The organism is Herpetosiphon gulosus (assembly GCF_039545135.1).
GTDB lineage: Bacteria > Chloroflexota > Chloroflexia > Chloroflexales > Herpetosiphonaceae > Herpetosiphon > Herpetosiphon gulosus.
Genome location: NZ_BAABRU010000014.1, coordinates 1 through 115,343, shown reverse-complemented (window position 1 = coordinate 115,343; position 115,343 = coordinate 1). Strand labels below are relative to the sequence as shown.

Sequence of the window (115,343 nt, the reverse complement as noted above, 5' to 3'; positions counted from 1 at the left end):
GGTGATTTGGGCGACGCGCAAGGCGGCTTCTTCGGCCAATTTGCGTCGTTGCTCCATCCCCGTACCAGCTGGAATCAGCTTGCCGATAACCACATTTTCTTTCAAGCCACGCAGGTAGTCGATTTTGCCGTTGACGGCTGCTTCGGTCAACACACGCGTGGTTTCTTGGAACGAGGCCGCCGACAAGAACGAGTCGGTTGACAACGAGGCCTTGGTGATCCCCAAGAGCACTGGCACTGCCAACGCTGGGTCACCACCTTGGCTCACAATCGAAGCATTGATCCGATTGAGTTCGTTGAGTTCGACCAATTCGCCTGGCAAGAGTTCGGTATCACCTGGCTCTTCGATGCGTACCCGACGCAACATTTGACGCACAATCACTTCAATATGCTTATCGTTGATCCCCACACCTTGCGAACGATAGACCTTTTGGGCTTCGTTGGTCAGGTATTCTTGGACTGCTTCGCGACCACGCAATTGCAGCATTTCTTGGGGATCAGACGAGCCTTCGGTCATTTGCTGGCCAACTTGCACCAAATCGCCATCTTTGACCCGCAAACGGGCAGCGTGGGCAATCACTTCTTCATGTTCTTCGATGTCTTTGGCTTGAATCACCAAGCGATCATCGTCAACATAAACGTTGCCAGCTAAGCCTGCGACCAATGGGGCACGACCATCACCATCAACATTGCTTTCGGCCAAGAGGTTGCCAATTTCGACAGCATCACCATTTTTGACCACCACGCGGTAATCTTTGGGAAGCATTTGCTCGTCGGTATAGACTTCCTCAGAGACGATGCGCAAGCGCCGAATGCCTTCTTCTTCGCGCACAATCTGGACGCGGCCAGCAATCTGGGCCAGTACCGCTTTCCCTTTCGGAATCCGCGCTTCGAAGATTTCTTGCACCCGTGGCAAACCTTGGGTGATGTCGGTATCGGTTGCCACACCACCAGTGTGGAATGTCCGCAGGGTCAGCTGCGTTCCTGGCTCACCAATCGATTGAGCTGCGATAATCCCGACAGCTTCGCCAATTTCGACCATCTTGCCTGTGGCAAGGTTGCGGCCATAGCACTTGCGACAAATGCCATATCCAGCGTTACAGGTCAATACTGAACGGACATAGATGCCAAATTCAGCCTGCGCTTCTTTATCCAACGATTTCAGCACATTGGCAATGTGTTTGCCATCGTCTTCTAAGATTTCGCTATCGGTATCGAAAATTACTTCGCCAGTGACTGGATTAGTGACCGGAGCCACCGTCACGCGACCAATAATCCGATCCTCAACCGAGGCCAAAATATCGCGGCTGGTGCGAATCCACATACCTTCGGTTGTGCCACAATCTTCGATCGTCACGATCACATCTTGGGCCACGTCCACCAAACGGCGGGTCAAATAACCAGCGTCGGCTGTCCGCAAGGCGGTGTCAGCCAAACCTTTCCGACCACCGTGGGTCGAGATGAAGTACTCGATAACGCTCAAGCCTTCGCGGAAGTTGGCGGTAATCGGCAATTCGATAATCCGTCCGGTTGGGTCGGTGGTCAAGCCCCGCATCCCCGCCATCTGGCGAATTTGCTCGACGTTACCACGCGCACCCGAGGTTGACATCATCGAAACTGGCCCGAATGGATTCAATGAGCGTTGGACTTCAACCTTGATTTGGTTGGTAGCATCGAGCCACGCCGAAACCACTTCACGATAGCGCTCGTCGTCAGTGATCAAACCACGACGTTGCATCTTTTCGATGTCTTGCACCTTCTTGTAGGTTTCTTGCACAATTGCATCTTTGGTATCAGGCACTTCTACGTCCGAAGCCGAGAAGGTCATCCCGCCCAAGGTGGCGTGCTTGAAGCCCAAAGCCTTGATCCGGTCGGCCAAACGCGCCGTTCGTTCTGAGGCATAGAAGCGCAACAGCGATTCTTCCGAGGTTTCAGGGCCAAAGCGTTCAATTAATTCTTGATACACATCGGCAATGATGTTCTCACGCTGTGAGTGGAAGCGATAACAGTCGGCGATCAAGGCTTTCAAGCCCGATTTACCAACCAAGAAGTTGCGATAGTGCAATGGTGAGCGATAGCCGTTTTCGCCAGCTTTTGGCTCACCTTGATAGCGCAAGGCGTTGTTGAAGATGATCCGCCCAACGCTGGTTTCGATCAAAACCCGTGGCGTAACGCCATCTAACGATGGCAATTCCTTTTCACGCAAATCGCTGCCTGGCAGAATGTAATCTTCGATCACAATCCAAACAGGCGCTTGAATATGCACCACACCATTGGTGTAGGCCAACAAGGCTTCGTCAATTGACCCAAAGCGCTTGCCGCCACCCTTAGCCCCAGGTCGAACTTGGGTCAGATAGAAACAACCCAACACGATGTCTTGCGATGGCGTAATAATTGGGTCGCCAGTTGCCGGTGACAATAGGTTGTAGGTTGAAATCATGCGGCGACGCGCTTCTTCTTGGGCTTTGCGCGACAACGGTACGTGCACGGCCATTTGGTCGCCGTCAAAGTCGGCGTTGAATGCGGCACACACCAAGGGGTGCAATTGAATTGCCGAGCCTTCAATCAACTTGGCTTCAAAGGCTTGAATTGACAAACGGTGCAGCGAAGGCGCACGGTTCAGCAATACCAAGTAGTCTTTGATGACTTCTTCGAGCACATCCCACACTTCGGGACGAACCCGCTCAACGAAGCGCTTGGCTGATTTGATGTTATGGGCAAAGCCTTTATCGACCAAGCGGCGCATGACGAATGGCTTGAACAATTCCAAGGCCATTTTCTTGGGCAAACCACATTGGTGCAATTGCAGAGTTGGCCCGACCACAATCACCGAACGGCCTGAGTAGTCAACCCGCTTACCCAAGAGGTTTTGGCGGAAGCGGCCTTGCTTGCCTTTGAGCATATCGCTCAGGCTCTTGAGGCGATGCTTGCCTTTACCACTAACTGGGCGGCCACGGCGACCGTTGTCGATCAAGGCATCAACCGCTTCTTGCAACATGCGTTTTTCGTTGCGCACGATGATTTCAGGAGCGTTCAACTCCATCAAGCGCTTGAGACGATTGTTGCGGTTGATCACCCGTCGATACAGGTCGTTCAAGTCGGAGGTCGCAAACCGACCGCCATCAAGCTGGACCATCGGGCGCAAATCGGGTGGAATCACTGGCAAGACGGTCATAATCATCCATTCAGGACGATTGCCGCTCTTGCGGAATGCTTCAACCACGCGCAGCCGTTTGGTGGCTTTTTTGCGGCGTTGGCCTGATGAGCTTTGGACTTCGGCTTGCATTTGATTCGACAATTCGTCGAGATCAACCATCGATACGATGTCGCGCACCGCACCAGCACCCATATCGGCCTTGAAGGTGTAGGGCGCTAGATCACGCAGAATTCGATATTCGTTTTCCGAAATGATCCGGTGCAATTGAATATCATCCAAGCGATCAAGCTTGTCTTTTTCTTCTTTATTGAGATCTTCAAGCTGTTTGATCAATGCTGTGGTTAGCCGTTCTTGTTCAGCGTCGGCCACCGATTGGCGTTGATCACGCTCGCCATCAGCCAACAAGCGCACGTTTTCGATTTCGTATTCGCGGCGTTGTTCGAGCTTTTCACGCTCTTGATCGATCAGTTGTTCGAGTTGTTCCAAGCTGCGTTCGCGCACTGGCTCGTTTTCTTCGAGCAGCACTGTGCCTCGATACACAATATCTTCATCGGCTAGTGCGTCGATGCCGATCAGTTCTTCCAAGTGTTCACGCAAGGTGTTGGCTTCATCTTCGATTTCTTGGCGTTGTCGCGCAAATTGTTCGTGGGTGCGCTCCAACGTGCCTTCCATGGCATTATCCATCGCCGCAAGGTCTTTGCTTAAACGGGTTGCCTTTTCGCCACGTTGTTCAATAATTTTTTCTTCGAGATCTTTGCGCCGCACGCCAAAGTCGGTCTTCATTTGCTCACGTACATTGCCCAATGCCAGATCATCGACATCGGTGATAATATACGAGGCAAAATAAAGCACCCGCTCAAGATTACGTGGCGAAATATCTAAAAGTAAACCCAAACGCGATGGTGTGCCTTTAACAAACCAAATATGCGATACAGGTGAGGCAAGTTTGATATGACCCATGCGATCGCGTCGCACTTTGGATCGCGTGACTTCTACGCCACATTTATCGCATACAATGCCTTTATAACGCACACGTTTGTACTTCCCGCAGTAACATTCCCAATCGCGCGTAGGTCCGAAGATTTTTTCGCAGAACAAGCCATCGCGTTCAGGACGCAGAGTTCTATAATTAATCGTCTCGGGTTTGGTTACTTCACCGTGCGACCAGCTCAGGATATCTTCTGGTGAAGCGAGACTGATACGAATTGCATTGAATTCATTGATTTCGAGCATGGTTGAACGCTCCTCGGTTAAGGAAGATAGTTTGCAAAATGCAAGCGCATCTTCTCGGTAATTGTTCCCCGCTCAGGCGACTTCTTTGGTTGCCATTGCTCAAATTGCTGCGCGATTGCAGCCTTTCGTGCTAGCATCAGGCTATTATTATTACGATACAACCAAATTGCTAAACACTTAGCACGAATTGTGCTCCACTTGATGTAATAATTATTGCGATTATGGCTAATATTTGGTGCTGGAATACCAGTCATTAATTCAATATATTTACCTGTTTCAAGCAGTAACTGCTGAGAACCAGAATAAATTTGAATAACAGGCCGATCTCCATTCCAAACTAAGGTACCGTCACCATCAATAAACCCACGAATAAAATCCACGAGATATTCGGTTGGTACATTAGGAAAGCCTATAACATGCGATTTATTTGGAATTCCCCCAAGATCGAGTAGATCGTGATACAAGCCTTGATTGCAAATTACCATTTCGTGACAAGTTGATTCTTTACGTACTTGACGTAAAGCCGCTGTTGCACCCATAGCATCGGCAATTACTTGTAAGTGTTCCACATCAACGCTGGCAATTTCAATAAGATGAGCACCAGTATTGGGATGAATCCGCATATATCCATCGGCCCACCAATAGCCTAGAACATAGGCCATGGTTGGTGACCATGTGCGAAAGAAAGGATTGTTAGCAGCAGGTCGAGCCATGGTTAGCACCGTGCGATAGAGAGGCGGTAGTTCACGTCATTGGGAACTACCGCGAGAGCAATGGATCGCAACCGAAGTTTAGAGTTCGCCTTTTTCCATCCCCGACAGGTTGATGCCGTCGAGTGAGATTAAGTCATCGGCTTCGCTATCGGTTAGCTCAACCGGGCGTTCATCAGCGGTCAACACATCGACCGACAGACCAAGCGATTGCAACTCTTTGATCAAGACCTTGAACGATTCGGGCACGCCGGCTTCGTTGATTGGATCGCCCTTGACGATCGCCTCATACGTTTTGACCCGACCAACCACGTCGTCGGACTTGACCGTGAGCATTTCTTGGAGAATGTAAGCAGCGCCATACGCTTCGAGCGCCCAAACTTCCATTTCACCAAAGCGCTGACCACCGAACTGAGCCTTACCGCCGAGTGGCTGTTGGGTCACCAAGCTGTAAGGGCCAGTTGAGCGAGCGTGGATCTTATCTTCCACCAAGTGCGCCAACTTGAGCATATATTTGTAACCGACGGTCACTGGATTATCGAATTTCTCGCCAGTACGCCCATCGTAGAGATCGATCTTGGCATCAGATGGCAGGCCTGATTCAGCAAGAGCTTTGATAATATCCTCATCGCGTGCGCCGTCGAAGACTGGCGTAGCAATGCGGAAGCCCAAGCGTGAGGCTGCCCAACCCAAGTGGGTTTCCAAAATCTGGCCGATGTTCATGCGGCTTGGCACAGCCAACGGATTCAAGACGATATCGACAGGCGTGCCATCGGGTAAGAATGGCATATCTTCGATTGGCAGCACGCGGCTGACCACGCCTTTGTTGCCGTGACGACCGGCCATCTTATCGCCTGGGCTGATTTTGCGCTTTTGACAGAGCATCACCCGCACCGTTTGATTGACACCGACAGGCATTTCAGTCGTTTCGTCGCGAGTAAAGACCTTGACATCAATGACTTTACCTTTGACCCCGTTTGGTACGCGCAAGCTACTATCTTTCACTTCGCGGGCCTTTTCACCGAAGATAGCCCGCAAGAGCCGTTCTTCAGCGGTCAGGTCAGTTTCGCCCTTAGGTGTGATTTTGCCAACCAAAATATCGTTTGGCTGAACATCAGCACCAACATAGATAATCCCGCGCTCGTCCAAGTTTTTAAGGCTATCTTGGCCGACGTTAGGAATATCGCGGGTAATTTCTTCGGGGCCAAGTTTGGTATCGCGAGCCTCGACTTCATATTTTTCAATGTGAATCGAGGTGAAAATATCTTCGCGCACCAAGCGTTCGCTGACCAAAATCGCATCTTCGAAGTTCCCACCTTCCCAAGGCATGTAGGCCACGAGAATATTTTGGCCAAGCGCAAGCTCGCCATTTTGGGTCGAAGAACTATCGGCGATTACCTCGCCAGCCCGAATTTTATCGCCAATAAAGACGCTTGGGCGTTGGTTGATACAGGTATCTTGGTTCGAGCGCAAGAACTTGAGCAATGGGTAGGTACGTTCAGTGCCATCATTTTCGCGAACTAGAATGCGTTCGCTATTCGATGAAAGCACCACGCCATCGGCACGAGCCACTACCACCTGACCTGAGTCGCGGGCGGCTTTGTGCTCCATGCCAGTGCCAATAATTGGCGCATCAGGGCGCAACAATGGCACAGCTTGGCGCTGCATGTTCGAACCCATCAAGGCGCGGTTTGCATCGTCGTGTTCCAAGAACGGAATCAACGCAGTTGAAACACTGACCACCTGCTTGGGCGAAACGTCCATATAATCGACCGAGGCGATTGGAGCTTGGACAAAATCTTCAGCATGGCGGCATGAAACCGTTGGGTCGATAAAGCGGAAGCGTTCGTCGAGCAAAGCGTTAGCTTGGGCAATGATGAACTTATCTTCTTCATCGGCGGGCAAATAGTCGGTTTCATTGGTCACAACTGGGTGAATCTTGATTGCCCGTAAGGGCAAATCGGCAATTTTGGTTGCCAAGGCGCGGTCAATTTCTGAGCCAGCTTCGGCAATCAAATCGCCAGTAGCTGGGTTGACAATATCTTCGCGCAGCAATTGACCGTTGAGCACGCCAATGGCAATGATCTTAGCTAACTCAGCATCGACCCGTGCGCCAGCGCGGGCGATCAACTCGCCAGTGCTGAGGTGCCGTACATCGCGGGTAGTCATGCCACGTTCAAGCCAGAGCGGAGCATTATCAACTTCGCGATAAACGCGGCGATAGGGCGTTTCAAGGAAGCCCATTTCGTTAACCCGCGCAAAGGTTGACATCGTACCAATCAGACCGATGTTTGGACCTTCAGGCGTTTCAACCGGGCAGATCCGGCCATAGTGCGAGTGGTGAACGTCGCGAACTTCAAAGCCTGCGCGATCACGGCTCAGACCACCAGGGCCAAGCGCTGAAAGGCGGCGTTTGTGGGTCAACTCAGCCAATGGATTGGTTTGATCCATGAACTGCGAAAGTTGCGAACCGCCGAAGAACTCACGCATAGCAGCAACCACAGGCCGGATATTGATCAAGCCATTGGGAGTTGCAGCTTCAGGTTCTTGCAACGACATGCGTTCTTTGATCACCCGTTCCATGCGCAGCAAACCGACGCGGAATTGGGTTTGAATCAATTCGCCAACGGTACGCACGCGGCGGTTACCGAGATGGTCAATATCATCGGGGTTGCCAATCCCATTATTGAGATCGATCAAGCGCTCGACAATTTTGAACAAATCGGCTTTGCTGAGCACGCGCATGGTCAGGCTGGGAATTTCTTGGCCTTCGAAGAGGCGGCTTTTTTCCCAGAGATTGCGATTTAATTTATAGCGACCGACTTTGCCCAAGTCGTAGCGGCGGGCGTTGAACAGCAAGGTTTCCAATAACGAACGAGCGTTATCAACGGTTGCTGGATCGCCTGGGCGCAAGCGCTTGTACAATTCCATAATCGCTTCTTTGGCATTGGTTGATGGATCTTTATCCAAGGTTGAAGCGATATATTGGTGGTCGCGGTTAACATCGACATTTGCGAATAAGGCGATAACGTCTTCATTGAGGCCACATTGATCAAGCGGTTTATCGCCGAACAAGCCCAGCACAGCGCGAATCAAGATTGTGACTGGCAACTTACGTTTGCGGTCAACCTTGACTGAGAGCACATCGCGCTTATTCGTTTCAAACTCCAGCCAAGCACCACGGTTGGGGATCAACTTAGCACTGTGGAGCGAACGACCGCTGGTTGGCTCTTTTTCTTCCTTGAAATACACGCCAGGTGAGCGAATCAACTGCGACACAACAACCCGTTCTGCGCCGTTGATCACAAACGTACCATTATTGGTCATCAATGGGAAGTCACCAAGGAAGATATCGCTTTCCTTGATTTCACCGGTAGTTTTGACCTTCAAACGCACGCGAACCCGCAGGGGTGCGGCGTAGGTCATATCACGTTCACGGCACTCAAATTCGTTATAGCGGGGTTCGCCGAACTCATAATCGCTAAACGAAAGCTCTAGGTTTTTGCCCGTGAAATCGTCGATGGGATTAATTTCATCGAACAACTCACGTAGCCCCTCACGTTGAAACCAGCGAAACGAATCGATCTGGGTTTCGATCAACTTCGGTAATTCAATCGCATCGGTAATGCGAGCAAAACTCCGACGTGATGCGATCATCGCACGACCTTGGTCATCGCGGAAGATACTGGACGTGATCAGCGGTGGCAGGATAACAGTTGACTGAACTTGCGGCATCAGCTTCGCTCCCTAGCCCCGCAAAAGCACAAAATGCTCACCTCCAAACACCCGTAGTCAAAAATGCGACTTGTGGTTGTCCGGCTGCGAGTTTGACTGCTTTTGGCGGCAGCGCAACGAAAAATACGCCCAATGGCGTGGTATTGGTTTAAGTTCTTGGCGTGGATCGAAAGCCTCGTCCAAACACTACGAAAAGCTATTTTTGCAAAAGGAGATTATAGCACCAATGATTAGAGGTGTCAAGAGACAGTACGAGGTTTAAACTTGCGGCCATTATACTCTCGCGCTCGGTAGAAGTCAACCCCTTTTTTTAGAAATTCGCACACATGTTTTGAATTCTAAAAAAGGGGTTAGTTTTTTAGGGCTTGGCCAACCATTCACGCGCAAATTGGGCATCACGGCCAATCTGGGCCACCAATTGTTCGATACCAGCAAATTTTTGTTCGCCGCGAATATGCTGTAAAAAGCTAATTCGCAACGGTCGACCATAAATATCTTCGTTGAAATCGAAAAGATGGGCTTCAACTGCGCGGCCAAGCACGCCAAAGGTTGGCCGCACACCGATGTTGGTCACAGCGCCAAAACTACGGCGGTCGTCAAGCAACTGAACCTTGCAAACATAGACCCCATCGGCAGGCAGCATATGGTTGCTGGCAATTTGCACATTGGCGGTTGGAAAGCCAATCTTGCGCCCACGTTGATCGCCAGGCACAACCGTGCCTTGTAAGCTAAATGCCCGCCCAAGATAGTGATTGGCAGTTTGGACATCGCCAGCAGCTAAGCAGCTGCGAATCGCAGTTGAACTAACAATCTCGCCATCAAGCGTCCAATAAGGAATTGGCTCGACCGTAAAGCCCAACTCTTGGCCTAAATCGTGTAACACCGGAATTGTGCCCATGCCGCGATGGCCCAGCTTAAAATCTGGTCCAACCCACAATTCACGGACTGGCACATGATTCAACAGCAATTGTAAAAAGGCCTTGGGGCTAAGTTGCGAGGTGTCATGGGTGAACGGCAATACTGCCAACAAATCGATGCCTAGCTCTTGCATTAATGCTGCTCGCTCGTTGATTGTGGTCAGGTAGCGAATCTCACGCTCAGGCCGCAAAATCTCATCAGGATGCGGATCAAAGGTCAAGACCGCGCTATGGCAATTGTGCTGGCGAGCGCGTTCGACCAAGCGGCGCAGGAGTTGTTGATGGGCTTGATGCACGCCATCAAATTTGCCAATAGTTAAGAGCGTTGGAGTTTGATAGTGCACGCTGGCAAGTTCAGCAAAATGCATGGCCTGGTTCCAATTCATAAAGTTGCCAATATCGCCTCAAAAGATACCATTGTCATTGGTAAATAGCAAAGGTTGGGTGAGGGACGCGGGATCAGGGGCCAGGAGTTAGGGATCAGGGGTTAGGAAGTTTTAACGCAGAGGCGCAGAGTTGGCGAAGGATGAAGGATGAAATAAGTGCAGTCCCTCATCCTTCATTCTTGCCCACGGCAAGTAGGGGCGTTCCAAGTTTCATGCTAGGAGGGTTCCCCCTCGCTCGCTCGGCGGGAGAGGGGGCTAGGGGGTGAGGACTATACCATCAATTTCCTTAATAACAGTTGTAAGAATAAGTTTAGGCTTGAGGTTTATGGCGTAACAATATCCCACCAAGCGTAATCAGCCAAAGTTGCCAGAGGCTGCCACTGACCGTCAACATTGGTCCAGCACTAATATTGTAGACTTCGATCAGCGAAACCAATACACTGGCCGCGGCAATCAGCCCGCTATAGCCAAGCCAGCGCGGCAATGTTGCTTGGCGCAGAATCGTCAAGGCTACGCCAGCCGTCCATAAACCGCCAAACAAAGCCACCCCAATTTGTTCGCCAACACCGCCAGCATAATTATTGAAACTTGTATAAATCACTTCGATGGTGGCGCGTAGGTTGGGATCGCTGGTGGCGCTATATTGTTCGGCCAGGGTTGGCATCATCAACAGCCAGCGCCCAATCCCTAGCAATTTAGCAAAGCCCGCCAGCATACCCAAGCCAGCAGTCACTCGCATCAAGGCACTTTGGCTGGCCAGAATTTGCCAAAGCAACAAAGCGATCGGAATCAGCATGGTTGCCGAAAGAAAATAGGCCGTATAGCCGAGTGCAACTGACGAGCGTTCTTGTAAAATCAAGGGCAACGATTGTGAGGCTGGGTTATCGAGGCTAGCAGGCCAATCGATTGCGCTGCTCAGCACCAAAAAGGCAACCAGAAAGACACTAAATTGGGCGAATAGCAGGCCAGCCGCCCAGCGATAGGTGCTGGTCGTGCTACGTGCAGCTTGGTTGGTCGTAGGATAGGTTTTGGTGGCGATCATCTTAATTCCTTTCGTTAACACGTGGTTTGATTGGTAATTGCAGTTCGATTATTGCTGGCTCTTGAATGCCGCCTTGTGGATTGTGGGCTGGCCCTGAACGATGAAATTCGCGCAGCGGCCCAACCATTTGATAATTGTGCAAGCCAACCCAGCCCAGCAACGCCAAAGCAGCAGCGTGAATTTCACTAAAACTACCTTCGAAAGCGAGGGTCGCCGCCAGTTCGAGGCTGGACAGGGTTTGAAACTTGATGTTGCTATCGGGCAATTGAGCCAAATTATGCTCGGCCAAACTGACGGATACCTCGACTTCAACCTCGGTTTCGCTAAACTCCTCGTTGTGATAGATCGTAATTTCTTGGGCAAGGATTGGGATGCGATGCTGGTGCACTTGTTGATACAGCGATGCATAAAGTCGGTGACAGTAGTAGCCCATTTGATCAAGGCTTGGTACAATCGCTCGCATACTGGCGACTGGTTGCGCATCGGTCGATTTGAGCATCATGGCGTAGGGCCATGGCTCCTGTTCATGTTCAATTTGAGCCAAGCGAGCGCTGACTTCGGCTAGTTGAGCTTGTTTCTTGGCGAGTTCTGCGGTTAAGCGTGATTCTTGCAAGCGCAACATACCGCGTAGTTGATCAGCCGAAAGATCATCGTGGTTCAATAATTCGCCAATTTGTTGGAGACTTAGCCCCAAGCCATTGAGTGCCACAATTCGATGCAGCCGTGGCAATTGCTCAACTGAATAGTAGCGATAGCCAGTCCATTGATCGATTTGATTGGGAATGAGCAAGCCTAATTTGTCGTAATGGCGTAGCATCCGCACCGAAACTTGAGCCAAACGCGAAAATTCACCAATCTTGAACATAGCAACCATCCTTGTAAATCCGATGTCGTTGATGCTACACCCTATCACAGTGGCAGAGTCAAGTAGCAATTAATTGCATTATTTAACAAGCAGAGAGGAAGTAGATCATGCCTTATTGGCTTAAAGTTATTTTGTGGACGTTGTTGGGAGTTATAGTCAGTTGCAGTTTGGCAATCGGCGTTGTGGCTTTTGCAATTAATCGTATATTTGACCGAGATACTCCTGAAAATGCGCGGGTTGCGCCAATTATTGTTGATGAACCAATCGGTGATTGTAGTATTTCGCCAGCTCGTAACTTTGTTTTAGCAACGGCATTTAACGACGGGGTGGGAACACAGAAAATCTATAATTTAAAGACTGGCGACGAAGTTGAGTATCCTGCTAATAGCTATGGAATCGATGCCTATAGTAACGAATTGGGTTGGATCAATGATTCGACGCAAGATATTGTTTTAGTAGATCCATACTGGCTCGTTAACTTAACCACAGGAGAGGTGACAAAAGCCGAACTGCCTGATGATCAGCAAACTACGGCTAGGTGGGAGTCGCTCCTAATGTCAGATTATCGCGAACCATATGTAAAGTCACCAGATCAACAATATGTCGCTCACTCAGGCCAAATTTTCCGTTCAGCAATTGGCAAATCGCCAGTGGGGGATTTAGTTGTTTCATACTCCAATAATTACCCTGAGATTTGTAGCAATGCTTGGGAGCCAAATAGTAACGGCTATTACTTTGCTGATGTCTATGGGCGGGGCAGAATGAGTGGGCCATTACGTTTTCTCAAAAATCCTGAACGCTAAGCCTAGACTTGCCTCACAATCACGAAAGGAGTTTGAATTATGGCAATCACAATTGACCGGCTTGGGGTTGGCGACGAAGCGCTTATTCAACAATTGGCCCTCGATGATGCAGCTTTTGGGCTTGAGCCTGAAACTGATGAGCCACTGACCGCGCTTGATGATCAAGCGGCACGCCAATTTTTGGCTAATCCAGCGGTGCTATATTGGGTCGCGCGTGAGGCTGAATTGATTACGGGCTTTTTGTATTGTGTGGTTGTGCCGTTGCGCTCAGGCGAGGGTAGCGAGGTCTTGCTGTATGAAATTGGCGTACATCATCAGTGGCGACGTAAAGGCATCGGCCAAGCTCTGTTGCAAACCATGCAAGCATGGATGAGCGAACGGGACATAAGCGCAGTTTGGGTGCTAGCCGATAATCCCGAAGCCACAAGTTTTTATCAGGCCTGCGGCTTTGAGATTGAGGAGGAGCAACCTGTTTATTTAGTTAAGAACATAGAACATAGAGGCTAGGGGTCAGGGGCTTGGGATAGGCGGTCAGTTCATACGATGCCTTCAAGTCCGTTTAACGCAGAGGCGCAGAGGAACTATGGCTAGCGGCTATCAGAACGTTTTGTAAAATCGTAATGATTCCGCTAGCCAAATGCCAAAAGCCTATAGCCACGTCCTTCGTGCGCTTCGCAATTCCAAACTGACCCCTAATCCCTGACCCCTCGTCTCTTCGTGCCCTTCGTGGATCAAAAGCCTATTGCCTGCGGGCACGGTTTTTGGCAGCGCGTAGTCGTTCGAGTGGATCTTCGGCCTCATCAACAGCTTTGGTTGGATTACTTGGTGTACTTGGTAATGGCGTAGTTGCTGGGTTTTCTTTAGGCTTGACTTCGCGCTCGCTCTTATCACTGAACATTTGCTGGCGAGCACGACCCTTGGCTCCCTGCAAGCTGCTCATTGTGGCAGTTGGTGCGGCAGCAATCGTTTGGCGCTCTTTACGCGCTGCTTGCAAAGCGGCAAAATCTTTGCGGCGCAAGTTGAGGCGGCGAATTGCTACATCAAGCAACAGCAACACCAGCGCTGCAAACAACAAGCCTAAATCAATTGGCGTAGCCCGACGCACCGCATCCAGCGTATGATCAAACGCCTGCATTGGTTGGCTCAAGCTGCGACCAGCAGTGGCTTTGGCCAAAGTGCTCAGCAATTCAGGGTTGGATTGACCTTGGCGATATTCTGGTGAGTAGGGCACAATCAAGCCCAAGGTTCGGGCAAAGGCTGGCTTGCCATTGGCATCATTGCCGATTACCTGAATCAAATAGGTACCAGCAATTGGGCTAGCCACCCGTGCGCGATATTGACCAGGCCCAACTTCGGCCAGAGTTGCATCAATCGCCTCGCCAGTTGGCCCGACCAAACGAGCATTGACGTTCATCGCAGTTTGCGGATTGCCCTGGTCATCGTTGGCAACAATATCAATTTGCACGTCGCTGCCAATCAATGAGGCCTCACCGCTGACGTTATCGTTGCTGATCCGTGGCAAGAGCCAGCCAACCAACTGTGCCGTAAAGCGCGGAAATTCTTCCCATGTGACCCAATTGCTGGCCCATTTACCCTTGAGATCGCTCGTCCAAGCGATGCTCCGACCAAGCCCATATTGCCATTGGGCCAAAATAGGTGAGCCATCGCTGGCAGTCAAAATAACTTGAGCGTTATCTTTTTCGACTGTGCCGTTATAGCCCAACAGGCTTGGCAAGCCCTCTTGTAAATCGGCCAGCACAGGGCTATCGCCAGCATAGGCCGGAGTAAATTGTTCTTCAACAATATAAGTGCCAACTGCCTGAATCGTTTCTTGCAAGAAGATTTGCGGCACTTCTTCCATGACGCGGGCTGGATAATAGCGTCCACCGCCAAGCTCAGCATAACGTTGCAAAGCGTTATCCGAGCCATTGCCTGCGGCCACCACCGAAAGCGTAATTCCGTCTTTGTTCATATTTTCGGCGATTGAGCCGATATCGGTGGCATGACCCCAACCATCGGTCAGCAGAATTGCATGCTTGATTTTGGCATCGCTTTGGCGCAATTGCTCATAAGCGGCGTTCATGCCACTAACTACATTGGTTTGGCCGCTTGGTGGCACAGGAGCCAAAGCCGCGACAACATCATCTTGGCTGGGCACTTTGTTGAGTTCAATCGTCCAATGTGCCGAATCATCGAAAGTCACCACGCCCAATTTATCGTCTTTGCCGAGCACCGCAGCGGCTTGAGCCACCGCCTCTTTGGCAATATCGATTTTGCGAGTGCCGCCACCCTCACGCGCCGCCATATCGCCACCATTACAGTGACAAGCATCCATACTGCCTGACTTGTCGATGATAAAGACCAAGGCAATATCGGGGCGTTGTTGGCGATTGCGCACGTCCATGTTGACAGGCAAGGCTTCTTCGATTGGGGTTGCCGTGTAGCCACCCACCCCAAAGCTTTGGCGACCACCGATCATTGCCAAGCCACGCCCAAGGTCGCCAACATACGAGCGTAATAATTTTTGGGTATCTTGATCGATATCGCGCGAAGGCACATTCAGCAACAAGACTGCTTCATAATCGCTCAATGCCGCCAAATCGGTAGGCAATCCAGTTGCTGGAACGACCACTGGCACAAGGTTGGCGGCTTCGAGCGCTGGCTTGAGCGCACTTGCATCGCCGACTTCGCCTTCGACCAGCAGCACTTTGGGAGGGCCGCCAATTTGCACCAACGAAGCCGCCACGTTATTTTGGGCACGAGTATCGCTGCTTGGCACAACTTGAGCGCTATAGCGATGAAAGCCTTGGTCATTGACAACAAGCGTGGTGGTAAAGCTGCTTGTGCCAACTGGCAGATTGATCGCTTCTTCCAGCACAATTTGCTCATCGGCTCGCCAGCGCAATTGAGCTGATTGGGCAGTATTGCTTTCAATTGTGGCGATCAACTGAATTTCTTGGCCAGAACGGGCAGCTGAAGGTGCGCGAAAGGCACTAATTGCCACTTCGGGGTTGCCTTGGCCGATGCCTGTGGGCACAATATCAATTGGCACATTACGGCGCTGCGCTAACGGGATCATCTCCAAGGCGCGACCACTGTTCTCGCCACCATCGGAGAGTAACACCAAACGTTTTTGGGTATCGGCAGGAAACAGCGCCAAACCCAGTTGAATTGCTTCGCTGATATCAGTACGTGCAGCGATTGGCACCGATTGAATTGTGCCTAAACGCTGAATTTCAGAGGGAACCCGCTCAACCAAGGCATTTTCACCAAACACCACGACCGCAGCTTTATCGCCTTCTTGCATGGTTTCGAGCGCTTGGGCAATAAATTGCTCGTTGCTGGAGCGTTGGCCTGGGGCGATTGAGTCGGAGCTATCGAGCAAAAACACCGTGGTAAGGTTTTGGACTGGCTGACGAACTTGGGTTCCGGCGAGGCTGCCGATCAAACACAGCAGCAAAAACGTGCGCAACCCCAAGGCCCACCAACGGCGTTGGCCTGTGCGACCACGGTTATTAAGCCAGCCCAACAGCCAGACCAGCGGCAATGCCAGCAAAAACCAGAGATATTCTGGTCGGACAAACGATAGCATAACTTCACCCTAGCAAGGCCAAATGCCAATGGCATCGGGAGCCTCTCCATGAACAGCTTGCGCCAGCAAACGCCGAACTGTTGAATGTTTCGTTTCAGACTTCAACTGAATAGCATGAACGCTAAATCATCAGATTGGGTTCCCTCACCCCCATTTTTCGTGTGAAACCCTTGCGCTAAACTCCCCTCTCCCGCAGCAGTGGGAGAGGGGTTGGGGGTGAGGGCTTTCTTTAGGCCGCGCTGCGCCGCGCATTCCACCACAGTTTGAGCCGTGTGAAGGCGCTACGTTGGGCAAATACCCATTCGATCAACACAAAAATGAGTGCGGCCAAGGCCAACCAACGCCACCACTCGGCACGGCCTGCTTTGGCTTGGGTGGTTTCGCTTGAGCCAACTTGACCACCGCCAATTTGGGCGACATCGAGCACTTGAACCGGGGTGATTTTGGCTTCGCTTTCACGATAGGCATTGACGACGTAGCGCTGCGTTTTACTGACCACACCATCGCGTAGCAATTCGACGCTATAAATGCCAGCTTGGTTCATTAAACTGCCATCGAAACTGATTAAGCCATTGTTTGGCGTGGCTTCGTGGGTTTCACCATTGGGCTGAATCAAGCGCACGCCGCTAATATCGTTGGTTACTGCAAAAGCTAATTCTTGATCAGGCGGCAAAATTGCTGAATCGCCACCAGTGCCAGGTGCTAAATAGCCCACCAAATTGGCAATCAACAACGGAAACGAGATATTCAAAGGCAAATCAGAATCGTGGGTGTCGAAGCCAAGCACCGCAATTCGTCGCCCATCAACCTCGCCTGCAATCAGCAACGGGCCTGCCGCGCTATCGATCACCGTATGCGCCCAAGGGGCATTTTCAATCCGCGCCGATTTCAAAATATTGACTTCGCCCAGCTCAACGTTGCGCAACAACGGGTCGTCGGTTGGCGCAGGGCGAGGCACTGGTCGATCCAAACTGCCAGTCACCGAGAAATATTCGGTTGAACGATAGGGCGCGATAAACAGCAAATTACCAGCAGGTAATGGCTCTGGCAAGCTAGCATCAAGTACCGTCAACAAGGCCGTATCGGTGAAGGTGGCGGTTTCAGTCAGATAGGCGGAAACTTGCACTCGTGGCATCAAGCCCAAGGCCGTAGCTAAAAAGCGATTACCTGGCGTAATAAAACGCACCGGAATTGCATCGCTTGATGGTCGAATCGCCCAAGCCACATCATCGCTGGGCAAGCTATCACTACCATCAAGCCGCGCCTCAACCGTGGTGGCGGTTGCTGGCACATCGATATTGACGGTTTGATCTTGGCCGGGCAAAATTTCGAGATCATAAGCATTGAACAACGTGCCATTGAGGGTTACCAACAAACGTCGTGTAACCCGCTCTTGGCCTTCATTGGTGACGCGAGCAAAGAAGGTCAAAGTACCTGGTGCTAGTTCGTTCAAGGCAATTGCTGCAATCGCTTGATTGTTATTGCTCGTGCCAACTGGGAAATAACGAATTTTAGCAGGCAAGGTGGCGCTCATTGGCACGGTGACTTGACCATCGGTCAAAATTGCCACTTCCGATTCTTCTTCGCGAGCCGCCAATGCCCCCGCCAAACTCAAGGCTTGCGACATATCTGAGCCGCCACCCAAACGCAATTCGATGCCTTCGATTGCATCGCGAATCTCGCGGCGGTCGGTGGTGGCAGCAGCAGGCACATCAAGCTCGCCGCCGATGGCCATAATGGTAGCGCGAGCGCCATCGGGCAACTGATCAACCAAGCGAATTGCCTCAGCTTTAGCGGCCTCAAGCCGATTGGCAGCAACATCGGTAGCACCCATCGAAGCCGAACGATCGATAATTACAATGAGATTTTGCCCACTAACCCCAACTGTTTCGCTAAACGGTCGGGCCAGTGCAAACGCCAAGAGCAAGGCAATTAGCAATTGCAACCAGAGCAACCAATTATGGCGGAGGCGTTGCCACGGCGCGTTGGCCTCAACATCGCGAACCAATTGATTCCACAAAAAGGTTGACGAAACCGTGCGTTCCTCGCGGCGGAGGCGCAAGATGTACATGGTCACAATTCCCGCCAGAACCGTGCCGCCGGCGATAAACATTAATGGTGCAATAAATCCCATACAATCTACTCACTCTGCTAGCTGTGCGTCAGCATGATATTGGGCGAATTGTTGCAACGCTATCTGCTGATCGGCTGGCGATTTAAATGCTCGCTTGGGAATAACAACCACTCGATTGTTGTGAGTAACCAGAATAATATGTTCGGCCTCATCTAAAATAGCCTGAATAAAGAGCCATTTAAATTCGACACTCGAAAATTCGTTTATTTGCTGGACATAGGTCGGATAGACTGTTAATCTGACTGGCGATTCAAAATTGGGTTTTTCAAGTTGATAATTTTTTTTGAAATAATCCAAGGTGAATTCGCGCATGTCGCGATTGGTATAAATTACCCAAATTCCAATTAAGATTAAGCCGAATACAATCAGCCATACTGATAGTCGATCGAATTGAAACAATGCAGCAACGAAAAATGCCAACATACCTATACCTAAAACGTAGAATAATAGCACATAATAGCGATTTAAATTAAGTGCTTCTTGATATTTTGGTATATGCTTAAAGATTGATAAATTAGCTTCCTGATAATCGTTAAAATTAAGTTGATAATTTAATTCAGTTGGTTGCATATCAAACCTTATGTTTTACCGAAATAATCGTATCGCGTGGACCAGCCTGGGCTTCAGCCTGGCGAATTTTGGCTTTGGCCTCAGCATCGGGTAGCATATTGCCTGCATCATCAACAATTGATACATAAATGACTTTAGATGCTTCTTGACGATGGCGAGTTATTCGTGGATCGTCTATGACTTCATCACGTTCTAAATAGTCAATATAACGAATACCACGATAACAAGAAAGTAAACTAGCAATAATTAAGATAACGCCGATCCATGAACGGCTCTGTTGAATTACCAAATAGAGACCTGTAATACATAATATAGCTGTTAATGAATATACAAACGTCCTTAAATGTTTAAATTTATGTTTCTCCATATTCTCCTCTAACTCTAACGTACAATTTGGCGTTCGCGTAGCACTGAAACCAGCAATGATTCCAAAGGCAAGCTGGTATCAACAAAAATATAGTTGATACCGCGAGTTGTGCAAAAATGCTCAACTTCTTCGCGCCATGCCTGCAAGCGTTCAACGTAACGCTGCAATAAATCGAGATCAGCGCTGACATCAAGCGATTCGCCACCCTCAACATCGAGCAATTTCAAATCACCCTCGAATGGTGGGTTCAGCTCATCAGGCGAGAGCACATGCAGCACCGTAATTTCAAATGGGCGGCGGCCAAGCGTGCGCAAGGCTTCTTCCCAATCGGGCGTGAGCAAATCGCTGCATAACAACAATGGCCCCGCCACCCGCGCCGTTTGAATATAGCGGCGGCTGGCTTGCAACAGGCTCGTATTGCCGTTGCCCTTAAGTCGATTCAGCAAATTGAATAATGGCGGTACACCAGCCCGTCCGCGCCCTGCTGGAATCCGTTGCTCGTTGCCACCCCCAAAACTGGTGACTTGCGCTCGATCAAGGCTGGCTAAGGCGATGTAGCCTAACGCGCCCGCTGCCTGAGCTGCATAGCGCAACTTGTTTGGTTCGCCCCAATCCATCGAAGCGCTGGTATCAATCAGCAGGTGGAGGGTAATTTCTTCTTCAGCCACAAACAGCTTGAGAAAGAATTTCTCCAAACGCGCATATAAATTCCAGTCGATCTGGCGAAAATCATCGCCTGGCGTGTAGGGCTTGAAGTCGGCGTATTCAACTGACGAGCCACGGCGCGGCGAACGGCGTTCACCTTGCATCTGGCCAGCAATATTGCGGCGCGTCAGCAGCGCCAAACGATCCAATTGTTTTAAGAATTGTGGTTCAAATAGCGCTGCTTGTTCGCTCATTGCAACATCTCCACACTCAACCAACGATTATTGATTTTGGTTTGCCAAGGCAATTGCGGCATCGAAGCCTTCAATTGGGTATGCCCCAGGAATGATGTAGTTGCCGATGAAGAAGGCTGGTGTGCCGGTTGCTTGGGCTGCCACAGCCTCAGCAGTTTCAGCATTGACCTGGGCTAAAACGGCTGGGTCGGCTTGGCATTTGGCAAAGGCTGCCGTATCCAAGTCCAATTCTTCAGCATACTTGAGCATCACGGTTGGCGCTAAATTTGGATCAACGCCCCATTCACTGGCGCGAACAAATAAGATGTCATACATCTCCCAGAACTTGTTTTGATCCATGGCACAGAAGCTAGCAACTCCAGCGGCTGGCGCTGAAGTATGGCTTTCCACGGCGATATAGTTGCGGAACACATAACGCACCATGCCAGTATCAATATATTTAGCCTTCAGTTCGGGGAAAACCGACACATGATGGCGTTGGCAGAAAGGGCATTGGAAATCGCTATATTCAACAATCGTTACTGGCGCGTTAGGATCGCCCATTGAGCGTTGATCGTCAGCCGGAATTTGGGCTGGCTTAGCCAAGGGAATAAATTCGCTAGCAATGCCCAACGAATCTTGGGCTGCTGGTGGGGCTGGGGTTGATGGCACGATGGTTGGACGAATGCTGACTTGGCGGCTACTATCGGATTCGTAGCTACCACAACTGGCCAGAGCAAGGGCTAAAATGATTAGGGCAATACGGCGGGTCATGCTTCTTCCTTAATTGATTCCAAAATGCTATTGACAATACTTTCGCTGTTAACTCCCTCAGCTTGACCCTCAAACGATAAGATAATCCGGTGGCGCAGGGTTGGTGTGGCCATTTCGCGCAAATCACGGAAGGCAACGTTGGTGCGGCCATCGAGTAAGGCTGCAATTTTGCCTGCCAAAATCAACGCCTGCATCCCGCGCGGGCTGGAGCCATAGCTCACATAGCGCTTAACTTGCTCGGGGGCAAGTGGGCTATCGGGGTGAGTTGCGCTAATAATTCGCGCAGCATAGCTCAAGACATGGGTTGCAACCGGCACCGACCGCGCCATTTGTTGCAATTGAATCAAGGTAGCGCCATTGATCACTTTTTGCGGCTTAGCTTGATCAGTCCCCGTGGTGCGTTGGGCGATCTCCACTAATTCTTGGGGTGATGGAAACGGCACATTGATTTTGAAGAAAAAACGGTCGAGCTGCGCTTCGGGCAATGGATACGTGCCTTCCATTTCAAGCGGGTTTTGGGTTGCCAGCACAAAGAATGGCTCTTCGAGCTTGTAACTGGTGCGGGCAACACTGACCGTATGTTCTTGCATTGCTTCGAGTAGCGCCGATTGAGTTTTGGGTGTAGCGCGGTTAATTTCATCGGCCAGCACAAGGTTAGAGAAAATCGGCCCACGTTGGAAGCGGAATTCTTTCTGACCTTGCTCATCTTCGGCGATAATCGTTGTACCGATGATATCAGCAGGCATCAAGTCGGGGGTAAATTGAATTCGGCTAAATTGGCAATCGACCGCTTCGGAGAGCGTGCGAATCAAGGTTGTTTTGGCCAAACCTGGCACACCTTCAAGCAACGCATTACCGCCAGCCAACAAGGTGATTAATGTTTGGCGGATTAAGGCACGTTGCCCGACAATCACCTTGCCAATTTCAGCTTCAATGGCAGCAGCAGTGCGCCGGAACATTTCAGCATCGCGTTCAGTGTATTGCATCCAAACTCCTTATCAACAAAAGGCTATAGGTCTCTGAATCATACCTGATTCAAGCAAGAACCTATAGCCTTGAACCTAAAACTCTTGCTCTTCGCTACGTGAGTTGTGTTGTGGCATAAACGAGCAGAGCAATTGTGGTGAGCAAAAAGCCCATCCAGCCGAGCGCAGTAACAGCAAACGAAATCGTCATTGCACGTTGGCTGATGTTGAAGCGTCGCGTTGCGACCAACAGTGTCCACATACCGCCTGCGAGAAGGCTTAGAAACACTAACTCAAGGGCTAGAAACATAGAATCCTCTTACTGTTCCAATTGGTTAAAGTAGTCGCGGATAAAGTTTTTCAATTGTGGTGGGATGTATCCGCTATCCACCGCCCGCCCTGCCGATTCTTGGTAGTCAGAGCCAGCTTGATTATAGGGCACTTGTGAGCCATTGGCGATCCCCGGGCCAGTGCTGCCGCTTGGTTGGCTGGGCGCATTACCACTACCATTGGGCTGGCCGCTCACACTACTTGGGTCATTGGCAGCGCCTGGTTTCCATGGTTGGTAGACGAGGCCTTTATCGTTGCCAGTGCCAGGGAAGTCGCGATCGTTGCGGCCTGTACCATTGCCACTGCCATTGCTGTTGCCTGAGCCAAGATTGCTGGATTGGCTACCACCACCACCTTGACCCTGGCCCTGGCCTTGACCTTGACCCTGGCCTTGACCTTGACCCTGGCCTTGACCCTGACCTTGACCCTGGCCTTGGCCTTGCTGACCTTGTTGGCCTTGCTGACCCTGCTGACCTTGTTGACCCTGCTGACCTTGTTGACCAGCTTGTTGATTTTGTTGGCCTTGTTGACCTTGTTGGCCAGCTTGTTGATTTTGTTGGCCTTGCTGGCCAGCTTGGGCAGCTTGGTCACGGCTATTTTGCACTTCACTCAAGGCCTGTTCAACACCTTCTTGATCTTGTAATTGCTCAGCGCTTTGGCTGGCTTGGTTGCTGGCCCGTTGCAAAGCTGAGCGAGCATCGGCAAGGTTGCCGTTGCGTAAAGCGCTCGCAGCATCGCGCAACGATTGAGCCAATTCAGGATTAGTTGCCGCAGTTTGGTTGGCTTGTTGTTCAAGCGCATTGGCCAATTGCTCACGCTGCTCAGGAGTCATCTTCTCAGCATCTTGGGCGGCTTGTTCCAACTCTTTGGCGGCATCACTGGCTTCAGGGCGTTGCTCTTGGTTGGCTCCACGCTGGTTTTTCAAGGCTTGGGCTAACTCTTGCAACGAAGCTTGACGAGCACTGGCACGTGAATCCAAGCGCTTTTGCAATTGCTGCTCGGTGCGCGAGATTTTAGCCAAGGCATCTTCGCGTGAGCCAGTATTTTCGCGCAAATCCTTGGATAATTCAGCTAATTGGCGATCCAATTCAGCGCGTTCTTCAGGCGAAAGCGTTTCGTCTTTGGCAATTTCTTCACGGGTTTGGTCGATGCGGTCGGCAATCCGTTCGAGATCGGTTTTGACGGCCTCGCGTTCAGCCAAAACAGTGCTTTGGGCATTCGGCAATACAGCCGAAGTAATGCCTAGCACAAGGAACATTGTTGCCAAACCCCACCACAAGCGATGTTTGCGCGGTGGTGCAACCCGAATATCCTTGGCATTAGCGTTACGGGCTTTATCGAGTGCATCATTATATTGAACATCATCAAGTGGCCCGCGATCATCGCGTTTGTGCAATTCGAGCGCAGTCGAGAGCCGTTCGCGCAAATCGAGTTCGAGATCGCTACGTTGGGCGATGCGATTGCTCGATTGTGGGCGTAGCGCTACAACCAGTAAGGCAACGAGCCAAACCGCAAAAGGCACTAACGACCATAATGTCCAGTTGGGAATTGGGAAGAGCCGACCAGCACCTTGGATTAAGGCAAAGCCAAGCGCCGGTAGCCAAAATGTACGACTCAGCCATTGCAATGTATCGGCAAGGCGTAAGCGCCGCCCGAAGGGGCGTAGCAGGTGAACAATCTCAGTTGGTTGTGCCATACCTAATCTCCTTCGCCGCATTATACACGACTCATGTGCTGAGTGAGATTAATATTTGGCGACAGTGAAGTTAACTGCCGCTGACAATTGCATATAAAAAGGGTATCGACAGAAGCATAACGACGAATAATGCGGCTGAAATTTTGTCTGACAATCGTTCCATTGGGAACCCCCTTTGTGTTTGCGTATCAATATAACGTCAACCATGCATAGATTGTTCCACGCCCTATCCTAGAAGATTGCCAACGCTTTGAAAATGATGTAAAGCTGATGAATCCGTGAAGCAAGGTATAATAGCGGCGTTTGGTTTCAATTTGTGATGAAAGGGCTTTCCGTGAAGCGTATTCTTCTTTCGATGTTGGTTGCAGTGAGTTTGATTGGCTGTGGTGAGATTGCTCGCCCCGAAAACCCCACCGCTATGCCAACCTCAGCAACGACTGGCGTAGATATTTCAGATGTTTCGGCAGTTATTCCAGCGCTGCCCAATGGTTTAGAAGTTAAGCAAACTGCCAGTGGCTTGCGCTATGTGGATATTGTAGTCGGTAGTGGCCCCGAAGTAACCGCTGGTTCAACGGCTGAGGTTTTTTACACTGGCTACCTTAAATCCGATGGCTCACAATTCGATTCAAATGTTGGGGGCCAGCCATTTGCGGTTGAAGGTGTTGGCGGAGCAATGGTCATCACGGGCTGGAACGAAGGATTGGTTGGCATCAAGCAAGGAGGCAAACGCCGCTTGATTATTCCTTCAGCCTTGGCCTATGGCGAGCAAGGTCAGGGGACGATTCCAGCTAACGCCGATTTGGTGTTTGATGTCGAAGTTATGACAGTCCGCTAAAGAACATTAGGGTGAGGGACTAGGGTTCAGGGGCTAGATTTAACCCAGAGGCGCAGAGTGGAGTATGGCTATCGGCTATCGGAGATTGGTTGGAATATCAAAAGCCAATAGCCTATTTTTGTAATCCAAACTGATCCCTGGCCCCTAGCCCCTGAATCCTCGACTCTTAACTGATCCCTGCCCCCTAGCCCCTGAACGCTCGACTCTCAAAGCCAAAGGTCGCGCTGGCAAGGGCTAAACCCTCAACCCAGCGTTCGCGAATTGGGTCGCAGCCAGCCAAGGCTGCCCCAACCACTTGCACATTTTCAGCGATTGGCTGCTGTTCAGCATCAATTGGCTGAAGTTGTTGATTAACTGCAATGCCCGATGTGAAGAGTTGATGTTGGGCATGCACATTGGCCTCGAACCATTGATCACGCTGGTTGGGTTGCTGAACTGGCAAATTCAGCGCTGTTTCACGTAAGCCATTGGGATAATCGGCGCGTAATCCACCACCGCCAATGCCACCAGTTGCCAAAATATAGTGATCAGCAGTATGGCGCTGTTCGCGAGCCGCCGCCGCACTATAGACCGCAACCAAGCGCCGATCGACAAATTCGCCGCGAATAACCTCAGCATTCAGTTGAATTCGCCCATTCAACCGCTCTAATTCCGTCATCAACATGCGTTGCAAGCGTAATCCGGCCACATTGGTCGGCAGGGTTGGCACTTCAGCCACCAAACATCCTAAGGCTGTTTGCAACTCATTGATGATGCTGGTGGTGTGGCTGATGCCAAGTACGGCGGGAAACAGCAGTAGTTGAGCATCACCACGAATCTGATCGATCTGCTTGATCAGGGCTTGGCGAAAACTAGCATGTTCGCATAAACGCGCCAAATTAGCGCTATTGAAATCTCGGGATCGTTGGCTAGGAGGCATGGTTAAGTAGCAACCACGAGCGGCAAGGCCTTGCTGGGTAAGTCGTGCTGACAACAAGGGCGGGAAGAAATCGCGTAATTCGCGGAAGCCTAGCACCAACACCCGATAACTGCTGATGATTGAGCGTTCAGCATTGAGCATGGTTAATGGTACGGCGTTGGTTGGTCGCCATGTACCGATTGCTGTTGGCAGCCAATAATGCTGCTTTAAGTTGGCAACAAACCGATAATCTTGCTGTTGGCTGAATTTAAGCCAAGCGTGAGTTGCTGGTTCAAGTGCAGTTTGGAGTTTGGAGTAGGGATGATCTGGGTTGGTTGGTTGTTGCGGCACGAGATCAAGGCAACCGCTGCTCCATGGCAAGGTTCCTTGGCCTTTGGCCAGTAGGGTAACCTTGCGGCCTGCTTGCGCATGCAAGATTGCGCTCCACAAGCCAGCAAGGCCTGCGCCAATCACCAACACATCAGCTTGCACCTTAGGCTCCTAAAATAATATCGCGCCGTTCAAAGGCAAAAAAGCCAAACGCACTCACCGCAATTAATAGCGCAGCCTGACCAGCTAAAATTGCCAAGGCCTGATTCAAATTGCTTTCATAGGCTTGGCGCGTAACCGCTAGTTCAAAGCCTGCAAACAATGGGGTTAGCGGAATGCCAACGATCGTGCGAATTGCTGCCAAAATTTTGCCAAGGCTGCCATTTGGATCAAAGGTATTGGTGAAAATATCGCTGGTACTCAACGAAGCCAAGGCAATTACCGCCAAAATGCTCAAGCGCCAGCCTTGCGATAACACCAAACTTGAGAGTAACAGCACTAAGGCAGTTACCAAAGCAATATCTAAAATTAGCGGCAAGGCTCCCGCGCCCCAAATCACTGCATCCCACAAGACGGGCTTGTTGATGATGGTGACGATAATAGTACAGAGAATTAAATTAACCAAGCTCATTAAAAAGGCGACTAAAAAGAGGCCAACTAAATAGCCTTTGCGACCTAATGAGCGAGCCAAAACCACATAGCCTTGCGGTCGATTGCCCAGGCCTGCCATCATCGTTGTGGTGAAAATTGTCTGACAGAGCACAAAAATGGCGGTCATGCCAAAGAATTGAGTGGCGGTAAGATGCGCCTCAACATTGGGTTTGCGTAGAAATACATAGGCAAAAATAATTAATGCCCCTAGCTCAACCAAAAAACGCCCTGTTCGTTGGTATTCGCTCCAAATGAAGCGTGTCCAAGCCCAAATTTGTCGAAGTTTTGCCATTATTGCTGCTCCTCGCCAGCTAACAAACTATCCAGAATAGCCAGCGGCGCTTGGGGCTGCATTTCAGCTGGTGGTTCTTTACCAGATACAACGTGCAAATAGAGATCGCGCAGATTGCCAAGGCTTGGTTGCAATGAAGCCACGGTATAACCTTCGTCAAGCAATAATTGCAATAAACGCCCTTGCAAGGTTGGGCTATTTTCGGGCACAGTGATAAAGCGATCATCACGCACAATGCTTGGGTCGATCGAACGTAGGGCAAAATCGAGCGCATCGGTTGGGGTTTCTTTAAGCGTGATGACTACGCCGTTCGTGCCAGTTAGTTGGGCTAAATCGGTTTCAGCAGCAATTGCACCATGCACTAAAATGCCCACCCGATTACAGACTGCCTCAATCTCATCAAGCTGATGCGAGCAGATCAAAATCGTATGGCCATGACTGCGTAAATCCAGCAAAAGATCGCGCATTTCAAGTTGACCTTGCGGGTCGAGGCCCGATGATGGCTCGTCGATCAGCAGCAGTTGCGGGTCGCTAAGCAAGGCTTGGGCGATTCCGACGCGCTGAGTCATACCCTTGGAATAATTGCGCATCCGCCGATCAGCAGCCTCAGTTAAACCAACCAATTCGAGCAAATCGTTGATCCGGCTGGTGAGGCTGGCTCCGCGCATGCCAGCAAAATTGCCCATAGCAGTCAGATATTCGCGGGCACTACAGTGAGTGTGGTAGCGTAGGCGTTCAGGCAAGTAGCCAATTTGACCATGCATGGCAGTGGGTGTTTTGCCAAAAACCTCAATTCGGCCACTATCGGGGTATAAAAAACCCATGATTAGGTGAATTAAGGTCGATTTGCCTGCGCCATTGGCTCCTAGCAACCCATAAACCTGACCTTCTTGCACCAGCAAATTGAGTTGGCGCAAAATGGTTGTCGTATCAAAACGTTTGACGATTTTCTCAAGCAATAAGGCAGTCATCGCTTCTCTCCTACAGCCAACGCTGCATCGCCACCAAGACAATTCCGCTCAGCAAGGCTAAAGGCAAGGCGCGAGTATAACACCAACGTAAGCTCTCACTCAAGGGTTGGCGCACAGTTGAACCATTAATATAACGGCCAACTCCCGCCAAGGCCAAGGTAGTAGCGATGGTCAAGGCCACATGCAACGACCAATGCAAGCCTGCCGTGATTGGAAAACCCAAAAGTGGAATCAAGCTTAACAAGACGGTCGCACGAATCGCCCGGCCCCATTGGGCTAGCTCGGCACTAGCGCGGTTGAGTTCGGCTTCGGGGCCGCCTGGGGTGAGGCTCCAATCGTGGGCAAATGGCCCCCAACCAAGCGCCACAGGCAAAGCCATGGCCGCTGCGATTAATGCCAAAAATCGCGCTGGCACAATATTCCACTGCCAATTATCGCCTGTCCAAAGTGCCACCCCCAACGCCAACCAAAGCACAATTCGGCCTGCGCTGCTGAGTTGGGCCTCGCGCATGGCGGCCCGCACGCTCGAAGCAGCCAAACTTTGTAAGCCAGGCATCAGTGCTAGCATAAACGAGGTTTCGAGCAAAGCCCACGCCAACCATAATTGTCCCAAACGGGTTGTTGCCAGCGGCGAGCCGGCCCATGGCAAAAATGCTGGGGCAATTAGCGCCAAAAGTGCTGCTAGGGCTAGATTGAGCGAGGTTTTGCCCTGCAAGGCTGCTAAAAAACCACGGCTTAAGCCACCCCCAGGCGCATGCAACTTGGTAATTCCAATCACGGCAAGGGTTAACAACATTGTGGTGAGCAAACCAGGGTAGAGCAACGCAGCAATCAATTGTTGAAGCAATGTATTCATAAACGACCTTTAGTGTTTGGCGGTACGGGCATTGAGGGCTTGGACAATTCCGGCCTGAATTGCTGCAACCGTCGGCGGATCGCCGTCGATTTTGGCGGCTACTTGAATTTCTGGTAGCTCGGCCAGCCCACCACGCCCAAACGGATGCCCATCGATGCTGGCGCGACCTAAGGCAATTAGTGGGGCACGATCAGCAATAAAATCGCGCCAAACGTTCATTAAAGCTGGGCGCAACAGCAGTGGAATTGGCCCAGTCAGTACAAAAATATCAGCATGAGCCGGAGTTGCGGCCCATGTCAAGTTACGGGCGCTCCGAATAGCCTCAGATAAAATCCGAACTTCGATGCCAGTTGAGCCAGCATTTAGGTGATAAACCGCAATCACGCTGACCTCCATTGCGTATGAAACCGCGTGCTAGTATACCAGAGTCTTGGCGGCTGTGGCATAAGGTATGCGATTCGGCATAGAGCAACAGTTCTATGCCGAATCCAACGTTTAGCGGCCTTCCTCGGTCTTGACGGCGTTAACAAAGCCTTGAATTTTTTCAAAGACTGGCCGTGGACTCCAATCGGGGTTGAGAATGCCGAATGAGGCGGTTTGATCAAGCGGATCAGGCGAAGTTACCGCAAAATTGAGGTTCCACACAAACATGGTGGCGACCCATGGGTAATCGCGGCGGGTCATTTGTAGTGCATCAAGCACATATTGGCCTTGTTGTTCAAAGCTAATTTCGTTGCCATATTCATAGCCTGGGCTGGTGTTTTGGGTCGCCCAGCCAAACTCAGTCACCCAAACTTGATAATCTTGCATGCCATATTTATCCATCAAGATTTTGAGGTTTTCGATATGGCGGAAGTAGTGGGTTGGGCTTTCGAGCCAGCCTGGACCTGGGCCTGGTTGGTCGGGCCATAACGTATCTGGTGGATTGTATGAAGGTGAAGGATGGAAGCCTACACCATCGATATGATCTTTGAAAATGCCATCTTTGTAGCTAAACATTTGCTCAAAGTAGGTCAGATCGTCGATCGCCGCTGGTGAATCACCAGTTGAAGTCAATGCTCCTGAAATGACAAAGGCTTCAGGATCGATCGGTTTGATCCGATTGTAGGCTTCGACCAAGAGATCAACATATTTGGCAGCGTCGATCGACTCACGTGAACCACCATTTTCATGATCAAGATTTTGCTCGTTCCAAATTTCGTAGGCTTGGACTTTGCCTTTGTAGCGCACAACCAAGGCCTCGACGAAATCGCCAAAATCTTTGATGTTATCGGGCATGCCATTGGTGCCATCGGCGCGTGCCCACGATGGCGAACGCACAATGCTCAGCAGCACTTTGATATTTTTGGCGTTGGCATCAGCAACGATTGCATCAAGCTCGCCCCAGCCAAAGTTGCCTTTTGGGCCTTCAATATCTTTCCATTGAATCTGTTGGCGCACCCAATCGAACCCAGCATTGTTCATTAAGGTCAAGGCGCGATTACGATCAGTGTAGTACAGTTGCGCCGCTGCGCCATATTGCAAATAGGGCAATTGCAAAGGATTGCCCGTGGTCATTGGCGGATTGCTGTCAGTGGTTGGGGCAGCAGTTTCGGGCGTAACCGTAGCCGCCTCAGGATTGGTTGGTTGGGTAGTGGGCGCACTATCGCCACCACAGGCCGCCAAAAGATTAACGGCTAGCAAGCAGACCATGGCGGCACTTAACCAGCGTGATTTAGACATATCAAACTCCTCGTCAGACAACAACACGAAGATCACAACACTGGTTTCAGAGCGTGATCTTCGTGTTGTTGCAACCGACCTCGGTTAATTATTTATGGGTTGCTGCAAACTGTTGCAAGCGGGTATAGGCTGGGCGTGGGCTCCAATCAGGGTTCAATACCCCGAATGAAGCAGTTTCGTGCAACGGATCGGGTGAGGTCACCGCGAAGTTCAAATTCCACACGAACATTGCGCCAACCCATGGAGCATAATCGTAGCGAGCCATATACATTGCTCGTTCGAGGTAAGCTCCTTGTTCTTCGATGGTATTCGAGTTGCCATACTCAAAGCCTGGGCTAGTGTTGGCGGTAGCCCAGCCAATTTCGGTTACCCAAATTTGGCGGTCGCCGTTGCCACTGTTGACCAGCACTTGACGCACATCTTCAATCCGTCGCCAGTAGAATTCAGAGTTGTCGCGCCAACCTGGGCCTGGGCCTGGGTTATCGGGCCACTTCGTATCTGGTGGATTATAGGTGCCGCCGAAGTGTGCCCCAATTACGTCAACGTTATTCCAGAATTTTGGAATTGCAAACATTTGGGCAAAGTAAATCAACTCATCAACTGCAATATCGGTGCGATTGGTTGCAGTTGGGGTTGGCGAGCCAGAAACCACAATTGCCTCGGGGTCAGCAGCTTTCACGCCTTTGTAGGCATATTCCAACATATCCACATAATAGGCTGCTGGAGCTACTACACCACCATTTTCAATTGCATAATTTTGCTCGTTCCAAATTTCGTAGGCTTGGACTTTGCCTTTGTAACGTTGCGCCATACGCTGCATAAAATCGCCAAATTTGGGAAAGTTGCGGCGTGATGGCAAGCCGTGAGTACCATTTTCGCTGGCCCATTCAGGCGAACGAACCACACTCAACAAGACTTTAATGCCCTTGGCGTGAGCGTCGTTAACAACTTTATCTAACTCGCCCCAATAGATTGTGCCGTCAGCAGCTTGGAGATCTTCCCAAGGTGCTTGTTGGCGAATCCAGCCAAAGGCGGCGTTGTTGACCAATTGATACAAACGATCGCGTTCTTGGTAGAAGGCTTGAACATTGTAGCCATAGATAAAATCGGCTGGGATGGCTTCGGCACGGGTGTGATAGCGGAAGAACCATTCCTTAACGGCCAATTTTGGCTCGGTTTTGTGTTCGTTATAGTATTGTTTACCCAACAAACCAAGCAACACTTGGAATTCAGGTTTTTCTTCGGGATGATATTCGAAGCGATTACGCTCGAAATATTGGACCCAATAGACCTTGCCAGTATCAGGGTTCAGCTCTTGGAATGGCTCTGACAAAGGATAACCAAACACCGAGAGGCCACCATAATTGCGCCAGAAGGTCAAAAATGGGCCAGGTGTGTTGGTCAGGGTGTGTTGGGTTTCAGGGAACCAAACCGTGCCATTGTTGGGATTGGCGACTGGCTTGAAGGCTGGCTCATTTTCGCGACCCTTGGCCAATTCTTTGCCCAGCAAACGCCCAAGCACAAAGTATTTGTTGCCATTGGTTGGGTGATTGAAGTTTTCAGGGTGTTCTTCTAAGATGGCGCGTTCGAAATATTGCACCAAATAGAATTTACCAGGCTCGGTAAAGCTTTCTTGGATAAATGGCAAGGAAATGGGATAGCCCAACACGCGCATGGCATTCGGCGTATTCTTCCAAAATTGCCAGAAATAGTTGACCGCTGATTGCCCGGTTTCGGGGAAATACTGGGCTAAGGGCGGCGGCGGTGTAGCCTCGGCCTTGGTTCCAGGTAGCACTACGCCCATGGCAATAAGCATGAGCAGGCCAAGACGAACCCATCGTCGTCGCATGGCATTCTCCTTTTGTCGATGCACTAAATCGTTCGTAAGCAATTGTTCAGGACTGACTGCGTAATAGTAGCATGGCCAACCTGATAAATTGCTTATAGCCTACTGATGAGCACGTTACGAATTGATTGCAATGTCCAAGCTGATGTCAAGCGCCGTTGCCGAGTGAGTAATCGCACCACAGGAGATCAAATTGACCCCTGTTTCCGCGACCGCCCGAATCCGCTCAAGTGTAATGCCGCCCGAAGCCTCGACCAAAGCCCGCCCAGCGATTAAATGCACAGCCTCGCGCATGGCTTCAATCGACATATTATCGAGCATAATGATATCGGCTCCAGCCTCAAGTGCTGCTTGTACCCCTGCCAAATCTTCAACTTCAACCTCGATTTTGGTGGTATGCGGCGCGACAGCCCGTGCCCGCTGAATTGCGCCCACAATATCATGCCCACCAAGCGCCAGATGATTATCCTTGATCAGCACGCCATCGCCCAAATTAAACCGATGATTTGCGCCACCACCTGCCCGAACTGCGGCTTTTTCCAAAGCCCGCCAGCCTGGGGTGGTTTTGCGGGTATCAACTAGTTTGGCTTGGGTATCGGCGATTTTGGCAACGTAGAGCGCGGTTTTGCTGGCAATACCCGAAAGCCGCTGTAAAAAGTTAAGCAAGGTACGCTCGGCCATCAGTACTGAACGAGCTGGTCCGCTGAGATAGGCCACAATCGTGCCATACTTTACAGCTGCGCCATCGCCTAACACTGGTTGCCATTCTAAGGCCGGGTCAACTAAACGGCAAACTGCCGCCGCAACCTCCATGCCCGCGAGCACACCCTGATCTTTAACTAAAACATGGGCTTTGGCTGCTAAATCAGCCGGAATTGTGGCAAGTGACGTTAAGTCGCCACCATCGAGGTCTTCTGCTAACGCCAATTCGATTAGGCGTTGAGTTGCTTGAGGAAGGTACATTGCACAAACACCATTGTCCTTGTACATTGGGTTACGATTGTCAATCATAGCATAAAAATCCTTGTTGCGGTGATCAATTTGCCCCAACTGACCACGAATCCTGCAAGCAATCCATGGTTAATGGTGTCGCCTACAGGATTCTCTGGCAGCATCGCTTGGGTTGATCGAATAATAAATTTATTAAAATTTTTTATAAATAAGTATTGAACTTGCCAGTTGATTATTAACGTGGCCGATCTCAAGGCGTTTGATCGTGCCTAACCCTTGCGCATCTCTTTAATCAGATTCTGTTTCAATTCCCACAAACGTTGGCTGAGCGAAACGTGGTAGATGTGGGGATTGACCAAGCGCAAAACCCCAGGATCAAGCCGCGCCAAATCGCGCACCCGCCGTTCGCGCAACTCGGCCAAATCGGGCACATCGACTACCCGACGACCTGAATCAAGCACTGTTGCATACAAAGCCTCAATTGTGTGGTCGGCAGGGCTAAGCGTGCGTTGCTTGCTCGAATCAGTTGGGTGATACAAACTCAAGGCTTCGCTTTGCTGTGGATGTTCATCATCCAAGGTCAGAACATCGGCGCTGGCTCGCCCACGGCTATCATAAACCCGCCATGCTGCCTTGCGCCCAGGCGTTGGAGTTTTCTGGGGGTTCTCTGAAAGCTTGATCGCGGGCTTCCACGTATCGCGATCAAACAATGAAACCAATTTATACACCCCGCCCAAGGCTGGCTCGCCCCACGATGTGACCAAATGCGTGCCGACCCCAAACACCAAGCGCTTGATCACCGCATCGGCTTCGAGTCCATAGCGCGGCGCTTCGGCCCGAATTTGGGTCAAAATCTGCCAAATTACCAACTCATCGAGATTGTTGGAAAGCACAATTGAAACATCGGGGAATCCGGCGGTGTTGAGCATTTTGGCGGCCTGAATGCTCAAATAGGCCAAGTCACCAGAATCAAGCCGAATGCCAACGGGTTTGTGGCCTTGGCGACGCAGCTTTTCAAATACCTTGATTGCATTGGGTACGCCGCTTTCCAAGGTGTTGATTGTATCGACCAGCAGGAGGGTGTCGTCGGGATAAGCTTCAGCGTAGGCCTCGAATGCGCCTAATTCGCCCATGCCCAAAGCCATGGCGGTTTGGACCAAACTATGGGCATGCGTGCCACTTGGCTGCACACCCATATCAAGCGCTGCGCCGACGTTCGATGAGCTATCAGCGCCGCCGATGAGGGCTGCACGAGTGGCCAAATTGGCTCCCCAGCCTTGGGCGCGGCGCATGCCAAATTCCAAAAAGAGGCCATCGCCAGCACTCTCGCGTACCCGCGCCGCTTTGGTAGCGATGAGCGTGCTGAAGTTGAGCATATTTAGCAAGGGCGTTTCGAGAATTTGCGCTAGCACCAGCGGGCCTTCGACAATCGTCATTGGCACCGTGTGGTGCACCACACGCCCCTCGGGAATCCCCCGAATCGTCACATTACGGAGATCGCCATATTTGCGCAGCCAGCCCAAAAAATCGCTGCTAAACAAAGCTTGACCAGTGCGACCTTTCATGGCCGAGAGCGCGGCGATCTCGCCCTCGCCAAACCGCGCCGTATCCATCCATTCGAGCAAGGGTTGCATGCCTGCGGCCACCGCATAACCCGCCGCATGCGCTCCATAATTGGGATACGAACGAAAGTAGTGGTCGAACAAGGCTGGGCGTTCATGCAGCCCCAATCGATAATACACCTGCGACATGGTTAATTGATATTGATCGGTGAAGAGAATGCCATGTTGAAAGCGGGTTGTCATATATTGCTATCCTTTGTAACTCGAAAAGTTGACTTAGTGTCTATAATACACTAATTGTCAAGCGCCGAAATTAGAACATAGAACAAAAATCGATTTAAGGTTCAGGGCTTAGTTAATTTGAAACCGCGAAGAGCACGAAGGACACGAACGAAGAATTGGCTCTAGGCTATCGGAACGTTTTGTGGTATTGAACAATTATTCCGATAGCCAACAGGCTTTGGATCTCAAGTTTCTAACTAATCTCCGATAGCCTAGAGCCGAATTTTCATCCTTCATCCCTCATCCTTTCGCTCGCCCCGCGCCTCTACATTAAACGCTGATCGCTATGTTCTATGTGTAATGGTTCATTGGGTTGGCAACGCATGGCATGCCCTCACCCCCTCGCCCGCACGCGAGGCGAGGGGCTGGGGGTGAGGGCACGAGCACTGGTTGTTAACCTCATAATCCATTACAACTATGCTCTATGCTCTATGCTCTTTGTTCTATCTTGGCGGTTCTTTGCTACAATGGAAGCATATCGCGTGAACGTTGAGAATTTTCATAACCCAAGGGGGAAACGACGATGTTTAGTCCCGAGCAGTTAGCTCAGATGCGGGCGGCGCAGGAGCGCTGGAATGACGAAACGCTGGCTCCGACACTGCAGAAAACTCCCGAACGTCCGGCGTTATTTAGCACAATTTCCAGCGAGCCAATTCAACGCTTGTATACCCCGCTCGACATTGCCAACACTGATTATCATAAGGATATTAGCTTTCCTGGTGAGTTTCCTTATACTCGTGGGATTCACCCAACTGGTTATCGTGGCAAACTCTGGACGATGCGCATGTTTGCGGGGTTTGGCACTGCCGAAGAAACCAATGCTCGCTTTAAATATCTGCTGAGCCAAGGCCAAACTGGACTTTCGACGGCCTTCGATATGCCAACGCTCTATGGCCGCGACACCGATCATCCATTGGTTGAAGGTGAGTTTGGCAAATGTGGCGTGGCCGTCACCTCATTGGCCGATATGGATATTTTGTTCGATGGCATTCCACTCGATCAAGTAACCACCTCGATGACAATTAACTCGCCAGCGGCAATTATTTGGGCAATGTATATTGCGGCGGCGGAAAAGCGCGGCATTTCACGCGCCAAGTTAGGTGGCACACTTCAAAACGACATCCTTAAAGAATATGCTGCCCAGAACGAATATATCTTCCCGATTGCGCCATCGATGCGCTTGGTGGTTGATACAATTGAATTTGCTGCCCAACATATGCCCAAGTGGAATCCAGTCTCAGTCAGTGGCTATCATATTCGCGAGGCTGGGGCTACGGCTGCCCAAGAGCTGGCCTTTACGCTGGGCGATGGTATTGCTTATGTCAAAGCTTGTCTCAAACGTGGCCTGAATATTGATGATTTTGCGCCGCGCATTTCCTACTTCTTCAATGCCCACAACGATTTCTTTGAAGAAATTGCCAAGTATCGCGCTGCCCGCCGCGTTTGGGCACGCCAAATGCATGACGTTTATGGGGCGAAAAATCCGCGCTCGTGGTGGATGCGTTTTCATACCCAGACGGCTGGGGTTTCGCTGACGGCCCAACAACCTGAGAACAACATCGTGCGGGTAGCGATTCAAGCTTTGGCAGCGGTGATCGGTGGTACGCAATCGCTCCATACCGATGCGATGGACGAAGCACTGGCCTTGCCATCGGAAAAAGCTGTGACCATTGCCTTGCGTACCCAGCAAATTATTGCTGAAGAAAGCGGCGTGACCAATACGATCGATCCGTTGGCTGGCTCGTATTTTGTCGAGGCCTTGACCAACCGCATGGAAGCCGAGTGTCTCGATTACTTCCGCCGAATCGAGGAGCAAGGTGGCATGGAAGCGGCTTTGGAAAAAGGCTGGATTCAACAGCAAATCGCCGATTCATCGTATCGCTTCCAGCAAGAAGTTGATAGCGGCCAACGCGGCTTTGTTGGGGTCAACAAGTATACCGTTGATGATCCAATTGAAATTCCAATTTTGCAGATGGACCCTGACGGCGAGAACAAACACATGGCTCGGCTAAACAAAGTGCGTAACGAACGCGATCAAGCTCGTTGGGCCGAAGCCATGGACAACCTACGCCAAGCAGCGCAAGGCGAGCACAATCTGATGGAGCCAATTTTGGCGGCGGTGAATGCTTATGCCACATTGGGCGAAATGTGCGATGTCTTGCGCGAGGTCTTTGGGATTTACCAAGAAGTAATGATCGTTTAGCAATATTTTGGCTACAGGCTATGGGCTATCGGAACGTTTTGTGGAAAGCTAATAGCCCATAACCTGTAGTTGTAATGGTTCATTGGGTTGGCAACGCATGGCATGCCCTCACCTCCTCGCCCCCTCGCCCGCACGCGAGGCAAGGGGGAACCGCTCCAACAGTGCGCCCCTCGCCCGCCGCCGTGGGCGAGGGGTTGGGGGTGAGGGCATGAGCACTGGTTGTTAACCTCATAATCCATTACATGTAGTCAATAGCTACGTCCTTCGTGCCCTTCGTGGATCAACACCTCCAACTCCCTTGGTATAGGGTTTGCTATATGTTTGGCAGATACAAGCTCGAATATAGAGCAAAGGAGTTTGCTGATGAATGATCAACAACAACAATCATTACTAACCGCTGCCTTGATTGCTGGTGGCCTTGTCGGTGGCGTATTGGGTGCACGCAGCCGCCACAATCACCCAAAAAACTTGGGCGAAAAAATATCACTGCTGACCGACAATCTGCGTGATCAGGTTGAGCATCGGGCTGCTGATGCTAATAGTTATCTGCATAGCCTCAATAAACAAGCTCGCAAAGAATTCAAACGTGAGCAAAAGAAGCTACGCAAAGCTGGTAAACACGCCAATCAACGCTTAAACGCCAGCTTGGAAACGGGCCGCGAACAGCTAGACCAAACAATTAATCAGTTGGGCAAAAAAGTTGCTGATGGCCGTGATAAAGGTAATGCGCTGTTTGGAGCGGCTACTGCTGGCTTGGCTGCCATTGCTGCTGCTAGCCGCGAACGGGCCAGCGATTTAGGTGATCAAACCAAAAGCCGTTTAGCCGATGTGCGCGAACAAGCACTTGATCAAGGTGAGACGTTGGCCGATAAAGCCAAAAATATCGTGGCCGAGGTGCGAGAGCGCTTGAGCAGCACTAGCGAAACGGTACTTGAGCAAGCCGATGATTTGCGTCATCGTGCAGTCGATGTGGCGAGCAGCAAAAGCGCCGATGCCCGTGATCAAGCCAACGATTTGGTTCAGCGTTTGAGTGGCATCGTCCAAGAGTTGTTGGCAACCACGACTGAACGCGCCAAAGAAGCCCGTGAGCATGCTCCCGATGCCTTGCGCTCAGTCGCCCAAACTGTCAGCGCTAAAGCCCAAGATGTTAGTGCCAGCGTTATTCCAGCGGTTACTGGTGCAGCCAATGTGGTTGGTGAACGCGCCAAGGAAACGGCTTCGGTGGTTGGCGAACGGGCTAAAGATGCAGCCAATGTGGTTGGTGAACGTGCCAAGGAAACGGCTTCGGTGGTTGGCGAACGGGCTAAAGATGCAGCCAATGTGGTTGGTGAAACTACCCAGCATGCGGCCCAAGCTGTAGCCCATAAAACAGGTGAAGTTGCCACTGAGGTTGGGCGTAAAGGTCGGCGTGCCCGAACTGGCTTGCGTTCGTTTATTGTGGGGATTGTAGCTGGATTATTGACCACACCCGCAGCTGGCGAACAAGTACGCCGCGATTTGCGTCAAAAACTCGAAACGAATCTCAATCGCGTGCTGGGCTAATTTCCCAAGTCTATTCCTAAGCGCAATAAAGCCCCTGCAACCGTCATTGCAGGGGCTTTTAGTTATGCAAAACTTTTACTTTTTTAGAAGTGATGAACTTCTTGATGACGACGAACGACCATGCGGCGACGACGAACCAACAAGAAAATCCCACCACCAATCAAGAGTGGAAACAGCAAGAAGCCAAAGGGTGAACCATCACGATGATGATACTCATATTGGAAGTGTGGTTGTGGTTCGGCCCATGGTGCGGCTGGCATTGCATCGCGCATTTCAGCTTGAACATCACGCATTTCCTCCCGTAAGTTGGCCATTTCTTCACGGAATTCAGCGCCGCTTTCACGCCAGTTTGAGCCAACAGCTTCGTTGATTTCGCTTTGCACACCCTGCATTTCAGCTTGCAGATCGCTCATTTCGGCTTGAAAATCAGCCATTTCTTCGCTAAATTCGGCCCCAGTTTGGGCAAAATCATCATGCATTTGGAAGTGCCGAGCTTGGCTTTCTTCATAGGCATAGCCACGATCACGCCCAAAAAGGCCATTGCCTATATTGCTGAATAGTGCGATGATCCCTGCTCCGATCAACAGCAAGCCTAAAGTTCGTTTTGTCATACTTATTGCCCCTTTGTGATGACCAATATTGTCAATAGCTGTTCATCTGACGGCAGGGGGTAATAATTTGTTGCACATGATTTAGCGCATCTGCCAATTACTGCCAGCAGGTTGCTCGGCGGCGCTAGTGTAGGGCACGGCTCGCACAATAATTCGCTGATCAAAGGCGTTGGGGCCAGTTGGTGGCCAACAGGTAATCAAGGTAATTGTTTCGGTGGGGGTTGGGTTCATGTAGGCGGCATTGGTCAGGCGTTGTTCGGCTGAAACGCCAACTTCTTGTACTCGTTCGTTGGATTGCACCACATACAGATATTGTTGGCCGTTACTATAGAGCACAATTTGGTCGCCTGGCTGGGTCTCGATCAAACGATCAAAGACCGGAGCCGAGCCACCGACATGGCCTGCTAGCACAATATTGCTTGGTTGGCCGGGGTTGGCGCTGCCTTGATGATGACCAACTGCATATTTAGCAACTTGCCATGTTGCCACATCAGCTTGCAATTCCCAACCAACCTCGATCACCTTTTGATCAACCTCAATGCGCGGAATTTGAATCCGGCTGATCGTGGAATGGTCACTGGCAATCAAGGCTGGTGGTTGGTCGCTGACAGTTTGTTGATTGAGCGTGGGGGCCTGAAATGTAGTTATTGCTGGCTCAGGGGGCGTGATGATTGGCACAGCAATTGGCAGCGTACTATCGCCACGCGCCGCCAAGCGATTATAAAAATCATCGGCGTACATGCCACCAACATACAGCAGCAAATACATACCACAAAAAAGCAGCAGATTGCCGAGTGTCCAAGCGATCGGATGGGCTGGTTGAGTGGTTTTCATCATAAGCTATTGGATTGAGCATTAATCAATTAGGCACTACAGACAATGCGCCCATAATGCCTTAAAGCTTACAGGGTTACGCCCATATCGGCGATGCGTGGCGTAACGATCGTGGTTGCATTGCTGGTTTGCAACCGTTGGCGCAAATACTCAAGGTCAAGTTGATGGCGCTTGATAATGCCTTCGCAATCGACAATATCGAAGCGTTGTTGCTCTGGCCCACGATATAGAATCAATTTATGGACCAAAACATCTTCAGGAGCTAAAAAGAGCACGCGTGAGCCAAGCAATGGTTTGCGTTGCAAACGTTCGATCATCGGTGGATCAAGCACAAATGGATAAATGTTACCATTTAACCGAATTGTCAGATCTTCTTGCAAAATGATCCCGCGCCATAGAATTCGTCCGCCATCGTATTGCACGGCCTTTTGGCCTTGTTGCAACAAGCGGGCAATTTCCCCTAGGGTATTGGCCGGCACAATAATATCAATATCATTAATTGGCCGACGGCTGCCATAGAAGTGGGCAGCGGCTCCACCATAAATGCCCCACGACATAGCCGCGCCGTCGAGGAGCTTTTGAACGACCGCCAAGTTTCCTGCAATCAGCGACATACACTGCTTCCTTCTTATTGATTAACGTGGATAACTGACCGATGTTGAGCCGCTTGCCAATCACTCCGTTCGAGCGTCATGTCGTAAAATTGCACCCACACCCCATGGCGACCTTCCTTGATAAAGGGGGCGATGCGTTCGCGGGTGGCTTGATCGAGCGTTTGCATAAAACGCCAGCCAGCATCGCGCCAATGGTGGCCATTGTATTGAAAGCCAAGTCGGCGATAGCAGCGCACCGCACGTTCGTTGACTGAGGCCACATCAAGTACCATGGTTTGAAAGCCTAAGGTGGTGAAAAATGCTTGCAGAAACGCAGCCAAGCCTTCGGTGCCATAGCCTTGACTCACATATTGGGGGCCAATTGTAATGCCAAGTCGTGCCGAGCCACTGGCCGAATCAATATTGCGTAACGTAATTCGCCCAACTAAGGTATGATCACGTAGAGCTATCGCATAGGTTCGCCGAATATCGTTCATCCAATCGCCGCCAACCGTCACCCGATCGGGCAAATTCCAAATGCTGCTCAGTGGTTCGGTGAAGGGTGGCCAACGATCCATGGTTTGATAATCTGCCCGTTGCCAGCGACGAATTACCAGTCGTGGTGCGGTTGCAATGATTGTATCATTCGTCATAGGCTGCCTGTTGCTGATAACCGTTTCCAACATTTATTATAGCATGGTGATATGAAACGATTCTATATTGTTTTGGTACTAATTAGTTTGCTGTATGGGTGTGATATCGATCAGCCGCAACCAACCGTTGTGGTTATTCCAACCTTAGATTTACGCCCCACGCCCACCCTATTGGCGCTGGCTACTGCTCGCCCAACCCCTAGCATTACGCAACCAACGGTTACGCCGTTGGTAACACCAACTGTTGGTACTAACAGCGTGATAACTGCCAGCGATCAGCTATTAGTTAGCGCAAATAATGTTATTCGGACGCAATTTGGCCCATTGTCGCCGAGCCAGCAATGGCTCATCACCCAATCAATTACCCAAGATCAATTCGAATTGCATGCGCCAGGTTTGAGTTTTGTGCCGCCGAGCCGTAGTTATCAAGGCCAAGCCTTGGGTTGGTCGAGTGATGGAGCTTTGCTCTTGTGGCGTTCGCAGGCCCAACCTGATTTGCTGCAAGCAATCGAGCCATTTAGCGGCCAATCAGCTACAGTCCTAACCTCAACCAATGGCTTAATTCAAGCCGCCTTGATGACCAACAGTGCCTTGTATTATGCGGCAGGTGATGATGACCTACGGATTATGCAAGTGGGTGGTAATACCCAAGAGCAGGTAATTATTCGGCTGCCCAAGCGGCAATTGGTAGCTGGTGGCTTGCAACTTAGCCCAAATCGTGATCAATTGGCCTTATTGTTGCAAGTACGTGATCAAACAACTTTGGAGTTGCAACTTTTCGATTTGCCAAGTAACCAAATACGGTTGCTCGATCAAAGCCAGCGTGGCACAAACACACCGCGCATGGTTTGGAATGAGCGTGGAGCCTTGGCCTACTACCTGGGCGATGATTTTCGGATCTACGAACCAAGCCTCAATACAATTCAAGCAACTAATTTGGGAGTTGAGCCGTTGGCGTGGCTTGGCGATGGAATTTTAGTTCGCGCCTTAGATAGCAATGCACTGGTCTATTGGTCGCCAACCCAAGTCTATCCACTTAATGATCCTGCTGGCGAACCACGCTATGCCAATGATTTACAAGCGTTGAATCAAGCCCAATTTCTGTTGCTCAATCAAGGGGCAATTTGGCAGATTGAGCTTGAGTAAAAAAACAGGCTAAGGCTTTTAGGTATAATCGTAGTACATACAAATCTGACCCCTGAACCCTCGCCCCTGAATCCTAAAACCAGCATTTTCGTTTTCTTGACGAAAACGGTATAATGCGCGATATGGAAGAGCGCATCACGTTAAAAGGCAGCCGTGACGGGCTGCGCTTGATTTTACACCCCACCGCAGCGTGGGAAGAAGTCCTTGACGCCTTGCGCAAGCAACTAGCCCAAGGGCCATCGTTTTATCATGGCGCAAAATTATTGATCGATGTTGGTGAGCGTTCGATCACCGATGTGGAGCTACAGGCGATCTTGGCGATCATGACTGAACATGATATTGAGCCAGCCGCATTAATTACCATCGCACCAACCAATCGGACTACTAGTCGGCAAGCAGGCCTAGAAACCCGCCATCCCGACAGCCTACGGTCTACTTCTCCATCCGTCGTGCAAGGCGAAGGCTTATTTTTATGGCGCACCGTGCGTTCCGGCCAAGCAATTCGGCATCAAGGCCATATCGTTGTGGTCGGCGATGTCAATGCAGGAGCCGAAATTAGCGCTCACGGCAGCGTCATCATTTGGGGGCGCTTACGCGGCTCCGTCCATGCAGGCGTTGGCGGCAATCAACAGGCAATTGTCTGTGCGCTCGAATTGCGCCCAACCCTCTTGCGGATCGCCGATAACCTTGCCCGCACACCTGATAATCATCGCCCAACTGGCCCTGAACAAGCCAGCCTTGATGGCGACAACATTGTAGTAGTACCATGGGATGCCCCACGCCGCTAGTGGGTCTTTGAGGATCATGTATGGCACAAGTAATCACAATCACCTCTGGTAAAGGGGGGGTTGGCAAAACCACCACCACCGCCAATCTCGCCACATCGTTAGCAATGCAAGGCCAACGAGTTGTTGCAATTGATGCCGATATCGGCTTGCGCAATCTCGATGTGGTCATGGGCCTAGAAAACCGAATCGTCTATGATTTGGTCGATGTGGTCGAAGGCCGCTGTCGGACACGCCAAGCGCTGATTAAAGATAAGCGCTTCCCTGATAATTTGTTCTTGTTGCCAGCAGCCCAAACCCGCGACAAAGATGCGGTAACGCCTGATGACATGATCGCCCTTTGCAACGAGCTGCGCCGCGAATTCGATTTTATTCTAATCGACTCGCCCGCTGGAATCGAAGGCGGCTTTAAGAATGCGATTGCACCCGCCGACCACATTTTGATCGTCACAACACCTGAAATGTCTGCTGTGCGCGATGCCGACCGAATTGTCGGGTTGGTCGAAGCGTATGAAAAAAGCAATCCAAAGCTCATTATTAACCGAATTAAAGCGCGGATGGTTGCTCGCGGCGACATGATGGATACGCCCGATGTGGTAGAAATTTTGGCAATCGACCTGGTTGGAATTGTGCCAGACGATGAAAGCATTGTAGTTTCAACCAACCGCGGTGAAGTTGCAGTGCTTGATCGTGAATCGATGGCAGGTAAGGCCTATAATAATATTGCCAATCGTTTACTCGGCCACGATATTCCCTTCCTTGTGCTTGATGAAAAACAAGGCTTATGGGCACAATTGGTCAATATGTTTCGTACCCGCCGCTAAAATAGCGCGGTTGAGCCAACTTTATCTTCCACATGGAGCGGATCTATGGGTCTTTTAGATAATCTTTTTGGTCGCAAGCAACAGACCAGTTCGTCGGTTGCCAAAGAGCGTTTATTGACGGTTTTAGTCCATGATCGGGTTCATCTCACACCCCACGATATGGAAGAGATGAAGCGCGAAATTATTGCTGTGATCGAGCGTTACGTTGAAGTAACCAACCCAGAGGCCATTGAAGTAACCTTGACCCGTGGCGAAGCTGCCGACCACCTCAAGGCCGATATTCCCCTTGGTCGCTCGCGTCAACAATAACGCACTGGCCATGTGGAGGAGATGTTATGCACGTTCAGCCAACTAGTCCGATTCGTTTCTCACCACGCGCAAAGTTTGTAACAGTCCTTTCGATTGTTATTATTAGCCTGTACTTGGTCAACCAAGCTTGGCATATTATGATTCCCTTTATTTGGGCAATCATCACGGCCTATATTTTTAATCCAGTTGTTACCTGGATGCAACGGCGTACCAAAACACCCCGTTTTTGGTGGGTAATTGTGCTCTACATCATCGGGTCTGCGCTGTTAACTTTGCTGGTGAGTAATGTCGTCCCAATTATCACAACCCAGATTAACGATCTCGCTCAGGCTATTCCAACCTGGCTTGAAGAGGCCAAAATCTACGTTGAAAAACATGAATCATTGACGATTCGTGGAGTCGAGTTGATTAATCTGCGTGAAGCTGAGCGTGAAATATCGGGAGCAATTGCGGCGTTTGCCAAAGATTTGCCTGGTGCAGCCCCTAAATTTTTGTTTGGGATTGCCGAAGGCTTTATTTTAACCTTGGTCTATTTCGTCGTAACCTTCTACTTGCTACTCCAAGCCGAAACCATCCCCAACAATTTCTATCGCTTGATTCCCGAACGCCATCGCGATGAAATTCGCCAATTGATTGGTTCGATCGATCGGGTGCTCTCAGCTTACATTCGTGGTCAGTTTTTGCTGATTATCATTATGTCAGTGCTCAGCTTCATTGCCCTATCGATTCTGCAAGTCAAATATGCCTTGATCATCGCCATTGCTACCGGATTCTTGGAAATTATTCCAATCATCGGGCCGTACATGGCCACCGCCATCGCCGCCTTGGTAGGCTTTTTCCAAGGCACAACTCCGTTTGGCTGGGAGCCTTGGTTGCTAGCCTTGGTGATTATCATTGTCTATTTTGCCCTGCGCCAATTCGAAGATCACTTTATTATTCCAAATTTGGTCGGCCACATCGTCAATGTGCATCCAGTCTTTGTGATCTTTGCAATTTTGGCGGGGGGAGCGGTAGCCGGCGGCTTAGGCTTGCTCATATCGATTCCAATTGCCGCAGTGGCCCGTATCATCCTTTCATATCTGCATGGCAAGCTGGTCGATTCGCCCAACCCGCAAGCCGATTTGGTCGAGCAGGAGGGCAAATTGCTTGAAAACCACGCAATCGCCGAGCGCCGCGAAAGCCGCCGTAACCGCCGCGAAGCCAAAAAACAGATCGAAGGCAGCGATCTCAAACCCTAAACCATAAGATTTAGCTAATGATTTAAGCCACAGGCCCAAACCTGTGGCTTTTTACTGCTTGACACTTCGAAACATTTGTTCTATATTTTTTATGTAGATTGACGGATACGGGCCAGCAATGGCTATGGGTAACCGAGTTCATGAAAGGAATCGCACAATGTTTCAGTCGCTAGACCAACTTGAAACAGGCAGTTTATTTATTTTGACAGGGCAAGCAGGCGCAGGCAAATCGCACTTAGCCGCCAGCACCCGCCGCAGTGGCACGGTCTGGATTTTGGATACCGAAGGTGCTGCCAAGAATCTTTTGGGCAAGCCTGGAGTCCACAAATCGATTCAAGCAGTCCAAACCCTCTCGCTGCAACAACTTTTGGCGGCCATGCAAGAGATTCAGCGGCTCGGCAAAAGTGGCGATACGGTGGTGCTCGATTCAGTTTCTAAGCTGCTACAAGCGATGCGAGCCCATGCACAACAACGGGCTGGCGCTGAAACCGACCGCAAAACCCAAATTGAGTTTGATGAATATGCTTCTTTCAATCGCAACTTGCAAGCGATTTATACTGGCCTAACCGAGCTAAAACAACATGGCTTCCACGTGATTATCATCGGCCACTTGGCCAAACAATATAGCGAACAAAGTGAAGATCGCAATCATGCCGATGTGGGCTTGCGCGTGCTGGCCGACGAACATATTACCTACGAGGCCGATGCGATTATTCTGGTCGAGCGCGATGGCGATCAACGTCAGATGCGACCAATTATTAAGCCACCACGGCCTTTGCATCTCAAATTAGGCGCAAATTATCCCGCCAAACTTGCTACGCTCTACCCCGAACTGGCGCTTGACGAGGCTTTTGGCAATAGTTCCGAGCGCACTGGCCGCCCTGTCGATGCCAGCGAAGCCGAACGGCGGTTCTTTGCCCGCTATGCCTCAGTTGTTGGTGGCAACAATTGGAACGCCGTCCAACGATATCTTGGCCGTAAAGATAAAAAACCCACCACGATCGAAGGCTGGATCAGCGCTGCCGAACTGGTACGCCAAGCCCCAAATGACCAAGCCATGGCCGCCTAAGATGGCTAAAATCAACATCCCTCGTCCAGCAAGCAACTAGACGAGGGATTTGAACTAGGTTTTATATTCAGTAGTAGCTGTTTGGTAAACCAAAGCTTGATCAAATTCAATCGGCTTATTCTACTGGCAGTTTCTGGCCCCTAACCCCTAACCACTAACCCTGTGTTCTTTATTGCGCACTAGGCATTTGCACAGGCACTTTGAGCGTAATCGTGCCAGCTTTTTCAAAAGTTAAGGTCAAATCAATTGTATCGCCAACCTTGAGATCTTGCTTGACTTCCAACAACATCACATGGAAGCCGCCTGGTTTCAACAGTGCTTCGCCATTGGCTGGCACTTCGATTTTTTCGACTTGTTCCATGCGCATCACATCGCCATCGGCCACGACCGTATGCAGCTCAACTTTGCCAGCAACATCGGTTGAGGCTGAAATTAAGTTATCAGCAGCGCCAGTATTGCGAATCGTCATATAGGCAGCGCTATTGCTGCCCATCATAGCACTGCCACCGCTCATACCACCACCCATCGTTGGGCTAACCGGCGTAGTCGCCATGGTTGGGGTTTGCATAATCGTAGCAGCAGCAAAGGCTGGGCGGGCAAATGAGCCGTCGATTGTCAACGAACCAAGCGTATTTGCAGTACCATTGCTCGTGCTAGGAGCTGTCGTTGAGGTGGTTTCCGAGCCACAAGCAGCCAAAATCAAGACCAATAAACCAAGCATTAAACGTTTCATTAAAAGATGCTCCTAGAATTATTCAACATCGATGTATTGCAACATCGTCTCAAGATCAGTTGCTAAAAGAGTTGGATCAACATCGTGGTTTGCCATAGCAAACCAGCGCCCTTGTTGATCGATAATGTACAAGCCAGCGGTATGGTCGATGGTGTATTGCAAGGCCGAATCAGGCAATTCGCGCCGCTCGGCATGCACACCATAGGCCTTTTTGACCGCCTCAACCACTTCAGTTTCGCCGTTCAAGCCCAAAATCGTCGAATCAAATAGCGAAACATAGCGATCAATCGTCGCGGGATTATCACGCTCAGGATCGACCGTTACAAAGGCAATTTGAATCTTATCAGCATCATCTGCAAGTTTTTTGCGAGCCTGCGATGAAAGCCCCAAAGCCAAGGGGCAAACATCAGGGCAGGCCGTAAAGCCAAAAAAGAGAATCACGATTTTGCCACGTTGCTCAGCTAGGTGAAAATCGGCTCCATGCTGATCAATCAAGGTAAAATCTGGCGCAGCCGTTGGGTTGTCAATTGGCCGAATAACCTGATAGCTAGCTGTGCCACAACTGCTTAAACTCAAGACAAGCCCTAGCAGCACACAGCCAAACAGCCAATGAGCGTATTTCATAGCACCCATCCTTATGCAATTTCATCGTAATTGGGATACAAAGAGTTAACCGAATGCGCTCATTCGTGGCGGGGGAGTGATAATTTGGGGATGATAGGTTGACCAAAGCGCATACTGCTGCGCAAAACCGCGCCATACGTGCGGGGCCAGCACCCAACCAGCCAGCAGCAATAGAACCATTGGGTAAAAGGCCGCCAAGCCAGCAGGTAATGGGGGGATTGGTTGCGGCGCAGAATCGCTATGCTCGGCATGCAATTCACACACTAACATCGTGGCACTATGCTGCGCTGCTCCAGCCGAATGGCTTGGCATACTCCTCCACCAACAATGGGCAATACAGGCCATTGGGCAAAACAAAGCCAGTTGAATCAGAATGATCCAACTGACTGCTTGAATATGCCGAGGCCAATGCCGCGTTGGCTGATGCTTGAATGCGCTCATGATGGCGCTACTATACCATAGCCTGCATGGCTTCAAATCAGGCATTAAACCGATTATTGCTAGGCTGGGCGTGGACGCTTGAAGGTTACTAATAAACGCGAACTCTGGCCATGACCACTATTTATGTCAACAATCCCGACGATTTCCCAGCCATCACTGCCAGCTTTGTTGAACATGCGGCTGATAATGCTTGGGTCAACATTGGGACTCCAAAAACCACTAATATCGACAAGCTCAACGTGATATTCCCATTGTTGCATGATGCTTTCCTCAAAACACATTAATTGTGCTGATGATACGCAGCTTGCTAAATTGAGGTTCCAGCCTGAGCGAGCAAACGTTTGGCTTGATTGATTACTTGCTGGACTGAAATTGCGGTCATGCACTCGCTGGGTTTGGTTTGACGTGGGCAATGGGTCAACACGCCACAGGGAGAACAGGCTAATTCTGCATCGATCACAACATGGCGGGTTGGGTCGCCCCAAGGCCCAAAGCGTCGCCGATCACCTGGCCCAAACAAATGAATAGTTGGAGTTGATTGACTCACGGCCAAATGCAAGGGGCCGTTATCGACACCCAACACCAAAGCGCAACGCCCAAATAAGGCTGCCAATTGGCCTAAATTGGCTTGACCAACCGCATTCAGATGCGGAATTTGCAACTGTTGGCTAATTGCTGCCACATCAGCAGCATCGGCTGGGCCACCAGTTAGCACAATTTGAGCTTGATTCGCCAATTGTTCAGCGACCTGCGCCCAACGTTCAGCCGGCCATAATTTGGCTGCGCCGCCGCTACCAGCCTGAATCGCCACCAATGGTTTTTGAATCTGATGCTGCTCCAGCCAAGCCTCAGCCCACGAATGCTCTGCCGCACTTGGCACAAACCGCAGCGTTTGGGTTTGTGGTTGATCTGAAGCGAGCGCTGCCACCAAATCCAAAGCTTGCTTAGTAACATGCTCGTTTGGATTCCAAGTGAGGGCTTTGGTTAACGTTGGCGCAACCAATGGATGGTCAAAGCCAATCCGACGGCCACAGCCAGCACCAAGTGCCAACAAACCGCCCCACCAATGATCATCACGGGCAATCAATGCCGTATCAAAATTCATCCGGCGTAAACGGGCAGCTTCACGCCAAAGCAAGCGATAAGGAGCCAAAGCCGAGGACTGTGCACCGCGCACAAAACCAGGAAACTCACAAGTTTCAATCGCATCAAGATCAGGGTTATCGGCCAAGAGGCGAGTGGCCCATGAACCAACCAAAACGCTGATCTGGGCTTGTGGTTGGCTATGGCGCAAGGCCCGTAGCGCTGGGGTCAACAATAACACATCGCCCAAATGATCGGGCTTGATCACCAAAATTCGTTGGGGTTGGGCTGGCGCTGAGCGGGTAAAACCAGCCAAAGCCAGCGCCAACCCTCGAACCATTGTCGAACGGAGTAAAGCTTTCATAGAAGGATGAAGGATGAAGGATGAGGGATGAAAACCAGCATCACAACATCAAAAATTCCCAAGATATACCATGTTTATTCGGGAAATTGAAGGATGAGGGATCAACCTATTCATAATTCATCCCTCATCCTTCATCCCTTAAAACAGGAGACTCGCTGATTCGCGGGCGACTTGGCGCAGGCGCTCGACGACTTCTTTACGTCCGGCTTTTTCCATTTGCTCGGCCAATTCGTTGACTTCCTTGACGAAATCGCCATTGACCAAGGCCATGTTTTTGCGCAACAACTTGGTAGCATCGCCAGCAGTTTCAGCGCTTAACAATTGATTGATCAAGCGTTCTTGGGGAGTCATGGCCTCTTGCAACACTTCAGCAGCAGTTTGGCGCAACAGCATCAATTGCTCGGCAATAATTTGCTGATTGGTGCGCATCGCTGCATTCAAGTTGGCATCGATTACCACGAAGAAAGCTTCGCTCAACTCTTTATGGCGCTCAACCAATAAAGCTCGGGGATCTTCGGCTTGCAAAGCATCGCGCAACAAACCATTGGCTTTTTCAAAAATGGCTTGGGCTTCAGCATCCATGCGTTCAAGCGTTGAGTAGATGTGATCGCGTCGCGCTTGAGCCGCCGCTTGCTCTGCTTCGGGCAATTCAGCAATTTGCGCATCCCAAGCATCAAAGGTTTCATCATCGATCAGTGGTCGATAATTGCTAATCACATCTTCGAGGCTAGCATCGTCGGCATCGCGCAAAGCGGCAACCACATCTTCGACGGCTGGCTCTTGCAAACCAGCAGCAACTGGATCAAAACCACTCAACTGCATCACTCGTTGGCTCAACTCGCCGATCATTTCAGCGCTATCTTCACGGCCTTGTTGTAAGGCAGCTTCGATATAGGAGTTGAGCGTGAGGAAAAATTCGCCATCAAGTGCCGCCGTGTTGGCAGCCACCACTTGGGCCAATTTGCCTTGATCTGAATCGAGCAAATTCTCAGCCCGATCAGCTTCGAGTGCTTCGGCCAATTGGCTTAGCAACTCGACCCGTTGGCGTTGGGCTTGCATCACCTCTTTGGTAATCCCTTCGCTTTCCAACAAAGTTTCGAGCATGGTTTGCATGGTGATAAAACGGCGTGGAGTCAGTAAATAGCCGCGTGGGGCATCTGGTGGCAACAATTGCATGGCCACTTTCGAAGCCTCGCCAACGAAGCGTTCTTGCTCCTCGGTTGGCAAATTCAATTCTTGGGGAAAGAGCGTCCAGAAAAACTTCTTTTCAGGATCATGGTAGATCAATGGTGATGCCAGCATGCCGCCAGCGCCACAACTAGGGCAGACTGCGACATTTAATTGACCTGAAAGCATTGCACCTTTTAATTCAGGCTGCACCCCAACATCGACGTATGTCCAAAGTGCCACCACAAACGGCGTTTGGCAATTTTGACAGCGAATTTGAACCCGCTGTGGCGGCACAACAGGCCGTTGCGGGCCACCTTGGGTGGTTTCTTCCAGCCCTTGTGGTGGATTGGTCATTGAGTCATTCCTTTCAACGAACACGATTAAAAGCCACTGTGCATTATACGCGAGGTTCTAGCAGAATACTATTAGTGGGCTATTGGATTCACATGATTGATTGCCGAAAAAATCATCAAACTTCTAGTAGTAGAAGCCAATTTTGCCATTTAAGCCATCCTTAGGTACCATAGCTTGTATCACACCGATGGGAAATAACAATCCCCTCTTGACTATGAAACATTACCCTTGCTCAGCGCGTACCGAGTATAGTGGTGCGAGGTAGAACCGCGTGACAGAGATCAATAGTGAAGAATTGACGCTGGTGCGGGCGACAATTCGTGGCGACCAAATTGCATTTCAACGGATTGTCGAGCTGTATCAAGGGCCAATTTTCAACTTGGCCTACCGGATGTTGCACGATGGCCACGAGGCCGAAGATGCCGCTCAAGAAATTTTCATCCGGGCCTATACCAAGCTTGAAACGTTCGATCAAAGCCGCAAGTTTTCTACATGGCTCTTTTCAGTCGCATCGAACTACTGCATTGACCGCTTACGCCGACGGCGACCGATAGTGCCACTTGATGATTTGGCATTTGCCCTACCAAGTACCGATGATGGTCCCGAACGTTCAGCATTGCGTAGTGAGTTGCGCGATGCCGTCCAACGTGCCTTAGCTACTCTGCCCGATCATTATCGGCTGGTGGCGGTGCTACGCTACTGGAATGATCTCTCCTATCAAGAGATCGAAAATATTACGGGGCTATCAGAAAGTGCGGTTAAAACTCGGCTGCATCGTGCTCGCAACATGGTGGCTGCCGCGTTGGATAAACAAGGAGCAGAGCTATGACATGCCGTTCAATTCGCGAGCTACGCGCTCAGCAACCAGATGACCCTGACGATCAACAAACCATTTCTCGCCATGTACAGGAGTGCCCAATGTGCCTCGATGAACTTGGGCAATTGCCCGCCGCCTTAGCCGCCCCCAAATCGGCGATTCCACCACCAAATTTTGCCGCTAGCCTAATGGCAAAATTACCTGCGACTCCTGCGCTTGCCGCAACTCAAGCCCGTAGCCGTGCCTTACGTCAACGTGTGCTGTGGGGTGTGGTTCTGGGCTTCGTCACATTAATCGTCCTGTGGGGCGGTTATGGGGTCTTGTTTGATAGCTCTGTGCCTGCCACAACCTTTGGCGGAGTCGATTCGACCGCTGGACGCGGGGTTTTGGCCTTGACTCTGGCTGGTAAGCCTATGGCGGCCACGCTTGGCTTGATTGGCATTCCCTTGCTGCTTGGTGTTCTTGTGCTTGCAGGTGCAGCACTGATGATCTGGCGACGTTTGTTGACCCCTTCACCGGCGCTGCTTGTGGAGGTAGAACGATGAACCGCAATCCACGAGCCTTATTATTTGGCTGGGTTATTCTAGCCTTAATTATTATCGCCTCACCTTCTTTTGTCTTTGCTCAAGCTCTGCGAACCGATGGCGATGCCTTGGTGGTTCGGGCCGGCTCAACCGAAAGTAGTGACGTTGCGACCATCAGCCAGCCTATCGTGATCGATGGGGTAGTTGAAGGCGATGTCACTTCAGTCACTGGCTCGATTATTGTCCGTGGCTCAGTCGAAGGCGATGTGGTCAGTTTGTTTGGTAATGTGACCTTCGAAGCCGATTCAGTTGCTCAAGGCAATGTGATGGCAGCCACCGGCGAAGTTCAGTTGCAACAAGGCGCTGATGTGGCCCAAGCTGGGGCAATTTTCAATGGTAATGTCAGCGATAGCGGAGCAACTGCCCTCTTGCCAGTTGAAGGCAATCAAACCCTAACCACCACAACCCGCGTGATTCTAGCCGTAGTCTTGGCAATTTTGGCCACGATTATTGCAACCTTACTCAGCTTGATTTGGCCACGTTCGGTTGCTAGCGGTGCTCAAATTATTCGCTTAGCCAGCCAACGCGCCTTGGGTTTGGGTTTGATGTGGTCGGTGCTCTCAGTAGCGGTCGTTGGGATTGTCGCGCTGCTCTTGATCTTCTCGCTGATTGGCTTAGCGGTTTTGCCAGTGCTCTTGCTGATTGCCCAAGTGCCATACTTGATTGGCTTGGCCGCAATTGCCATGGTGATTGGTCAACGCTTCAACTTGCAAGGGCCAGCCGCCGTCTTAGTTGGTAGCTTGGTCGTAGTCTTGCCCTCAGTTGGGTTGGCCGCAATCAGTTTACCAGCCGCCTTCATCTGGTTTTATCTTAGTGCTGGGGTTGGCATTGGCGGGATGTTCCTGCTCCGTGCCACTGTGGTTCAACGCCATAGCCTCCAGTTCTAAAGCTCTCACAGATTCGCATTCGAGGGAGTTGGCAAACACCAACTTCCTCTTTTTGATTTAAACGGAGTTGTGATGGTTATTGTCGTTATGGGCGTGAGCGGGGTGGGCAAAACTACCGTTGGTCAATTGTTAGCAACAACCCAAGGCTGGCAATTTATCGATGCTGACGATTTACATCCCGATTCAAATCGCCAAAAAATGGCGAACGGCCAGCCATTAACCGATGCCGATCGCTGGCCTTGGCTAGCCTTAGTGCGCGAACAAATCAGCTTAGCCTTGGCGCAAAACCACAGTTTGGTGCTGGCATGCTCAGCTTTACGCGCTGAATATCGTGATTATTTAGCGGTTGATCAACAGGTACATTTTGTGCATTTGGTCGGTGATCCCGCATTAATTCAGGCGCGTTTGCAACAACGCAGCAATCATTTTATGCCAACTAGCCTGTTAGCTAGCCAATTGGCAACCTTGGAAAGGCCCAGCAATGCCCTAACCTTAACGGTCGATGCTGAACCTAAAACGCTGGTTGAGAGTATTCAAAGATGGATGCTCGATTTAACAACTTCTACCAGCTGAGGTGGTTATGGATTTTCCAGTGATTTCTGATGCGCAAATTCAGGCGATGGCTGGCGAACGCAGCTTTGAACGCGGCTTAGAATATTTCGAAAGTGGCATGGTTGAATCAGTGCTGCAACGCGGCAATCTGATTCATGCTGTGGTGTGTGGTAGCGAAGATTACTTGTATGATGTTACGGTACAAGCCAAAAATGCCGAGCAGATTTCAACTCAATGCACTTGCCCCTATGATTATAGCCCAATCTGCAAACATAGCGTTGCGGTGCTGCTGTTTCTGCTGTATTGTCCCGAGCAAGTTGTTCAGCGCCCGCCAATTCGGGCGACCCTCGATGAATTAGATGATACGCAAATTCGCAGTTTGTTGCTTGATGTAGCCGAGCAACACCCCGAAATTACGACCTTGGTCGAACAGCATATCGAGCGGTTGGGATTTTAACAAGGGGTTAGGATTCAGGGGTCAGGGATTAGGCTTGGGTTTCAATCGCCACGTTGTAGACGAGCTTATGAATAAAATAAGCCAACTTCCTGACCCCTAGCCCCTGAATCCTGGCCCCTAACTAGCCCTTACTCGAAATTGCGTGTGCCACCAAAAACCCGATTAATTGGCATGGTAAAGATCAAGCCAGTATTGGGATTGTTGAGCGAGCCAGTAATTTGCTCGGTCACTGCGACCAATTGCTCAACTTGGCTACTCTGCACCACAGTCAATAGGGTAAAGTGATGCATCTCATCATCTTCAAGTAATTCGCGCAGCGAGGGAAATAAGGGCGCATCATCACGATACAGCGCATTACCAATGCGCCCAAGGCCTGTGCTGCGCAACACCGTCACGCCGCGCACGCCATGTTCTTCCCATACACGCAGCACTTCATTTAATAGATCAACATCATTCAAAATAAACATTAACGATTCGACTTGTGGTTGATTCATCATTTACTCCTTTGTAATGCCAATTAATGGCCTGCTTCTTCGCCAGCATGGGCAGGTTTGAGCGTTGGTTTATCCGATTTGGGGGTTTCTTGATCTTTGGGCGTTTGTTCGTTGCCAAACGACCAGCGTAATAATAAAGGAGTGACCAAGGTGGTTACAAGCACCATCAGCACGGTCATGGCAAAGACATCTTCGCCGATAATGCCTTGGCGAATCCCAACACTAGCTACAATCAAGCCAACTTCGCCCCGCGAAATCATGCCCAAACCAACTTGCAACGATTCTTTATTATTCATGCCGCCAATTTTTGCGCCAATTCCACAACCAATAACTTTTGTCGCAACTGCAATCACACACAGCACTGCGGCGAAGGCCACCAAATCACCCGGTAATGAGAAAATATTGGCATGCAAGCCGATGCTCGCAAAGAAGATTGGCACGAAAAAGGCATAGGTCAAGGTTTGCACGCCATCTTCAATCCGGTTGTGATAGGGCGTGCGGCCCAGAAATACACCCATCAAAAACGCCCCAGTAATCGCAGCCACGCCACCCAAGGCTTCGGCGCTCCACGAGGCAAACAACACCAATACCAGCGCAGTGCTCACTAGGGGTTGGCTAATTGGTAATTTGGCGGCTTTGCGAATAATCCATGGCAAAGCGCGTAGCCCAAAAATGCTCATCACCACAAAGTACAGCAGCATCACGCCGACAATGCTCAGCACGGTCATAATGCCGCCGCCGCTGCTCGCCGTTAAGGCCACAAAGGTCGAAAGTAACACGATCACCAACACATCATCGACAATCGCCGCGCCCAATAACGATAGCCCAACCCGCGAACGCAATTTGCCCAATTCGAGCAAGGTTTGAGCCGAAATCGAAACGCTAGTAGCGGTCAGCAAAATGCCGATGAACAGGCTTTTGGTGAATGAATAGTTATTGGGCCAGAACCAAGCGAGGGCAAAACCACCAAGCAATGGGATGATAACCCCCAATACCCCAGCGATCGTCGAGACCTTGCCCGCCGCCAGCAGATCGGGCAGTTTAACCTCTAGCCCAGCCACAAACATCAAGAAAATCACCCCAATCTCGGCGATTTCAAAAACCGTATCCTGCAAGTGGGTGCTGGTGAAAAAGCTGAGGTTGAGAAAATCCAAAACACTGGGGCCAAGCAAAATCCCCACTAAAAGCTCACCTAAAACGGCAGGTTGTTTGAGTTTGGTGCTCACAAGCCCACCAATTTTGGCAGCGGCGATCAAAACGGCCAAAGCCAGTACCAACTGCAACAGCGGCGACATTCCATCGCCTCCAGCAGCGGCGGCAGGCGAAGGGGCGACGTTGGATTGAACCAAGACCAGCGACATACGCTCCTCCTAATTTGGTCGTGCTTGCGGCTATACCCTGCTATATCCGTCAAATCAACCAAAACTAAACTAAAAAAGCCGCATTCCTGCGACTGACTCCACCATGGTTGTCTCGACCACGAGACAGTATTCATTTGGGCATGGGCCTCTATGCAAGAACTGTACCCGAAAAAATCAGCTTGGTCAAACGCACGAGCCAACCCACAGTATGATATGATCTAGCCGATTTGATTAACTAGCTCAATTCTAGAAGGATGTTGCCCTATGAGCGATGCACCTGAAATGCTGCCCGATGAGCAGCCAGATGCTGCGCCGGTTTTCGATAAAGCGGCAGCTCGCGCCCGCTATCGTGCGATGATGCGTAGTTGGCCGATGCGGTTGATGTTTGCCATGACTGGCGTGGTGATTGTGGCAACTTGGGTTTTTGCCTTTGCCGCCGCCTATGGCCCTGATGTCAAAGAACTGCCAAACCATGATTTGTCGGTAGCAGTCGCCGATTGCAAAACCTGCCATAACGCGGGCTTACCAACCGCCCCCAGTTTTAACCATAGTTTTGCGCCAACCTGCGGCTTTTGCCATGTCCAAAGCATGCCCGCAACTATGTCGCTCACCAACACTTCGAGGTTGCGCTAATGCTCTATGCTGATACCATCGCCGCCCTAGCGACCCCACCTGGCGTTGGTGGGGTTGGGATTATTCGGATCAGCGGCCCTCAAAGCCTAGCCATCGCCCAAGCCTTGATCAAACCGCGCCGCAAAGGCATTTGGCGCTCTTACCAAATGCGCTATGGCCATGTGCTCGATGAGCATGGTCAGGTTGTGGATGAGGTTCTAGCGGTCTTTTTCAAGGGGCCGCGCTCATTCACTGGCGAAGATATTTTGGAGATTCACTGCCACGGCGGCCCGCTGCCCTTGCGCCGCACCCTAACCTTGGCTCTAGCCCATGGCGCTCGCTTAGCCAACCCAGGCGAATTTAGCCTACGCGCTTTTGCCAATGGCCGCATCGATTTAGTGCAAGCTGAAGCGACCCTCGATGTGATCGAAGCTCAAACCAACTTGGGGCTAAGTTTGGCGCTCGATCAGCTTGGCGGCGGGCTTTCGCGTGATTTGCGCACGCTGCGCGAGCAGTTGATGTATCCCTTGGCTTATGTCACAGCGCTGACCGATTTCCCCGAAGACGATGTGCCCAGCGAGGAATTACAACAGCCCTTGCAGCAAGCCCAAAGTCTGCTCAGCCAACTGCTAGCTGGAGCCGATCAAGGTGTGGTTGTGCGTGAAGGGGCACGCGCAGCCTTGGTTGGTCGGCCCAACGCAGGCAAATCGAGCTTGATGAATGCCCTGTTGCGCACCGAACGCGCGATTGTCACCGCGATTCCTGGCACAACCCGCGATACCTTGGAAGAAACCGCCAACCTTGGCGGAATTCCGGTGGTACTGATTGATACCGCTGGCATCACCGAAACCGATGATTTGGTTGAACGAATTGGAGTCGAACGCTCACGCGCTGCTCTGAGCAAAGCCGATTTGGTATTACTATTGATCGATGGTTCGCAGCCGTTAAGCCCAGAAGATTTGGTGATTGCTCAACTGACCCATGAACGACCAACGATCGTGATTGCCACCAAAGCCGATTTAGGTCAACATGCCGATTTAACCGTGCTAACCCAAACCCACCCCAAGCTCCGTGGCAGCATCGCCATCTCATCGCAGGCTAGCACAGGCTTAGATTATTTAGGTACAATGGTAGCTGAACAGTTGCTTGGTGGTTTGCCGCTCAGCGATGCTCGCTTAGTTACCAACCCACGCCATCGCGAGGCCTTGCGCCGCGCCAACGCCGCCTTAGAACAAGCAATCCAAGGCTTACGCGAAGGCCGTCCAGTTGATCTGATTGCGATCGATTTGCACGAGGCGATCGCCAGCCTAGGCGAGATTACTGGCGAAACTGTTGAACATGATTTATTGAATATGATATTTAGTCGCTTTTGTATTGGCAAATAACCACGCCCACAAGGAGCTACCCGTGCCCGATTCAAAGCAGCTACCCGTCGAACGTGCCAAATTGTATGCGCGAATTATGCTCGGCATTACCACATTGTTTTTGCCAATTTCAATTTTTGATTGGGCTAATATTCAATCGCAGATTAATTTCTATGTGGCAATCGTCCATGGATTGCTAATTGTTGGCTATATGTTCTTACTCAAGCCAGGCAATTTCTATCCATTAACGTTAGTTTTGCATATTGCTAGCTCAATCACTGTAGCTGTAGTCAATCATAATATTGGCGGATTTGTATCGTACAATTTTGCAATCATTTGCATTGAGTTAATGGGTATAGGCTTTATTCTGGGGCGGGCACGCTGGATTATTACAGCGACAGCAATCAGTATTATCATTCACCTAATTGCAATTATCAATGAAATCACGCTTTTCTGGAGCTTTAGTGATCCCAATTCGCTAATTATGATGAGTGTCAATGATAATTATAAATATCTTGCCATCGTTTCACAAACAATTTTATTACTTGGTACAGGCGCAATTATTACTATTTTGACCCATGTAATTAATCAACGTGAATATGAATTAGAACAATCGCGCCAAGCAATGCAGCAACGCTCCGATGAACTAGCCGCCTTGGCGATTCGGCTCGAAACCTCGAATCAACAACTAGTTTCAACCGAAACCACCTTGCGCCAAACCGTCGATGCCTTGACCGTGGCGGCCTTGCCTGTCGGCGACGATGTAGTGGTGCTGCCATTAATCGGTGGCTTCGATATCCAACGTGCCAAAGCGGTGGAAGATTCCTTGCTAAGCTATATTCATGAACAACGGGCGAATACCTTAATTCTTGATTTGACCAGTGTTCTGGTTGCATCCGATAGCTTACTGACCATGCTTGAACGAATTATCCAAGGGGCAAAATTGTTGGGCACACGGGTGATTTTGGCTGGATTGCAACCCGAAGTGGCTCCAATGATGGTACAGTTAAAGCTCAACCGCCAAACCGTGCTCTCAGCACCAACCTTGGCGGCAGCCTTAGAACTTCGCTAAATCTAGGCATAAGGGGGAATATGTGGAAACAACGCGGGCACATGTGATTGTCACCGGAACGGTTCAGGGAGTCAATTTTCGCGCGACCTGCCGCGATCAAGCGCGTTTGGCTAAAGTTGGCGGCTGGGTTAAAAATTTGCCCGATGGTAGCGTTGAAGCGATTTTTGAGGGCAGCCAAGCTGGCGTGCAACGTATGATCAGCTGGTGTTATAGCGGCCCAATCCATGCTAAAGTGCAACATGTTGAAGTCGCTTGGCAAGAGCCAACCCACCGTGAACCAACCTTTGATATTGCGTGGTAATCAATCATGAGCATTAAATCAATTGGCATCTTGATCTTCAACGATGCCGAGGAATTAGATTTTATCGGGCCACTCGAAGTGTTTGGCATGGCCAGTAATTGGGTTGATCTGACGATTAAAACCGTTGCTGAACAGGCTCAAACGGTCAAAGCCCGCTATGGCCTGAAAATTCAGCCCGATTATAGCTTTGCCGATGCCCCAGCATTTGATGTGATTTTAGTACCAGGTGGGATTGGCGCACGCACTCATGCCCGCCACAATAGCCTGATTCTCGATTATTTACGCCAACAGCGTGGCTGGGTCGTTTCGGTATGCACAGGCGCGTTGGTGCTCTCAGCGGCAGGCTTGCTCGATGGCAAACAGGCTACCACCCACTACACCGCGCTCGATCTATTAGCCGAAAATAGCCAAATTACGGTCGAACGCCAACAACGCTACACTATCACACCACCAATCGCCACCTCGGCAGGGGTTTCGGCAGGCATTGATTTGGCGCTAGCCTTGTTGGAAACTTGGTTTAGCCCCGAACTACGCGCCCAAGTCGCCGAACGAATCGAATGGTGCTAACATCGCTCCAGCTTGGCTAGTTGAGAATTTTTATGTCAAATATTCATCAGCGGCGCATTCAATGGCTGTATTGGCTTTTGGCCTTGCCTGCGCTAGCTTTTTTTGTGCTCTTTTTTGGCGTGCCACTCTGGGCAATTATGCAACGCGCTTTTGCCGAAAAAGGCCTAGGCGCAGCCATTCAAACGGTGTTCAGCAATCGCAGTTTGCTACACGTTGTAGCTTGGAGTGCTTGGCAAGCCACGCTTTCAACACTGTTGACCCTGCTGCTAGGCGTGCCAACCGCCTATATTTTGGCCCATTATCAGTTTCCAGGGCGAGCACTGATTCGCTCGCTGATTGCTGTGCCGTTTGTGCTGCCAACCGTTGTCGTGGCCCTGGCCTTTCGGGCATTACTGGGTGAGCGTGGTTTGATCAATCGCTGGTTGGTGGCTTGGTTAGAGTTGGCAAAACCACCATTAGAGCTTGAGCAAAGCCTTGGCATGATTTTAATTGCCCATGTTTTTTTCAATTTGACCGTGGTAGTGCGTTTGCTGACTGCCTATTGGAGCAACCACGACCCACGTTTAGAGGCTTCGGCTCAGGTTTTGGGTGCGCCGCGCTGGCGAGTTTGGCTCGAAGTAACCTTACCATTGGCGCTACCAGCTTTATTGGCAGCAGTATTATTGGTGTTTACCTTTACCTTTTCGGCCTTTGGCACGGTGTTGTTATTGGGCAGCAGCCAGCAACACACAATCGAAGTCGAAATTTATGATCAAGCAATTCGTCAATTTAATTTGCCGATTGCGGCAACGCTCTCACTCTTGCAAATTCTCACCAGTTTGGGCTTGACCTTAGCCTATACGCGGCTGGTTCAGCGTAGCAGTGTGCCCCAAGAAGCCCAAGCATTGTCCTTGCGGCGTGCTCGAACTTGGCCAAGTCGCGTGGCAATTGGCGGGGTTATGCTACTTGCTAGCAGTTTAATCGTGCTGCCGCTAGCAAGTTTGTTACTGGGGGCGTTGCGTATCGAAGGCCAGTGGAGCCTTGAGTATTTTCACATGCTGGGAGTCAATCAGCGTGGCAGTTATGCCTATGTGCCGCCAACCCAAGCTATGCTCAACTCATTGCGCTATGCAGCCATCACCACGATCTTGGCTTTAGTTTTTGGTCTGCCATGTGCCTATCTATTGGCTCAACCCCAAGGCCGCTTGACCCGCCTGCTCGATGGCGTGTTGATGCTACCCTTGGGAACATCGGCGGTAACAGTCGGCTTGGGCTATATTATCGCCTTTCGTTCGTATGAGCTTTGGGGCTGGGAAACGCCCGATCTGCGGCGTTGGTCGGGTTTGTTGCCGCTAGCCCATACGCTTTTAGCTTTACCATTTGTTATTCGCACTATGTTGCCAGCCTTACGCCGTTTGAACCCACAGTTACGCGAAGCAGCTCGCATGTTGGGTGCAAAACCATGGCGGGCTTGGCGTGAAGTTGATTTGAGCTTGCTGCTACCAAGTATCATGGCTGCGGGCTTATTTGCCTTCACCGTTTCGTTAGGCGATTTTGGTGCAGCCTTGGTAGTGAGCGTAACCAGCCCCACCACCGCCACCATGCCAGTCGTGATCTTTCGCTTTTTAGGCCAACCGGGGGCCAGCAACTATGGCCAAGCCTTAGCCATGAGCAGCCTTTTGATGGGCGTGACCTTCATAAGTTTTCTGCTTTTAGAGCGATTTCGCGACCAAACCAGTGAATGGTGATCGCTAGACAGCATAGAGTATAATAGCAATGGAATCAGTTGGCTTGGCTAAGGAAGTTTGCATGAAACGCGGGTCGGTACGCCGTACAATGATCACGATTGCAGCGATCATTTTGAGCTTAATGACCGGATTAAATATTATTGGGGTTGTTGAGCGTAGCATGCTCAATAATGATATTGAATATGTGATCGATTTGGAAGATGCCGAACGTTTAGCTCGCGAAATTAGCCTCTACACTCAATATCAAGCCCATGCACTCGATGCCTATGCCTTAGGTGAAGTCGAGGAGCGTGAACACTATACCCGTTATCGCCAAGCCTTCGATGACAAACGCCTAGAGCTTGAACAATTCTTCAAGAACATACAGCCAAACACTGAAACCAAAACTGCCTTTGAAAATGTCCAAAAACTTAGCGCCGACTATGAAGATGCTGGAATTGCCTACCTCGCCCAAATCGATTTACGCTTGCAAGAATCAGCACCAACTCGCTCGGCGGCTGAACTCTATGCATGGGAAGTACTCGACGAACGCGCCGATCAACTTGATCAGGCCACTCAAGTATTATCCGATATCATCGATGAGCAATCTGAGGCGCTTGAGGCTGGGATTACTAAGCAAAATGGACGCATGATTGTAGCCCTAATAGGGCGTAGTTTGGCCATACTGGTATTGCTAAGTCTATTCGTCTACTATCTGCTGGGGCGGGTTGGTAACCAATTCAAGTTGGTACGCGATGGAGCACAGCGCTTTGCCGATGGCGATTTTACCACCGATATTCCCATTCGCCGCTATGATGAAGTAGGTCGCCTCGCCGCGATGTTCAATACCATGGCCCAAACGATTCGTGGCCAAATCGAGCGACTTGAGCAAGCCAAAGATCATGCTCAACGCTTGCAATTTGTGGCTGAAGAAGCCAATCGCGCCAAAAGCAACTTTTTGGCCAATATGAGCCACGAATTACGCACCCCACTCAATGCGATCATCGGCTATAGCGAAATTCTCCAAGAAGAATGTGAAGACCTCGGCCAAACCGCGATGATCGAAGATCTTGATCGGATTCGGCTCTCAGGCCGACATCTGCTGACCTTAATCAACGATATTTTGGATTTAGCTAAGATTGAATCGGGCAAGGTTGAGATTTTGCCTGAGGAAATTTCGCTGCCCCAACTGCTGCACGATGTGCGCTCAACCGTCGATCCGATGATTATCAAAAATGAAAATCGCTTGGTAATCGAATCGGCAGCAGGCTTGCTAACGATGATCAGTGATGAAACCCGTTTACGCCAGATTTTGGTCAATTTGCTGAGTAACGCGGCGAAATTCACCGAACATGGCCGTATTACCTTGCGCGTCCAACCTAGTGAAGAAGAGGGCTGGATCGATTTCAGCGTGCATGATAATGGTATTGGCATGAGCAACGCCCAATTATCGCGCTTATTTCAGCCATTTACCCAAGCAGATGCCTCGACGACCCGTAAATATGGCGGCACTGGGCTAGGTTTGGCCTTAAGTCGGCGCTTGGCTCAACTGCTCGGCGGCGATATTCGGGTGCAAAGTGAATTGGGCGTTGGCTCAATCTTCAGCGTGCATTTACCACAATCAGTCATCGATATGGCTCCAGTTTCGTTGTTTGATGAAGCGCCGATTATTATTAGCGAAGCCAACAACAACCAACCCAAAGTGCTGATTATCGATGATGATCGTAATGTGCATCATCTGCTTTCGCGCACGCTCAAGCGCGAGGGCTGGAGTGTGCTAAGTGCGTTTGATGGCGAAAGTGGCTTAGCGATGGTGCGCAATCATCATCCAACAGCGATTTTGCTCGATGTGTTGTTGCCAGGCCATGTTAATGGTTGGGAGATCTTGGCCGAAATCAAGGCCGACCCCAAAATTGCCACCATTCCAGTCATTATGCATACGATTGTGGCCGAGCCAAATCAAGGCGTTTCGTTTGGGGTTTACGATTATTTGATTAAGCCAGTAGATCGCGGCCAATTGCTGCGCACACTGCGTAGTTGTATCGACCCACAAAATGCCAAAACCCAACTAGTTTTGGTGGTTGATGACGATCATGATAGTCGGGCGATGCTGCGACGTATGCTTGAAGGCGCAGGCTGGAAAGTCTATGAGGCCGCCAACGGGCGCGAAGCCTTGGGCGCATTGCATAGCCGCCCATTTGGCGCGATGATTCTTGATCTAATGATGCCAGAAATGGATGGTTTCGAAACGATCGCGGCCTTGCAAGAGCTTGAGCAATTCCGCGATTTGCCGATTATTGTGGTTTCGGCCAAAGAACTAACTGAAGCAGAACGGCAACAGCTTGAAGAGACCGTTGAACGCGTGGTCAGTAAGGGGAATGTGCGGCGTGAAGAGATTTTGGCGTTGGTACGCGAGCAAGTTCGGCGGCGAGTCGAGCAACCGCCTACAACCACGTAAATTCCTCAAATGGGGCTTACGTTTGGCATTGATGGCAATTTTAGGCCTGTTGCTGGTCAATGGCTGGGTACGTTGGGCAACTGCCGATTATCGTTTTGATGCTGTGGCGAGTATTCCAAGCCAGCAGGTTGCAATTGTGTTTGGAGCTGGCATTCGCTACAATCAACCAAGCGCAGCGCTGCGTGAGCGGCTTGATGGCGCAATTCAGCTCTATCAAGCAGGCCGTGTGCAGCATTTACTGATGAGCGGTGACAATAGTCAAACCAACTACGATGAAGTAACGGTCATGCGCGATTATGCTATCGCCCACGGCATCCCAACCAGCGCCATCACCCGTGATTACGCAGGCTTCAGCACCTACGAAACCTGTTACCGCGCCAAAGCAATTTTCGGCGTAACTCAAGCAATCCTCGTTACCCAAGATTACCATCTACCTCGGGCAATTTATACTTGTCGCGAGCTGGACGTGGCCGCGATTGGCCTGAGTATCCCCGATTGGAATTTTAAGCCCGAGCAAAGCACAACCTATTATCCGCCAGCAACCCAAATCCGCTACACCACCCGCGAATGGCTAGCCCGTTGCAAAGCTCTGTTTGAAGTTCACATCAGCCAGCCCCAACCAACCTTTTTGGGGCCAGCCGTGGGTCTAGGCGAAATCGCCAGCACCCAAAAGTGAAGCAACAACCACCAAAATCATTCCAATTTCAGCGGTTGTTGCAGACTACTCAACCGTGGTTGGCTCAGTTTGAGTAATAAATGGCAATTCAACCACGATTGCCTGCTGCTCGCCGACAGTCAATTCGCTACCGAGCTCGTGACCAGTGCGCACATAACCCAAACCAATGAACTGATTCAAGGCTGGTGACCAGACCACGCTGGTCAAGGTACCAGCATCTTGGTTATTTTTGGTTAATGATGCAGGTACTTCGACTGCGCCGCTTAGGCGTAAACCTTGCAGCTTTTTGGCCAAACGCCCACGACTATCCATCCGCGCAATAATTTCTTGGCCGATGTAACAACCTTTGTTAAAACTGACTGCATCCCACAAATTAGCCTCAAGCGGAATAAATTCCTCATTGAGTTCATTCAGCGCGGGATAGCCAGCCTCAACTCGCAGCGTATGATAGGTCGGTCGATCAAGCAACGCTCCATTCGCGTCATCGAAGGCTTCGCACAAGGCATCAGCCGCCGCAAGATCGGCAAAAATGGCCCAACCAGTGCCACGCATTGGGCGAATTCGGGCTAAACGCACTGGACAGCCATCAATTTCAGCGCTGATGTGTTGCCATAAACCAACTTGCTCCAAGTTTTGGTTGGTGAGTTGTTCGAGCATTGCCGTAGCTTGGCTGCCATACACTCGCATCTGGTGCACGCTCTCGGTTAAATCGCGTACCTTAAATTGATCGCCATAAAACTTATTGCGGCCAAAATAGGTCGTTAATTGTGCCCCACGATTGGCACTGGTAATCACCCAAATCGTATCATCATCGATGGCTAACACCGTAATCAGGTCGATAATTCGCCCAATATTGGTGGTGAGCACGGTGATTTGGCCCGTGCCAGGCGCTAAATTGAGCACTGCATTGGTCGAAAGCCGATTGATCAAAACCAAACGGTCGCGCCCAGTAATTTCGACACAGCCAGCCGACGAGCGATCAAGATAGACTGCATGCTCGCTGGCGGCACGATAGGCTTGTTCATTCATAATTGACAACCTCCTCTAGTTGCTGGCTGGTTGTTCGTTAGCTTGCTGCAACACATCAGCAAAAACTTCATAGGGTTGTGCGCCGACCACCAAGTAGCGCTTAGCAAACACACTCGCAGGCACGCCACTCAAACGCAGTTGCTGAGCCAAAGCAATATCTTCCTCAACCGCAGCATCATAGATTGGCTCGGCTAAAATTGTGTTGATATTGCTGGCATCAAGCCCCACTGCCTCGGCACAAGCTGCTAAAACCTCAGGCTGGCTAATATCTTGGGCTTGCAACCAATAGGCTGAAAGCACGGCTTGGGCATAGGCATCGCCTTGGCCTTGTTGCTCAGCCCATTTGGCCGCCCGATGCGCCCAACGGCTATCGATGCCAAACGGCCCTTGATTAATCTCCACGCCATATTGGGTTTTGGCCATTGCCACCATCGCAGGCGTTTTCTCAGCGATAAACTGGCGATATTGGGCATCGGGTGGCGGCGAACCAAATGGCCGCAACTCAAAGGCATGCCAAGTCAATTGAATATCGTGAGTTTCAGCCAAGCGTTTTAAGTTGGTTGAAACGAGAAAACAAAAGGGACAGACAAAATCCGACCAGACATCGACACTAACCGACATGATAAAAATCCTTTCCGCGCAAGAACAACCGCTAAGTCCAAACAAACTTGATTAACTGGCGGCCTTTTTAGTCTACCATGAGCCGCCGATTGTGGTAGACTAACCAAACACATGAGCTATTAAAGGTATCTTGGGCATGAAAATTCTTCACCTCGCAGATATTCACATTGGCATGGAAAATTACGGGCGGATTGATAGTACAACTGGCCTCAACACCCGCTTGATCGATTATCTTGATCGGTTTGCCGAAGCTTTGCAGATTGGCATCGAGCATGAGGTCGATTTGGTGCTGATTGCTGGCGATATTTACAAAAATCGCACGCCCAATCCAACCCATCAGCGTGAATTTGCTCGTCGCCTACGCAGTGTGCTCGATCGTGGCATTCCAGTATTTATGTTGGTTGGCAATCACGATGTTTCAGCCGCCGCAGGCAAAGCTCATTCGGTCGAAATTTTCGATACCCTCGCCATCGAAGGAGTGACGATTGCCGATCGGCTTGGGATTCATACGATCGAAACTCGCGCAGGTAGCATTCAAATTGTGGCCGTGCCGTGGATCAGCCGCCATGCAATTTTGACCAAAGATGATATTCGCGAGTTGCCCTTTGCTGAACTAGAAGCTGAATTGTTGCGGCGGGTGGGAGCTTGGCTCGAACAAGTGCCACAGCGGTTGCGCGGCGATTTACCAGCAATCTTGACCTTTCATGGCACAGTATCCAATGCTACCTATGGCGCTGAACGCTCGGTCATGTTGGGCAACGATCTGATTCTGCCACCATCGCTTTTGGCGCAGCCAGGCATTCAATATGTGGCCTTGGGCCATATTCACCGCTATCAAGTGCTCAGCGAAAATCCCCCAATGATCTATCCAGGTTCAATTGAACGCATTGATTTTAGCGAGGAATCCGAGCAAAAGCAGGTGGTGATTGTTGAAATTGAAAATAATTGGGAAGATGCCAGTTATCAGCCGATTGCGGTGCATCCCCGTCCATTCGTTACGATTAAAGTTGATGTAACTGGCAGCAGCGACCCAATGGAGCGGGTGGCCCAAGCGATCAGCAAACGCGATTTGAATGGCGCGGTGGTACGATTGTTAATTAGCGCTACCGCTGAGCAACGCCCGCAACTTGACGAAACTGAACTGCGGCGCTTGCTCGAAGCTGCCGAAACCCATGTGATCGCCAGCATCGCGATCGAGGCTCAACGCAGCGAACGCACCCGCTATGCTGCGGTTGCCAGCGAATTAAACGAAGGATTAACCCCACGTCGCGCCCTCGAAATTTATCTTGAAAGCAGCAACATCAGCGCCACCCGCCGCGAACAGATGCTCAAAGCCGCCGATGCCTTGATCAAAGCCGAACAAGCGCTTGAGCAAGCATAAAAGGCAGAAGGCAAAAATCAAAAAAGCTTGCAGGCTTTAACGCAGAGGCGCAGAAGGGATTTAGGGGTCAGGGGCCAGCGATGAGGAGTCAGGATTGCTGTTTGGGTTCGATAATACAAATCTGACCCCTTGTCCCTGAATCCTGATCCCTCACCTCTTTGTGCGCTTCGTGGATCAACAGCGGCAGGAACAAAATCTGCTATGCTAGCGTTGAATCTAGTAAGCACGTTGGCACAAGGCCAGCCTGATTAAAGGAGTTTCATCGAATGCGTAAGGGATTTTTGCTGCTCGTTTTGACTTCCGTTTTAGCAGCATGCGGCACCGCAGAAAGCACACCAACCACCGTTCCTACGGCCACCATTGCCGCAACTCCCACCACCGATAGCGCGGCTTATCCCACCCCCGATCTTGCGCAAAGCGAGATTAACCCAATGCTGATCGAAAGTGTCGCCGTTTCGGTCAAAGAATCAATGCCGCCCCAAGTATCGGTTGAAATTAACGGCATGCTCAACGATGGTTGTACTTCTTTCCACGAAGCCAAACAATCGATCGATGGCAACACCATCAAAATTGAAGTCACGACAATTCGGCCTAAAGATGCCATGTGCAACCAACAAATCTCACCATTTAGCACGATTATTCAAATTGAGGGCGAGTTGAAGCCTGGTGAATATACGATTCTGGTTAATGATGTCGCCGAAGCGCTTAAATTGTAAACTTGTAGATAGCTTATTAAAGGTAGCGGGGAGCTTCGGCTCTCCGCATTTGGTTTAATCAAGAGCTGATGCCGATTTTGACAGATCGCCAAGCTGTTCTAAAATATCGAACACAGATAACAACCACGAAAGTTAGCTATGAAAAAATTTCAGTTTATAGATTTATTTGCAGGCGTTGGCGGATTTCGGCTTGGGCTTGAGGCTGCCGGAGGCATTTGCGTTGGCTCAGCCGAGATCGATCAACAGGCGATCAAGGTTTATCGTCAGAATTGGCCGACCGATCGATCAGACCATAATCTAGGTGATATTACCACCCTTCAGCAATTACCTGCCCACGATTTGCTGGTTGGTGGTGTGCCATGTCAACCATGGTCAATCGCAGGCAAAAATCAAGCCTTCGATGATCCACGGGGGCAATTATGGGCTGATGTGATCCGTTTAGTTCGGATCAATCAGCCAAAAGCCTTTATATTTGAAAATGTGAAAGGTCTGATTGATCCGCGTAATCGGCTATGCTTAGAAAGTATTCTTGATAGTTTTAAGGCTTTAGGTTACCAAGTTTATTATAAATTATTAAACTCGTTTGATTATGGAGTCGCGCAGAATCGTGATCGGGTATTTATTATTGGGATTCAACAAAGATTAGGCTTGCCCGATTTTTCATTTCCCGAATATCGCGAATCAGAACAACGGCTTTATGATATTTTGGATAATCTTCAGACTCCTTCAATCATTCCTGAATCACTGCCAATTCAACGGAATTTATTTGGTGAGCGGATTGAAGTAGGTTTCAATAAATTAACCCCGCGTGGCGCATTCAACGATTTTTTCATCCTTAATGATATTCGGAATGGGCCAACCAGCATTCATAGCTGGGAAATCTATGCTACAACTGAACGTGAAAAGCAAATTTGCACTACGATAATGCGCAATCGGCGTAATCCACGCTATGGCGATTGCGATGGAAATCCGATGAGCTATCAAGCTATTGCCGAGTTGGTAGTTGATTTAGCTGAATCAGAATTACAAGCTTTGGTACAAAAACGAATTTTACGTCAATATGAAGATGCTAAATACGAGTTTTTCAATCGGCGTTTGTCTGGTGGGATCGACGGAACCTATCGCATTTTCTTACCGCATGCTCGCTTCTTCGGTACGTTAACTGCGCGTGGTATGCACGATGAGATCGCCGAAATCAGTGTCAGTGGATCAACAGCCGAAGAATATAAACAAAATTTCATTCAACAAATATTAATCCCCAAACGCCATCGGCCTATTACCGTCAATGAAGCTGCCCGTATCCAAGGATTTCCTACAACATTTAAGTTTCATTCCAATCAATCGGCTAATTTTCGACTGATTGGCAATAGTGTTGCCCCACCCGTTATTATGGCATTGGGCAAAGCACTCCAAATGATTAATCTGTTTGAAGCTGAATTGCACAATACCCCTATAACGGCTCGGAAAAGTGGTAGATGCGACGTAGTTGTTGGACGAAATTACGGCTCCATGGCCAGCTAAATAGCACTGGATACAACATACACAACTCTTTCACACGAGTTCAATGGTTGCGCAAGCCCAAATCAGGTTTTTTGCAACATCCACCGGCGCTTTGGGCTTGCTTAGGTTAACTGTAGCAATTGCGTATGAAAAAGTTATGGAGAATGAGTGAACATTTTTAACCGATTTGGGCAATTTGGGCTTGCCGAGCAGCAACCATGGTTGTAAGGTAGAGCAATATCAGCAACATGGCTGATCTAGAAAGGGCTGCTGTGATGATTGTTGATCTCTCGACCCGCTTGGATTGTGCCGCCAGCACCGCAATTGAGCATGTAACAACCTCGCGCCTCTTGGAATATGTCGCCAAACCACTGGTAACCTTTGAGCCCAAACAACCCAACCAACTGCCTGACGTTTGGCGCGATGGCACCTATTGGGTCGAATTACGCTTGTTTGGGCTGATTCCGCTTGGCAAGCAGGCGATTGTAATATCGCATCCACAGCAACATCCTTTTACCTTACGCGATAATGGCCATAGCCCGCTAATCAAGCGTTGGGATCATACGATCGAGGTCGCGGTTGAAGGCACAAGCACGCGCTATCGGGATCATGTGGTGGTTGAGGCGGGCTGGTTAACTCCATTGATCTGGCTGTTTGCCCAGTTGTTTTATCGTCATCGTCAGCGCCGTTGGCGACGTTTAGCAGCAAGGCATTTTCGCTATGAATAATGCACTGCTCGATCACACCAATCCGGTAGTGCAATTGTGCATCACTGGAACCCAAGCCGAAATGCACGATCAGATTGGCGCAGCTCAAGCGGCCTATCAACAAGCTTGGGCTTTGGCCCAAACACCATTAGATCGTTGTATCGCGGCACATTATTGTGCACGGCATCAACCACTTGCCACGATGCTCGAATGGAATCAGATCGCCCTTGAACAGGCTAGATTGGTGGAATCAAGCGCAATCAGCGAATTTCTGCCCTCGCTCTATTTAAATTTGGCTTGGTCGTATGAGCAAAATGCCCAGATCGACCAAGCCTTGGAGCAGTATCAAGCCTGTTTGACGAGTTTGGCTGCGTTGGCCGAAGATCCCTATCGCACAATGATCAACGATAGTGCGCTGGCAGCCTTGCAACGGCTAGATCGGTAGAGTCCAATCGTAGCGCACCGCGCCCAAACGCATCGCCGCCGTAATTCCAGTGCAAACCAAGACTGCCAGCGCATCAAAGCCGAGATAGGTACATAACAGGTAACCGCAGGCTCCGACAAAGGCACAAGTAACATACAATTGAGTGCTGCGCTGAAACACCAGCGGAATTTCATTGCACAAAATATCGCGCAACATGCCGCCAACCGAAGCCGTGATCACACCCATCAAGGCGGCAATAAACAACGGCATCGAAGCCTCTAAGCCATAGGCTACACCAACTGCCGTAAACAAACCCAAACCAAAAGCATCGGGAATCATAATCGCCTTTTCGGTCAGGGCGACCCAATCGGCTTTGGCCACAAAAAACGAGCCAATGGCCAAACCAAGCATTAACATTGGATAAATCGGCTGTTGCACCCAATAAAACGGGCGGCGATCGAGCAAAATATCGCGCACCGTTCCGCCACCAAAGGTCGTCACAAATGCCACAGTATAGACACCAATTAAATCGAACGAACGGCGGCGAGCAGTAATAATGCCCGAAATGGCAAAGGCAATCGTGGCACAAATTTCAATAATCGAGAGTAGCGTTTGCACAACAACCTCTACGTTGATTTAGGTTAATACAAAACCGCGCCGAAAGCATCGGGCGCGGTTTATGTCGCGATTGTCTATCACTATACCATGAAGTTACGATCGGTCTATAGCTATTTGGGCATGGTTGAGCTAGGCGGGTAGGCTCCGTGGGTGGCTAAATATTCATCCTGCAACAAATCCATCACCAGATCATCGTGCCAGCGGCCATTGCGAAAATTGATCTGGCGCAAACGCCCAGTGACCTGAAAGCCAACTTTGCTATAGACTCGCTGCGCCCGTTGGTTGTAATCGCGCACAGTCAATTGCAAACGGTGAAAATTCAGCTCAGCAAAGACATAACGCACAATTACATGCATCGCTTCGGTGCCATAGCCGCAGTTCCAAAAATCTTTATCGAGCATAATGCCCAATTCGGCTGAGCGATTTTTTAATTGCGCTCCCCAAACATTGGTAAAGCCAATTAGCTGACCAGTATCGGTGAGTTCAATCGAGAAACCAACATCGCTGCCACCATCACGAAACCAATGGTCAAACATCATCACATTGGTGGTTTCATGGCGCAAACGAATATCGCCATCGGTTTGCAAGGCCATAATTTCTGGGTCACCCCACCATTGATGAAAAATCGGCAGATCTTCTTGACCAACTGACCGCAAGGTCAAACGATTTGAGCTAAACATGGGGTATACTCCAGTGTAATTAAGCAGCGCTGATTGTAGCACGGTATCAGTAGTTTTGGTGTGAGAGGAACGATAATGCTCGATATTGCCCAGCTTGATCAAGCCGCCATGCTCAGCCTTGCCCGCAACCCCCAAACCGACCCACAACAACTGATCGCCCTCGTCGAGTGGCTTAAACTCCAACAAGGCGCTGATTCCGCTCAGCCGACCACGAGTTTTGCTTATCTCAAAAACCAAGCACCGCAAGGCCCACTCGCAGTTATCTTAGAACGCCGAACCTTGCCGCTGCTCGAAGTGTTGATTGCCAACCCAAGTATTCCGCCAATGCTGGCTTTAGAATTTGCCACTGATGTGCCCGCCGCATTTCTGGCGAATCCAGCATTACCCATGTGGCTCCAACACGATCCTGAGTTGTTTAAGCGAATGGAGCCGTTGCGTTGCTTGCAACTACTGAGGCACGCCGCTATTCCGCAGGCTATTTTGGCATCGATTCAAAGCATTAGCCCTGAAATTGAGCAAACCGTGCAACTGCATGTTGCTTCGAATCCTCGGCTTGATGCCAATTGGTACGCCGACTATCAGCATTCCAAACAGCAAATAGCCTTGCCCGATGCCACAGAAACAACATTACTGCAAGAATTAATTAGCTTGAATGCGATTAATCAGCCAATGTTAGGCTGGCTACGCCAATCACCAGCCGAGCAACATCAATTATTGTTTAATCAAGCGGCAGCTACGTCGCAACCTGTGATCGAGCCACAAGCGCTTGAATTTTCCCCAACATACCCAAGATTGCTCGAAGCTCCGCTGGCCTAGCGAATTCAAGTCGCCAATTCCAACGATATTAAGGGTTTAGCAATATTGGCCGAAGATGATGATCCTAAAATTCGGCTATTAGTGGCCCAAAATCCGGCAACTCCGCGTACTGTTCATCAACTATTGGAGCTTGATGATTCGCAGCATGTGCGGGCGGCGCTAGCGCGGAATCCCAACATTAGCCCAAAATTACTGCTGACGCTGGCCCGCGATTACACATGGTCGGCAGTGCCAATTCGCTTGGCAGCAGCACTCAACCCAGCTGCAACTCCCGAGATTCTAGCGCTACTAGCCCAAGATCAAGCCTCGTTGGTACGTCAAACAGTTGGGCAAAACCCGCAGGCCACAGCTGAAATTCTTGATCATGTCCGCCAACGAGCACTAATCGAAGCCCTGTATGCGCTCGATCCATGGCTGCATATGCTGGCATTGGGTCACCCCGCAACCCAAATTGAGCATCTGATAAAGGGTGTTAATTCGCCGTGGTAGCTGGGGCGAGCAGCTTTAGCCGAAAACCCGAGTTGCCCACCCAACGTGCTCGAACAATTGACCAATGACGGAAATTGCTATGTGCAACGCCTAGCCCAAGCTCAATTGGAACGTCGTTAAATAGCAACGAGCCGCGATTTGTTTGATCGCGGCTCGTTGAAACAGATTTGGTTATTGCCAATAGCCAGTCATCAAATCGCCGCCACGGGTTGGGATGCCGCCACCACCTGGTACCGCTTGACCAGAGCCATTGTAAACCGTGAAGGTCACTTCCTGACTGGCAGACAGCCCACAAACATTGGTATTGCCTGCGCCATCGACGTTCCCGCGATTGCCCAAGCCATCGACGGTCACAAACCAGCCACTGGTGTTAACCCCACGAATATGCACCGCAAAACAGGTTGGGTCAACCGCATTGTCGGCATACTTTTGGAAGTATAAGCGTTGAGCTACTGGCACAGGCGTTGGTGTCGGCGGCCTGGTTGGAGTTGCAGGCACGGCAGTAGGCGCGGTTGCCGCAATCCGCGTGTTGGCCGTAGCAACATCTAAACTGCTATCTTGCTCTTTCAGCGCAGCAGCTTCGCGATAGATTGCATTGGCTTCGGCGGTATCGCCAGCCTCTTCTAGCTCGCGTCCGCGCCCGAGATAGGCTTCATACAATTGTTTGACTGTTTGCAACTTACCCATAATTTCGCCAAATTCGCCACTACCAGCGGTTTGGGCTTCTTTGTAGCCATTAATTGCTGCTTGCCAATCTTGTTGTTCGGTGGCAGTTTGGCCATTGCGATAGACATTCAGCACTTTGGCTAAGTTGCCACCTGGTTGATGATCTGGCTTGAAACTAAAGGTTTTGTTGAGAATTTCCAAGCTTTCAGCAACTTTGTCAGGGCCAGTTAATTCGCTAACCGCCCAGTTGTAGTAGGTTGCCGAGCCAATATTGCTCAAATCGAGATAGGCAGGATCGATCGCAAGCACTTTGTCGAAGGCCGCCGCCGCATTGGGCCAATCTTGTTTGGCATAGGCCTCTTGCCCAACGATATATTCCAAGCGTTTAGCTTCTTGAGGGTCGGCGGTTTCGGCTACAGTTGGGGTGGCCGCATTGGTTGCCGCAACCGTTGGAGTACTCTCGCCAACCGCAACTACCGAGGTAGCCGTAGCACCGCTAGCAATATTTGGGTCGTCCTCGCCTTGGCCAAAGCTCAAAAATGCAATCACAATTAAAGCTAATAAGGCACTACCCAAGGCCACTAAAACCTTTGGCGAACGCAAGAAATCTTTTGCTTTAGCGACTGGCGATGCCTTCGATGGCATGGCATAGGGCGGTGGAGCTGGCGCATATTCAGTTTCCACCGCCTGAACTGCTTGAACAGGAGCGACTGGCCGTGCCAGCTCAATCCGTTGGGCATTAATTGGCCGCGCTGGCCCTTTTTTGGGCAGTTGCTGGTTTGGCTGCGAAGCCCCAGTCATTGGCGGATACGATTGATTACCCGTTGCTGGTGGGTAGGCCTGATTGCCAGTGGGCGGCATATAGGTTTGGTTACCCGTTGCTGGCGGATAGGCTTGGGGCTGATTCGGCGGATAGGCCGGATACATCACGGTGCTTTCGTTATCAACTGGCTGGTTGGTTCGACTTGGAATTGGCCGATTGGGTACGCTCGCATTTGGCGTGTACATCATTGTGCTTTGGTTATCCAGCGGCATGGTTGGCGCAGCTGGCAACGGCTGGTTGGCCTGCGATTGTACACTTGGCAAGGGTTGATTCGGCTTCGTAATCGGTGCTTGTCGCAACGATGGGTTGGCTGCTGGTGGCGTATAAATCTGGGTCGCATCAACTGGCGGCTTGGCCGCTGGCACAGCTTGTTGCAGCACTGGATTCGGGGTTGGTGGCGTGTAGATCTGGGTTGGCTCGTTTGGTGGCGGCGCAGCCGATTGTTGTACCACCGGATTCGGGGTTGGTGGCGTGTAGATCTGGGTTGGCTCGTTTGGTGGCGGCGCAGCCGATTGTTGCACCACCGGATTCGGGGTTGGTGGCGTGTAGATCTGGGTTGGCTCGTTTGGTGGCGGCGCAGCCGATTGTTGCACCACCGGATTTGGCGTTGGTGGCGTGTAGATCATTGTGCCTTCGTTAGCCTCAGGCATGGCCGAGGCGGCTGCTGCTGAAGCTGCAACTCCTGCAACAAAGGCTTGAGTTGGGTTATCGCCACTTGATTGATTGCGTGGTGGTGGTCGATTTGGTGCTCCAGGCCGACCAGCAATTGGAATCATCGGGCGACCACTGGCATTCAATTGTTGCGCAGGCCGATCGCTGACCCGATTGAATTTAGCTTGTTTCAAGGCCTCAACAAAATCCGACATCGTGGCAAAGCGTCGAATTGGATCTTTAGCAGTTGCTTGAGCCAGAATTTCAGCAGTCAGTGGAGGCACATGCGGCGCAACATCTTGCAATGGCGGCAGCGGTGTGGTTAAAATTTTGCTCATGGCAATTTGGGCATTGGTGCTGATATTGGCATAGGGGTTATGCCCAGCCAACGATTCATACAGAATCAAGCCCAAGGCATAAATATCCGAGCGCACATCAGCGGTTTCGCCCTCGAAAATTTCGGGAGCAGTATAGGCGACCGTGCCAGCAAAACCGCCAGCCTTGGTCATGCGGGCCTCATTGTTGGCGAGGGCAATCCCAAAGTCGGCAAGCACCGCATGGCCGTTGCTACGAAACAGAATATTGCTCGGCTTGATATCGCGGTGAATAAAGCCCTTACCATGGGCATAATCCAAGGCCGAGCCAATTTGCTCACCCATTTCAAGTGTCAAGTTCAATGGCTGTTGTGGCTGTTGACGCAAGCGATCAGTCAGCGTACCCCCAGCGATATATTCCATAGCAATATAGTGGATCGGCTGGTAGGGGTTTTGAGCTTGAGCCACATCGCTGGCTTCATACAATTGCACAATATGCGGGTGGTGCAAGGTGCGATTGGCCCGCGCCTCACGCATAAAGCGCTGAAGCGTATCGTTATCGTGGGCAAAATAGGGTGGTAATACTTTGAAGGCAACGAGACCATAGGCTTGATGCTGCGCTCGATAGACTTGCGCCATCCCACCACGGCCAATCTCTTCTTGCAATGTATACTCACCCAGTTGGGTATGTTCAAATGATTTCATTGCTGTAATCCTACAACGTCAACTGCGGAGTATCCGCTTCGAGTATCAAGTGCCAAAAATTGCAGGCTAGATTGATGCCCCATTATCACATTATTCGGCAACATTGACAAGCACGAAATTGATTATTTAAAAATTTTATTAATTCGGGCCTAAATCCCTTGTTAGCGCATTGAATCGGATCATATTCAGGTGAAAATGCTTGCTAGCTATATGGATATTCACAACAAGCTTAGTTTGTTTTAGCCAATTATGATTAAATACAAATCACTTTAGCTGTATATAATTGCTAGGTTTTATCAATTTCGTGCTGCACTGTGGCAAAATGCCACTTGCAACTAGCGCAGAGTGCGGTATGCTACATGCCAACCACAGAGCTTCCCTCATAACTTTTTTAAGGACGATCCATGAATCCGAATATTCGTTTGCTGTCGCTGGCTTGTGAACGGCTCGGTTTGACGTATGAACATTTACACTCGACGGAAAACATTCTGCGCATCGTTGGTCCTACCCGTAATTGGCTGTTTGTTAATTGGAAAGCACCGCTCAACGACAACACAATGAGCGAAATCTGCCGCGATAAAGATTATTTTTTCACCCTCACCCACAATTGGATTAAACAACCGCAAACTGAATCGTATTTCCATCCGCTTGGGCCGGATCGTTTTGCCAAATATCGCGCCTTCGATAGCCTTGAAGCAATCGCCGATGATGTGCTGGCTAAATTCGCCATGCCGGTGATGATCAAACGCAATCGTGGCTCGGGCGGCTTGAATGTATTTCGCTGCCACGACCGCGAGGGCATTATTCGCGCGTTAACCAAAATTTTCGATGGCGCAAGCAAAGATTTTGATTATATTGCACTGGCTCAGAGCACAATCGAGATTGCCCACGAATATCGCGCGGTCTTTTTGGATGGCCAGTTGATTTTGCTCTACGAAAAAAATATCGACCAGGCCATGTTTGAAGGCAATCTTAGCCCCTTGCACTGGAATGGTGGCCGGGCAGTGGTGATTGACGATCAAACCTTACATACCACGATTAGCAATTTTGCGGCCTCGCTGTTTGAAGCCTTGCCTTTGCGTTGGACAGGCTTAGATATTGCCCAAGATCGCAATGGTGAATGGTGGCTGATTGAGGCCAATGCCTCGCCTGGCTTTGAATATATTGCCCGCGATGCTGGCGATGATGTGATCGTCGGCGTATATACCCATGTGCTCCAAACTTTAGGTGTTGTCAGCCCCAAACTCGTAGGAGAACTGGCATGAGTGAGCAGCGCGACCAATGGATTAGCCAAATTGAACAATTACCAGCCCAATTAACTGAGCTTGTACGACCACTCAGCCCAAGCCAACTGACCACGCCATTTTTAGCCAACGAATGGAGCGTGGCCCAAAATATTCATCATCTGGCCGATTCGCATATGAATTCGTATATTCGTTGCAAATTGATCGCCAGCGAAGAAAACCCTACACTCAAGCCCTATGATCAAGATGTTTGGGCGGCGTTTGGCGATGCCCAGCAGGCCGATGTCGAAATTTCATTGCAACTGTTGCGTTCATTGCATGCCCGCTGGGTGCAATTTTGGCGCGAATTGCCTGAAGACGCTTGGCAACGCACCGGCTTTCACCCCGAAAATGGCCCAGTCAGCTTAATCAGTTTGGTCGAAACCTATGCCAACCATGGCCTCGGTCATCTCGACCAAATTCAGCGCACCTTGGCGGCTGAGCCACAAGCATGAGCAGGTTGCAAGCAGTCTTGTTTGATGTTGATGGGGTGCTGTGTATGCCGATGTTTCGCTTTGCGGCCTATTTGGAGCGCGAACATCACATCACATTCAAGCATACCCAAGCATTTTTTCAAGGGGTATTTTTGGATTGTATCGATGGCAAGGCCGATCTGCGTGAGGTCTTGCCGCCTTACCTTGAACAATGGGCTTGGTCCAGCGACCTTGATAGCTTCTTGGAGCGTTGGTTCCATGAAGAAAGCTTGGTTGATGCACGGGTGTTGAATGCGATGCAAATGCTGCGCGAACGCGGAATTAAGTGCTATCTTGCGACTAACCAAGAGCGCCATCGCAGCAACTACCTTTGGCATGATTTGGGCATGTGGCGTTGGTGCGATGGCATGTTGGCCTCATCGAGCATTGGTGCACGCAAACCAATGCCCGAATATTTCGAGCGGGTCAGCCAGCAACTTGGCTTAGCACCTGCCAGTATCGCCTTTTGGGATGATGCCCAAGCCAATGTTGTTGCGGCGCAAAGCCATGGCTGGCAAGCCCAGCACTATCGCGATTACCATGACCTAGCGGCTTGGCTCAAAACCAATAGTCCCCAAGCATAACCCCAAACGCGGCTGGAGCTACTCGGTACTTTCGCTCCAGCCGCGTTCTTGTAATTCTTCGCGTAAACGTTCAGTCAAACGCTCGGCATCGACCCGCCAACTATGGGTCGCTGGAGCCAACTTCAAAAATTGATCAAAATCGGCTATCGCGCGTGCTGCTGCATGCAAGCCATGAAAACTATGCAAAATGCCACGTTGCAAATATGGCTCGGCCCACTCAGGCTCCAGCTTGATCAGATCACCAAAGTCGCGCACAGCTCCAGCATAATCATCAAGCTCGCGTCCACGAATCACCGCCCGCCGCAAAACGGGCATACCCCACCACGGTGCATAGGTTTGGGCACGGGTATAGGCATTGAAGGCCCAACGATAGAGTTGCTTGGAAAGCGTGCGATTGCCCCAATAGGTGCAACTTTGGCCCCAGGCAAACCACATTTTGGCGCTGAAGGGAATTTTTGGTTCGCTCATGCAGGCTCCTTTCGAGCAATCGTTTTGACCCATGGCGGATTATTGGGAATATCAGCCTCAACCACCCATTGTTCAAGCACCTTCAAGCCAACCCCAGCCAAAGCCTTGGTCACCAATTCTGGTTGATGATAGGCAAAGAAGCGCCCATCAGCATGCATTTGTTCGCCTTCGCCAACTTTTAGGCTGAAATAAAAAATCCCTTGCGATTGCAAGACGCGGGCAATTTCATTCAAGGCCAGCGAAAATTCCAAATGTGGCAGGTGCAACAGCGAGGCTTGCGCCCAAACTCCTTGCACGCTAGCCGTGGCAATCGGCAAACTCCGCGCATCACCAGCAATCAAATTCACCTCAGCATGCTTGGCAAGTTGCAACATAGCCCAAGTCGGGTCTAGTCCAAGCACCTGATAACCAGCCTCGTGCAGCATCAAGGCATCGCGGCCAGGCCCACAACCAACCTCAAGAATTTTAGCGGGTGCCACCAAGTGGTGCATAAAACGATCACGTGATTCTAAAATCCAAGGGTTAATTGCACCCCGTCGTTGCTGATAATCCTCAGCGATTGTTTCGTAGGTCGCCACAGTTTGATTCGCTATACGCTTAGTTGGCTTATGCAGGATGGCGTAAAAATTACCAGGAGCGCTAGTCATTTCGCGACGCTCGTGATAGCGATAGCCCCAACGCTCGTACATCGCCTGATTTTCGGGCGAAACTTCGAGCGCTCCCAACGAAATGCTTTGATAGCCTTGAGCACTGGCCCATTGTTCGACGGTTTGCACCAAAAGCTTGCCATAACCGCGACCTTGAGCGGCAGGATCGACGCTCAAACGCCAGAGGTGCAAGTCGGTGTCGGTTGGGCTGAATGTGCCAACGCGCACTGCTGCTACAATCTGGCCTGCCTCTTCAACCACCAAAATCTGCCAATTGGGATGCTTGGCCTGCGAGGCGCTCAGGCTCTCGACGGTTTCGTTATAGACATAGGCATATAGCTCGCTTTTGGCCCGTTGCGGGGCATAGGCCGCATAAGTTACCGCAATCACCGCCGGATAATCGGCGCTGCTAGCCAAACGAACTTGCACTTGTTGACGTTCCATTGCGCTCCGACCTTAAACAGCAAAATACTCCGCTCTCTACTATACATCAGAAGTTTAAAGCCACATTAATCGTTGGTTTGACCACTCGCCAAAATAATTTTCAAGTGGCTTTCGCCATAGGCAGCGGGGTAATCTAAGGGTGAGGCCGGATAATTGGCTTCAATCGTGCCATGCCACCGTCCTTGCTGCATACCGCGTTCAACTTGGCCGCGAAATTGCCGCCGCGAAAGCCCAACATGGTTACAGCAAGCGATCAGATGCCCATCTACTGGCAACAACTGCACCGCCAAGGCCACCAAATCGGCATAATCTTCTTCGGCTCGCCAGCGCTTACCACGATTGCGAGCAAATGACGGTGGATCAAGAATCACCAGATCGAATTGGCGACCTTGGCGTACCCAACGGCTAAGCCAATCAAAAACATCGCCAAACACAAACTGGCGATCTTCAACAACCAATTGATTCAGGCCATAATTAATTTTGCCCCAATCCAACGAGCGCCGCGACAGATCAAGATTGGTCACGATTGCCTCGGGTGCATCGGCAAAGGCCGCCACCCCAAAGCCACAGGTATAGGCAAAGGTATTGAGCACCCGCAGTTGACGCTTGGCAACCAAATTGCGCACCCGTTGGCGAGTTTCGCGCATATCGGCATATAAACCAATGCTCAAACCATCGTTGGGGCGTAATTCATAGCTTAACCCAGCTTCTTGCACCACCACTTGCTCAACTGGCTCACCCCACACTGGCCTAGTAGGAGCTAGCTCAGCCATTGTGGCATCATCAACTTTGGCAGCGGTGCGTGGGCGATATTTGGCATAAATTGCTTGCGGCTGCCATTGCGCAACCAAAGCATTGATTAAGCTGGCTGGCACTTGACGCACTTTTTCGTCATAGCACGAGGCAACTAATACCTGATCAAGTTTATCGACCGTCCAATGCTGAAGCCATGGATGAGTCAGGCCATCGCTTGGGCCATGAAACACCCGAAAAATCGTTGTAGCAGGATCGGCTGCGAGCACCGCCCGCCGCTCAGCCGCCAACTCAATTAAGCCATTGAGCGCTGCTAGCTCATTGCTTTGTTGTAATTCGGGCAAGCCTTGAGCCACTCGTGCGAACAAAGCTGGGGCTGGCGCTTGAACATGCAACGGCTGTTGGGTAAGCGGGTGGGTAAAACGTAATTCGCTGGCATGCAGCATAAGTCGGGGGGCGGCTCGGGCCACATCATACAGCGAATCGCCAACAATTGGATGGCCCAAAAATTCGCAGTGCACTCGTAATTGATGGGTTCGGCCAGTTTTTGGCTGTAATTCCACCAAGCTAAATCGCTGATCAGGGCTGCTGGTCAAGACGCGATAATGAGTAATTGCTGATTGAGCACGCCGATCATGGGCTGGGGCAACTTGGATCATGCCATCGCCAGCAGGCGCTAAGGCAGCATCGATCATCCCTTGGCTTTGGCTGGGCACGCCATACACCAAGGCTTGGTAGGTTTTTTCAATCGTATGTTCAGCAAAGGCCGTGGCTAAATTGGCGTTGGCAGCGGGGTCAAGCGCAAACAGCATCACACCCGAGGTATCGCGATCAAGTCGCTGATGAATCGCCAAATACTCAAGCTGCAATTGGGCACGCAAGGCGCGTTCAACATCGGTTAATGCCAAATCGCCTTGAGGCGCGTGGGTTGCTACCCCAGTTGGTTTATTGATCACCACGATTTGCTCGTCGCGATAGAGAATTTCTATGTGCATTTTTTCATTCCTTCAGTTAATTGCTGCTTAGTGTACCGTAAAACCAAGGATGAAGGATGAAGGATGAGGGATGAATGATAATAAATAGGGCTATTAGCTGAGAGCTATGGGAGTATTATTCGGGTAATTCCTGGCTAAAAATGGAATTTTAGTTTAACGCAGAGGCGCAGAGAGTGCGAGGGAGCAGGATTCAGGTGTCAGGGACTAGTGGTAATAGGCATAGAATGAGAATCAAATCCATCTGTGCTAATCTGTGGCTAAAAAATAACCCTTTGCGTTTTTCGTGGTTCCAACCCTTCGTGGCCTTAGTAGATCAAATGCCCCCTCGACTCATAATCAAGGGGGCAGTTCAGCACATTACATCCGAAACACACCATATTTAACATCAGCTAATGGCGCATTGGCGGCTGCCGATAAACCCAGCGCCAAGGCCATGCGCGTATCAACCGGATCAAGAATCCCATCATCCCACAAACGAGCACTGGAATAATAGGGGTTGCCCTCAGCCTCGTATTTATCGAGAATTGGCTGCATAAAGGCTTGTTGCTCCGCCAAACTCATGTCTTGGCCTTTGGCTTGCAAGCCATCGCGGCGCACGGTCAGCAACACGTTGGCTGCTTGCGAACCACCCATCACCGAGATGCGGCTATTGGGCCACATCCAGAGTTGGCGCGGGCTATAGGCTCGGCCACACATGCCATAGTTGCCAGCACCAAACGAGCCGCCGATCACTACAGTAAATTTTGGCACACGAGCATTCGATACTGCCATCACCATTTTGGCACCATCTTTGGCAATCCCACGTTGCTCGTATTCGCGGCCCACCATAAAGCCCGTGATATTTTGCAAAAACAGCAGCGGAATCGCGCGTTTGTTACAAAGCTCAATAAAGTGCGCCGCCTTGAGGGCACTCTCGGAGAATAAAATGCCGTTGTTGGCCAAAATGCCCACTGGATGACCATAAATGTGTGAAAAGCCCGTCACCAAGGTTGTGCCATAACGCGCCTTGAATTCATCCAAGCGCGAGCCATCGACAATACGGGCGATAATTTCGCGTACATCGAATTGTTTACGAGTATCGGCGGGAATAATGCCATACAATTCTTGGGGATCGTAGCGTGGCGCTTCGGGCGTGCGCAGCGGCCATGGGTTAGCTTTGCGCCGCTGCAAATTGGCCACAATCGAGCGTGTAATTGCCAAGGCATGCTCATCGTTATCAGCAAAATGGTCGGCAACACCTGATAGGCGGGTATGCACATCAGCGCCGCCTAAATCCTCGGCGCTAACAATCTCGCCAGTTGCTGCTTTGACCAGGGGCGGGCCACCCAAAAAGATCGTGCCTTGTTCGCGTACAATCACAACTTCATCGCTCATGGCTGGCACATAGGCTCCGCCAGCGGTACAACTACCCATCACCACCGCAATTTGTGGAATACCCAAGGCCGACATTTGCGCTTGATTGTAGAAAATCCGCCCAAAATGTTCGCGATCGGGGAAAACCTCAGCTTGCAAAGGCAAGAATGCCCCACCGCTATCAACCAAATAAATACAAGGGAGATGATTTTGCAAGGCAATTTCTTGGGCACGCAAATGTTTTTTGACAGTTAATGGATAATATGTGCCGCCCTTGACCGTGGCATCGTTGGCAACGATCAGCACTTCAACTCCCGATACCCGCCCAATTCCGGTAATGACACCAGCTGCTGGCACATCATCGTCGTAGACTTGCCACGCGGCCAATGTGCCAATTTCGAGCCAAGCACTCCCAGGATCAAGCAAACGCTCGATCCGATCACGCACCAGTAATTTGCCTCGGCGTTCGTGACGGGCACGCGCTTCGGCGCTACCACCTTGGGCAATTTGCTGGGTCTGTTGGCGCAATTCGGCGCTTAATTGGCGATGAAAATCAACATTTTGGTGAAATTCAGGGCTATGGATATCGAGCGTACTCTGAATGATCGACATTGATCGTTCCTTATCACTAGACGTTCGCTGGGCACATGATACCGATGATCGCGCTTAAAACAAACCAACCCGAATCGTTTGCTCGCCATAGGGAAAATCGGGGTCATCGGGATACATGCCGTAGCGCGAGAAAACCCAGGCCCGCAAAGCATGTTCGTTGTCAATCACTGCTTCGAAATGCGGTGGCTGATGGCGCTCACAGGTTGCAACTTCATACTCAACACAAACATTCGGGCGCTGCATATAAATCCCACAGCGGCTATCTTCTTGCAAATGTTCGCATGGCAGGGCAATTTCCAATTCCCAGACCGATTGCTTGACTAAGCATTTGACTCCACGATGCAGCACCAACCAGCGCAACACATCAAAATCCTCACGGGTTTCGGGGGTATCAATTGGTAATACAAACGAGCGGCAACATAAACCACCACAACCAGCACAACTTGGCTGGCTCTGATTAAGTACATTCAAGGCAAGCGACATAATTTTGTTCCTTGTGGATGAAGGTAAAACACTGGACAGATCTATTTTAATCCAAAAGAACATATTTAACCGCGAAGGACACGAAGAACCACGAAGCAAACTAATCAGTCTTCGTGGTTCTTACTGGTTCTATGTTCTATGTGTAATGGTTCATTGGGTTGGCAACGCATGGCATGCCCTCACCCCCTCGCCCCCTCTCCCGCACGCGCGGCGAGGGGGAACCGCTCCAACAGTGCTCCCCTCGCCCGCCGCCGTGGGAGAGGGGCTGGGGGTGAGGGCACGAGCACTGGTTGTTAACCTCATAATCCATTACAGCTATGTTCTATGCTGATGTGGCTACAGATTTGGCAGCACTTCTACCACAATCCCAAATAGCCCAATTGCTAGTAGCAAGATTCCAGAGAAGCGATTGAGCCAACTATGCGAACGGGTTGTCCACTTGGTAAACGCCCGTTGAATAGGTTGGGCAAATAGTGGCAATACCACCAACGGCCAGCCAAAGCCCACACCAAACCATACAAAGTAGAGGATTCCGTCAATCAAGGCTATTGGGTCGCCAACACCCAAGAGAAAGGCACTGATCACTAATGGGCCAGTACAGGGCAAGGTCATTGGGCCTAAACCAAGCCCATAGATAAAAGCGCCCGCAGCTGGATGGCGCATAATCGGTATTTGGAGTTGGCTCATACGGGTAAATGGATTGCGATCAAGCAGCATCAAAATACCAAGGATTATCACCGTGCCATAGAGCAGTGGTAAAAGCACTGGCAAAATCGTGCTAAGCGATTGTTGCAATAAAAATGCGATCAAGCCAACCACCAACATGAGGGTTAAAATGCCACTCAGCACCAAGATTCCCAATCCGGCCATAAACCAAGCAGGTCGCGCCTGTTTTTGAGTTCCTGCCAAATAGGCCAGCATCCCAGGGTAGAGTGGCAACATACAAACATTGCCGAGAATCGCCCCATTGCCTAACAGAAAAGCCTCAAAATACTGGCTCATGGTGCAGTTGCTCCTGCTGCTTGCAGTGCCCTGATTAAGCCATCGCTTGGGTCGATTCCCGTGCTGAGTTCAGTCGTCGTTCCATCAGGGCGAATAATAAAATGTGGCGTTGCCGGAGGATTGGTGATGGTTCGACCAAATACTGCGGTTAATTCGCGCAACATCTCGGGAGTACTCACCGCAAAAAGCCAATCAAATCCCGCAGCATCAGCATAGGCCGCGAGATCGCTTGCGGCAAGATCGGTTTCAACGCTTAGCCCAATAAACACAACATCGGGATTATTCAGTTGGGCTTGAGTCTCAGCAACAATTGTAAGCTGTTTACGACAATTACTACACCATGTTGCCATCGGCTCAACGTAGATGGTCTTACCATGAAAATCTGCGAGGGTAAACGATTCACCAGTTCGCGCATTGATTAATGGCAACGTTTGCCAAACTGCAAGATTCGCGACTGTTGGCACAACCGTTGGTTCCGGTGCATTCGGCGTTGCTGGAATTATGGTTGATGCCTGATTGGCATTGCCTGAGTCGGCTACACTGGCGGTTGCTGTCGCGGCGGTAGTAGCCGTAGCCGCAACCACTGGTGATGATGGGGTAGTAGGATTGGCTGCACTCCCACAGGCCGACAGCAAACTCAAACCAAGCATACCGAGCATGACCCTACGTAGATGGCGCATACTATCCTCCAAAGATCGATTTTTGCTCATCTAGTATAGATAGATTTATGTGTATCAAATCTTACAGAATGCTTACGAATACAATCATCAGGTTTTGGCACAGAGGAATTATGGCTGTAGGCTATTGGCTATCGGAACATTCGTTCAAAAGCCAATAGCCAATTTTTCTTCGTGGTTCTTCGTGTCCTTCGTGGATCGACACTGGTTCTATGCTCTTTGTTCTATGTTCTCACTCTATGCCACTAATTCAAAGCTTGCCTGCAAACCACCAAGGCTGCTTGGCGCAACCCAAAGGTTGAATTCACCTGGCTCGACGATGCGTTGCATGGCGTTGTTGTGGAAGCTCAAATCAGTGCTGCTCAGTTCAAATGTTACTGCTTGGCTCTGGCCTGGCTCTAAATAAATTCGTTGGAAGCCTTTGAGTTCTTTGATTGGCCGAGTCATACAGCCAACCACATCGCGAATATACAATTGCACCACTTCTGAGCCAGCAAGTTTACCGGTGTTGGTGATCGTAGCGGTGATGCTGAGCGTTTGATCAAACCCTATTTTTGGGCTAGATACGCGCAAATTGCTATAGCCAAATGTGGTGTAGCTCAAGCCATAGCCAAAAGCAAACAAGGGCCGATGATCAACGTCGAGATAGCTTGAGGTAAAACCACTAGGATCAAGCGGCGTGCCCGTGGGAATGCTTGGGGCATCTTCGCTTGGTGGGCGACCAGTATTTTTGCGGCTGTAGTAAATTGGCACTTGGCCAACAGTACGCGGGAAGCTAATCGGCAAGCGGCCTGAAGGATTATCCAAGCCAAACAGTAAATCGGCGATCGCAGGGCCAGCCATGGTTCCAGGATGCCACGCATACAATATTGCCTGCACTTTATCCTGCAATTCGCCCAACACCAACGAGCGCCCAGCCATCACGACCGCAACCACGGGCTTGCCCGTTGACACCAAGGCATCGACCAACGCCAGTTGTGCCCCAGGTAAATCGATGAAGGCGCGGCTATGGGCTTCGCCACTCAAGCCAGCATCTTCACCTAAAAAGGCAATAACCACATCAGCAGACTGAGCCGCCGCCACCGCCTCGCCAAACAAACTTTGATCTAAACTGCGAGCTTCGGGCAGGCCTTGAGCAAAGTGCACCCGCTCAGCACCAAGCAATTCGCGAATCGCTTGCAACGGGGTTTGGCTATCTTCGGGCTTGCCATCGAACACCCAGCAGCCAAGCTGATCGGCGGCATGGTTGGCGAGCGGGCCAATGATTGCAACCTTCGTTTGCTCTGGGTTAAGCGGCAAAGTTGCTTGATTGCTCAACAACACACAACTTTCTTTGGCAATTTGGCGAGCCAAAGCCAAATGATCAGGTGCAACTACTGATTCAGCCGCCGCAGCGTTGGCGTAGGGTTGATCAAACAAGCCCAAACGGAACTTGATGCGCAACACCCGCCGCACTGCATCATCAATTAAATCGAGGCTGAGTGCGCCAGTTTCGATCAATTCAGCCAGATATTCGGCATAGCTGGTGCTGGCCATTTCCATATCTACCCCAGCTGTTACGCCTTTCAAGGCCGCATCACGCAAATCGGCGGCATAGCCATGAGCGATCATTTCGGCAACTGAAGCCCAATCGCTGACCACCATGCCATCGTAGTTCCACTCACCTTTTAAAATTTGGCGCAGCGTAAATTCGTTGCCCGAGGTTGGCACGCCATTCAAATCGTGGAAGGCGCTCATCATGGTAGCCACGCCAGCATCGGCGGCAGCTTGGAATGGCGCTAAATAAACATCACGCAAGAGCACTTCGGGAATCCAAGCGGTATTGTAATCACGGCCATTTTCGCTTGCGCCATAGCCCACATAATGCTTAGCACAAGCAGCAATTGCATCGGGGGCGGTCAAATCGTCGCCTTGAAAGCCCTCGACCATTGCCACACCCATCAAGCTCGAAAGATAGGCATCCTCGCCACAGCTTTCGGCGATCCGGCCCCAACGTGGGTCACGCGAAATATCGATCATCGGGGCGAACGTCCAGTTGATACCTGAGGCTGAGGCTTCGCGGGCGGCAATCCGGGCGGCTTCGCGTACAAGCTGAGGATTAAACGAAGCAGCCTGACCAAGTGGAATTGGGAAAATTGTGCGAAAACCGTGGATCACATCGCGGCCAATTAACAGGGGAATTCCCAAGCGTGATTCTTCGACAGCGATGCGCTGAATTTCGTGGGCCTCGGCATCAATCACATTCAGAACCGACCCTAAGTTGCCTTCGCGCACCAGTTGTTGCTGGGTTTCACCAGTGCCATGAAGTTGGCGCATTTGGCCAATCTTCTCGGTGAGGGTCATTTGGGCCAACAATGCTTCGATTTGTTGCTCATACTGCATATTCGTTTGTCCTCATTGAGCCAGATGACTGTCATAGTCAAGTCAGCAATTGCCATTCGACAGCCCAGAAATGGCAGTTGCCACGCATGCAGGATCGTGATTTTTTGAGCTTGGGCTAGCATAATTTGGGTGAAACCGCTGATTTTTGCTTTCGGTAACGTTTCCGGTATCGTTAACGGATATTCTGTAAGCGCTTGCAATTGTGCCGTTAAGCCGAAACTCTGTCAAGTTGATAAAAAGGCTATGCAAATGGTTTCAATTCACTTGGTGATTGCATCATTTTCACCACCCTTCCGTCCCGCCTCAAGGCGGGAAACGCAGTGGGTTTTCATCCCCCTGCACCCCCTAAAGTACATTTTATGGGTGTCAGAAGTGCCACGATATAACTGAAATTTGGTCGAAAAACTGATAAAAATCAAGACCGAGGAAATTCCTCGGCCTTTGGTGCTTAAATTTGAGCTAGATCAATTTAGCGCAAGTAGATACTCGGTTGCGGTGGGTTGCTCATGCCGTCGCCCAAGAAAAAGCTGGGATGCGGCGGCTGATTGTAGGCGGTGTTTTGCCAAGCAATCGCCACTCGATATTGGGCATCGTGCATCAGGGTGAAGATGCGGCGGTTGGTGCTGGTGCTGGTTGAATAAATTCGTAGTGCCGTGTTATCGCTGGTCCGCCAAATCACCTCTTCGCGCCAATCGCCCAAAATATCGCCGCTGAGCGCTGGAGTGGATTTGGTGCTGTTGTTGGAACTAACATTGCTGCCAGTCAACAAGCGCGTATCGCCCGCTGTGCCATATTTGTCGATGCGGGTGGCATCGAGTAATTCACGGACTGGGTCGCCATCCCACCAAATCAAGAAGTTGGTGGCCGATGGCTTGCGGCCAAGGGTTGCGCCGCTGACGCTACGCAAATTGCTATCCATCGATGACCACGATTCAGCGCCTGGGCTGCCCGCCCAAATATCGCCCGAAACGCCGCGCCCGTTGTCGCCGCCTGCTGCTGTTTGCCACAAAATTTGGCCTGTGCGGGCATCGGCAAACCACGAGCTAGGCTTGGATGCATCTTCGCTGACTTTATATACTTCTAAGCCAGCCCGACTTGGATCGAGATCGCCGACGTGCATGGCATCGCCGTGACCGTTGCGGGTATTCCACAGCGGCTGGCCATTATCATTAATCGTCATGGCTCCGAAGATAACCTCATCTTTACCATCTTGATCGACATCGGCAATCGAAAGGCTATGATTACCTTGACCAGCATATTGGCTGCCCGATACATTGCTATCGAAAGTCCAACGCTTGGTCAGGCTGCCATTGCGAAAATCCCAGGCAGCGATTACGCTGCGAGTGTAGTAGCCACGGCTCATAATCAAACTAGGGCGTTGACCATCGAGGTAGGCAATTCCACCCAAAAAGCGATCAACGCGGTTGCCATAGCTATCGCCCCACGCCGAAACCGTGCCCCGCGCAGGATCATAATTGACGGTCGAGCGAATCACGCCAGTTTGGCCATTGAACACGGTCAAATATTCAGGGCCAGAAAGAATATAGCCGCTGGAGTTACGATAATCAGCGCTGGCATTGCCAATCACTGTACCTGCATTATCGCGCGTGCCATCGGCAGTTTTGGCGGCAACTTCGGCCTTGCCATCACCATCCAAATCGTAGACCATAAATTGGGTGTAATGCGCCCCAGCCCGAATATTACGACCTAAATCGATGCGCCATAAACGGGTTCCGTTCAATTTATAGCCATCAAGATAGACATTGCCAGTATAGCCAGATTGCGAATTATCCTTGGAATTGGTTGGGTCCCATTTCAAGACAATTTCGTATTGACCATCGCCATCGAGGTCGCCGACGCTGGCATCATTGGCGGTGTAGGTGTAGGCTACGCCATCGGGAGTTGTGCCACCAGCCGGAATTTGCAACGCCACATCGAGATAGCCATTGGCAAAATTAAGCGAATTTTCTGAGGCAGTTTGTTCAACCCCATCAAGCACAGGTCGCACCGTATAAACGCTATTGGCCGCCGCGCCGCTATCCAGATAGCTGGTGGCATTGGTAATTGGACTAGCGTTAACTTTGGTTGTGCCACGGTAGAGGTTAAAGCCAATCGAGCTAGGATCAGTGCCAAACATGCGCCAGCTCACAAAATTATTGCTGCCTTGGCGCACGCTGATAATCCCACGATTGAGTTTTTCCATTTGGCGGCCTGTGGTTGTGCTTGGGGTGGCTGTCGGCACGCTGGTTGGTGTGCGGGTTGCCGTCGGCACGCTGGTTGCAGCATTGGTTACGGTTGGTATGCTGGTGGCAATACGAGTGGCCGTCGGAACACTGGTTGGCGTGCGCGTTGCCGCTGGAGTAGTTGCCGTTGGGCTGACGCTGCCACCACAAACAACACCATTGACCGTAAAACTACTAGGTGCGGCCAAGTTCCCAGTCGTGGTGGCGGTAAATCCAAAGCTTTGGCTGTCAGCAGCGGCGATGTTCGCATTCCAATCAACGTTTTTGGCACTAACTTGGCTGCCACTTTGGCTAAAGGTTGCATTCCACATTTGGCCAATTTGTTGGCCGCTGGTAGCACTCCAAGCAACTGTCCAGCCGTTGATCACGCTGGTTCCAGTGTTGCGCACCACCACATCGGCTTGAAACCCACTGCCCCATTGGTTGGTGATCGTATAATTAACTTGGCAACTTAAGCCAGTTTGGGCATTGGTGTTGGTATAACTCAAACTACTCAGTAAGATTGCAATTAATAGCAGGCAAATTCGCCAGCGATAGTTCATGGTTTTGGTACTCCTTATTTGAGAGGTCAGGGATCAGAGGTTAGGGGCTAGGACGCTTGAAACCACTCTTGAGCGATCAGGGATCAGAGGCTAGGGGCTAGGTGTAATGGTTTATCGCGTTAACAACGGCCAGCATGCCCTCACCCCTAGCCCCCGCTCCCGCACGCGAGGCGAGGGGGAACCGTGCCCTCACCCCCATCCCCGCTCCCGCCGCAGTGGGAGCGGGGATGGGGGTGAGGGCACGAGAACGGGTTGTTAATCCAATAAACCATTACAGCTAGGTCGATTGAAACTACTAAAGAACATGAAGAACGCGAAGGTTAATGCTATGTTCTCTGCTCTATTCTATGTTCTAACCCCTGAATCCTAGCCCCTGACCCCTCGTACTACTTCGCCCCTGCACCAGCCTGAACTGAACTGCTGAGTGAGCTAGCCAAATCGGCGCTGTAGCTGTAGGGCGGCGTGAAGGCAACACCAGTGCTAATTTGGTCGCCGCTGGTATTTTGGTAGAGGTTGCCCACGGCCTTGAGATCGCCATCGTGCAAGCGGTGCGGTGTATTGACCCCGATAAAGGCATTATTTTCGAGCAACACTTTGGACTGATAGCCTGAGCTAACACAATAATCGTTGCCCGTGGTGGTGTACAAATTATTGAATACGTGAATTTTGCCGAAGCGCGTGCGTGGCATGCGCTGCATTGCCCCACCAAACCACCAGTTATGATGGAAGGTCACGTTTAATTTACCGCTATCGGTTGAGGCAGCATCATCCGAGCTACCAATCAAATTCGAGAAACGATGCTCTTTGTTGGTGGTATAGCCGAATTTGCTCCACGAAACTGTGATGAAATCGGAGCCATTATTGATATCGAAGTTGCCATCTTGTCCATTGGTAATCGTCAAATGATCAACCCAAATGTGGTGCGAATTGCTAATCCCCAAGGCATCACTGCCAGCACGGCAGTTATCGTAGCTTGAGCAGCTATTGCCGTTGATCGCAAAATTTTGCAGAATAATATTTTGTGAGTTTGAGATCTTGACATTACCTTGAATCAAGGCTCCATTGCTGCCGATGATCGTTTTGTTCGAGGCGACGGTCAGCGTACCTTGCATCGTGCCTGAGAACTTGATAATCATGGGTGATGATGATTTGGCATAGTTTTGTAATTCAGTAAAGTTAACTGCGGTAACCGTGCTGCCACCTGCACCGCCAGTGGTTGTGCTCAAACCTGCGCCCGCAACCGTGGCCCAGCCAATCAAACCATTGCTCACAGGTGGATTGGTTGGAACGACGGTAGCAGTGGCAACTGGAGTACGGGTTGCTGTTGCCACAGGTGTGCGGGTTGCGGTCGCGGCTGGCGTGCGGGTTGCCGTGGCAACTGGAGTCCGCGTGGCGGTCGCTGCTGGCGTGCGGGTTGCGGTTGGGCTAACGCTGCCGCCACAAACAACGCCATTGACTGTAAAGCTGCTTGGCACGGCCAAGCTCCCAGTCGTGGTGGCAGTAAACCCAAAGCTTTGGCTCCCACCAGCCGCAATGCTAGCGTTCCAATCAACATTTTTAGCACTAACCTGCGTGCCACTTTGGCTAAAGGTGGCGTTCCACATTTGGCCAACTTGCTGACCACTGGCAGCATTCCAAGCAACCGTCCAGCCGTTGATCGCGCTGGTTCCGGTGTTGCGCACCACCACATCGGCTTGAAACCCGCCGCCCCATTGGTTGGTAACCACATAATTAACTTGGCAACTGAGGCTAGTTTGGGCATTGGTGATTGGGCTTTGGATTGCGCCAATCAAGGCAGTGGCTAAGCCGGTGGCAATAACCCAACGTCGGGCAATTGATAATTTCATTGGTAAACTCCTTGTTTGAGGGATCAGCCGTCAGATGCTAGGGGTCAGATCGATTGAAATTATGAAGAACATACATTAACGTTTGGCTATGTATGATGGTTCATCAAGTTCGCAACCAATTCTGTCCCTCACCCCCCTGCCCCCTGCGGCGGGCGAGAGTAGCACTCTTGGAGCAATTCCCCCTCGCTCGCGTGCGGGCGAGGGGGTGAGGGCATCCCAATGCTCTTAATTACTGAATCCTGACCTCTACAATACTTAATACGCTGTTTGAGACCGCTCCCAAGCACAACTCCCATCCAGCGATGTTTCGATCCCTAGCAACGACATTGCAACGCTTCGGCGCATCACAATAATTAAATCAATCGGTAAATCCTTAACAATCATTAAAAACAAAGCCTAAAAAAAAGTGTGTGCCGAATAGCAGGAATAATAAGATGCCAAGATAAATCATTCAGCACAAATCGAACTAGATCATAGAAATAATGTTCAATCCATCATTTCTAAGTCATTACCGTCATTAATAAATTAGACAATCGAATGATTAATTCTATCAAAATCTGAGCCAAACTTAGGTTAATTTAACCAAGAATGATTCTCAATAATTCCGACTAGGCTCGAAATAATCATTTTTTGTCAATTCATGTTTTAACAAATTACATCAATAGAAACTTATTACAGTCATTGGAATACTTTCATATTCATGCAAATTTGTTCATATGTGCATGATGCTAACATAGTTAAATAATTAACGCAACTTAATTTTTTAGATTTTTTTAATAAAACATCCAGATCTATATCATGCCCAAGCTGAGATTAAGCAAGCCTCAATCAAAAAAAGTCATTTCGTGTTATCAAAATGTTAGGCAAAACTTGGTATAAATTAAAAATTCCCGTTACAAAACTGCCAATTTGGCGCTTTCGTGCAGATTGAATTAAGATATTTGTTAGCAAGCGTTTTTGTGGCTGAGGAACTAATAATGCAAGTTGTAACAACGATTGAAGCAGTTCGGGCGGCGCGTCGCCAGTGGGCTGAGGTTGGTTTTGTACCAACCATGGGCTTTTTGCATGCTGGGCATCTGAGCTTAGTTCAACAAGCCAAAGCCGAAAACGGAGTGGCGATCGCCTCGATTTTTGTCAATCCAACCCAGTTTGGCCCCAACGAAGACTTTGCGAGCTATCCGCGGGATACGCCACGCGACCTAGCGTTGTTAGAAGCGGCTGGTTGCGATTTGGTCTGGATGCCCAGCGTCGAAGAAATCTATCCAGCGGGATTTAGCAGTTATGTTGAAGTCGAAGGAGTGACCGAACCACTTGAGGGCGCTCGCCGCCCAGGCCATTTTCGCGGCGTAGCCACGGTTGTGACCAAACTATTTAATGTCGTTCAGCCAACCAAAGCCTATTTTGGTCAAAAAGATGCCCAGCAAACCGTCGTTATTCGCCAATTTGTGCGCGATCTGGCTATACCTGTAGAAGTGATAATCGCCCCGACGATTCGTGAGGCCGATGGTTTGGCGATGAGCAGCCGCAACAGTTACCTAAATGCTGAGCAACGCGCAGCAGCTCCGGTGCTTTATCGGGCATTGCTAGCCGCTCAAACCGCCTATGCTGCTGGCCAAACCGATGCTGAGGCTATTCGCCAATTGATGCTAGCAACGCTGGCTCAAGAGCCACTAGCCCAAGTCGATTATGTTAGCATCGCCGATCCGCGCAGCTTGCAAGAACTAGCCACGATCAATCAGCAAGGCGCGTTGGTATCACTGGCAGTGCGCATCGGCAAAACCCGTTTAATCGATAATCTGGTCGTCTAGGGCAGGATTAATTTAATGCAGAGGCGCAAAGGATTGAAACCACGAAGAACGCTAAGAACGCTAAGGCTTTTGTCCTATAAGTTTAGTGCTCTTCGTGTTCCTTTGCGGTTAAATCATCTCAAGCTTTTGTCTCTAGCTTTTATATTCTTTTGCTTTTTGACTTCTGCCTTTTGACTTTTCATTTGTCCTTGCGTTCTACGCTTCTCTGTCGTATGATTTTGGCGAGAATCTCCTTGTTGAGCATTGTAGAACGGCGAGCCTATGGCAAGTGGTCAAGAAACGATTCTAGTGATCGACGATAGCGAAGCAATTCGGGTCAAACTTCAGGCTCAATTGCGTTCGCTGGGCTATCAGGTCGTGTTGGCTGAAACTGGGCGAAATGGGCTAAACGCGATTACCCAACATCATCCGCACCTCATTTTGCTCGATTATCAACTGCCTGATACCACCGGGTTGGATTTGCTGCGCAAGCTGCGCACCGATGGCAATACCGTGCCAATTTTGCTGATGACCGCCGAAGGTTCCGAGCGCATCGCTGTAACGGCCTTCAAAATGGGCGTGCGCGATTATTTGATCAAGCCTTTTGAGCCGCAAGATGTTGCTCAGGCGATTGATCGGGCGCTGCGTGAGTGGCGTTTACAACGTGAAAAAGAAATCTTGCTTGGTCAATTACAAGGCCAAGTGCGCCAATTAACGGTTTTGCATCGGGTTGGTAAGGCTGTAACCGCCCAACTTGATGCCAGCAATTTGCTTGAACGAATTGTTGAAGCCTCGGTCTTTCTTTCGAATGCCGATGAGGGCTTTGTCCAATTAATTGATGATAATCAGTTGGTTGTGCGAGCCTCACACAATATTAATCCATTGCATTTGCGTGAGCTAAGCAAACATACCGATTACGAGCTGGCGACGCGCACAATCAAAACTAACAAACCAATTCGAATCAATTCTGAGCGCGATGGGATTCGGGTGCAAGCTAATTATTTGGCCCAAGCTGTGCTCATGGTGCCGTTGCTGGTTGGGACTGAGGCCTTGGGGGTTTTGACCGTCGCCGCGACAACCCATCGCCGCAACTTCGACGAAGGCGATGAGCGTTTGATGCAGATGCTGGCCGACTATGCCTCGATTGCCTTGCACAATGCCCGCACCTACAGCGCATTGCGCGAAACCCAAGGGCGCTTGGTTGAGGCGGAAAAATTATCGGGCATGGGGCGAATGGCGGCTTCGCTGGCTCACGAAATCAACAATCCGCTGGCGATTATTCGCTCGGGCTTGGAGTTGGTGGCCCAACAACATACGCCTGGCACGGCACTTGGCGATTTGGTGCAAGGGCTAGATGAAGAAGTGGCGCGGATTGCACGGTTGCTCTATACCTTGGTGAATTTCTATCAGCCCAATAATGATGGTGTGCCGCCAGATCTCAATCATTTGATTATTTCACTGATGCACATCACCAAACCACAACTTGATAAAGCCAATGTTAAACTGTACCAAGAGTTGGCGACCGATCTGCCAGCGCCAAACATTAGCAGCGATGCCTGCAAGCAAGTTTTGATCAATTTGGTGCGCAATGCGATTGATGCGATGCCCGATGGGGGCAAATTGACCATTCGCACGGCCCATCAAAAGGGGCAAATTTTTGTCAATGTTGAAGATAGCGGAATTGGGATTCCCCCCGAACATCGCGAACGTATTTTTGAGCCATTCTTTAGCACTAAAGGTGTGACGGGAACGGGGCTTGGGCTTTCTGTTGTTTATGGTATTTTGCAACAAGTTGGCGGCGCAATTTCGGTAGAGAGCATCGTGGATCAAGGCTCGAACTTTACCTTGCGCATTCCAGTTGCAGCCCAACGCAGCCAATCGCCTGATCTTGATTCCGATGAATTGTTGATTGGTTAATCCGATGAATGAGTTGCCATTACAGATCTTGGTGGTCGATGACGAGCCACGCTTGAGTGGTCAGTTGCGGTTGTTATTGGAAGGGCAAGGCTACAGCGTAACCACGGCGGTTGGGGGTGCTGCGGGCATTGCCACGCTCCAAGCAAGCGACGTTGATGTCGTGCTGACTGATGTTACCATGCCTGATGTTGATGGCTATACGGTGTTGCAATGGGTGCGCGAAAATCGCCCAGACATGCCGATTATCGTCATGACTGGCTATGGTTCGCTGGAAAGTGCCACCCGTGCGCTGCGCTTAGGGGCTTACGATTATATTTTGAAGCCCTTTTCGTTGCCAACGGTGCAAGCAGCCTTGAATCGGGCTTCAGCAGCGGTTTCCAAGCGGCGTGCCGATGGTCAGCGTACTGCCGAGCTTTCAGCGATCGCGGCAATCGCCCGCCAAATGGGGCGCTCGCTGGAGCCAGTTGCGATGGCCGATGCCACCTTGAGCGCAATCGCCGAATCAACTGGCGCTCAAGTGGCCTTGCTCTACACCGCCGCTGAAAATGGCATGCGCTGGCATTTATGGCGACACGTTGGCCTGAATGAGCAACTGATTCAACAATTAGCCGAATTGTTTCCGCCCAGCCCGCTGAGCAAAGCGACGATCGTTTGGGAAGATCGCCCGCCGTGGTTGGCCGAACTGCCCTATGAATTGCTGCAAAGCCTGTGTAGCAGCGTTGGCGGCAAGGTTGCTTGGGGGGCATTGCCACTTGATGCCGGCCCACAAGCCTTGATGGCTTTGGTGCTAGTTGGCTCAAGCCGCAAAACCCAAGCATGGTCGCCGCCATTTTTAATCTCGCTAGGTAATGCCTTGAGCATGGCCTTGGTTAATACGCGCCTATTCAATGCAGTGCGCGAAGAACGCGACCGCTTGCGTTTGCTCTATGGCATCAGCCGCGAGTTGGCTAGCTCGCTCGACCCCGATCAATTGCTTTCGCGAATTATTCAACACACCGTGGCAGCAGTCAACGCTGAACGTGGCAGCATCATCATCTCATCGCAAGATGGCCGCACGACCCAGCGCATCGTTGCGCGGTATGGTATGGATCAATCGGTGACCGAATCGGTAGCGGCGGCGCTGTTGCAAGCGGGGCTTTCGGGCTGGGTCTTTCGTCAGCGTGAAGCCGCGCGGATTGCCGATGTGCGCGTTGATAAACGCTGGGTCGAATTGCCCTCAACGCGTGGTCGGGTACGTTCGGCCTTGGCTGTACCCTTGCTGCGCGAAGATCAAGTGCTCGGCGTGATGACCTTAACCCACCCACGGATCGACCATTTTAGTGCTGCCGATTTGGAATTGGTGCGTTCGGTTTCGGCTCAAGCAGCCGTAGCGATTGAAAATGCCAATTTATTTGCTGAGCTAGAGCAGCGAGTGTTTGACCTTGAAGGCTTGAATTCGACCAGCCGCGAATTGGCTAGCTCGCTTGATCCGCTGGAAGTAGCGCGAAAAGTCGCCTATCGCTGTGCCGAAATGCTCGATGCTTCGATGGTGGCGCTGCTGCATGTCGATGATAAACAAGGCACGTTGCCCTTGGTTTCCTTGATTAACGGCCAAGAACAACCATTGTTGAAGTTGGGGCCGATTAGCGCCGCTCTGAACGATCAAGAGCCAGTATTGTTAACCTCGGCTGGCAGTCAAATTGAACTTTTGGTCAATAACGAAGAACCCTTGGGCGAAAGCTGGATTGGCGTGCCCTTGATGCTTGGCGATGGGATCAATGGCTTGTTGATTGCTGCTGATGAGCGCCGCGATGCCTTTGATGCTTACGAGCGTCAATTGCTCACAGCCTTGGCAGGCCAAGCAGCGGTAGCCATGGAAAGTGCACGGCTATATGTCACTGCATCCGAGGAGCGCACGCTCTTGGCGGCGGTGATTGAATCGGTCAGCGACGGTATTTTGCTGACTGATGAAGGCCAAATTGTGGTTGCCAACCCTGCCGCTGGCGCGATTGCCGGAGTTTCCAATAGTCGCTTGGTCAATCAGCCCTTGCTGACCTTCTTCCCGATGTTGGCAATGCTAGCCCGCCGCGAAGATCACGAAAGCAAAGAAATTGCCATCAGCAATCGCTATTATGCGGTCAATACTGCGCCATTGCAAAACAGCTCCTTGGGTGGCCAAGTGATTGTGCTGCAAGATATTACCCATTTCAAAGAACTAGACCAAATCAAGAGCCGCTTTGTTTCGATGGTTTCACACGACCTCAAGTCGCCATTGACCGCGATTCAAGGCTATGCCCAATTGGTTGCCGACGGGCATATGGGCACGGTCAACGAGATGCAGCGCGATGCCTTGCAAGCAGTTGTGCGCAACACCGGTGCGATGACCGCCTTGATCAGCGATTTGCTCGATTTGGGCAAAATTGAAGCGGGAATTGGCATTTCGCCGCAAGAAACTGATTTGGCCGTGGTTTTGCGCGAAGTCATCGACGAGTTGAAACTGCGGGCCAAAATGGGTCAAATCAGCGTGCAGCCTGAAATTCCGTCCAGTTTGCCCTTGGTGGCCGATCCTTCGCGGATGCGCCAAGTCTTTACCAATATTCTCTCGAACGCAATCAAATACACACCAAGCGGGGGGCAGGTCCAAATTCGCGCTAATAATGGCGATGCTAAAATGCATGTGCAAATCCAAGATAGCGGCTTGGGAATTCCCGAAGATTCCTTGCCGCATATTTTTGAGCGTTTCTATCGCGTCAAGCGTGATATTGATTCGCCAATTGAAGGGACTGGCCTCGGCTTAGCAATTACCAAAAGCATCGTCGATGAGCATGGCGGCACAATCGAGGTGCAAAGCGTGATCGGCGAAGGCACAACCTTCAACGTTTATCTCCCTCAACACAAATAAAATCCAGACAGGGCAGTCCAAACTGCCCTGTTTTTTTATGAGCATCGCCCCTTTGATGCTCGCTTAAACCTTAAGGCAGCCCAGTTGTGGGTTGCTTAGCCTAAGGAGGAAGCTAGCAATGCGACAATTATTTGGATGTATCTGCATCCTGATCGTGGTGCTGAGTTTCAGTTTTCCCCCACGCCAGCCGGCCCAAGCAGCCCCGCTGGTCGAATACCGCAATCCTGCCCCATTTTCTAAGGCGGTCAACCCCACCAATACGATTGCAATTCGTTTAGGGCCAAGCTTGAGCAAAGCTGCGGTTGCAACGCTGGAGTTTCAGGTTGTTGGCTCGCGTAGCGGCTTGCATCCAGGCGAGGTTGTGCTAGCCGAAGATCAACGCACGGTTATTTTTAAGCCAACCAGCCCATTTGCGCTAGGCGAAACCGTGCGGGTAGCGATCAAAAGTAGTGATATTGCTGAACTTGATCAGCAAACTTGGTCGTTTGAAGTAGTTGAACGCTTGGTCGAACAAACCGATCAGGTCAAGCGACTTCAAGCCGAGCTTGCTACCGATCGCACCAATCAACCACAATCGGAGCAGCCAAGTGGAGGCAATCAAACGCTCCGCACGCTGCCATTTAATCTGCCACCATTAACCGTTACTTTAACCATCAGTAACACGCCTGGCTATATTTTTGTTAGCCCATTTCGTTGGCAAAGTAATTACACTCCCAACCGCTATATTCTGATGGTTGATAACACTGGAACGCCGATCTATCATCAAGGCGGTGGGCCAGGCAATTTCTTGCTCGATTTTCGCAAAGTTGCCGAGAATCGGCTGACCTATTACGATAGCCTGACCTTCAGATATCATGTGTTAAACGAACATTACCAAGAAGTTGGGCGCTATCAAGCAGGCAATGGCTACCAAATTGACTACCATGAATTTTTGCTTCAGCCTAATGGGCATGCCATTTTTATGATTTACGCCAATATTCCCTACGATTTAAGCCCCTATGGCGGCGAAGCCAACGCTACACTGACCGAATTAGTGCTGCAAGAGTTGGATACAGTGGGCAATGTGATCTTCCAATGGCGTTCAATCGAGCATATTCCGGTTTATGATACCAGCCATAGCCTACTCGGCACAGCTCCAGTCGATTATATTCATGGCAATGCGATCGACGTTGATACTGATGGCAATTGGTTGATTTCTAGCCGCCATACCGATGAGATCACCAAAATCAATCGTCAAACAGGCGCAGTTATTTGGCGCTTTGGTGGTGAGGGCAATCAATTTCAATTTCTGGAAAATAGCCCACGGTTTTTTCATCAGCACGATATTCGACGTTTGGAAAATGGCAATCTGCTGCTGTTTAATAATTGGAACAGCCTGCCGCCTGCTGCTGATGCCTTCTCAATGGCAATGGAATATCAGCTTGACGAAACCCGTAAAACTGCTCGTTTAGTTCAGAGTTTCCGCACCAATCCCGATCAATATGGGATTGCCATGGGCAGTGCTCAGCGCCTCAGCAATGGTAATACGGGAGTTGGCTGGGGCAGCACCCGCCCGCTGTATACGGAGTTCAATCCACAAGGCGAGCCAGTTTTCGAGTTAACAACGGCTGCGCCAATGGTTAGTTATCGTGCGAAACGCTTCGAATGGGAGGGTGAGCCACTTTGGCCGCCAACCTTAGTGCCCGAAAGCAATGGCAACACCACAACTCTCTACTATAGCTGGAATGGTGCAACCAAGGTCGCCGATTACCAAGTGTACACCGGAGCAACCACTGCAACCTTGAGTTTGCAAAATACCACCCCCAAAACCAGCTTTGAAACCAGCACGCTAGTAACCAACAGCGACCATTGTTTTGCGCAAGTGCGTGCCCGTGATAGCCAAGGCACCGTCTTAGGCTCGTCGCCAATCGCCTTCTTGGCTAGCGACACCTGTACTCCCAACCGCATGTATTTGCCAGCCCTAACCACTGAATAAATTGCTTGACTATTTGCGCGGCACTGCTTTGAGTAGCGCCGCGTCATTATTTTAGCTAAAAATAACATTTTTTGGTATATGTGACAGTCGTTGACACAATTTGCTAGTATAGCTAGGGCGATTGATCTAGCGAGAATATTGAATTGTGGCTGATTTCCCCACTCTGCAACTCCACCGCCAAAGTTTGCTGAATGCGTTTCGCGACGTGCTATCCAAAGGCCTCGATAAACTGCGAGCCTATGAATGGGTCAAGCTTGCCCGTTGTGCCTACTATTTGCGTGATCCGCTGGCCTCAACCTATTTGCAGCAAGCAGCAGCCCAGCAAGCTACCCCGATTGAGTTTCAAATTGCCAGCTTAAATTTCTATCGGATGGCTGGCGAGCAAGCGGCGCTGCAGGCTTGTTTTGGCAAGCTACCAACCAAACCTGCTGGCTCAGGCCAATGGGCGCAAGCAACCTATCAATGGGCCTACTTTCAAGCATTGTTTTGGCTGGGCGAGGATCGCGAGTGTATCCAGCGCTACCAGCGTGAATCGTCGCTGCAAACGATTCGATTAGCCGAAATACTGGTGCAATTGGCCGAAGCCCGTTTAAATCACAATGCCAAACAAGCCTTGGCCGTGGCCCAACGCCTCGCCGAGGCCATTCGTGAGGAGCGGCTTGAGCCATGGAGTAATTTGCCGCTCAATTTGTGGGATTTGTATGAGCTTAGTTGTCAGCTACTCGACCCACCACTGAGCATCGATGCTGCCTTGCTTCAACCAACAATTAGCCCAGCCCAACGTTTGCTGGAGTTGTTGCAAGCGCAGCAGATTGTGGCGCTTGAATGGTCGATCTTCAATAATAACGATGAAGCCGATGAAGGTTATTGTATGTATCACTTAGCCGATGGCACATCCAAACCACTCAGTGCCGGCTTTGCCAACCAAGAACTAGAACGCTTAGTCTGGGATGTGGTTAATTTCGATTGGATCAGCGAATTCTTAGATCAACAGCCTTATGGGATTTATCGGCTGGACGTGCAACAGGCGCAAGTTGGGTATTTGGGCTTGGCATATAGCAGTTACGAGTACGAAGATCTCCAAGCCTATGCTAACAATGAACCAAATGCCATTCCCTATCCTGTGATTCAGCACCCAGCCAACCCAGAATTATATGTGATGTATTTCCCCAAGGAACTGCGTCAGGCAGTCGATATTTCTCGTTGGAATGGGCAGAAGCGAGGGTATTGATGTCGCATCCCTATTATCACGCCCGTAGTGCGGCCCAACGTTGGGGTGGCGTGTGGCAAGATTATTGGCCGATTGAACATTGGTTTGATAGCAGCAAAAGTTATTGTATCGATCCACGCCATCGCATGCTGCTCCACCAACCCTATGGCATCGAATTGTGCTTGGCGATTTTTGGCGAGCTTTGGCAACGCCCTTCCGATCACCAAATTGTGCCAACTGAGCTTATCGCCATCCAGCATATTCAAGAAGATTTTGCTGGCACAGTGCCCAGCCTTGAACAATGGTTTGCGCATACAGCCACGCCTGCTTGGCTGCGCCCGAGCATAGCAATTGCCGCAATTTGTGTCGAACGCTTTGGTGGCAATGAAGCCGATTACCATGCGTTTGAAACTTGGTTCAATCGGCCACAGCGCTATGGCGACGATCCATGCTATCAACTGTTGGTGTTGAATACCTTCGCCGCATTTTTGTGCGAGCAAACTTTGGGGATCGTTTGGCAACGCCCATCCGATGCCAAGCACATTCCGACGCGGATTATTGCCGAGGCGATCATCAACCGAATGTGCGGCGGCTATATTCCTGCACCGCTGGAAGTGCTGAAATTCACCCCAGTTAAGCCGTGGATGAGCCAAGGAGCCAAAGCGCTTTCGCGTCAATTTGCTGAAGCGTTAGGATAATGTTGGCTGACCCATTCGTGCAGCACCCGATGTAAGGCGGCGGCAGCAGGCGAGGGTTGGCGTTGGCTATGGCGGATGAGCCGCAAGGTGCGTTGCAATCCGCCAGTGTCGATCATCAAGGCATGCAAACCTATGCGTTGATCGATGGCTAATTGAGGCACAACCGCCACACCCAAGCCTGCGGCAACCAAACTCACCACCGTATCCATCTCGCCACCATCGAGCACAATGCGCGGGGCAAAGCCAGCTTGCTCACAAAGTTGCAAGGTATAATTGCGCAGTTCGTAGCCCTGCGGGAACAAAATAAAGCCCTCATCACGTAGCTCGTTGGCGGCGATGCTCTGGCGTTGGGCAAAACGATGTTGCAAACCAACCGCCACCACCAGCGGCTCGCTTAGCAAAGTCGTTGATTCGACACCATGCACCAAGGCCGAAACAATTGCCAAATCGACCACTCCAGCATTGAGCAATTCAACCAACTCGCTGGCTCCGGCCTCATGCAATTCGAGCTGAATCCCGCGATAGCGTCGATTAAAAGCGGCCAAGGCTTGGGGAATTAGCCGCGTACCAACGGTTGGCGTAACGCCCAACGAGACATGGCCCACCGTCAGATCAGCGCGAGATTGTAAGGCATGGCGAGCTGCTTGAAGTTCGGCCAAGATTCGCCGCGCATAGGGCAATAGTAATTTGCCAGCATCGCTTAATTCAACGCCTCGGCCAACCCGATTAAACAAACCCACCCCTAATTCTTGCTCAAGTGCTCGCAGGGCTTTGCTCAACGATGGTTGAGCGATATGTTGTTCGTGGGCAGCCTTCGTTACACTGCCCAAGCGGGTCACGGCCTCAAAATAGCGTAATTGACTTAATTCCATTGTTACTCCCTGATAATTGATAGCCTAAAGCTATGGTTTCTAGAGCAATCATATCTTAGACGTAGCGATTTGTTAACGGTAGAGTACATACCAACAACGAAATCGCCTTGGCGCAATACGGGGCAATGGTGAATTGATTTGGGCCAAGGCTTCACGCGACACAACGAGGTATGCTATGCGGCAGCGTTATACAACTGATGTTTTGGTAATTGGCACAGGTGGGGCAGGCTTACGGGCAGCGATCGAACTGCATGATCAAGGCTTGAAGGTATTGCTGGTGGGCAAGCGACCCAAGGCCGATGCTCATACAGTTTTGGCGGCTGGCGGCATCAACGCAGCACTGGCGACGGTTGATGTTGACGATCATTGGGCGATTCATGCCGCCGACACCTTGCAAGAAGGCCGTATGCTGGGCGACCCGCGCATGGTCGAATTGCTCTGTCAACAAGCACCCAAGGCGATTACAGAACTTGAGGCTTGGGGCATGCCTTTTGCCCGAACTAGTTCCGGTCTGATCGATCAGCGCTATTTTGGGGCACATCGCTATCGCCGCACCTGTTTTGTTGGCGATTACACTGGGCTTGAAATTATCAAAGCCTTAATTCGTGAAGTTGAGTACCGCCAAATTCCGATTCTCGAACGCGCCTATATCAGTGATTTGCTGCACACAGGCAATCGGGTCAATGGTGCATACGGCTTTTGGCTGGCCGATCAACATGAGTTTGCGATCGAAAGCAAAGCCGTGATTCTGGCGACCGGCGGCCATATTCATAGCTATCAGCGTTCCTCGTCGCGGCGGCGCGAAAATACCGGCGATGGTATGGCTTTGGGCTTGCAAGTCGGTGCCTACTTGGCTGATATGGAGTTGGTGCAATTTCATCCATCGGGCATGATCTTCCCACATGAATTAGCTGGAACCTTGGTAACCGAAGCAGTGCGCGGCGAGGGCGGACGACTTTACAACCGCCATGGCGAACGTTTTATGCAGCGCTATGATGCTGAACGCATGGAATTATCGACGCGTGATCGGGTGGCTTTGGCCAATTACACCGAAATTATTGAAGGCCGTGGCACTGAGCATGGCGGGGTTTGGCTCGATATTAGTCATATGCCAGCGAGCTTAATCCACGAACGCTTGCCACGCATGGTTGAGCAATTTCAGGCGGTTGGGGTGGATATTACCCGCGAAGCCATGCAAATTGCCCCAACTGCCCATTATTCGATGGGGGGCTTGCAGGTCGAGCCTTTCAGCCATGCGACCAACATTGCTGGGTTATATGCGGCGGGCGAGGTTACGGCTGGCGTGCACGGGGCTAATCGGCTAGGCGGCAATAGTTTGGCCGAAATTTTGGTATTTGGGCGAATTGCGGGCCAACATGCCGCCGAATATGTGCGTCACCACAGCAAACAAAGCCTGCACGAAGCCCAAATGCAAGCAGCCGCTGAGCGTTTGGCTTGGGCTAGTCAACAATCAGGAGCCTTCCAACGCAGCCTAATCGACCAATTACAACAAGTGGTTTGGCATGGCGCTGGCGTGGTACGCAACGAACAAACCCTCGAAGCCAGCCTTGATCAACTAAATACGCTGCGGTTTCAGTCTCAACAACGCTCAGTTGGTGCTGCTGATATAGCCGCAACTTTAGATTTACAATCGATGTTGTTAACTGCAGAAGCGACAATTTTGGCAGCCTTGATGCGCCCCGAAAGCCGTGGAGCCCATCAACGCAGCGATTATCCCGCGACTGATCCGCTCTGGCAGCGTACGATTGTGGTCAAGCCCTATCGCGATGAACATGATCGACTTCGATTGCAACTGGATACCCAATTAATTCCCACTGCCAGTGAGCAAGTACAGACGGCCTTCAATCATCAAGAATATAGTGTTGCTGGGCGTTTGGTTGAATAAGGAGGGATTGGGATTAGTTGTTAGAAATCAGGCATCCGCCAGTAATGTAGAAGCACAGAGGAATAATGGCTATGAGCCTCACATCACAAACTGATTTAGGATGTCATAAGCCCATAGCCTCGTTCCTACTCCGCAGCATCAAAATTTAAAGGGTCGTCGATTGGTGGCACATAACTTAGACCTTCTTGGATTGCCTCCATCACATCGTCGGTTTCGCCTTCGCGTAGGTTTTCGCTGGTTAATTCATCAAGCGACTCGAAGGGTTCGCTCAAATCGGCGTAAGCTTCGGTTTCGCCTTGTTCAATATCGGTCACGGTAAAATCTTGGGTTTGTTCAATTTCATCAGCATTGAAAACACCCAAAATATCACTTTCTTCATTGCGATAACCTGCTAACTCGCGCAGTTCATCACGTAAATCGTCACTCATAGTAAGACTCCTTTTATCGAGGGGCCAGCGACTAGGGGCTAGGGTTCATTGGGTTGGCAACCAGTGCTCGTTCCCTCACCCCCAGCCCCTCGCCCACGGCGTGCGGGAGAGGGGGTCAGGGGGTGAGGGCATGCTGGCCGTTGTTAACGCGATAAACCATTACAACTAGGGGCTAGGGTTCAGGAATATCTTAGCAACCCTAATCGCTAATCCCTGACCCCTGACTCCTCGCCCCTGAATCCTCAATTACTGCTTGATACTCAGCACCCACCACCACTTCCAAGGCTTGCGGCAGTGCCTCGAATACAATCGGCTCGTTGGTAATTAATTCGCCATCGGCGTTGAACCAAATTTCGGGATCGGAGATAACTTGCACTTTTTTGGCCCGCCGCAACTCAACCAACTCGCTATTCAGATAATTACCATTGACCAATAAGCGTGCCGCCGCTCCCGCCAATTGCATAATTGAGCCATAATGCACAATCACCACATCGAGCAAGCCATCTTCGGGGTTGGCGAATGGAGCAACTTGCACCCCAGCCGCAGCGGTTCGGCCATTGGCAATAATAATATTCAGCGCATCAACTTGCTCAGGCGCTTGATCATCGTATTGAATCGTGGTGCGATAGCTAGTCAAATCGGGCAAAACACCCAAGGCTCCTCGCAAATAAGCCAACGGCCCCCATGCCGATTTAACTTCACTCGACATGGCTTCGTTGAGTTGGCCGCTAAAGCCGCCCGCCGATACATTCAAGGCATAATGCAATTCGCGAGGTGTGCGAATCTCGATTACGTCAAGCTTGCGCCGTTCGCCAACCAAAATCAATTTCCATGCTTCTAATGGATCGGTTGGCAAGGCCAAAGTACGCGCCAAATCGTTGCCAGTGCCCAGCGGAATGATGCCCAATGGCACCCGCCGTTCGGCTTCGAGTAAGCCTTTGACAACCTCGTTGATCGTGCCATCACCGCCAGCCGCCACGACTAATTCTGCCCCCTCAGCGACTGCTTGCCGCGCCAAACGTTCGCCCTCACCAGCAGCATCGGTCGTTAAGATGGTCACGCCGCTCATTGGGGCGAGCGTTTCGAGTAGCAAAGCACCTTGCTCAGACGTACCCGAAGCCGGATTTATAATTAGGCTAATCTTCAAAGTGGCCTCATTGCTCATGGCTCAACACTTTCATCTGGTTGGGCATAGCGATCAAACAGCCGTACCGCAAACCAACTCACGGTCATCCACGGAATAACCTGCGTGCCTGGAATCAAAGCCTCGACCACGCTCACGCGGCGTAAGCCTTGCAAATTGAAATGGCTCAGCACAATCCACGAAATTGGCGCAGCAAACACATCAAACGCCAAATCCAGCAGATCAAGCACAATCACCAAACTGAGCGGCACACGCAGCATCGTTTCGCGATAGGAAGCGCCATCAGGCACATTCAGGCTTTTAAGTCGATACCAAATCAAGGCTAGGCCCGCCAAGCCCAAGCCACCAGCAATGGCGATCGTCCAACCGACAATCCGAAAGAAGCTACTCCATTCCATGGTTAGTTCTCCGTGCTTGGCGCAACTGCCAAATGCCCATCCCGATCAGTCCAAGCATAATAAGCAAGAACGTGCCACGCTCGAAACGCACACCTGTCGTTGGTTGCGCTTGATCAAGCCATGCCAACGGCCAAACTAAGCCTTGGCTCAACCACAGCACAATTTGGGTAAACGGCTGTTCAGGGTTGGCCGCGAACAACCGCAACATCAAACGGGCAATTAATACACTTAATCCGCCGAGCACCAACCATTCGAGCCAATGTCGCCAACGTTGCATCACACAGCCTTTCCCTGAACCCCTGCTTAGCGCAAGGTTGAGGGCAAAATATTCAATTGATTACGATATTTGGCAATCGTGCGCCGCGCTACATCAAAGCCACGTTCAGCCAACAATTCAACCAACTCTTGGTCGGTGAGCGGACGCACTTCATTTTGCACCAATTCTAACAGCACATCCTTGACATTCAACGAGGCCGTGAAGAAATGGCTGAACGGAATCACCGAGCGATTGGGCAATTGGACATATTTGTTGGCGGTCGCACGGCTCACAGTTGATTCGTGCACCCCAATGCCATCAGCAACCTCGGCACGAGTCATTGGCCGCAGGAAACGCACGCCTTGGCGCAAGAAATCTTCTTGGGTTTCAATCAAAAACTCACTAATCCGGCGGATGGTTTCGCGGCGTTGGCGAATGTTGGTCAGGAACATTTGAGCACGTGCTACATATTGACTAAGATGATCGCGATCTTCGGAAGACATTTCCGCTTCAGCTTCGCGGCCTCGTTTGACTAACGATTGATATAGCGGATTAATCCGCAAAAAGCTGCGATCCGACATCAGCACTTCAGCTTCGAGCTTGCCTTCGTTCTCACGAATAATCACATCGGGCATAATATAGTTGGTGCGGGCTGAACCTTCGCCACTAAGCGCTAACGGATAGGGGCGCAAATGTTCACGAATAAACTCGCGCACTCCAACCACATCATCGTATTCGGCGTTTAATGCTTGGGCAATTGCCCCATAACGATGCTCCGCCAAATCATTCCAAAATTCGGTGATTACCCGTTCAACATAGGGATGATGTACATCTTCTTCAGCTAAACGGCGCAACTGCAACAACAAACATTCTTGCACATCACGCGCCCCAACTCCAACTGGGGCAATATCTTGCAATTTGAGCAACACTACAATCACCCGTTCTTCGTCGATCGTCAGGGTTGCAGCAATATCGGCAGTATTGGCATCAAGAAAACCTTGGTCATCCAAACAGCCAACCAAATATTCAGCGATAAAATAATCTTGCTCAGGCAACGAAGCGCGTAAATCGCGTAGCAACACCTCACTGAGTTGGGCAGGAGTTGCCACCATCATTAAAGGATCAAATTCATCGTCTTCGCCAGCAGCGGTATAATCGCCACGTTCAGCCTCGGCCAAGCGCTGATCTTCGTGAACGCAGTATAAACAGAGCATCTCAATCAAGGGGCGGCCACAACGCGAGCAAGTTTCATCTGGCTCTAGGTCAACATTCTCTAAAGCGGGATTCTCCTCAAGCTCTTGTTGGATCAATTGTTGCAATTCGTGGGTTGAAAGCACCAGCATATTGTTAAGTGCAATCAAAGCGGGCGAGGCTTTGGTTGACATGGCTTGTTGTGCTAGCGCCTCCGGCGACATACCCATTCGAAATTCCATGGCGCAACCCCTCCTAGGTTGGTGCTTGGCCAACACGTGGTGCTGGCAAACATGCGAATGCTATTGTTATTATACGGTAAACCATCGTAGAACGACTGCCTGTGGTACATACGTGGATCTTTAGAAGTAGCCAAGGAGGATAGCAATTTTTATGCCAACCGCAATTGTGCGTCCGGTTAGTCCGGCGATTCAACAGTGTGAATTGACCCATCTTGAACGTCAGCCAATTGATTTTAGCCGCGCCCAGAGCCAACATGCCAGCTATTGCACCACGCTAGCAGCGAATGGCTATCAGGTCGTCGAACTGGCCGTAGCCGAAGATTTGGCTGATTCAGTGTTTGTGGAAGATACGGCCTTGGTCTTACCAGAGTTGGCGATCATCACGCGACCTGGCGCTGAATCACGTCGCCCCGAGTTGGCAGCCATGGCTGGCGTATTACAAAACTACCGCCAACTAGTTTGGCTAAGCGAACCAGCAACCCTCGATGGCGGCGATGTGGTGGTTTTAGGCAAAACAATCTGGATTGGGCTTTCGAGCCGCAGCAATCTAGCGGCGGTTGAGCAGGTGCAGGTATTAACCAAGGCTTTTGGCTATCGCGTCCAAGGAGTTGAATTAGGCCAATGCTTGCATCTTAAAACTGCTGTGTGTGCAGTTGATCACAACACTGTACTGCTCAATCCGCAGTGGGTCGATCCGCAGGTATTTGCTGAATATCAGGTGATCGACGTTGACCCACGTGAGGAATTTGCAGCGAATGTGGTGCAGCTACACGATGGGCGTTTACTCTACGATCAGGCCTATCCAGCAACTGCTGAACGTTTACGCCAACGTGGCTATCAATTAATTTTGCTGGATAACAGCGAGTTGACGAAGGCCGAGGGTGCTTTGACCTGTTGCAGCTTGCTGATTCACGAAGCTGAGCGCTAAACATAAAAATAGCGGGAACGGCAGTAGCCATTCCCGCTGACGTTGGTGACAATTAGGCAGTTGCTTGCGCAACATTCACATCGAGCGGAATCCCAGGGCCCATGGTGCTAGTCAGGGTAAGGCTCTTGATGTAAACACCTTTTGAACCACTTGGCTTAGCAGCCTTGATCGCATCCAACAATACTACCAAGTTTTCGCGGATTTGATCGGGGGTGAAGCTGATTTTGCCGATGGCAACGTGCAACAAACCAGTTTTATCATTGCGGAATTCGACGCGACCGCCTTGCAAAGCCTTGATAGCTTGGGGCAAATCGCCAGGAGGCACAACCGTACCGCTCTTGGGGTTAGGCATCAAGCCACGGCGACCGAGAATCCGGCCCAAGCGACCGACCTTACCCATCATGTCGGGAGTAGCAACGGCTACGTCGAAATCGATGAAGTTTTCTTTTTCGATGCGTTGGATCAACTCATCGCCGCCGACGATTTCAGCGCCAGCATTGCGAGCGATGTTTTCGGTATCGCCTTGGGCGAAAACCAACACGCGCACGTTCTTACCAGTGCCGTGGGGCAATGAAGCGGTGCTCCGTACCGTTTGGTCGGCATGGCGAGGATCGATACCCAAGCGCACGTGGAGTTCAACGGTTGCATCAAAATTGGTGAACGAGGTTTCTTTGACCAAAGCCGCAGCTTCTTCGGGCGTGTACAAGCGATCTGCTTCTACTTTCGCCGCAGCAGCCAGGTATTTTTTACCGTGTTGCTTTGCCATGAACAATTAGCTCCTTGTGGTCTTTACGAAGTGTAAACTTCTGCCACAACATCTATAAGGATGAAGGATGAGGGATGAAGGATAAAAATCGTTCAGTCATCACTTCATAGCTTAGTTTCAATAATTTAATCGGCTGACTATGTATAAATCAAAGGATGAAAACTATTTCATAATTCATCCTCCATATTTTCACTTAGTCTTTGATCGCGATACCCATTGAGCGGGCGGTACCAGCAATAATTTTTTCGGCGGCTTCGATATCGTTAGCGTTCAAATCAGGCATTTTGGTTTCAGCCAATTGGCGTAATTGAGCGCGGGTGATTGAGCCAGCACCTTGGGTACCAGTTTTGCCGCTACCACGCTGAATACCAGCAGCCTTGCGCAACAAGTCGGCAGCAGGTGGGGTTTTGAGAATGTAGGTGAAAGAGCGGTCTGAATAAACCGTAATTTCAACTGGAATAATCGTACCAACTTGAGCTGACGTTTTTTCGTTGTAGTCTTTACAAAACGCCATAATGTTGATACCAGTTGCACCAAGTGCAGGACCAACGGGTGGTGCAGGCGTTGCTTTACCAGCAGGCAATTGCAACTTAACGACTGCGGTTACTTTCTTTGCCACAGAGGACTCCTTCGCGAACTAGGTGTCGCGGGTGTTTATTCTATAACGCGAATAACTTGTAAGAAATCAAGCTCAACTGGAGCTTCACGGCCAAAGAACGAGACAAGCACGCGCACGCGCCCACGTTCTTCATCAATCTCATCGACCACACCTTCAAAGTCGGTGAAGGGGCCATCGGTAATTTTGACAGTTTGACCAATTTCGTAGTTGACCTTGACTTTGGGTGCTTCTTCTTCCATTTGCTTCAGAATAAAGCGTACTTCTTCATCGGCCAATGGTGATGGCTTGGTTCCCATGCCCACAAACGAGGTGACACCTGGTGTATTACGCACCACATACCACGAATCGTCAGTCATGGCCATTTGAACTAGCACATAGCCAGGAAACACCTTTTTTTGAACAGTCCGACGTTGCCCATTTTTGATTTCAATCTCTTCTTCGGTTGGCACGACCACACGGAAAATTTGATTCCGCATGTCCATCGATTCAATCCGATGTCGTAGATTTTGCATCACTTTGTTTTCATAACCTGAATAGGTATGAATCACGTACCAATGGACACCTTCGGGAGTAATGGATTTTTCTTCTTCGTTGTCAGACATTCTGAGCCTCGCAGTCGGCGGGTAATTATTGGATCAGCCGCACCAGCGTTTCAAATAGCAAGTCGAAGACTGCTAGAATCGACCCAACCAACAACGAAATGCCAATAACGACCAGCGTTAAGCGTTGAGTTTCCTCGCGGCTTGGCCAAACGACCTTACGCATTTCCGAAAACGCATCGCGGAAAAATTGGGCGATTGGATTCGGTTTGTAATCTTCTTTTTCTTCTGTTGCCACGGCCACCACAACCTCCTGATGAAATAGAAATGCTGCGGGGCGCTAGGCGCGACCGCGTGTGCGCAATTCTAATACTACTTCGTTTCGCGGTGCAACGTGCGTTTGCGCAAACGAGGGCAGTATTTCATCAATTCTAAACGATTTGTGTCGTTTTTGCGATTTTTGGTCGTTGTGTAATTGCGATCACCACACTCAGTACAAGCCAAGGTGATTACAATGCGGTTTTCTTTCTTTGCCATGAGAACCCTCTGTAGATGTAAATCAGGGCCAAACATAATAATGCGGGGTTGCCCCCGTTCGTCATGCGTAGCCTGCTGATAACGCAGGTTGAGGCACAAACGCGATCAGACCAAGTGGCTGATCGCGTTTGTGCTGATTCAAAGCAATAGCTTATGCGATAATTTCGGTCACGATGCCAGCACCCACGGTGCGGCCACCTTCACGAATCGCAAACTTCAAGCCTTGTTCGATAGCTACCGGAACGATCAACTCCACCGTCATTTGGATGTTGTCGCCTGGCATCACCA

Annotated in this window: 106 protein-coding genes (1 of these 106 running past the window's edge); 43 read left to right on the top strand and 63 right to left on the bottom strand. The window is 50.5% G+C overall.

What is annotated here, in order from left to right:
• The 6 genes from rpoC to ABEB26_RS18895 all read right to left on the bottom strand — a co-directional run.
• Positions 1-4,389 carry the 5' portion of a DNA-directed RNA polymerase subunit beta' gene (rpoC, locus tag ABEB26_RS18920; RefSeq protein ID WP_345723602.1) on the bottom strand. The gene continues 243 nt to the left of window position 1, outside the view, so the window shows 4,389 of its 4,632 coding nt (coding positions 1-4,389); it begins with the start codon at positions 4,387-4,389; its stop codon lies off the left edge, out of view.
• 17 nt (positions 4,390-4,406) lie between these two features.
• Positions 4,407-5,102, bottom strand: a complete 696-nt coding sequence (locus tag ABEB26_RS18915) for an LAGLIDADG family homing endonuclease (protein ID WP_345723601.1) — start codon at positions 5,100-5,102, stop codon at positions 4,407-4,409.
• A gap of 78 nt (positions 5,103-5,180) precedes the next feature.
• Positions 5,181-8,834 (bottom strand): DNA-directed RNA polymerase subunit beta, encoded by a 3,654-nt coding sequence (gene rpoB, locus ABEB26_RS18910; protein ID WP_345723600.1) that lies wholly within the window; start codon positions 8,832-8,834, stop codon positions 5,181-5,183.
• Positions 8,835-9,192: 358 nt separating this feature from the next.
• On the bottom strand, positions 9,193-10,137 hold the full coding sequence (locus tag ABEB26_RS18905; RefSeq protein ID WP_345723599.1) for a bifunctional riboflavin kinase/FAD synthetase: 945 nt from the start codon (positions 10,135-10,137) through the stop codon (positions 9,193-9,195).
• Between the two features lie 310 nt (positions 10,138-10,447).
• Positions 10,448-11,179, bottom strand: coding sequence for a DUF4386 domain-containing protein (locus tag ABEB26_RS18900; RefSeq protein ID WP_345723598.1), 732 nt, complete (start codon positions 11,177-11,179; stop codon positions 10,448-10,450).
• 1 nt (position 11,180) lies between these two features.
• Positions 11,181-12,044 carry a MerR family transcriptional regulator gene (locus ABEB26_RS18895; RefSeq protein WP_345723597.1) on the bottom strand — a complete coding sequence of 288 codons (864 nt, stop codon included), beginning with the start codon at positions 12,042-12,044 and terminating at the stop codon, positions 11,181-11,183.
• 107 nt (positions 12,045-12,151) lie between these two features.
• On the opposite strand from ABEB26_RS18895, the gene ABEB26_RS18890 reads away from it, so the two are divergent.
• Positions 12,152-12,847 (top strand): hypothetical protein, encoded by a 696-nt coding sequence (locus ABEB26_RS18890; RefSeq protein WP_345723596.1) that lies wholly within the window; start codon positions 12,152-12,154, stop codon positions 12,845-12,847.
• A gap of 39 nt (positions 12,848-12,886) precedes the next feature.
• Positions 12,887-13,354 (top strand): GNAT family N-acetyltransferase, encoded by a 468-nt coding sequence (locus ABEB26_RS18885; RefSeq protein WP_345723595.1) that lies wholly within the window; start codon positions 12,887-12,889, stop codon positions 13,352-13,354.
• Between the two features lie 232 nt (positions 13,355-13,586).
• On the opposite strand, the gene ABEB26_RS18880 is transcribed toward ABEB26_RS18885, so the two are convergent.
• From ABEB26_RS18880 to ABEB26_RS18840, 9 genes are all read right to left on the bottom strand, one after another.
• Positions 13,587-16,439 carry a VWA domain-containing protein gene (locus ABEB26_RS18880; protein WP_345723594.1) on the bottom strand — a complete coding sequence of 951 codons (2,853 nt, stop codon included), beginning with the start codon at positions 16,437-16,439 and terminating at the stop codon, positions 13,587-13,589.
• 229 nt (positions 16,440-16,668) lie between these two features.
• Positions 16,669-18,573, bottom strand: a complete 1,905-nt coding sequence (locus tag ABEB26_RS18875; RefSeq protein WP_345723593.1) for a VWA domain-containing protein — start codon at positions 18,571-18,573, stop codon at positions 16,669-16,671.
• A gap of 9 nt (positions 18,574-18,582) precedes the next feature.
• Positions 18,583-19,143, bottom strand: a complete 561-nt coding sequence (locus tag ABEB26_RS18870; protein ID WP_345723592.1) for a YcxB family protein — start codon at positions 19,141-19,143, stop codon at positions 18,583-18,585.
• A gap of 1 nt (position 19,144) precedes the next feature.
• Positions 19,145-19,510, bottom strand: coding sequence for a hypothetical protein (locus tag ABEB26_RS18865; protein ID WP_345723591.1), 366 nt, complete (start codon positions 19,508-19,510; stop codon positions 19,145-19,147).
• Positions 19,511-19,524: 14 nt separating this feature from the next.
• Positions 19,525-20,409 carry a DUF58 domain-containing protein gene (locus tag ABEB26_RS18860; protein ID WP_012187812.1) on the bottom strand — a complete coding sequence of 295 codons (885 nt, stop codon included), beginning with the start codon at positions 20,407-20,409 and terminating at the stop codon, positions 19,525-19,527.
• 27 nt (positions 20,410-20,436) lie between these two features.
• Positions 20,437-21,162, bottom strand: a complete 726-nt coding sequence (locus tag ABEB26_RS18855; RefSeq protein ID WP_345723589.1) for a DsbA family protein — start codon at positions 21,160-21,162, stop codon at positions 20,437-20,439.
• Entirely contained in the window at positions 21,159-22,148 is a 990-nt protein-coding gene (locus ABEB26_RS18850; RefSeq protein WP_345723588.1) for an AAA family ATPase, read from the bottom strand. The genes ABEB26_RS18855 and ABEB26_RS18850 overlap by 4 nt, the downstream gene beginning before the upstream one ends.
• Positions 22,149-22,242: 94 nt before the next feature.
• Complete coding sequence (locus ABEB26_RS18845) at positions 22,243-22,437, bottom strand: hypothetical protein (RefSeq protein WP_041303822.1); 195 nt, start codon at positions 22,435-22,437, stop codon at positions 22,243-22,245.
• Positions 22,438-22,446: 9 nt separating this feature from the next.
• Positions 22,447-24,153 carry a coiled-coil domain-containing protein gene (locus tag ABEB26_RS18840; RefSeq protein ID WP_345723587.1) on the bottom strand — a complete coding sequence of 569 codons (1,707 nt, stop codon included), beginning with the start codon at positions 24,151-24,153 and terminating at the stop codon, positions 22,447-22,449.
• Between the two features lie 334 nt (positions 24,154-24,487).
• Between ABEB26_RS18840 and ABEB26_RS18835 the strand changes: the two genes are divergently transcribed.
• Entirely contained in the window at positions 24,488-24,988 is a 501-nt protein-coding gene (locus ABEB26_RS18835) for an FKBP-type peptidyl-prolyl cis-trans isomerase (RefSeq protein ID WP_345723586.1), read from the top strand.
• 184 nt (positions 24,989-25,172) lie between these two features.
• Here ABEB26_RS18835 and glpB read toward each other — a convergent pair whose 3' ends face one another.
• From glpB to ABEB26_RS18790, 9 genes are all read right to left on the bottom strand, one after another.
• Entirely contained in the window at positions 25,173-26,378 is a 1,206-nt protein-coding gene (gene glpB, locus ABEB26_RS18830) for a glycerol-3-phosphate dehydrogenase subunit GlpB (RefSeq protein WP_345723585.1), read from the bottom strand.
• A 1-nt stretch (position 26,379) separates the two neighbouring features.
• On the bottom strand, positions 26,380-27,159 hold the full coding sequence (locus ABEB26_RS18825; RefSeq protein ID WP_345723584.1) for a hypothetical protein: 780 nt from the start codon (positions 27,157-27,159) through the stop codon (positions 26,380-26,382).
• A complete protein-coding gene (locus ABEB26_RS18820; RefSeq protein ID WP_345723583.1) occupies positions 27,159-28,130 on the bottom strand; it encodes an ABC transporter ATP-binding protein in 972 nt (323 codons plus the stop codon). Before ABEB26_RS18820 ends, ABEB26_RS18825 begins: the two co-directional genes overlap by 1 nt.
• A 10-nt stretch (positions 28,131-28,140) precedes the next feature.
• Positions 28,141-28,986 (bottom strand): hypothetical protein, encoded by an 846-nt coding sequence (locus ABEB26_RS18815; RefSeq protein ID WP_345723582.1) that lies wholly within the window; start codon positions 28,984-28,986, stop codon positions 28,141-28,143.
• 9 nt (positions 28,987-28,995) lie between these two features.
• Complete coding sequence (locus ABEB26_RS18810; protein WP_345723581.1) at positions 28,996-29,370, bottom strand: NADH:ubiquinone oxidoreductase; 375 nt, start codon at positions 29,368-29,370, stop codon at positions 28,996-28,998.
• A gap of 111 nt (positions 29,371-29,481) precedes the next feature.
• Positions 29,482-30,708, bottom strand: a complete 1,227-nt coding sequence (locus tag ABEB26_RS18805; RefSeq protein WP_345723580.1) for a cellulase family glycosylhydrolase — start codon at positions 30,706-30,708, stop codon at positions 29,482-29,484.
• 88 nt (positions 30,709-30,796) lie between these two features.
• Positions 30,797-32,557, bottom strand: coding sequence for a cellulase family glycosylhydrolase (locus ABEB26_RS18800; protein ID WP_345723579.1), 1,761 nt, complete (start codon positions 32,555-32,557; stop codon positions 30,797-30,799).
• Positions 32,558-32,671: 114 nt separating this feature from the next.
• Positions 32,672-33,517: a carboxylating nicotinate-nucleotide diphosphorylase gene (gene nadC, locus ABEB26_RS18795; RefSeq protein ID WP_345723634.1), complete on the bottom strand. Its 846-nt coding sequence runs from the start codon at positions 33,515-33,517 to the stop codon at positions 32,672-32,674.
• A gap of 257 nt (positions 33,518-33,774) precedes the next feature.
• Positions 33,775-35,310 carry a nicotinate phosphoribosyltransferase gene (locus ABEB26_RS18790; RefSeq protein WP_345723578.1) on the bottom strand — a complete coding sequence of 512 codons (1,536 nt, stop codon included), beginning with the start codon at positions 35,308-35,310 and terminating at the stop codon, positions 33,775-33,777.
• Positions 35,311-35,872: 562 nt separating this feature from the next.
• Here ABEB26_RS18790 and ABEB26_RS18785 point away from each other — a divergent pair.
• Positions 35,873-37,552, top strand: a complete 1,680-nt coding sequence (locus ABEB26_RS18785; RefSeq protein WP_345723577.1) for an acyl-CoA mutase large subunit family protein — start codon at positions 35,873-35,875, stop codon at positions 37,550-37,552.
• Between the two features lie 363 nt (positions 37,553-37,915).
• Entirely contained in the window at positions 37,916-39,094 is a 1,179-nt protein-coding gene (locus tag ABEB26_RS18780; protein ID WP_345723576.1) for a hypothetical protein, read from the top strand.
• Between the two features lie 83 nt (positions 39,095-39,177).
• Here ABEB26_RS18780 and ABEB26_RS18775 read toward each other — a convergent pair whose 3' ends face one another.
• The 4 genes from ABEB26_RS18775 to ABEB26_RS18760 form a co-directional block, all read right to left on the bottom strand.
• Entirely contained in the window at positions 39,178-39,705 is a 528-nt protein-coding gene (locus ABEB26_RS18775) for a hypothetical protein (protein WP_345723575.1), read from the bottom strand.
• An 81-nt stretch (positions 39,706-39,786) separates the two neighbouring features.
• A complete protein-coding gene (locus ABEB26_RS18770; protein ID WP_345723574.1) occupies positions 39,787-40,542 on the bottom strand; it encodes a sortase in 756 nt (251 codons plus the stop codon).
• Between the two features lie 65 nt (positions 40,543-40,607).
• Complete coding sequence (locus ABEB26_RS18765; RefSeq protein ID WP_345723573.1) at positions 40,608-41,153, bottom strand: nucleotidyltransferase; 546 nt, start codon at positions 41,151-41,153, stop codon at positions 40,608-40,610.
• A 14-nt stretch (positions 41,154-41,167) separates the two neighbouring features.
• Positions 41,168-41,785 carry a GNAT family N-acetyltransferase gene (locus ABEB26_RS18760; protein WP_041304630.1) on the bottom strand — a complete coding sequence of 206 codons (618 nt, stop codon included), beginning with the start codon at positions 41,783-41,785 and terminating at the stop codon, positions 41,168-41,170.
• 51 nt (positions 41,786-41,836) lie between these two features.
• Here ABEB26_RS18760 and ABEB26_RS18755 point away from each other — a divergent pair, with 51 nt between their 5' ends.
• The 6 genes from ABEB26_RS18755 to ABEB26_RS18730 all read left to right on the top strand — a co-directional run bounded on the left by ABEB26_RS18755 (position 41,837) and on the right by ABEB26_RS18730 (position 47,156).
• Positions 41,837-42,931: a hypothetical protein gene (locus ABEB26_RS18755; RefSeq protein WP_345723572.1), complete on the top strand. Its 1,095-nt coding sequence runs from the start codon at positions 41,837-41,839 to the stop codon at positions 42,929-42,931.
• 113 nt (positions 42,932-43,044) lie between these two features.
• A complete protein-coding gene (gene minC / locus ABEB26_RS18750) occupies positions 43,045-43,719 on the top strand; it encodes a septum site-determining protein MinC (RefSeq protein ID WP_345723571.1) in 675 nt (224 codons plus the stop codon).
• 20 nt (positions 43,720-43,739) lie between these two features.
• Positions 43,740-44,540, top strand: a complete 801-nt coding sequence (gene minD / locus ABEB26_RS18745) for a septum site-determining protein MinD (RefSeq protein ID WP_012190955.1) — start codon at positions 43,740-43,742, stop codon at positions 44,538-44,540.
• A 45-nt stretch (positions 44,541-44,585) separates the two neighbouring features.
• Complete coding sequence (gene minE / locus ABEB26_RS18740) at positions 44,586-44,849, top strand: cell division topological specificity factor MinE (RefSeq protein ID WP_345723570.1); 264 nt, start codon at positions 44,586-44,588, stop codon at positions 44,847-44,849.
• Positions 44,850-44,875: 26 nt separating this feature from the next.
• Complete coding sequence (locus ABEB26_RS18735) at positions 44,876-46,087, top strand: AI-2E family transporter (protein ID WP_345723568.1); 1,212 nt, start codon at positions 44,876-44,878, stop codon at positions 46,085-46,087.
• Positions 46,088-46,244: 157 nt separating this feature from the next.
• Complete coding sequence (locus ABEB26_RS18730) at positions 46,245-47,156, top strand: AAA family ATPase (protein WP_345723566.1); 912 nt, start codon at positions 46,245-46,247, stop codon at positions 47,154-47,156.
• Between the two features lie 169 nt (positions 47,157-47,325).
• Here ABEB26_RS18730 and ABEB26_RS18725 read toward each other — a convergent pair whose 3' ends face one another.
• The 6 genes from ABEB26_RS18725 to ABEB26_RS18700 form a co-directional block, all read right to left on the bottom strand.
• A complete protein-coding gene (locus tag ABEB26_RS18725; RefSeq protein ID WP_345723565.1) occupies positions 47,326-47,889 on the bottom strand; it encodes a copper chaperone PCu(A)C in 564 nt (187 codons plus the stop codon).
• 18 nt (positions 47,890-47,907) lie between these two features.
• Positions 47,908-48,513: an SCO family protein gene (locus tag ABEB26_RS18720; protein ID WP_345723564.1), complete on the bottom strand. Its 606-nt coding sequence runs from the start codon at positions 48,511-48,513 to the stop codon at positions 47,908-47,910.
• 45 nt (positions 48,514-48,558) lie between these two features.
• Positions 48,559-48,954, bottom strand: a complete 396-nt coding sequence (locus ABEB26_RS18715) for a hypothetical protein (RefSeq protein ID WP_345723563.1) — start codon at positions 48,952-48,954, stop codon at positions 48,559-48,561.
• 59 nt (positions 48,955-49,013) lie between these two features.
• A complete protein-coding gene (locus tag ABEB26_RS18710) occupies positions 49,014-49,214 on the bottom strand; it encodes a DUF4177 domain-containing protein (protein WP_345723562.1) in 201 nt (66 codons plus the stop codon).
• Between the two features lie 47 nt (positions 49,215-49,261).
• Positions 49,262-50,401, bottom strand: coding sequence for a glycosyltransferase family 9 protein (locus tag ABEB26_RS18705; protein WP_345723561.1), 1,140 nt, complete (start codon positions 50,399-50,401; stop codon positions 49,262-49,264).
• A 138-nt stretch (positions 50,402-50,539) separates the two neighbouring features.
• Positions 50,540-51,925, bottom strand: coding sequence for a CpXC domain-containing protein (locus tag ABEB26_RS18700; protein ID WP_345723560.1), 1,386 nt, complete (start codon positions 51,923-51,925; stop codon positions 50,540-50,542).
• A gap of 271 nt (positions 51,926-52,196) precedes the next feature.
• Between ABEB26_RS18700 and ABEB26_RS18695 the strand changes: the two genes are divergently transcribed.
• The 5 genes from ABEB26_RS18695 (at position 52,197) to ABEB26_RS18675 (ending at position 55,222) form a co-directional block, all read left to right on the top strand.
• Positions 52,197-52,754: a sigma-70 family RNA polymerase sigma factor gene (locus ABEB26_RS18695; RefSeq protein WP_012190965.1), complete on the top strand. Its 558-nt coding sequence runs from the start codon at positions 52,197-52,199 to the stop codon at positions 52,752-52,754.
• Positions 52,751-53,287 (top strand): hypothetical protein, encoded by a 537-nt coding sequence (locus ABEB26_RS18690; protein ID WP_345723559.1) that lies wholly within the window; start codon positions 52,751-52,753, stop codon positions 53,285-53,287. The genes ABEB26_RS18695 and ABEB26_RS18690 overlap by 4 nt, the downstream gene beginning before the upstream one ends.
• A complete protein-coding gene (locus ABEB26_RS18685; protein WP_345723558.1) occupies positions 53,284-54,213 on the top strand; it encodes a bactofilin family protein in 930 nt (309 codons plus the stop codon). The genes ABEB26_RS18690 and ABEB26_RS18685 overlap by 4 nt, the downstream gene beginning before the upstream one ends.
• Before the next feature lie 72 nt (positions 54,214-54,285).
• Entirely contained in the window at positions 54,286-54,786 is a 501-nt protein-coding gene (locus ABEB26_RS18680; RefSeq protein WP_345723557.1) for a gluconokinase, read from the top strand.
• Positions 54,787-54,793: 7 nt separating this feature from the next.
• The gene (locus ABEB26_RS18675) at positions 54,794-55,222 is read left to right on the top strand and encodes an SWIM zinc finger family protein (RefSeq protein ID WP_345723556.1); all 429 of its coding nucleotides are present in this window, start codon (positions 54,794-54,796) and stop codon (positions 55,220-55,222) included.
• A 128-nt stretch (positions 55,223-55,350) separates the two neighbouring features.
• Here ABEB26_RS18675 and ABEB26_RS18670 read toward each other — a convergent pair whose 3' ends face one another.
• Complete coding sequence (locus ABEB26_RS18670) at positions 55,351-55,719, bottom strand: P-II family nitrogen regulator (RefSeq protein ID WP_345723555.1); 369 nt, start codon at positions 55,717-55,719, stop codon at positions 55,351-55,353.
• Positions 55,720-55,739: 20 nt separating this feature from the next.
• Positions 55,740-57,077 (bottom strand): cation:proton antiporter, encoded by a 1,338-nt coding sequence (locus ABEB26_RS18665; RefSeq protein ID WP_345723554.1) that lies wholly within the window; start codon positions 57,075-57,077, stop codon positions 55,740-55,742.
• A gap of 264 nt (positions 57,078-57,341) precedes the next feature.
• On the opposite strand from ABEB26_RS18665, the gene ABEB26_RS18660 reads away from it, so the two are divergent.
• From ABEB26_RS18660 to ABEB26_RS18625, 8 genes are all read left to right on the top strand, one after another.
• Positions 57,342-57,710 carry a hypothetical protein gene (locus ABEB26_RS18660; protein WP_345723553.1) on the top strand — a complete coding sequence of 123 codons (369 nt, stop codon included), beginning with the start codon at positions 57,342-57,344 and terminating at the stop codon, positions 57,708-57,710.
• Positions 57,710-59,074: a tRNA uridine-5-carboxymethylaminomethyl(34) synthesis GTPase MnmE gene (mnmE, locus tag ABEB26_RS18655; RefSeq protein ID WP_345723552.1), complete on the top strand. Its 1,365-nt coding sequence runs from the start codon at positions 57,710-57,712 to the stop codon at positions 59,072-59,074. Before ABEB26_RS18660 ends, mnmE begins: the two co-directional genes overlap by 1 nt.
• Before the next feature lie 22 nt (positions 59,075-59,096).
• Positions 59,097-60,125, top strand: coding sequence for an STAS domain-containing protein (locus ABEB26_RS18650; protein WP_345723551.1), 1,029 nt, complete (start codon positions 59,097-59,099; stop codon positions 60,123-60,125).
• Positions 60,126-60,147: 22 nt separating this feature from the next.
• Entirely contained in the window at positions 60,148-60,426 is a 279-nt protein-coding gene (locus ABEB26_RS18645; RefSeq protein WP_345723550.1) for an acylphosphatase, read from the top strand.
• Between the two features lie 6 nt (positions 60,427-60,432).
• Complete coding sequence (locus tag ABEB26_RS18640; RefSeq protein WP_345723549.1) at positions 60,433-60,993, top strand: DJ-1/PfpI family protein; 561 nt, start codon at positions 60,433-60,435, stop codon at positions 60,991-60,993.
• A gap of 32 nt (positions 60,994-61,025) precedes the next feature.
• Positions 61,026-62,720, top strand: a complete 1,695-nt coding sequence (locus tag ABEB26_RS18635; RefSeq protein WP_345723548.1) for an ABC transporter permease — start codon at positions 61,026-61,028, stop codon at positions 62,718-62,720.
• Positions 62,721-62,781: 61 nt separating this feature from the next.
• Entirely contained in the window at positions 62,782-65,157 is a 2,376-nt protein-coding gene (locus tag ABEB26_RS18630; RefSeq protein ID WP_345723547.1) for a response regulator, read from the top strand.
• Positions 65,087-65,833: a SanA/YdcF family protein gene (locus ABEB26_RS18625; RefSeq protein ID WP_345723546.1), complete on the top strand. Its 747-nt coding sequence runs from the start codon at positions 65,087-65,089 to the stop codon at positions 65,831-65,833. Before ABEB26_RS18630 ends, ABEB26_RS18625 begins: the two co-directional genes overlap by 71 nt.
• Positions 65,834-65,878: 45 nt before the next feature.
• On the opposite strand, the gene ygfZ is transcribed toward ABEB26_RS18625, so the two are convergent.
• Positions 65,879-66,862 carry a CAF17-like 4Fe-4S cluster assembly/insertion protein YgfZ gene (ygfZ, locus tag ABEB26_RS18620; protein WP_345723545.1) on the bottom strand — a complete coding sequence of 328 codons (984 nt, stop codon included), beginning with the start codon at positions 66,860-66,862 and terminating at the stop codon, positions 65,879-65,881.
• A gap of 15 nt (positions 66,863-66,877) precedes the next feature.
• A complete protein-coding gene (locus ABEB26_RS18615; protein ID WP_345723544.1) occupies positions 66,878-67,483 on the bottom strand; it encodes a DsbA family oxidoreductase in 606 nt (201 codons plus the stop codon).
• A 136-nt stretch (positions 67,484-67,619) separates the two neighbouring features.
• Between ABEB26_RS18615 and ABEB26_RS18610 the strand changes: the two genes are divergently transcribed.
• From ABEB26_RS18610 to ABEB26_RS18590, 5 genes are all read left to right on the top strand, one after another.
• The gene (locus ABEB26_RS18610) at positions 67,620-68,864 is read left to right on the top strand and encodes a metallophosphoesterase family protein (RefSeq protein ID WP_345723543.1); all 1,245 of its coding nucleotides are present in this window, start codon (positions 67,620-67,622) and stop codon (positions 68,862-68,864) included.
• A gap of 266 nt (positions 68,865-69,130) precedes the next feature.
• Positions 69,131-69,580, top strand: a complete 450-nt coding sequence (locus ABEB26_RS18605; RefSeq protein WP_345723542.1) for a hypothetical protein — start codon at positions 69,131-69,133, stop codon at positions 69,578-69,580.
• A 138-nt stretch (positions 69,581-69,718) separates the two neighbouring features.
• Positions 69,719-71,101, top strand: a complete 1,383-nt coding sequence (locus ABEB26_RS18600; protein ID WP_345723541.1) for a DNA cytosine methyltransferase — start codon at positions 69,719-69,721, stop codon at positions 71,099-71,101.
• 227 nt (positions 71,102-71,328) lie between these two features.
• Positions 71,329-71,808: a hypothetical protein gene (locus tag ABEB26_RS18595; RefSeq protein ID WP_345723539.1), complete on the top strand. Its 480-nt coding sequence runs from the start codon at positions 71,329-71,331 to the stop codon at positions 71,806-71,808.
• Positions 71,801-72,232, top strand: coding sequence for a hypothetical protein (locus ABEB26_RS18590; RefSeq protein WP_345723538.1), 432 nt, complete (start codon positions 71,801-71,803; stop codon positions 72,230-72,232). Before ABEB26_RS18595 ends, ABEB26_RS18590 begins: the two co-directional genes overlap by 8 nt.
• Here the strand turns inward: ABEB26_RS18590 and ABEB26_RS18585 are convergent.
• Together ABEB26_RS18585 and ABEB26_RS18580 are read right to left on the bottom strand one after the other, a co-directional pair.
• Positions 72,221-72,829 (bottom strand): trimeric intracellular cation channel family protein, encoded by a 609-nt coding sequence (locus ABEB26_RS18585; RefSeq protein WP_345723537.1) that lies wholly within the window; start codon positions 72,827-72,829, stop codon positions 72,221-72,223. The two genes, ABEB26_RS18590 and ABEB26_RS18585, sit on opposite strands and share 12 nt — an antisense overlap.
• Before the next feature lie 110 nt (positions 72,830-72,939).
• On the bottom strand, positions 72,940-73,509 hold the full coding sequence (locus ABEB26_RS18580; RefSeq protein WP_345723536.1) for a GNAT family N-acetyltransferase: 570 nt from the start codon (positions 73,507-73,509) through the stop codon (positions 72,940-72,942).
• Between the two features lie 75 nt (positions 73,510-73,584).
• Between ABEB26_RS18580 and ABEB26_RS18575 the strand changes: the two genes are divergently transcribed.
• The 3 genes from ABEB26_RS18575 to ABEB26_RS26975 are packed head-to-tail and all read left to right on the top strand — an operon-like array spanning position 73,585 to position 74,934.
• Positions 73,585-74,325, top strand: coding sequence for a hypothetical protein (locus tag ABEB26_RS18575; RefSeq protein WP_345723535.1), 741 nt, complete (start codon positions 73,585-73,587; stop codon positions 74,323-74,325).
• A 45-nt stretch (positions 74,326-74,370) separates the two neighbouring features.
• Positions 74,371-74,814 carry a hypothetical protein gene (locus ABEB26_RS18570; RefSeq protein ID WP_345723534.1) on the top strand — a complete coding sequence of 148 codons (444 nt, stop codon included), beginning with the start codon at positions 74,371-74,373 and terminating at the stop codon, positions 74,812-74,814.
• The gene (locus tag ABEB26_RS26975; protein WP_486348318.1) at positions 74,815-74,934 is read left to right on the top strand and encodes a hypothetical protein; all 120 of its coding nucleotides are present in this window, start codon (positions 74,815-74,817) and stop codon (positions 74,932-74,934) included.
• A 51-nt stretch (positions 74,935-74,985) separates the two neighbouring features.
• Here the strand turns inward: ABEB26_RS26975 and ABEB26_RS18565 are convergent, their stop codons facing one another.
• Positions 74,986-77,973, bottom strand: coding sequence for a protein kinase domain-containing protein (locus tag ABEB26_RS18565; protein ID WP_345723533.1), 2,988 nt, complete (start codon positions 77,971-77,973; stop codon positions 74,986-74,988).
• Positions 77,974-78,377: 404 nt separating this feature from the next.
• Between ABEB26_RS18565 and ABEB26_RS18560 the strand changes: the two genes are divergently transcribed.
• From ABEB26_RS18560 to ABEB26_RS18550, 3 genes are read left to right on the top strand one after another with little or no spacing between them, the layout of a single operon-like run.
• Positions 78,378-79,238 carry an ATP-grasp domain-containing protein gene (locus tag ABEB26_RS18560; RefSeq protein WP_345723532.1) on the top strand — a complete coding sequence of 287 codons (861 nt, stop codon included), beginning with the start codon at positions 78,378-78,380 and terminating at the stop codon, positions 79,236-79,238.
• Complete coding sequence (locus ABEB26_RS18555; protein WP_345723531.1) at positions 79,235-79,711, top strand: DinB family protein; 477 nt, start codon at positions 79,235-79,237, stop codon at positions 79,709-79,711. Before ABEB26_RS18560 ends, ABEB26_RS18555 begins: the two co-directional genes overlap by 4 nt.
• The gene (locus tag ABEB26_RS18550; protein WP_345723530.1) at positions 79,708-80,313 is read left to right on the top strand and encodes an HAD-IA family hydrolase; all 606 of its coding nucleotides are present in this window, start codon (positions 79,708-79,710) and stop codon (positions 80,311-80,313) included. The genes ABEB26_RS18555 and ABEB26_RS18550 overlap by 4 nt, the downstream gene beginning before the upstream one ends.
• A gap of 18 nt (positions 80,314-80,331) precedes the next feature.
• Here the strand turns inward: ABEB26_RS18550 and ABEB26_RS18545 are convergent, their stop codons facing one another.
• The 10 genes from ABEB26_RS18545 to ABEB26_RS18500 form a co-directional block, all read right to left on the bottom strand.
• Positions 80,332-80,781, bottom strand: a complete 450-nt coding sequence (locus tag ABEB26_RS18545) for a tetratricopeptide repeat protein (RefSeq protein WP_345723529.1) — start codon at positions 80,779-80,781, stop codon at positions 80,332-80,334.
• Entirely contained in the window at positions 80,778-81,872 is a 1,095-nt protein-coding gene (locus ABEB26_RS18540; protein WP_345723528.1) for a GNAT family N-acetyltransferase, read from the bottom strand. Before ABEB26_RS18540 ends, ABEB26_RS18545 begins: the two co-directional genes overlap by 4 nt.
• A gap of 65 nt (positions 81,873-81,937) precedes the next feature.
• The gene (locus ABEB26_RS18535) at positions 81,938-83,620 is read right to left on the bottom strand and encodes an RluA/RlmK domain-containing protein (protein ID WP_345723527.1); all 1,683 of its coding nucleotides are present in this window, start codon (positions 83,618-83,620) and stop codon (positions 81,938-81,940) included.
• A 357-nt stretch (positions 83,621-83,977) separates the two neighbouring features.
• Entirely contained in the window at positions 83,978-85,585 is a 1,608-nt protein-coding gene (locus ABEB26_RS18530; protein ID WP_345723526.1) for a carboxyl transferase domain-containing protein, read from the bottom strand.
• 54 nt (positions 85,586-85,639) lie between these two features.
• Positions 85,640-86,068 (bottom strand): YkgJ family cysteine cluster protein, encoded by a 429-nt coding sequence (locus ABEB26_RS18525; RefSeq protein WP_345723525.1) that lies wholly within the window; start codon positions 86,066-86,068, stop codon positions 85,640-85,642.
• 336 nt (positions 86,069-86,404) lie between these two features.
• Positions 86,405-87,070 carry a cytochrome c biogenesis CcdA family protein gene (locus tag ABEB26_RS18520; protein ID WP_345723523.1) on the bottom strand — a complete coding sequence of 222 codons (666 nt, stop codon included), beginning with the start codon at positions 87,068-87,070 and terminating at the stop codon, positions 86,405-86,407.
• A complete protein-coding gene (locus ABEB26_RS18515; RefSeq protein ID WP_345723522.1) occupies positions 87,067-87,750 on the bottom strand; it encodes a TlpA family protein disulfide reductase in 684 nt (227 codons plus the stop codon). Before ABEB26_RS18515 ends, ABEB26_RS18520 begins: the two co-directional genes overlap by 4 nt.
• Before the next feature lie 234 nt (positions 87,751-87,984).
• On the bottom strand, positions 87,985-90,129 hold the full coding sequence (locus ABEB26_RS18510; protein ID WP_345723521.1) for a glycoside hydrolase family 3 N-terminal domain-containing protein: 2,145 nt from the start codon (positions 90,127-90,129) through the stop codon (positions 87,985-87,987).
• Positions 90,130-90,598: 469 nt separating this feature from the next.
• Positions 90,599-92,914, bottom strand: a complete 2,316-nt coding sequence (locus ABEB26_RS18505; protein WP_345723520.1) for a rhamnogalacturonan lyase family protein — start codon at positions 92,912-92,914, stop codon at positions 90,599-90,601.
• Positions 92,915-93,300: 386 nt separating this feature from the next.
• Positions 93,301-94,761, bottom strand: coding sequence for a cellulose binding domain-containing protein (locus ABEB26_RS18500; protein ID WP_345723519.1), 1,461 nt, complete (start codon positions 94,759-94,761; stop codon positions 93,301-93,303).
• A gap of 977 nt (positions 94,762-95,738) precedes the next feature.
• Here ABEB26_RS18500 and panC point away from each other — a divergent pair.
• The 6 genes from panC to ABEB26_RS18470 all read left to right on the top strand — a co-directional run bounded on the left by panC (position 95,739) and on the right by ABEB26_RS18470 (position 105,229).
• Positions 95,739-96,569: a pantoate--beta-alanine ligase gene (panC, locus tag ABEB26_RS18495; RefSeq protein ID WP_345723518.1), complete on the top strand. Its 831-nt coding sequence runs from the start codon at positions 95,739-95,741 to the stop codon at positions 96,567-96,569.
• A gap of 261 nt (positions 96,570-96,830) precedes the next feature.
• The gene (locus tag ABEB26_RS18490) at positions 96,831-98,465 is read left to right on the top strand and encodes a hybrid sensor histidine kinase/response regulator (protein ID WP_345723517.1); all 1,635 of its coding nucleotides are present in this window, start codon (positions 96,831-96,833) and stop codon (positions 98,463-98,465) included.
• A 4-nt stretch (positions 98,466-98,469) separates the two neighbouring features.
• Entirely contained in the window at positions 98,470-101,346 is a 2,877-nt protein-coding gene (locus ABEB26_RS18485) for a GAF domain-containing protein (protein WP_345723516.1), read from the top strand.
• A 118-nt stretch (positions 101,347-101,464) separates the two neighbouring features.
• The gene (locus ABEB26_RS18480; protein WP_345723515.1) at positions 101,465-103,321 is read left to right on the top strand and encodes an arylsulfotransferase family protein; all 1,857 of its coding nucleotides are present in this window, start codon (positions 101,465-101,467) and stop codon (positions 103,319-103,321) included.
• A gap of 145 nt (positions 103,322-103,466) precedes the next feature.
• Positions 103,467-104,552: a hypothetical protein gene (locus tag ABEB26_RS18475; RefSeq protein ID WP_345723514.1), complete on the top strand. Its 1,086-nt coding sequence runs from the start codon at positions 103,467-103,469 to the stop codon at positions 104,550-104,552.
• Positions 104,552-105,229: a DUF6915 family protein gene (locus ABEB26_RS18470; RefSeq protein WP_345723513.1), complete on the top strand. Its 678-nt coding sequence runs from the start codon at positions 104,552-104,554 to the stop codon at positions 105,227-105,229. The genes ABEB26_RS18475 and ABEB26_RS18470 overlap by 1 nt, the downstream gene beginning before the upstream one ends.
• Here ABEB26_RS18470 and ABEB26_RS18465 read toward each other — a convergent pair.
• Positions 105,205-106,101 carry a LysR family transcriptional regulator gene (locus ABEB26_RS18465; protein WP_345723512.1) on the bottom strand — a complete coding sequence of 299 codons (897 nt, stop codon included), beginning with the start codon at positions 106,099-106,101 and terminating at the stop codon, positions 105,205-105,207. The two genes, ABEB26_RS18470 and ABEB26_RS18465, sit on opposite strands and share 25 nt — an antisense overlap.
• A 175-nt stretch (positions 106,102-106,276) precedes the next feature.
• On the opposite strand from ABEB26_RS18465, the gene ABEB26_RS18460 reads away from it, so the two are divergent.
• Entirely contained in the window at positions 106,277-108,007 is a 1,731-nt protein-coding gene (locus ABEB26_RS18460; protein ID WP_345723511.1) for an FAD-binding protein, read from the top strand.
• A 125-nt stretch (positions 108,008-108,132) separates the two neighbouring features.
• Here the strand turns inward: ABEB26_RS18460 and ABEB26_RS18455 are convergent, their stop codons facing one another.
• The 5 genes from ABEB26_RS18455 to rpoN all read right to left on the bottom strand — a co-directional run bounded on the left by ABEB26_RS18455 (position 108,133) and on the right by rpoN (position 111,666).
• Positions 108,133-108,435, bottom strand: coding sequence for a hypothetical protein (locus ABEB26_RS18455; protein ID WP_345723510.1), 303 nt, complete (start codon positions 108,433-108,435; stop codon positions 108,133-108,135).
• A 199-nt stretch (positions 108,436-108,634) separates the two neighbouring features.
• Complete coding sequence (locus ABEB26_RS18450; protein ID WP_345723509.1) at positions 108,635-109,600, bottom strand: diacylglycerol/lipid kinase family protein; 966 nt, start codon at positions 109,598-109,600, stop codon at positions 108,635-108,637.
• Entirely contained in the window at positions 109,597-109,977 is a 381-nt protein-coding gene (locus tag ABEB26_RS18445) for a hypothetical protein (protein ID WP_345723508.1), read from the bottom strand. The genes ABEB26_RS18450 and ABEB26_RS18445 overlap by 4 nt, the downstream gene beginning before the upstream one ends.
• The gene (locus ABEB26_RS18440; protein WP_345723507.1) at positions 109,964-110,254 is read right to left on the bottom strand and encodes a hypothetical protein; all 291 of its coding nucleotides are present in this window, start codon (positions 110,252-110,254) and stop codon (positions 109,964-109,966) included. Before ABEB26_RS18440 ends, ABEB26_RS18445 begins: the two co-directional genes overlap by 14 nt.
• A 26-nt stretch (positions 110,255-110,280) precedes the next feature.
• Positions 110,281-111,666, bottom strand: a complete 1,386-nt coding sequence (gene rpoN, locus ABEB26_RS18435; RefSeq protein WP_345723506.1) for an RNA polymerase factor sigma-54 — start codon at positions 111,664-111,666, stop codon at positions 110,281-110,283.
• 151 nt (positions 111,667-111,817) lie between these two features.
• Between rpoN and ABEB26_RS18430 the strand changes: the two genes are divergently transcribed.
• On the top strand, positions 111,818-112,594 hold the full coding sequence (locus tag ABEB26_RS18430) for a dimethylarginine dimethylaminohydrolase family protein (RefSeq protein WP_345723505.1): 777 nt from the start codon (positions 111,818-111,820) through the stop codon (positions 112,592-112,594).
• Positions 112,595-112,646: 52 nt separating this feature from the next.
• Here the strand turns inward: ABEB26_RS18430 and rplA are convergent, their stop codons facing one another.
• The 6 genes from rplA to ABEB26_RS18400 form a co-directional block, all read right to left on the bottom strand.
• The gene (gene rplA / locus ABEB26_RS18425) at positions 112,647-113,360 is read right to left on the bottom strand and encodes a 50S ribosomal protein L1 (RefSeq protein ID WP_345723504.1); all 714 of its coding nucleotides are present in this window, start codon (positions 113,358-113,360) and stop codon (positions 112,647-112,649) included.
• Between the two features lie 193 nt (positions 113,361-113,553).
• Positions 113,554-113,979 (bottom strand): 50S ribosomal protein L11, encoded by a 426-nt coding sequence (rplK, locus tag ABEB26_RS18420; RefSeq protein ID WP_012187682.1) that lies wholly within the window; start codon positions 113,977-113,979, stop codon positions 113,554-113,556.
• Positions 113,980-114,014: 35 nt separating this feature from the next.
• Entirely contained in the window at positions 114,015-114,581 is a 567-nt protein-coding gene (gene nusG / locus ABEB26_RS18415; protein WP_345723503.1) for a transcription termination/antitermination protein NusG, read from the bottom strand.
• A gap of 25 nt (positions 114,582-114,606) precedes the next feature.
• Positions 114,607-114,822: a preprotein translocase subunit SecE gene (gene secE / locus ABEB26_RS18410; protein ID WP_041303789.1), complete on the bottom strand. Its 216-nt coding sequence runs from the start codon at positions 114,820-114,822 to the stop codon at positions 114,607-114,609.
• 68 nt (positions 114,823-114,890) lie between these two features.
• Positions 114,891-115,055, bottom strand: coding sequence for a 50S ribosomal protein L33 (rpmG, locus tag ABEB26_RS18405; protein ID WP_041303786.1), 165 nt, complete (start codon positions 115,053-115,055; stop codon positions 114,891-114,893).
• A gap of 151 nt (positions 115,056-115,206) precedes the next feature.
• Positions 115,207-115,343 (bottom strand): EF-Tu C-terminal domain-related protein (locus ABEB26_RS18400; protein WP_486348286.1); only part of this gene is annotated, 137 nt, incomplete at its 5' end.

Coding starts and splice junctions, on each gene's coding strand:
- rplA (WP_345723504.1), bottom strand. CDS start 113,360: ATGGCAAAGCAACACGGTAAAAAATACCTGGCTGCTGCGGCGAAAGTA.
- ABEB26_RS18865 (WP_345723591.1), bottom strand. CDS start 19,510: ATGGAGAAACATAAATTTAAACATTTAAGGACGTTTGTATATTCATTA.
- ABEB26_RS18765 (WP_345723573.1), bottom strand. CDS start 41,153: ATGTCGCTGATTGCAGGAAACTTGGCGGTCGTTCAAAAGCTCCTCGAC.
- ABEB26_RS18615 (WP_345723544.1), bottom strand. CDS start 67,483: ATGTCGGTTAGTGTCGATGTCTGGTCGGATTTTGTCTGTCCCTTTTGT.
- ABEB26_RS18450 (WP_345723509.1), bottom strand. CDS start 109,600: ATGAGCAATGAGGCCACTTTGAAGATTAGCCTAATTATAAATCCGGCT.
- ABEB26_RS18530 (WP_345723526.1), bottom strand. CDS start 85,585: ATGTCGATCATTCAGAGTACGCTCGATATCCATAGCCCTGAATTTCAC.
- panC (WP_345723518.1), top strand. CDS start 95,739: ATGCAAGTTGTAACAACGATTGAAGCAGTTCGGGCGGCGCGTCGCCAG.
- ABEB26_RS18630 (WP_345723547.1), top strand. CDS start 62,782: ATGAAACGCGGGTCGGTACGCCGTACAATGATCACGATTGCAGCGATC.
- ABEB26_RS18535 (WP_345723527.1), bottom strand. CDS start 83,620: ATGCACATAGAAATTCTCTATCGCGACGAGCAAATCGTGGTGATCAAT.
- ABEB26_RS18840 (WP_345723587.1), bottom strand. CDS start 24,153: ATGGCACAACCAACTGAGATTGTTCACCTGCTACGCCCCTTCGGGCGG.
- ABEB26_RS18505 (WP_345723520.1), bottom strand. CDS start 92,914: ATGAACTATCGCTGGCGAATTTGCCTGCTATTAATTGCAATCTTACTG.
- ABEB26_RS18760 (WP_041304630.1), bottom strand. CDS start 41,785: ATGACGAATGATACAATCATTGCAACCGCACCACGACTGGTAATTCGT.
- ABEB26_RS18430 (WP_345723505.1), top strand. CDS start 111,818: ATGCCAACCGCAATTGTGCGTCCGGTTAGTCCGGCGATTCAACAGTGT.
- ABEB26_RS18725 (WP_345723565.1), bottom strand. CDS start 47,889: ATGAAACGTTTAATGCTTGGTTTATTGGTCTTGATTTTGGCTGCTTGT.
- ABEB26_RS18705 (WP_345723561.1), bottom strand. CDS start 50,401: ATGAAAGCTTTACTCCGTTCGACAATGGTTCGAGGGTTGGCGCTGGCT.
- ABEB26_RS18515 (WP_345723522.1), bottom strand. CDS start 87,750: ATGCGCCATCTACGTAGGGTCATGCTCGGTATGCTTGGTTTGAGTTTG.
- ABEB26_RS18775 (WP_345723575.1), bottom strand. CDS start 39,705: ATGACAAAACGAACTTTAGGCTTGCTGTTGATCGGAGCAGGGATCATC.
- ABEB26_RS18470 (WP_345723513.1), top strand. CDS start 104,552: ATGTCGCATCCCTATTATCACGCCCGTAGTGCGGCCCAACGTTGGGGT.
- ABEB26_RS18540 (WP_345723528.1), bottom strand. CDS start 81,872: ATGGAACGTCAACAAGTGCAAGTTCGTTTGGCTAGCAGCGCCGATTAT.
- ABEB26_RS18770 (WP_345723574.1), bottom strand. CDS start 40,542: ATGATGAAAACCACTCAACCAGCCCATCCGATCGCTTGGACACTCGGC.
- ABEB26_RS18525 (WP_345723525.1), bottom strand. CDS start 86,068: ATGTCGCTTGCCTTGAATGTACTTAATCAGAGCCAGCCAAGTTGTGCT.
- ABEB26_RS18545 (WP_345723529.1), bottom strand. CDS start 80,781: ATGAGCGAACCAAAAATTCCCTTCAGCGCCAAAATGTGGTTTGCCTGG.
- ABEB26_RS18880 (WP_345723594.1), bottom strand. CDS start 16,439: ATGCTATCGTTTGTCCGACCAGAATATCTCTGGTTTTTGCTGGCATTG.
- ABEB26_RS18635 (WP_345723548.1), top strand. CDS start 61,026: ATGTCAAATATTCATCAGCGGCGCATTCAATGGCTGTATTGGCTTTTG.
- ABEB26_RS18870 (WP_345723592.1), bottom strand. CDS start 19,143: ATGCAACCAACTGAATTAAATTATCAACTTAATTTTAACGATTATCAG.
- rpmG (WP_041303786.1), bottom strand. CDS start 115,055: ATGGCAAAGAAAGAAAACCGCATTGTAATCACCTTGGCTTGTACTGAG.
- ABEB26_RS18815 (WP_345723582.1), bottom strand. CDS start 28,986: ATGAATACATTGCTTCAACAATTGATTGCTGCGTTGCTCTACCCTGGT.
- ABEB26_RS18785 (WP_345723577.1), top strand. CDS start 35,873: ATGTTTAGTCCCGAGCAGTTAGCTCAGATGCGGGCGGCGCAGGAGCGC.
- ABEB26_RS18490 (WP_345723517.1), top strand. CDS start 96,831: ATGGCAAGTGGTCAAGAAACGATTCTAGTGATCGACGATAGCGAAGCA.
- ABEB26_RS18510 (WP_345723521.1), bottom strand. CDS start 90,129: ATGCAGTATGAGCAACAAATCGAAGCATTGTTGGCCCAAATGACCCTC.
- ABEB26_RS18610 (WP_345723543.1), top strand. CDS start 67,620: ATGAAAATTCTTCACCTCGCAGATATTCACATTGGCATGGAAAATTAC.
- ABEB26_RS18850 (WP_345723588.1), bottom strand. CDS start 22,148: ATGCAATACACTGAACGCGATGCTGAAATGTTCCGGCGCACTGCTGCT.
- ABEB26_RS18700 (WP_345723560.1), bottom strand. CDS start 51,925: ATGACCAATCCACCACAAGGGCTGGAAGAAACCACCCAAGGTGGCCCG.
- ABEB26_RS18590 (WP_345723538.1), top strand. CDS start 71,801: ATGAATAATGCACTGCTCGATCACACCAATCCGGTAGTGCAATTGTGC.
- ABEB26_RS18675 (WP_345723556.1), top strand. CDS start 54,794: ATGGATTTTCCAGTGATTTCTGATGCGCAAATTCAGGCGATGGCTGGC.
- ABEB26_RS18565 (WP_345723533.1), bottom strand. CDS start 77,973: ATGAAATCATTTGAACATACCCAACTGGGTGAGTATACATTGCAAGAA.
- ABEB26_RS18720 (WP_345723564.1), bottom strand. CDS start 48,513: ATGAAATACGCTCATTGGCTGTTTGGCTGTGTGCTGCTAGGGCTTGTC.
- ABEB26_RS18480 (WP_345723515.1), top strand. CDS start 101,465: ATGCGACAATTATTTGGATGTATCTGCATCCTGATCGTGGTGCTGAGT.
- ABEB26_RS18455 (WP_345723510.1), bottom strand. CDS start 108,435: ATGAGTGACGATTTACGTGATGAACTGCGCGAGTTAGCAGGTTATCGC.
- minD (WP_012190955.1), top strand. CDS start 43,740: ATGGCACAAGTAATCACAATCACCTCTGGTAAAGGGGGGGTTGGCAAA.
- ABEB26_RS18895 (WP_345723597.1), bottom strand. CDS start 12,044: ATGTTCAAGATTGGTGAATTTTCGCGTTTGGCTCAAGTTTCGGTGCGG.
- ABEB26_RS18780 (WP_345723576.1), top strand. CDS start 37,916: ATGAATGATCAACAACAACAATCATTACTAACCGCTGCCTTGATTGCT.
- ABEB26_RS18790 (WP_345723578.1), bottom strand. CDS start 35,310: ATGACAACCCGCTTTCAACATGGCATTCTCTTCACCGATCAATATCAA.
- ABEB26_RS18465 (WP_345723512.1), bottom strand. CDS start 106,101: ATGGAATTAAGTCAATTACGCTATTTTGAGGCCGTGACCCGCTTGGGC.
- ABEB26_RS18440 (WP_345723507.1), bottom strand. CDS start 110,254: ATGCAACGTTGGCGACATTGGCTCGAATGGTTGGTGCTCGGCGGATTA.
- ABEB26_RS18660 (WP_345723553.1), top strand. CDS start 57,342: ATGAGCGATGCACCTGAAATGCTGCCCGATGAGCAGCCAGATGCTGCG.
- ABEB26_RS18575 (WP_345723535.1), top strand. CDS start 73,585: ATGCTCGATATTGCCCAGCTTGATCAAGCCGCCATGCTCAGCCTTGCC.
- ABEB26_RS18580 (WP_345723536.1), bottom strand. CDS start 73,509: ATGTTTAGCTCAAATCGTTTGACCTTGCGGTCAGTTGGTCAAGAAGAT.
- ABEB26_RS18710 (WP_345723562.1), bottom strand. CDS start 49,214: ATGCAACAATGGGAATATCACGTTGAGCTTGTCGATATTAGTGGTTTT.
- minE (WP_345723570.1), top strand. CDS start 44,586: ATGGGTCTTTTAGATAATCTTTTTGGTCGCAAGCAACAGACCAGTTCG.
- ABEB26_RS18500 (WP_345723519.1), bottom strand. CDS start 94,761: ATGAAATTATCAATTGCCCGACGTTGGGTTATTGCCACCGGCTTAGCC.
- ABEB26_RS18640 (WP_345723549.1), top strand. CDS start 60,433: ATGAGCATTAAATCAATTGGCATCTTGATCTTCAACGATGCCGAGGAA.
- ABEB26_RS18755 (WP_345723572.1), top strand. CDS start 41,837: ATGAAACGATTCTATATTGTTTTGGTACTAATTAGTTTGCTGTATGGG.
- ABEB26_RS18680 (WP_345723557.1), top strand. CDS start 54,286: ATGGTTATTGTCGTTATGGGCGTGAGCGGGGTGGGCAAAACTACCGTT.
- minC (WP_345723571.1), top strand. CDS start 43,045: ATGCGCGATATGGAAGAGCGCATCACGTTAAAAGGCAGCCGTGACGGG.
- ABEB26_RS18855 (WP_345723589.1), bottom strand. CDS start 21,162: ATGACCCGCCGTATTGCCCTAATCATTTTAGCCCTTGCTCTGGCCAGT.
- rpoN (WP_345723506.1), bottom strand. CDS start 111,666: ATGGAATTTCGAATGGGTATGTCGCCGGAGGCGCTAGCACAACAAGCC.
- ABEB26_RS18445 (WP_345723508.1), bottom strand. CDS start 109,977: ATGGAATGGAGTAGCTTCTTTCGGATTGTCGGTTGGACGATCGCCATT.
- ABEB26_RS18715 (WP_345723563.1), bottom strand. CDS start 48,954: ATGAGCGCATTCAAGCATCAGCCAACGCGGCATTGGCCTCGGCATATT.
- ABEB26_RS18885 (WP_345723595.1), top strand. CDS start 12,887: ATGGCAATCACAATTGACCGGCTTGGGGTTGGCGACGAAGCGCTTATT.
- ABEB26_RS18800 (WP_345723579.1), bottom strand. CDS start 32,557: ATGCGACGACGATGGGTTCGTCTTGGCCTGCTCATGCTTATTGCCATG.
- ABEB26_RS18900 (WP_345723598.1), bottom strand. CDS start 11,179: ATGATCGCCACCAAAACCTATCCTACGACCAACCAAGCTGCACGTAGC.
- ABEB26_RS18595 (WP_345723539.1), top strand. CDS start 71,329: ATGGCTGATCTAGAAAGGGCTGCTGTGATGATTGTTGATCTCTCGACC.
- ABEB26_RS18520 (WP_345723523.1), bottom strand. CDS start 87,070: ATGAGCCAGTATTTTGAGGCTTTTCTGTTAGGCAATGGGGCGATTCTC.
- mnmE (WP_345723552.1), top strand. CDS start 57,710: ATGCTCTATGCTGATACCATCGCCGCCCTAGCGACCCCACCTGGCGTT.
- rpoB (WP_345723600.1), bottom strand. CDS start 8,834: ATGCCGCAAGTTCAGTCAACTGTTATCCTGCCACCGCTGATCACGTCC.
- ABEB26_RS18460 (WP_345723511.1), top strand. CDS start 106,277: ATGCGGCAGCGTTATACAACTGATGTTTTGGTAATTGGCACAGGTGGG.
- ABEB26_RS18875 (WP_345723593.1), bottom strand. CDS start 18,573: ATGGGATTTATTGCACCATTAATGTTTATCGCCGGCGGCACGGTTCTG.
- ABEB26_RS18605 (WP_345723542.1), top strand. CDS start 69,131: ATGCGTAAGGGATTTTTGCTGCTCGTTTTGACTTCCGTTTTAGCAGCA.
- ABEB26_RS18825 (WP_345723584.1), bottom strand. CDS start 27,159: ATGGCAAAACTTCGACAAATTTGGGCTTGGACACGCTTCATTTGGAGC.
- ABEB26_RS18860 (WP_012187812.1), bottom strand. CDS start 20,409: ATGAGCGAACAAGCAGCGCTATTTGAACCACAATTCTTAAAACAATTG.
- nadC (WP_345723634.1), bottom strand. CDS start 33,517: ATGTACCTTCCTCAAGCAACTCAACGCCTAATCGAATTGGCGTTAGCA.
- ABEB26_RS18685 (WP_345723558.1), top strand. CDS start 53,284: ATGAACCGCAATCCACGAGCCTTATTATTTGGCTGGGTTATTCTAGCC.
- ABEB26_RS18805 (WP_345723580.1), bottom strand. CDS start 30,708: ATGTCTAAATCACGCTGGTTAAGTGCCGCCATGGTCTGCTTGCTAGCC.
- ABEB26_RS18820 (WP_345723583.1), bottom strand. CDS start 28,130: ATGACTGCCTTATTGCTTGAGAAAATCGTCAAACGTTTTGATACGACA.
- ABEB26_RS18890 (WP_345723596.1), top strand. CDS start 12,152: ATGCCTTATTGGCTTAAAGTTATTTTGTGGACGTTGTTGGGAGTTATA.
- ABEB26_RS18485 (WP_345723516.1), top strand. CDS start 98,470: ATGAATGAGTTGCCATTACAGATCTTGGTGGTCGATGACGAGCCACGC.
- ABEB26_RS18690 (WP_345723559.1), top strand. CDS start 52,751: ATGACATGCCGTTCAATTCGCGAGCTACGCGCTCAGCAACCAGATGAC.
- ABEB26_RS18560 (WP_345723532.1), top strand. CDS start 78,378: ATGAATCCGAATATTCGTTTGCTGTCGCTGGCTTGTGAACGGCTCGGT.
- ABEB26_RS18555 (WP_345723531.1), top strand. CDS start 79,235: ATGAGTGAGCAGCGCGACCAATGGATTAGCCAAATTGAACAATTACCA.
- ABEB26_RS18550 (WP_345723530.1), top strand. CDS start 79,708: ATGAGCAGGTTGCAAGCAGTCTTGTTTGATGTTGATGGGGTGCTGTGT.
- ABEB26_RS18665 (WP_345723554.1), bottom strand. CDS start 57,077: ATGTCGCTGGTCTTGGTTCAATCCAACGTCGCCCCTTCGCCTGCCGCC.
- ABEB26_RS18600 (WP_345723541.1), top strand. CDS start 69,719: ATGAAAAAATTTCAGTTTATAGATTTATTTGCAGGCGTTGGCGGATTT.
- ygfZ (WP_345723545.1), bottom strand. CDS start 66,862: ATGAATGAACAAGCCTATCGTGCCGCCAGCGAGCATGCAGTCTATCTT.
- ABEB26_RS18670 (WP_345723555.1), bottom strand. CDS start 55,719: ATGATGAATCAACCACAAGTCGAATCGTTAATGTTTATTTTGAATGAT.
- nusG (WP_345723503.1), bottom strand. CDS start 114,581: ATGTCTGACAACGAAGAAGAAAAATCCATTACTCCCGAAGGTGTCCAT.
- ABEB26_RS18735 (WP_345723568.1), top strand. CDS start 44,876: ATGCACGTTCAGCCAACTAGTCCGATTCGTTTCTCACCACGCGCAAAG.
- ABEB26_RS18905 (WP_345723599.1), bottom strand. CDS start 10,137: ATGAATTGGAACCAGGCCATGCATTTTGCTGAACTTGCCAGCGTGCAC.
- ABEB26_RS18730 (WP_345723566.1), top strand. CDS start 46,245: ATGTTTCAGTCGCTAGACCAACTTGAAACAGGCAGTTTATTTATTTTG.
- ABEB26_RS18915 (WP_345723601.1), bottom strand. CDS start 5,102: ATGGCTCGACCTGCTGCTAACAATCCTTTCTTTCGCACATGGTCACCA.
- ABEB26_RS18845 (WP_041303822.1), bottom strand. CDS start 22,437: ATGTTTCTAGCCCTTGAGTTAGTGTTTCTAAGCCTTCTCGCAGGCGGT.